Origin of the sequence: Pandoraea cepalis (assembly GCF_902459625.1) — a bacterium.
GTDB lineage: Bacteria > Pseudomonadota > Gammaproteobacteria > Burkholderiales > Burkholderiaceae > Pandoraea > Pandoraea cepalis.
In genome coordinates, this window is record NZ_CABPRY010000003.1 from 288358 (window position 1) to 403700 (window position 115343).

Below are 115343 nucleotides of genomic sequence, written 5' to 3' on the forward strand. Positions count from 1 at the left end.
TTGCGTGCTTCGCTTGGCGCACCGGGCCTCGTTCATCAAGTCAGCCAGTTCGGCGCGCATGGCGGGCAAAAGTTCACTTGCGGTCAGTCCCGCAGGGCCGGCCCCTGCGGCGACGCACCGTTCCGCGGCTCGGCCGTGCAGCCAGACCGCGGCCAGTGCGGCTTGCGGCGCTGGCATACCCTGCGCGAGCAGCGCACCGATCGCGCCCGTGAGTACGTCGCCCGTGCCCGCCGTCGCCAGCCCGGCATTGCCCGTCGTATTGATCCAGGCGTGCGTTCCGTCGTCGATGACGCTGCCTGAGCCCTTGAGCACGACCGTTGCGCCAAAGCGTTGCGCGAGCGCTCGTGCGCAAGCCAGCCGATCCGATTGAACGCGTGCGACGTCGTCACCTGCCAGGCGCGCCGCTTCGAGCGGATGCGGTGTCAGGACGGTGGGGCCGGCGCGACGGCGCACGCGCTCGGCGAGCGCGGGGTCGGCGGCCAGCAGATTGAGGGCGTCGGCATCGATGACCAGGGGCGTGTCGTCCAGGGCGAGCGCGCGCGACAGGCACGCGGCCGATGCGGCGGATGTCCCGAGCCCGGGGCCGACGGAGACGGTGTGCATCGTCGCGAGGTCGAGGTTTTCCGCATGACGCAGCATCAATTCGGGGTGCTGCGGATCCCAGGCGGGCGCATCGTGCGCGACGAAGCCGACATAGACGCGTCCCGCGCCCGTCATCAATCCGGCACGCGCGCAAAGCAGCGGCGCACCGATCATGCCTTCATGGCCGCCCAACACCGCCAGCGATCCATAGCTGCCCTTGTGCGACGCATGATGACGCTGCGGCAAATGCGCACGGAACGCGGCCGGCGCGCTCGTCGCGACGGCGTGGCCGTCGGGGCGTCCGGACCGCACCGCGGCCAGCACCTCGTCCGTTCCCAGGGTGGCGATGAGCACCTCCCCGGCAACGTCGCGCCCCATCCCGGTGAGCAGCCCGGGGCTGGCGCCAAGCATTGCCATCGTGATGTCGGCGTGAATGACCGGTCCGTCGACAACGCCGGTGGCCGCCGCCAGTCCGCTGGGAATGTCGATGGCGAGCACTGGTGTGCCCTGTGCGTGGGCCTCGACGACGCGCTCGACGAGGGCCGCGGCCGGGCCTTCGAGAGGGCGCGTCAGGCCGATGCCGAAGAGGCCGTCGACAATCCAGGCGTAATCCGAGGAGCGTTGAGGCCAGAGGGTCGGGGCGGACTGCACGGGCACACCGGCGGCGAGGGCGTGGGCGTGCGCCCAGCGGGCGTCGTCGGTCGACGGCGCCCCAAGTTGCCACACATCGACAAGCACCCCGCGCCGATGCAATTCGCGCGCCGCAACGTAAGCATCGCCGCCGTTGTTCCCGGGCCCTGCGAGCAACAACACGGGTTGACGACCCGCGCTCGCGAGGGCTGGCAAGCGACCGATGAGCCATTCGGCGACGGCAGCCCCGGCGCGGGCCATGAGCGTATGGGCAGGGAGTTGGGCGGCGGCGGCTCGCTCGACCTCGCGTAGCGTGTCGGGAAGCCATAAGTCGAGGGCGTCGCGCGCGCATGCGGCAATGGATGACGTCGCGCAATCGTGTGGCGACCCGATGGATCGTGTCAGGGGATCCGCGCCGACAGTGGCGCTGGCAGCGGCAGGGGTAGCAGCAGGGGTAGCAGCAGGGGTAGCAGGGGCGTCGGCGCGCGATGAATCGGACATGACAGACAAAGCTCCCGGTATCGAGGGGCGGCGAACGCTGCACATCGTCGCATGCCGACATCGACGGCTTGGGCGCGGTGTGTTCTGCGGGCCATTTGGAGATTATGCCCTCAACGCAACGTTCTGCCTGCCGGTGCGAATCTCGACGCGGTGTCGGTGGTTTCCGACAAGGCCCTGCCGGACCGGGTCTGGCTACCGACGATGGACGATGCCGGCCTGTGAATACGCGGGCGAACGTCAGGCCGGGCCAGCCATCTTCATGGGGTGGCCCGTCGGCATCCTCGCACGCCAGCGTCCGTATATCAGTGCGCGTAACGAGCGAGTGTCAGACCGTTCAGATCGATTTCCGGCGTTTGTCCGGAGATGACGTCGGCGAGCACGCGACCGGAACCGCAGGCCATCGCCCAGCCGGTCGAACCGTGGCCGACGTTCAGGAAGATGCCGGGTAGCGGCGTTGCGCCGAGCACGGGCGGGCCGTCGGGGAGCATCGGACGTGCGCCGACCCAGGCGCGCGCCTCCCGGTACTTGCCTGCACCCGGGAACCAGTCCGTCGCCACTTTGTAGAGCGTGGCGATGGCGCGCTCGCGCAGCACGAGTTCGGCATCGCCCAGTTCGGCCGTGCCGGCAATGCGCAGACGGTTGCCTTGCGGGGTGATGGCGGTCTTGTACGACTCGTCCATGACGGCGATGCGAGGGCTGAACAGTTCGGTCTTGACCGGCACCGTGATCGAATACCCTTTGATCGGCCAGAGCGGCAGGTCAATGCCCAGTGGACGCAGCAGCGCCGTGCTGGCCACGCCAGCCGCGATCACGACGGCATCGGCTTCGAGTGTCGTGCGCTGCGCAAGCTGCGCGGTGCTGGCCGTCTCGACCGTGACCCCCGATCGCCCCAGGTTCGGGCGCACCGACAGCACCGTCGTCTCGGTAGCGAGCGTGACGCCCATCTCGCGGGCGATCTGGGCAAGGCGCTTGGTAAAGAGCGGGCAGTTGCCGGTCTCGTCACGCGGCAGGTGCAGGCCACCCGCCAGTGGGGCATCGGTCGAAATCGCCGGTTCGAGCTTGCGGCACTCGTCGGCCGTGAGCAAGCGGTGCGGCACTTCGTTCTCGGCGAGCATGGCGCGCGCCGGTTCGTTCATCTTGACGTCGCGTTCGGTGCGGAACAGTTGCAGATAGCCTTGCGTGTGCTCGTACTCGAAGACGTGGGTCTCGCGCAGTGCATGCAGGCAGCGCTGGCTATAGAACGCGAGACGCTGCATCCGCTCGCGGTTGGCGCGGTAGCGTTCGAGTTTGCATTCACGCAGCCAACGGGCGGCCCAGCGCCAGGTGCCGGCCGACAGGCCTGGCCGGAAGATGAGCGGGCTTGCCGAGCTGAACAGATAGCCGAGCAGCTTGCGCGGCATGCCGGGCGCTGCCCATGGCGTGACATAGCCGGGCGCGATGACGCCCGCATTGCCGAAGCTGCTCTCTTGCGCCACCGTGCTATTGCGCTCGACAAGGGTGACCGTGTGCCCCGCGGCGGCCAGATAGTAGGCGGTACACGTACCAATGACCCCGCCGCCGATAACGATGACCTTCATTCCCAACCGTCTGGTGTGTGGCGAACGCCCGTACGTTCGCTTGTTAGTGTCGTTTTTTGCCGTGCCGCACCCGAATGCCGGTTTCGCGGCCCGTGTTGATGACGGGGCGCATAGGTTACCAGAGAGACGCCCTGGCAGGGCGGGAGGCTCCCCATAATGCGTGTGGCGCACTCGGGTCTAACCCGGGGTAAGCAGGGTATAATCTCGCTTTGTCGTTCCCCCGCGTTTTGAACGCCTCGCCTTCCGTCCTTCCATGACTCACATTGCCTGCTTCGCCGGCGCCTTGGCGCTCTCCGAATTCCGCCAGCAACGTCTTCTGCAGACCCTGCAAGCCATCGACAGTTCGATCGTGCGTGTCGACGCCCGCTACGTGCATCTCGTGGCCAGCGCCGAACCGCTGTCGAGCGAAGACGTGGCCCGTGTCGCCGGTCTGCTCACCTATGGTGAGCCGGTGCGTGAAGAGCCGGTGGGCGACCAGTTGCTCGTGATCCCGCGTCTGGGCACGATTTCCCCCTGGGCGAGCAAGGCGACGGATATCGCCCGCAACTGCGGGATTGATCACGTGCGTCGTATCGAGCGGGCTGTCGAATACACGATCGGTGTGAAGTCGGGCCTGCTCGGCGGGAAGAAATCGCTGGCGGCCGATGTTCTGGCGCGCGTTGCCGGCGTGCTGCATGACCGCATGACCGAGACGGTCGTGGCAACACGCCATGACGCCGAGGCGCTCTTCGTCGAGTTGCCGGCCAAGCCGCTGCAGACGATCGACGTCATCGGCGTGGGCCGCAGCGCCCTCGAAGCCGCCAACCGGGAACTGGGTCTCGCGCTGGCCGACGATGAAATCGAATATCTGGTCGATGCCTTCACGAGCCTGAAGCGCAATCCGACTGACGTGGAACTGATGATGTTCGCGCAGGCCAACAGCGAGCATTGCCGTCACAAGATCTTCAATGCGCAATGGACCATCGACGGTCAGGCGCAGGACAAGTCGCTGTTCCAGATGATCAAGAACACACACCAACTGCACCCGCAGGGGACGGTGGTGGCGTATTCGGACAATGCTTCTGTGATGGAAGGCGCCGAAGTCGAGCGCTGGTATCCGCGTGGCGCCGACGGCCAGTACGGCCGCAGCGTCGAACTTACGCATACGCTGATGAAGGTGGAGACGCACAACCACCCGACGGCCATTTCGCCGTTCCCGGGGGCGTCGACGGGGGCGGGCGGCGAGATCCGCGACGAGGGCGCGACCGGCCGCGGCTCCACGCCGAAGTCGGGTCTGACCGGCTTCACCGTGTCGAATCTGGCGCTGCCTGACGCGCGCGAATCATGGGAGAACGATCTCGACGTGGCGGTGCCGCCGTCGCTGCGCAATCCCGGCGATACCGGCGCCGACTATGGCCGCCCGGACCGTATTGCGTCGCCGTTGCAAATTATGGTCGACGGCCCGCTGGGCGGCGCCGCGTTCAACAACGAATTCGGCCGTCCGATTCTCGGCGGCTATTTCCGTACGTATGAGCAGAACGTGGCCGGCCGCGTGCGCGGCTATCACAAGCCGATCATGATCGCGGGCGGCATGGGCAACATCGCCGCACAACACACCCACAAACACAATCTGCCGGCCGGCACGCTGCTCATTCAGATCGGCGGCCCGGGCATGCGTATCGGTATGGGCGGCGGTGCGGCCAGCTCGATGGCCACTGGCACGAACACGGCCGAGCTCGACTTCGACTCGGTGCAGCGCGGCAATCCCGAAATCGAGCGTCGTGCGCAGGAGGTGATCAATGCGTGCTGGCGTCAGGGTGAGGCCAACCCGATCCTGTCGATTCACGACGTGGGCGCGGGCGGTCTGTCGAATGCGTTCCCGGAACTGGTCGACGGCGCCGACAAGGGCGCGCGCTTCGATCTGCGTCAGGTGCAGCTCGAAGAGTCGGGCATGTCCCCGGCGGAAATCTGGAGTAACGAAGCGCAGGAGCGTTATGTCCTGGCGATTCCGCCGGACAGCTTCCCGGCCTTCCAGGCGATCTGCCAACGCGAGCGTTGCCCGGTGGCGGTGGTCGGTATCGCCACCGATGAGCGTCAACTGAAGCTGGTCGATGCGATGCATCCGGAGTCGCCGGACCCGGTCGACATGCCGATGGACGTGCTGCTCGGCAAACCACCGCGCATGCATCGCGACGTCACGCGCGTGGCGACGACGCTCCCGCCGGTGGACGTGACGGGCCTGTCGCTCGATGACGTGGCACGTGCCGTACTGCGTCACCCGACGGTGGCCAGCAAGTCGTTCCTCATCACGATTGGTGACCGTACCGTGGGCGGCTTGACGGCGCGCGACCAGATGGTCGGCCCGTGGCAGGTGCCGGTGGCCGATTGCGCCATTTCGCTGATGGACTACACGGGCTATCGTGGCGAAGCCATGACGATGGGCGAGCGCACGCCGCTGGCCGTGATCGACGCGCCGGCGTCCGGTCGCATGGCGGTCGGCGAAGCCATCACCAACATCGCGGCGGCGCCGATTGCGTCGCTCGACCAGATCAAGCTGTCGGCCAACTGGATGGCCGCGTGCGGCACCGAAGGGGAAGACGCTGCGTTGTTCGATACGGTCAAGGCGGTCGGCATGGAACTGTGCCCGGCGCTGGGCCTGTCGATTCCCGTCGGCAAGGATTCGCTGTCGATGCGTACCCAGTGGGAAGAGGCCGGCCGCAGCAAGGACGTGGTCGCGCCGGTGTCGCTGATCGTCTCGGCCTTTGCACCGATCGAGGATGTGCGCGGTCATCTCACCCCGCAACTGCGCTCGGTCGCGCAAGTGGGCGAGACGGTGCTGATCGCCATCGATCTGGGTCGCAACAAGAACCGTCTGGGCGGCAGTATCCTCGCGCAGGTCACGCAGCAGATCGGTGACGTGGCGCCGGACCTGGACGATCCGGCCGATCTCCAACGCTTCTTCGACGCCATCCAGACACTGAACCGCGACGGCAAGCTCCTGGCGTATCACGATCGTTCGGACGGCGGCCTCTTTGCGACCGTGGCGGAAATGGCGTTTGCGGGCCACGTTGGCGTCTCGCTCAATGTCGACATGCTCACGCTCGACGACGGCTTCGAATCCGATTACGGCGATGCCAAGGATTGGGCCAAGCAGACCGTGGGCCGTCGCGAAGACAAGACGCTGCGCGCGCTTTTCTCGGAAGAGCTTGGCGGGGTGATCCAGGTGCGCGCCTCGGAGCGCGATGCGGTGTTGCAAATGCTGCGTGAAGCCGGATTGTCCGCCTGCTCGCACGTGATCGGCAAGCCGAACACGAATGACGTCATCGAAATCTATCGCGATGCGAAGAAGGTGTTCGGCGCGCCGCGCGCGGCGCTGCAACGCGAGTGGTCGGAAGTGAGCTGGCGCATTGCGCGTCTGCGCGATAACCCGGCCGCTGCCGATGCCGAATATGAAGCGCTCAACGACACGAGCGACCCCGGTCTCTCGCCGAAGCTCACGTTCGATGCCAGCGAAGACGTTGCTGCCCCGTTCATCGCGACGGGCGTGCGTCCGAAGATGGCCATCCTGCGTGAGCAGGGCGTGAATTCGCACCTGGAAATGGCCTACGTGCTGGACAAGGCCGGCTTCGATACCTATGACGTGCACATGAGCGATCTGCTCGCCGGCCGTCACTCGCTCGAAACGTTCAAGGGCTTCGTCGCCTGCGGTGGATTCTCGTACGGCGATACGCTCGGGGCCGGCGAGGGTTGGGCCAAGACGATTCTGTTCAATCCGGCACTGGCCGAACAGTTCGCCGGCTTTTTCAACCGTGCCGACACCTTCGCACTGGGCGTGTGCAATGGTTGCCAGATGATGAGCAACCTGTCGAACCTGATCCCGGGCGCGGCGGCTTGGCCGAAGTTCACGTACAACCAGTCGAAGTACGAGGCGCGTCTTACGCAGGTGGAAGTGCTGGATTCGCCGTCGCTGTTCTTCAAGGACATGGCCGGCTCGCAGCTGCCGATCGTAATCGCGCACGGCGAGGGCTATGCCAACTTCGGTCAGCAAGGAAACCTCGACCAGGCGATTGCCGCCCTGCGTTTCGTCGACCATCGGGGACAGCCGACCGAGCAGTATCCGTTCAACCCGAACGGTTCGCCGCGCGGCTTGACCGCAGTGACCACGGGCGACGGGCGCTTCACGGTGATGATGCCGCACCCGGAGCGCGTGTTCCGCACGGTGCAGATGAGCTGGGCGCCCGAGCAGTGGGGCGAAGACAGCCCGTGGATGCGCATGTTCCGCAACGCGCGTCGCTGGGTGGCTTAAGCGACGATATTCCGCACGTCAGCGCGTGCGGAATAGCACGCTGGAAACAAAAATCCCGCCGGAAGGCGGGATTTTCGTTTCAAAGCCGAACCGGTAGCCGGTAACGCTTACTGGATCTTGGCATTTTTCTCGAGGCCGTCGATGTAGCCTTGCAGCTTCTCTTCCTGCATTTGCTGCACGAGCTGCGGCTTGACATCGTTGAGCGCCGGGATCTGCGCGTCGCGAACGTCGTCCAGTTCGATCACGTGATAACCGAACTGCGTTTTGACCGGCGTTTGCGAGTACTGACCCTTTTGCAGTTTTTGCAGGGCGTCGGAGAACTCGGGCACGTAGGCGTTGGCCGGTGACCAGTCGAGATCGCCGCCGTTCTGTGCCGAACCGGGGTCCTTCGAGTACTGCTTGGCGAGGTCGGCGAACTTCGCGCCGCCCTTGAGCTTCGCGATGATGTCCTTGGCGGTATCTTCGCTCGGCACCAGAATGTGACGGGCGTGATATTCCTTGTCGCCGAACTGCTTCTTGAGCTGGTCATAACGCGCCTGAACCTCGGCGTCGGTGACCGGCGAGGTCTTCTGGAAGTCAGCGATCAGGGCCCGAATCAGCACGCCTTGCTCGGCCAGCTTGAGCTGCGCCTTGACGTCCGGCTTGGCGGCCAGTCCATTGCTGACGGCCGCTTGCGCGAGGATCTCACGCTTGACCAGCTCTTCGCGCACTTGCTGTTGCAGTTGCGGCGAGTTCGGCTGACCCTGTCGGACCATTTCGCGCACCATGGCGTCGGCACGGGCCACGGGCACCGGCGTGCCGTTCACGACGGCGACGTTCTGAGCGAGAGCGGGGAGGGAGACGGCGGTCAGCGACACGGCGGCGCCGAGCGCCAGTGCCGTGCGGGCGAGTTTCAATGCCATGCTGTTTTTCCTAACGAATGACGAAGGCAAGGTTAATCGACGGGGGATACGTCGCATGGTCGCATGCGAGTTACGCTTCGCCGGGAGCGAGCGCAACGATGGCGAGGGCGTGAATGCCGTTTTGCATCAAATCGGCTAGCGCATCATACACCAGGCGGTGCCGCGCCACGCGGTTACGTCCGGCAAACGCTGCAGACACGATTCTGACGTTGTAGTGCCCGCCCGACGCCGCGCCGGCATGACCGGCGTGACGGGCGCTGTCGTTCTCGAGGGCGAATTCCAGTGGGGCGAGCGCCGCGGTGAGGCGCGCTTCGATTTGCTGTTCCATGGTCATGGCAGTGGCTTCCTGACGGACGTTATTCGTCCTGCTTGATGTACTTAGAGAGCCACAGGCTCTGCATGACGATGAACACGACCATCAGGCCCATGCCACCGAAGAGCTTGAAGTTGACCCATGTATCGGTCGAGTAGTGGTAGGCGATGACCAGATTCAGCGCGCCCATTGCGAGGAAGAACAGCGCCCAGCTGAAATTCACCGCCCGCCACAGGGGGTCGGGCAATGCCATCTGCTTTTCCATCATGGCGCGAATCAGATTCTTGTCGAAGATGAGTTCGGCGACGAACAGGGTGATCGAGAAGAGCCAGTAAAGCGCCGTAGGCTTCCACTTGATGAAGGTCTCGTCGTGCAGCAGCATGGTCGCGCCGCCGAACACCACGATGATCGCCAGACTCACCCACTGCATGGGCTCGACCTTGCGGTGACGCAGCCACATCCAGATGACTTGCGCAATCGTCGTCGCGATCGCGATGCCGGTGGCGACATAGATGCCGGCGAACTTGAAGGCGACGAAAAACAAGATGACCGGTAACAGGTCGAAAAAGAATTTCATGAAGTCTCGACTCGGGGGCTTCGGGAGGAATCGCCCTCGGACAACAGGCGCCGGGGCAAACCCGCATTATATTTCAAAGGCCCGTGGCGGGACGCGGTGAATCGCCAAATGCGCGTCGCGTCGTCCGTGCCGCCGCTTCACCCCGGCTTGCCTCCGGATCGCTTGCCGAGGACGCCGGTCGCGTGCCTTACGGCAGGATGTCGATGCGCTTGACGTCGATATCGTTCGCGCGAAGGTGATGGCGGTCGACTTCGCCGGTGATGCGCACGCGCGTCTTGTCGTTGATCTGCTGGCCGGGCGGCAGGTATTTGTCGTCGAGTTCGATGACGAGCGTTCTGCCCGTGTCGTCACGGAACGTGTAGTGCTCGTGCTTGAGCCGGTTGACGATATAGCCCTCGATGACGGCCATCGCATCGTCCGGGGCGGCCAATGCCTGAGCGACGGTCGCCACATGCGGCATGGCCGATGGCACGACCACGCTGCCGGTCGTAGCAGCACCGGCCGAAGGTCCCATGTACTGTGCGATGGCCGGTGTGGCGCTCACGGTGCCGAAGCCTACCACCGCAGAGATAAGCAGGGAGGCGAAGCGAATATTCTGGCCAGTCATGAGCGGCGTTTCCTGTGTTCCGTTGAGGGAGCGCCAGCGTAGCAGATGTGCGAATCGCACCGGGGCGTCCGAGCGCGAGGGATATCCCAAATGGGGCGGCGCCCGGTGCGAATTGATCGAATTCACGGGCCGGGCACACACGTTGGACGCACTGAAGACGCGCACTAATGAGGCGCGCTACATTATCCAGGCGCTGGCGCTGGCGCTGGCGCCGTCGCCCGCTCAGTCGTCGGCCGGCTTGTCGGATGGGCCGCCCTTGTCCTCGAAGTCGAGCGACGCCGAGTTGATGCAATAGCGCAGTCCGGTCGGCTGCGGGCCGTCTTCGAACACGTGTCCGAGGTGGGCGTCGCAGTTGTGGCAACGCACTTCCACGCGCACCATGCCGTGGCTATAGTCCATGACCTCGTCGATGCCGGATTTGTCGATGGGCTTCGCGTAGCTCGGCCAGCCGCAACCCGCATCGAACTTCTCCGTCGATTCGAACAGCGGCGCGCCGCAACAGATACAGCGGTAGGTGCCGTCTTGCCAATGATCCCAGTAACGCCCGGTAAAGGCGCGTTCGGTCGCGGCATGACGCGTGACCTGGTATTCGACGTCGTCGAGTTGGGCACGCCAGTCGGCGTCGCTTTTTTCCACTTTGCTCATGAATGAGAGTCTCCTGATGGGGGCGGCCCCGGTGTTGCCGCCACGCGTCGTCTATCGTTGGACCTGGCACAGATGGGGGTGGCGCGCCGTTTTGCAACGCGTGGCGACTCGCCGCCGCCCGCCAACCACCGATGCCGTCCCTCGATCAAGACGAGCAACTAACCTCGAGCTGTCCGGCCCAGTCGGGCGGCAGCGCGGCATAACGTTCGAATTCGGGCTGTTCGTCGTAGGGGCGCGAGAGCACCTTGAGCAACGTGTCGACTTCCGAAAAGTCCTTTTCGCGCGCACGCCGGATTGCAATTTCCGCCAGATGATTGCGCAGGATGTACTTCGGATTGACAAGCCGCATCGCGACCGCACGCTTCGCGTCGGCGCTGGCCTCGTGGCGCAGCCGCGCGCGGTAATCCACGGCCCAGGCATCGAAGCCTGCGCGATCGATGAACATGTCGCGCAGCGGCGTGTCGGCGGCCGGGTTCTCCAGTTCAAGCCCCGCCAGCGTGCGGAACAGGTGCGTGAAGTCGACCCGTCCCTCGTGCATCAGCTTGAACAGACGGTTGATGAGCGCTTCGTCGTCGGCATGCGATTCGCGCAATCCGAGCTTCGCACGCATGCGCAGATCGATCTCCTCGGCGAACCGTGTCTTGAACACGGGCAGCACCGACTGCGCCTGCTCGATCGCCGCCTCGCCCTCGCCGAACAGCGGCAACAGGGCCTGGGCGAGACAGAAGAGGTTCCAGTACGCCACGTTCGGCTGGGCCTGATAGGCGTAGCGTCCCTGCGCGTCGGAGTGATTGCAGATGTGATGCGCGTCGAAGCCGTCGAGGAAGCCGAACGGGCCGTAATCGATCGTCAGACCGAGAATCGACATGTTGTCCGTGTTCATCACGCCGTGACAGAAGCCCACGGCCTGCCAGTGCGCGACCAGTTCGGCCGTCGCATCGCACACGGCACTGAGCAGAGCGAGGTACGGATTGGCCTCGCCGCGGCAATGGGGGTAGTGATGCTCGATCGTGAAATCAGCCAGCTGACGCAGCGCGCCATGCCGATCGCCTGCCCAGAAATGCTCGAAATGTCCGAATCGGATGAAGCTGGGCGACAAACGCGTGACCACGGCCGCCGTCTCGATGGTTTCGCGACGCACCGGGGCATCGGAGCCGATCACGCATAGGGCGCGCGTGGTCGGCACGCCGAGATGGAACATGGCCTCCGAGCCGAGGAACTCGCGAATCGACGAACGCAGCACGGCGCGTCCGTCACCCATGCGCGAGTAGGGCGTGAGTCCGCCGCCTTTGATCTGGATTTCCCAGCGCCCGCCGGGGCCGTCCGACTCGCCGAGCAGCAGTGCCCGGCCGTCGCCCAGTTGGCCGGCCCACACGCCGAACTGGTGGCCCGAATACACGCTGGCGAGCGGATCGCCGCCGGGCAGCGGCGTATTGCCGGCGAACGTGGTCACGAACTCGGGGTCGCGTGCGGCTTCGGGCGACCAGCCGAGCAGGCGGGCCGCGTCGGCAGAGAATCCGACCAGGTACGGCTCGGGCAACGCCTGTGGCGCGAGGCGCGTGTAGAAGTCGGGGCCGAGTGCCGCAAACCGGTTCGACAACGACAGCGGTCCGTAAGGCTTGAGTGAGGCGGAAACAGCGGCGGAGCGGTCGGTGGCCGGCATTGGGGACGTTCCTGAAGGTGAACAAACATTCTACTTGAGCTGTCCGTCGCGTGCTGCCGGCTTGCGGTGGCGCCCGCTCGCGCGCCGCTGCTGCGCCGCACAACCGATGAGCGTTGACCCGGCGCGCGCCCGCGTCAAGAATGGTTCGGCGCGTTTCGGTGAAGCGCGCCCGACGGCATGCTCCGGACGCGCCAAATGGCGAAGCACGAAACCACGACCGTAGTCTCCGACGTATTCCGTCATTCCGGTTTTCTCGACTTTTCTGGAGATTCGACGCATGGCAACACCGCTTCTCGGCCAGATGATGGCTGCGCCGCTCCTGATTTCCACGCTGCTCACCCACGCCGCCCGTCATCACGGCGAGACCGAGATCGTGTCACGTCGCATCGAAGGCGACATCCACCGGTATACGTGGCGCGACGTCGAGCACCGTTCCCGCCAACTCGCGCAGGCCCTGCGCCGGCTGGGCGTGGGCGACGGCGAGCGCGTGGGTACCCTGGCGTGGAATGGCTATCGCCACCTCGAGCTGTACTACGCCGTTTCCGGCATGGGCAGCGTGGTGCATACGGTGAACCCGCGCCTGTTTCCTGAGCAGATCGCCTACATCGTCAATCACGCCGAAGATCGGTATGTGGCCTTCGACATCAACTTCATTGGGCTGATCGAGACCATCGCGCCAAAGTGCCCCGGCGTGCAGGGCTGGATTGCGATGACCGATCGCGCGCATTTGCCGGCATCGAGTTTGCCGCTGCTGTGCTACGAGGATCTTATCGGCGTTGAAGACGGCGACTTCCCGTGGCCGTCGATGGACGAGAACACGGCCTCGGGACTTTGCTATACGTCGGGCACGACGGGCCACCCGAAAGGGGTGCTCTACAGTCATCGTTCGACGGTGTTGCATGCCTTCGGTGCAGCGCTCCCCGACGCGATGGCCATGTCGGCGCGTGACGCCGTATTGCCCGTGGTGCCAATGTTTCACGTCAATGCGTGGGGGCTACCGTATTCGAGCGCGTTGGTCGGCGCGAAGCTGGTCTTCCCCGGCAAGGATCTGGACGGCAAGTCGCTGTATGAACTCTTCGAAGCGGAGGGCGTTACGTTTTCCGCCGGCGTGCCGACGGTCTGGCTGGGATTGCTCGCGCATGTGAAATCGATCGGCGCGCGCTTCTCGACGCTCGAGCGCACAGTGATCGGGGGTTCGGCGTGCCCGCCGGCCATGCTGCATACGTTCGAGACGGACTACGGGGTGCGCGTCATCCATGCGTGGGGCATGAGCGAGATGTCGCCGCTGGGCACGCTATGCCATCTGCGCAAGCATCATCGTGACCTGCCGGCCGAAGCGCAGCAGCATATTCTCGAGAAACAGGGGACGGCGATCTACGGCGTCGATCTCAAAATCGTGGGCCCGGACGGCAAAGAACTGCCGTGGGACGGCAAGGCGTTCGGCGATCTGTACGCGCGCGGGCCATGGGTGCTGGATCGTTACTTCCGTTCGGATACCTCGCCGCTGGTCGACGGCTGGTTCCCCACGGGCGACGTGGCCACGATCGATCCCGAGGGATACGTGCAGATCACGGATCGCAGCAAGGATGTGATCAAGTCGGGGGGCGAGTGGATCAGTTCCATCGACGTGGAAAACGTCGCGATGGCGCATCCCGAGATCCACGAGGCGGCCTGCATCGCGATTCGTCACCCGAAATGGGAGGAGCGGCCGCTGCTGGTGGTCGTTCGCAAGCCCGGCTCGACGCTCACACGCGAGGACGTGCTGGCGTTCTACCAAGGCCGGGTCGTGAAATGGTGGATCCCTGACGATGTGGTCTTCGTCGACGAGATTCCCCACACGGCAACCGGCAAGATGCTCAAGCTCAAATTGCGAGAGGCGTTCCGCGATTATCAGGCGGCATCCTAGGGGTCGGGTTACCGTATCCGGGATGGGGGGGCGTTCGCCGAGAACCCGCTCGGAAACGTCTCACCTGGCGCGCGGATGGCGCCCGAAATCCAGCATTGACGCCGTTTTTCGGGCGACCCCGCGCCGCCGTGGTCGCCCGGCCCCTCTATAATGTCAGCCTGAATTTCCCCTCGATGCGGCGGTTTCTGCCGCGTCGTTCATTGGTCTTCCCGAAGGAGATGCAGTGCATCTGCTGAGTGCCACCGCCGGCCTCGTGCTTGTGAACGGCGTGAGCTACGGCCTGCTGCTGTTCATGCTGTCGAGCGGACTCACGCTGATTTTCAGCATGCTGGGCGTGCTGAACTTCGCGCATGCCAGCTTCTACATGCTCGGGGCGTACTTTGCCTACACGTTCTCGGCAGCGGTCGGGTTCTGGCCGGCGCTGTTCGCCGCGCCGCTGATCGTTGGCCTGATCGGGGCTGCGTTCGAGCGCGGCGTGTTGCGGCGATTGCGTGCGCGCGGTGCGTTGGCGGAGTTGCTGGCGACGTTCGGGCTCGCGTATATCGTGGTGGAGCTGGTCCAACTCGCATGGGGCCGCGGCCCGGTCGATTACGGCGTGCCGGCGGTCTTCGAAGGCGTGCTCGTACATGTGGCGGGCATCGCGGTGCCCGCGTACCGGCTGTTTCTGATGGGGCTCGCGTGCGCCATTGCCCTGCTCGTGTGGGGCGTGTTTCGCGCGACGCGGGCTGGGTGGATACTGCAGGCCGCACTATCGCAGCCCGCGATGACGCAGGCCCTCGGTTACGACGTACCTGCGCTTTACACAGGCGTTTTCGCCTGTGGCGCGGCGCTGGCGGCGCTTGCGGGGGCGGCGGGGGGCAACGTGCTGGTGACCGAGCCGGGCATGGCGGCAACGGTCGGCAGCGTGGTGTTTGTCGTCGTCGTGGTCGGCGGGCTGGGTTCGCTGGGCGGGGCGTTTGCGGCGTCGTTGCTGATTGGCCTGCTCCAGACATGGGCCGTGACGAGCGATGCGAGCCTCGCACGGTGGCTGGCGCAGAGCCCTGGGGGAACCGACGGCACCGCTAGTGCTGCGGGGGCCGTCATGAAAGCGCTGGCGCCCATTTCGCAGCTGAGCGTGGCGCAGCTCGCGCCAGCGGTGCCGTATCTGCTGATGGTGGCGGTGCTGTTATGGCGTCCGCGCGGGCTTTTCGGCGTGCGGGAGGGGTAATGGACAACGCGATTGCCCGTTCGCCGGCGGCGCCGCCCGTATCCTGGCGCCGCCACCTGGGCGCGTGGTCGGCCTTTGCCGCCATCCTCGGCCTGGCGCCGTGGTGCTTTCCTTCCGATGGGGCACTCACCCTGATGACCCAGATGGGGACCGCGGCCATTCTGGCGCTGTCGTTCAATCTGCTGCTTGGTTCGACCGGCTTGTTGAGCTTTTGTCATGCGACATATGCGGGCGTTGGGGCGTATGCGGGCGTGTGGTGCATGAATCGTATCGGGGCGCACGGGCTGCCGGTGTCGATGGCCCTCGTGCCGTTCGCCGGTGCGCTCGCGGCAGGTGTGGCGGGCGCCACGCTCGGTTACGTCACGACACGACGCGCGGGAATGACGTTCGCGATGATTACATTGGGCGTGGCGGAGCTTGTCTGGGTCATGGCCGCGATGCTGCCCGAGTGGTTCGGCGGCGAGCGCGGCATTCCGACTGACCGCACGCTCGGTGCGGCGTGGTTCGGGGTGACGTTCGCAACGCAGCGCGAGGTCTACGGGCTGGTAGCCCTGTGGGTGTTCGTCTGCGCAGCCTTGATGTACGGCATCACGCGCACGCCGCTGGGGTTCCTGGCGCGCGCCGTGCGCGACAACGCGGCGCGGGTCGCTTTCCTCGGGCCATCGGCATCGGCGGTGCGCTACCGCATGCAGATCCTGGCGGCGGCTTTCGCGGGCGTGGCGGGCGCGCTGGGGGCGTTGAATTTCGAACTGGTCAGCGCCGACGCCTTCAGTCTTGAGCGCTCCGGCGTCGTACTCGTCTTCACGGTGCTTGGCGGCACGATGTACTTCGCGGGGCCGATATTGGGCGCTGTCGTCGGTGTGTTCGCGACGGTGATGCTGGCAACGCTGACGCGCGCCTGGCAGCTCTATCTCGGGTTGGGATTTCTCGCCGTCGTGCTGTTCGCGCCGGGCGGCATCGCCGGATTGATCGCGGTACACGGGCGCGCCTGGCGCACCGGCATGGCGCGTGCGTTGTGGCGCCCCTACGCGGCGGTCTGTGTCGGTCTGGCGATGTGCACCGGCGGGCTGATCGGCATCGTCGAAATGACATACGGTGCGCGCCTTGCGAGCGACGCCGGGCCGGCGGCGGTGGGCGGCTTCGGCGCGTACGCCGGGCCGGGGGCTTGGGCGCTGGCAACCGTGGCAACCGTGGCGGTCGTGGCGGGGGCGGTCGTCGTCGCGCGCGCCGGGCGTTGGTTGCGCCACACGGCGGCGGGCGCCCAACGCCCGGTGGAGGACCGGCAATGACGCAGGCGCAGAGGCAAGCGGCGAGGCCAACCCCTCCGTCCGGCGCGGCACTCAGCGTGCGAGGCGTGCGCAAATCGTTCGGGCCCACGTCGGTGCTGTGCGGCGTCGATCTGACGCTCATGCCCGGCGAGCGGCTTGCCATCATCGGGCCCAACGGCGCCGGCAAGAGCACGCTGTTCGACGTCATTACGGGCAGGACACGGCCCGACGACGGGCGTGTTCTGATGAACACGCGCGATATCACCGGCCGGGCATCCCATGCCATCAGCCGGCTCGGCCTGTCGCGCAGTTTCCAGACCTCGCAGTTGTTCGGGCAAATGAGCGTCATCGACCATTTGCGTTGCGCCGGGCTCTGGCCGGAAGGTCATCGCTACACGTTCTGGCGGCGAATGCAGGGGCTGAGCGACGTCACACGGCGTAGCGAGCAGTGGTTGACGCGTCTCGGGCTGTCGGCGCGGCGCGACGTGCCGGCGGCGGCCCTGAGCTACGCGGAGCAGCGCGTCCTGGAGATCGGGCTGTGCGCTGCATCGGCGGGCAGCGTCATGTTGCTCGACGAGCCGACGGCGGGGATGAGCCAGTCCGAATCGGCACGGATGGTCGCGTTGATCGCCGACCTCAGCCGGGGACGCTCGCTGTTGATGATCGAGCACGACATGCAGGTGGTCTTCTCGCTGGCCGACCGGATCGCCGTGCTGGTGCGTGGGGTCATCATCGCGTGCGATACGCCCGAGCGGATTCGTGCGCATCCCGACGTGCGTACGGCGTATCTCGGGGAATTTGCGGATGCCATCGATGAGACCGCCCGTGCCGGGGAGGCGCGCGATGCTTGAGTTGATCGACGTGAGGGCCGGGTATGGCGGCAGCCGGGTGCTGCACGGGGTGACGATGCGCGTGGCGCCGGGCGAAATCGTGGCCGTGCTCGGGCGCAACGGGGCGGGGCGCTCCACGTTGGCGCGCGCGATCATGGGGCAGTTGCCGCGCGAGGGAGACATTCGCTGGCAGGGTCGATCGCTGACGTCGCTGGCACCGCATCAGATCGCGCGACTGGGCATTGGCTATGTGCCGGAAACGCGTGATGTGTTCGGGCCGCTGACCGTCACGCAGAATCTATGGCTCGGGCAGCGGGCCGGGAACGGGCGTACGGTGCGACCAAAGTCCGGCAACCATCGCGCACTTACGCTTGCTCAGGCGTTCGATCGCTTCGAAGAACTGGCACCGCGACGTGATGCGCCAGCCGCATCGCTGTCCGGCGGCGAGCAGCAACTGCTCTCCCTGTGCCGGGCGATGATGGCCGGCCCCGATCTACTGATTGTCGATGAGCCGACGGAAGGCCTCGCACCGCGCGTGGTTGCGCGTATTGGCCGGATTCTGACCGATTTGCGTGCCACCGGGGTCGCCATTCTGCTCATCGAGCAGAAGCTATCGCTCGCGCTCAACTGCGCGCAGCGTGTCGCCGTGATGGGCCGGGGCGCACTTGTCTTCGAGGGCACGCCCGATATGCTGGCGGAGGCTTGCGCGATACGCCGTGAATGGCTCGAGGTGTAGCGCTGCGCTAGAATCCACGGATCGTCTTGCCACTGCTTGCGCACCCGCAGCGCTCCCAGCGACGCACCGCGTCACCGCACATAGCCCCCAAGAATATAAGGAACGAGACAACGATGAGCACGGTTTATGAGGTTCGTGACGGCGTGGCCGTCATCACGCTGGACAATCCCCCGGTGAATGGCTTGGGACATGCCACGCGCGCTGGCATCGCCGACGGGCTCGCGAAAGCCCAGGCCGACGCCCAAGTGCGCGCCGTCGTACTGATCGGCGGTGGTAAGGCATTTTCCGGCGGGGCCGACATCCGCGAATTCAATACCCCGAAGGCAACGCAGAGCCCGCTGTTGGTCGATGTGATTGCCGCGCTCGACGCCTGCGCCAAACCCGTCGTTGCGGCCGTGCACGCGGTGGCGATGGGCGGCGGACTCGAATTGGCGCTCGCCTGCCACTATCGCGTGGGGTTGCCCGGCGCGCAGATCGCGCTGCCCGAGGTCAAACTGGGCCTGCTGCCTGGTGCGGGAGGGACGCAGCGCCTGCCGCGTGCCATCGGTGTGGCACGTGCGCTCGACATGGTGGTAACGGGGCGTGTGGTGAAGTCGGAGTCGCTCGTCGGTACGCTCTTCTCGACAGTGTTCGAAGGCAACCGCGACGACCTGCTTGCGGGTGCCATCGCGTTCGCCGGCAGCATCGCCTCGCAAGGCGGCGCATTGCCGCGATTGCGTGACGTGGCGCTCGATGACGCCGACGGCTCGGCGCAGGCCGCGATCGATGCCGCACGTGAAAAGGTGCAACGCGAGCAACCGCATTTCCCCGCGCCGCAAAAATGCGTGGCTGCCGTCGAGGCGGCGCTGCAACGCCCGTTCGATGACGGTGTGAAGTTCGAGCGCGAGTGTTTTGTGGCGTTGGTGAGTTCGCCGGAGTCGAAGGCGCTGCGCCATGCGTTTCTCGGCGAGCGTGCGGCCGCCAAGATTGCGGACGTACCGGACGACACGCCGGTGCGCAACATCGAGCGCGTGGCCGTCATCGGGGCTGGGACGATGGGCAGCGGCATCGCCATGACCTTTGCCAACGCGGGCATTCCGGTGACGCTGGTCGACACGACCGACGCGGCGCTTGCCCGCGGTATCGAAGCGATACGAGGCAACTATGCGCGTGCCGTCACGCGTGGAAAACTCGCGGCGGACGACGCGCAGAAGCGCCAGGCACGTATTCATGGCAGTACCGATTTCGCGTCGGTGGCCGATGCCGACCTGATTGTCGAAGCGGTGTTCGAGGAGATGGCCATCAAGCAGGTCGTGTTCCGTGAGCTCGACAAAGTGGCCAAGCCGGGGGCAATCCTGGCGTCGAACACGTCGACGCTCGATCTCGATGCTCTGGCCGCGACGACGTCGCGGGCGCAGGACGTCGTCGGCATGCACTTCTTCAGCCCGGCGAACGTCATGCGCTTGCTCGAGGTCGTGCGCGGTGCGCAGACCGGCAAGGACGTGCTGGCAACGGTCATGAAGCTCGCCAAACGCATTGGGAAGCTCGCCGTGGTGGCACGCGTCTGCGACGGCTTTATCGGCAATCGCATGCTCGAGCCGTATTTCAAGCAGTCTCAGTGGATGGTCGAGCAGGGCGCGACGCCCGCGCAGATCGACGCCGCCATTGAGCGCTTCGGCTTCGCGATGGGGCCGTTCCGTACCAGCGATCTGGCCGGAAACGACGTTAGATGGGCCATCCGCAAGCGCCGACATGCCGAACATCCCGGCATCGTCTATCCCAAGATTGCCGACGTCGTATGCGAAGCCGGACGCTTCGGCCAGAAGACGCACGCCGGTTGGTACGATTACGCCGAGGGCGATCGCTCGCCTCGTGAATCGGCCAAGGTCGGGCAGATGATCGACGACTATCGCAAGGCGAACGGTATCGCGCCGCGCCCCTTCTCGGACGACGAGATCGTCGATCGCCTCGTCTATGCGCTGGTGAACGAAGGGGCGAAAGTGTTGGCCGACGGCACGGCGGCACGCGCGTCGGACATCGACATGGTGTATCTGAACGGCTACGGCTTCCCATTGTGGCGCGGCGGGCCGATGCACTATGCCGATGCGGTGGGGCTCGACAAGGTGCTCGCACGGGTGCGCGAGTTTGCGCAAGACGCGCACGGCGAAGACTGGATGCCAGCCGCGCGGCTCGTTGAACTTGCCGACGCCGGCAAGCGCTTCAACGGATAAGCGGGACGCGCGCGATGGGGCCAGAATGTGGCGGTCGCTGCGACGAATGAGGGGCAAACCAATGAAACCGATGGACGAAGTGCTGCTCGTGATCGACGTGCAGAACGATTTCATGCCGGGTGGCGCTTTGGCGGTTCCCCAGGGCGACGCCGTGGTGCCCGCGATCAACGCCTTGGCGGGCAAGTTCGCCCGAGTGGTGTTGACGCAGGACTGGCATCCCGCGGGGCATGTGTCGTTTGCCGACAATCACGCCGGGCGCCGGCCGTTCGAGACGATGGTTCTGCCGTACGGCGAACAGGTCTTGTGGCCGACGCATTGCGTTCAGGACACGCCTGGTGCCGCATTACATGCCGGGCTACGAATTCCGCATGCGCAGGCGGTGGTGCGCAAGGGGTATCACGCGCACGTCGATAGTTATTCGGCGTTTCTGGAGGCGGATCGCAAGACGCCGACCGGCCTGGCGGGATATCTGCGCGACAAGGGCGTGAGACGGGTGCATTGCGTAGGATTGGCGACGGATTTCTGCGTGGCATGGAGCGCGCTCGACGCGAAGGCGGCGGGTTTCGATGTCTGTGTGATCGAGCACGCCTGTCGTGCCATCGATCTCAATGGCTCGCTCGCCAACGCTTGGGCTTCGCTGAGCGCGGCCGGCGTGTCGCGCGAGTGAGTCGAAGGCGACTGATTGAATACCAGACGCCGCGCATCATGCGCGGCGTCGCAAGCCGATGAAATGACGATGGACAAGCTTTACCGTAACGGCCGGTGCGGCCGGAGTGCCCGATGAGTACGCTATCGATTCGTTCTGGGTTTGCCGACCATCTCGGCATCGAACTGCTGCGCGCTGAAGGAGGCGAGTCGGAACTGCGTCTCCCGCTGGCGCCTCAGCATCTCAATAGCTGGGAGGTCGTGCATGGCGGCGCGACGATGGCGCTGCTCGACATTGCAATGAGCACCGCCTGCCGGAGCGTGGCGCCGGAAGGCACGGGCGTCGTGACGATCGAGATGAAGACGAGCTTCATGCAGCCGGGCGCCGGTGAGATGCGGGCGTTTGGTTGCCTGCTGCACCGCACGACAACGATGGCGTACTGCGAGGGCGAGGTACGCGACGCCGATGGCAAGCTCGTCGCCAAGGCGATGGGCACCTTCAAGTATTTGCGTCGACTCGCGGTGGGACGCGCCGTGCGCGAGCAGCGACGTCCGGACGAAGCGCGCGGCGACTGACGGCCATCGATGCTTTGTGTCGTTCCCAGACGACTCACCAATGGGGTCACTGAGATGATGTCACCGCGAGACAACGCGCATTCGAGGTATCTCGGCGACTCGCTAACGTGGAGGAAATGCCATGACGATCAATCGACAGATTCTGCTGGTTTCACGCCCGAAGGGCGAAGCCACGCTTGACAATTTTCACTTGGCTGCGCCCGAATTGCCGGAGATCGGCGAGGGGCAGTTGCTGGTGCGCAACTTCTATCTTTCCCTTGACCCATACATGCGTGGGCGGATGAACGACACCAAGTCGTACGCGCCGCCGCAACCCCTCGACACGGTCATGATCGGGGCGACCGTGGGTGAGGTGATCGAGTCGCGCCACCCGGACTGGCAGCCGGGCGACGCCGTTGCCGCCATGTTCGGCTGGCAGGAATATGGCATCTCGGACGGCAGCAACCTGCGCCGTATCGACGATGCACGCATTCCGATGAGCGCCTATCTTGGCGCAGCGGGCATGCCGGGCGTGACGGCCTGGTATGGCCTGAATCGGATCATCGCGCCGAAGGCGGGAGAGACGGTCGCGGTCAGCGCGGCCTCGGGCGCCGTGGGCAGCGTGGTCGGTCAACTGGCGAAGCGAGCCGGTTGTCGCGTGATCGGGATTGCGGGGGGCGCCCAGAAGTGCGCCTACGTCGTGGAGACGCTTGGCTTCGATGCGTGCGTCGATTACAAGGCGGGTCATCTCGACGAAGCACTGCGCGCTGCTGCGCCGGATGGCATCGACGGCTATTTCGAGAACGTCGGCGGCGACGTATTCGACGCGGTCATGCGCAACCTCAATGCCCACTCGCGTATCGCGCTGTGCGGCATGATCTCCGGCTACAACGGTGAGCCCATTCCGCTGAAGTACCCGGGGCTGCTGTTGACGAACCGGGTGCGGCTCGAGGGCTTCATCGTGACCGAGCATCTGGACGTCTGGCCACAGGCACTGAAGGAGCTCACCGACGCCATCGCCGCAGGTGAGCTGCGCTATCGCGAAACGATGGCGCAAGGGATCGAGAACGCGCCTGCCGCATTCCTCGGTCTGCTCAGGGGCGAGAACTTCGGCAAGCAGATCGTGAGGCTCGTGTGATGCGGGATTTTTCTCGAATTTAGAAAGCATCCCTGAATTTCAGGAGTATTGCACTTTACGTACTTCTCATGGACGCGTGCAGTGGGCACAATAGCGGGCTTCCACCTGATAAGCCGCCAGGGCGGTATTCGCTATTTTGACCACTGCTGCCAAACCGCCACCGGCGCCACCCGCGCCGCCTGTGCTTCCCCCGCGCCCCGAATCGTGTGCACGGGCGTTTGTTCCCGAGACTCGCTTCGGGAACTGGTTTCTGAAGACCTACACCTGGCGTCATCACGTGCTGCGCGTCGCCATCGAAGACCTGGTGAGGCTGGCGCACGGTGCGATACCGCAGGCCCCCGTCATTCTCGATGCCGGATGTGGCCACGGACAATCTCTGCCGCTTCTGCATCGCTATTTCGCACCGTCGCGCCTGATCGGGTTCGACTGCTTCGCCCCGGCGCTGAGCGACGCGCAGACACATGTGCGAAGCGCGGGGATTTCCGTCGATCTGCGCGCGGGCGATTGTGCCGCGATTCCGCTGCCCGACGCCAGTTGCGACATCGTGTTCTGCCATCAGACCTTCCACCACCTCGTGCACCAGGAAGCGGCTCTGTCTGAGTTCTATCGGGTGCTGAAGCCGCACGGTTTGCTGTGTTTCGCCGAGTCGACCGAGGCCTATATCCGCTCGTGGGTGATCAGACTGCTGTTCCGGCATCCGATGCACGTTCAGCGAAGCGCAACGGGGTATCTCGACATGATCCGCGCGGCGGGATTTACCTTTGGACCCGAGAACGTGTCTTATCCCTACCTGTGGTGGAGCCGAGCCAAGGACTTCGGGCTGCTGGAGCGGTTGAAGTTGCAGCGTCGCCCGGCATTCGGCGCGCGTGAGGAGACGCTGGTCAACGTCGTCGCGAGAAAGCCGCGCGCGTAAGCGTTTAACGGGTTTGGCGTGGTTAACGTGGTTAACGTGGTCAAAGTGGTCAACGTGGTTATGGCGTTTATCGCGCTTAACGTCTAACGCGCGGAAGTTAGGGCCGGGGCGTTAAACCCGAGCGAGCGTCAGCGCGCCGTAAGTGCCGCCGAAGCCAAAGGTGTTGATCAGCACGCGGTTCACCAGAGTCTCTTGCAGGGCTGTCTGGATCGGAAATGGCGCGGCGTCGGCGTCCAGGCATGCCAGATTGGCTACGCCTGGTACGAAACCTTCTTGCATCGCCCAGATCGCGCACGCGATCTGCATTGCCCCCGCTGCCGCCACGGTGTGTCCCGTAAGGCCCTTGATCGAGGTGATGGCCGGGACCTCGACCACCCCACCGAAGGCGTGCGCCAGCGCATGCAGTTCCGCGATATCGCCGTCGATGGATCCGTTAGCGTGGGCGCTGATGAAGGTGGGCGGTGCCGTCAGCCCACGACACGCTGTTTCGACCACCGCGCTCATGGTCGGGATGTCCACACCGAACGCTTGCGACGCGCAGGTGGCGGAACCGACCCCCGTGATTTCAGCGAGCGGGCGTGCGTCTCGCGCCACGGCGTGGGCGAGTGTTTCCAGGATGAGGATGGCGGCACCACCGCCGAGGACGAAGCCGTCTCGTTGGGCGTCGAACGGGCGCGAGGCGAGCTCGGGCGTCGCATTGTGGGCACGCGAGAGTACCCCCATCGCATCGAAACACATCGCCGCGCCCCAGGGGGCCTCTTCGCTGCCGCCCGCGAGCATCACATCCTGCCGCCCGAGCCGCAACAAATCGACGGCGTGCCCCACGCAGTGAATCGAAGTTGAGCACGCTGACGAAATAGCGTAGCCGACTCCGCGCAGGTCGAAGAGCGCGGAGAGTGCGGCTTGCGCGGTACTCGACATGGCGCGTGGCACCACGTAGGGCAGCACCCGCGCCGCGCCACTTTCGCGCGCGACGTCCAGCGCCGCTTCAAAATCCTTCATCGCCCCGGTGCCAGAGCCGACGACAACGCCACATCGCCCGCTGCTCAATGTCGCGGTATCGAGCCCGGCGTCGGCCACGGCGCGAAGGGCGGCATGGCAGGCATACAGCGCCGTGTCCCCCATGAAGCGGCGCAGCTTGCGCGGCACCGCCGCGTCGTCGAGCGATCCGGCGTGAGGGCGTCCGGTGACTGTCGTGCGCAAGTCGTGAGCGACATAGTCGGGCGCTTCATGAACGCCGCTCGTCCGATGTCGAAGAGCGTCCACGATGGCATCGCGCGTGTGACCGGCGGCGGATACCATCCCGATGCCGGTGACGACGACTCGGGGCAATCCGTCAGGGCGATGAAAGGACGTCATCAGTGACGGCGCAGCTCCGTATTGATGTCGCGGATGAGCGTGTCGACCCAACGGTTGTAGTTGGGATGGATCAACGGCGTATTGGGGGGCGGCGCGGAGGGGAAGTCCTCGCGGCGCGCCGAGGCGTTGGGGTGGGAGAGTTGATACTCAAGATTGGTGCTGTCGCGATAGGTCACCGAGTAAGCCGTTTCGGTGTATTTGATCGTCACCGAGGCAAAGTGCTTGTTGCGCACGTTCAGCGAGGCCACGAGTTCTCCCGGATGCACGGGGCTCACCGTCCAGTCGTGCACGGCGGCGCCGCGCGCAATGGCGCCGCGAATCTCGTCGAGCGAGAGTGTTTTGCCGCTGCCGGCGACGATCGGCACGTGATCGTGCGGCACGATGGGCACCGCCGGGCGCGCCGCGTGGGCGGTGGGCGCGAGGACGGCCGAGGCGGTGATGGCAAGCGAGGCGATCAGCCAGTGTCGACGAGTCTGCATAGGTTCTCCTTCTCCGTTGTGAATGGACGTTGCGTTGCGCAACGCCCGTCAACCCGCAAATCGATGAAAGATCAGCGACGTGTTGATGCCGCCAAACGCAAAGTTGTTGCTCATGATTCGCTGCGTTTCCAGCGCGCGGCCCTGAGCGCCTGCGATGTGATCGAGCGGCGCACAGGCCGGATCCGGTGTGTCGAGATTGAGCGTGCCGGCAAACCAGTCGCGGCGCATCATCTCAATGGCCCACCATGCTTCGATGGCGCCGCACGCGCCTAGGGTATGGCCCAGATAGCTCTTCATGGCGCTGATCGGCACGTGCGTTCCGAAGAGGCTGCCGGTGGCTTCGCTCTCGGCAACATCGCCGCGGTCCGTGGCCGTGCCGTGTGCGCTGATGTAGTCGATGGCCTGCGGGGCGAGACCCGCATCGTCGAGCGCGAGCCGCATGGCGCGTGCCATCGTGGCCGCGGTCGGTTGCGTGACGTGATTGCCGTCGGTGTTGCAGCCGAAGCCGACGATCTCCGCGAGAATCGTGGCCCCTCGCGCTTGCGCATGTTCGAGCGATTCGAGCACCAGCGTGGCCGCGCCTTCGCCGACCACGAGGCCATCGCGTGCCGCATCGAACGGCCGCGGTGTGAGCTTCGGTTCGTCGTTGCGCGTGCTCGTCGCGTACAACGTATCGAAGACGGCGCTACCGGGGCCGGACAATTCTTCGGCACCGCCAGCGAGCATGACTTTCGCTCGGCCGAAGCGAATCGCTTCGTATGCGTATCCGATGGCCTGGCTGCCCGAGGTGCAGGCGCTCGACGTCGGGATGATGCGGCCTTGGAGTCCGAAGTGCACGCCGATGTTGACAGCCGTCGTGTGCGGCATCATCTGGATGTAGCTCGTCGATGTCACGCCGGCCATCGATCCCGTGTCGACCATGACGCCAAAGGCTTGAATCGGCGCGATGCTGCCCGAAGACGACCCGTACGCGACACCGATATCGCCGGGGTCGTGCGCGGCGACATCCAGCGCTGCGTGGGCGAGGGCATGTTCCGTGGCCCGAAGCGCGAGTTGGGCAACCCGTCCCATGGAACGCAATTGCTTGCGCGGCCAGTGCGGCGGCGGAGCGAAGTCTTCCACCGGGCAGGCGAGGCGCCCGTTGAGCATTTCGAAGTAGTCCCACTCCGGCATGCGGCGCACGGCGTTCTGCCCGGCGCGCAGCGCCAGCTCAATGTCTTCCCAGCGGCTGCCAAGCGCTGTCACTCCGCCAAATCCAGTTACTACGACGCGTGTCATCAGACGATCCCTCCATTCACGCCGATGACTTGGCGCGTCACGTAGCTGGCCCCGTCCGACATCAGGAACGACACCACATGCGCTACCTCGTCAGGGTGGCCGACGCGTTGCATCGGCACCATGCGCAGCGCTTCGTCGAGCGCCACGCCCTCGAGCATGCCGGTGTCGACCAGCCCCGGCGCCACGCAGTTGACGGTAATTCGGCGCGACGCCAATTCGACCGACAAGGCCTTCGTGGCGCCGATCAGACCGGCCTTCGCGGCGCTGTAGTTCACCTGGCCGCGATTGCCCATCACCCCGGAGACGGACGCCACCGTGACGATGCGACCGCCGGTGCGCAGCCGCACCATGGGCATGGTGAGGGGATGGACGACATTGAAGAAGCCGTCGAGGCTGGTGTCGATGACACTGTCCCAATCGTCGTCGGACAGCGCGGGGAACGCGTTGTCGCGCGTGATGCCTGCGCCGCAGACAATGCCGTAGTACGCGCCGTGTTCGGCAACGTCGGCGTCGAGCACCTGTCGGCAGGTATCGCGATGACGAACATCGAACGACACGAGCGTGGCGGTGCCGCCCGCTTCGCGAATCTGCGCGACGGTGGCTTCGCCGGGAGCGATCTGCTCACGGCAATGAACGGTGACGGCAAAGCCGTCCTGCGCGAGGCGCAGGGCGATGGCCCGTCCGATGCCCCGGCTGCTGCCGGTGACGAGAACGCGTCGGGTCATGATTGGGGCTCCATCAAGAAGGCAGAGAAATCGGTTGGCTGATGTACCTTGAGCGTGGCATCGACCACGGTCTCGTCGTCGGCCTGCACGCAGCAGTCGTAGGCACCGTTGCCGTTGTCGTCGCGTAGCACGCATGTGGCACGCACGAGAACCGGCACGCCGGCGGGCAGCGAGGTCACACGCGCTTCGAGGCGGCGTGTGCCGAGCAGCACGCCCGGCGCGGGGGGCAGGCCATCGATACGACGGGTGAGCGCTTCGTGCGCGGCAATCGCCTGCGCCATGAGTTCGATGACGATGTGGACGGGCATGTTGCCGTGCGCATCCGCATACCAGGCGTGAGCATCGGGCGTTGCCTGCACGCAGATCGACTCGGCGTCGTGCTCGCATACGTTATCGATGAGCAGCATCGGCGGCCGGTGCGGCAGCAGCGTCTCGATCGGCGGCCAGACAGAAGCGGCGGGCATCACAGGGCCTCCGCGCGCGAGAGGATGACGCTGACGTTGTTGCCGCCAAATGCATAGGCGTTCGTCATGACGTGGCGAGGGGCGCGGCCGAGCGTGGTGCCGGGGGTGACGAGCCGCAGGGCGCTGAGCTCGGGGGCGGTGTCTCCATCCCAGACGTGCGGCGGGAGGCGGCCATCGCCTGATAGCGTGAGCCAGCACAATCCGATGCCTGTCGCGCCCGCGGCGCCGAGCAGATGCCCGGTCATGGGTTTGGTGCCGCTTGCCCACGCGGTGGCGCCCAAGCAGGCATGTGTGGCAAGGCTTTCCATCGCGTCGTTCTTCGGCGTGCCCGTTGCATGCAGATGAACATAGTCGATCTGCGAGGGCGCCAGGCAGGCGTCGTGCAAGGCGGCCCGCATGGCGTCGATGGCGCCACGGCCGTCCGGCGCGGGGGCCGAGATGTGATAAGCATCGCTCGATTCGCCAATGCCGGACACGACGATGTCGCCGGGCGCTCGCGACATCAGGCAGAGCATCGCGCCTTCCCCGATGTTGATGCCGTCGCGCTGGCGGCTCATCGGGCGTGCGAGCCCCTGCGAGAGCGACTCGAGCGCGCCGAAGCCGCCGAGGGTCAGCGCGCATAGCGTGTCCGCACCGCCGGTCACTACGGCATCGCAGATCCCGCTGTCGATGAGGCGACGCGCCGCACCGAATGCCTTCGCGCTCGACGTGCACGCCGTCGAGATCGTGTAGGAGGGGCCATGTACGCCGAGCAACTCGGCAACGAACTGCGCCGGTGCCCCGAGGGCTTGCTGGAGATAGTGATACGCCGCCGGTAACGCGCCCCGGGCTGCGAGCGTGCGTAGCGCGGCTTCGCCTTCGGCGATACCCGACGTGCTCGTACCGACCACCACCCCGATGCGCGTGGCGCCGTGGCGTGCGATATGACGTGCGAGGGTGGGGCGCAACGGTTGCGCTGCGGCGACCAGAAACCGGTTGTTGCGACAGTCGTACCGCTGTAGCCGGGAGGGAAGCGAAGGAAGCGCGTCAGTGGCCACGCGCACGGCGCCCACCACGGGGGCGGGGAACGTAGGCGGCAAGGGCACGTCGTCACGAGCCCGCATGCCGGACGTATCGCCGGCGAACAGTCGCGCGGCGATGCTCGGCAGGTCGTGACCCAGCGCATTGATCATGCCAAGTGCGTGGAGATAGACGGGAGACTTCATGAGCGCAGTTCCGGGTAACGCAGGCTATAGGGGGCGAGCCACAACGCAAATGCGATGCCGATCGTCAAAGTCAGGCCGAAGGCATGCAGGCTCGGCATGGCGCTGAAGGCGAGCAGGCCGAACGACAGCAGGGTCGTCGCGGCCGACATCAGCGTGCCGGCGACCGCAATCGCGGCCATGCGCGGGTCGCCGCCGGCACGTAGTTCGCCCTCGCGCAGAAAGATCGCGTAATTCACACCGACGCCCAGGACCAGCATCAAGCCCATCTGCGCGAACAATGTCAGCGGCAGGTCGAGATAGCCGAACGCCGCGAACACTGCCGCGGTGGCGAGCAACGTCGGAGTGATGGTGGCGATGGCGCCGCGCCACCCGTAGCGACGCGTGAGCAGTCCAGTCACCACGACGAGGGCGGCGGCGAACCAAATTCCGCTTGCGACGCGATACCGGGCAAAAAGCGCCGAGAGGGATGCGGCCTTGTCGACGTAGGTCGCGCCGGGCAAGTCGGCCGCCACGCGCCCGGCTGCCGCGCTGTCGCGCAGGCCGTGGGGGCGCACGAGGCTGGCGAAATGACCTGCCATCGCCGGGGCGGACGCCGCCGCCCCCGCCGACGTGCTCACCCGGCCCATCCAGAGCATGCGTAGCGGCGTCGAACCGGGCCACGCGAGCCATTGGTCGACCCGAAGCGGCGGCGTGTCGCTCTCGACGGCGTAGGCATCGGCGTATTGCCGTGCGAATGCCGGGCGGAACCCGGCCCGCGTCATGGCGTCGACCAACGCGTCGGGCGCGTCGAAGCGGGCCGCGCCCAACAGCGCCCGATTGTCGAGTTGACGTTGCATGGACGGCACGAACTGGGAGACGCCGGTCCATCCGTCGAAGGGGGCATCGCGGCGGGCCGCCGCGTCGTCAAGGCGCGCGCCGAGCTGTTCCTCGCGCCGGAGCAGCGCTTCTTCGCTGTCGGCTTGTACCAGCCAGAACTGTGTGGCGCCGTCGATACCGGTGATGCGCGAGATCGCCTGCTCTTGCGCGACCAGTGCGGGATCGCGGGCAATGAGCCGGCGAACGTCGTCGTCGACGCCCAGCCGCCACCAGCCCGGCACGCATGCCAGCAGGATCAGCCCCCCCACAGCCGTGCCGCGCCGTCCGGCAAGCGCGCCGCGCCAGATCGCCAGCCAGCGTTGGGCAAGAGCGACGACCGGCGCGCGCAACGCAGGCACCTCGCGCGGCAGAAAGGCGGGCAAGGCCCAAACGACGAACACATAGGACGAGAGCAGGCCCGCCAGCGCAAACACGGCGATCTGACGCAACGCAGGGAACGGCACGGTGCCGAGAATCGCGTAGCCCAGCACGCTGGTCGCGAGGGCGATACGCAATGCCGGACGCAGCATCGGCAGGGTCCGCTGGGCTGCCTCCCGCGTCAGACCGCCAACGCCGACGAAATACTGAATGGCATAGTCGACGGTTTCGCCGATCAGGGCCGCGCCGAAGACGAGCGTCAGCAAGTGCAGCTCACCGAAGATCAGCAGCGTGGCGAGCGCAGCGCACAGCGTGCCGAAGGCGATGGTCGCGAGCCCCATGGCGAGCAGGCGACCCGAACGGAACGCCCAGAGCGTGAGCAGCGCAATCCCGAGCGTTGCAACGATGCCGATGCGATGCAACTCCGTTTCCGCCTGCGATCGTGCCCCTGCCGCATGGAAGACCGCGCCGCTGCGCAGCACTTCCACGCCGGGCGAGAGGTCTACGATCCGCGCTTGTGCCGTGTCGAAGAATTGAGTGATTCGCTGCTGCACCGCGCTGTCGAAGGCCGGGCCTTGCGTTTGCAGCAACACGAGCACCCATGTCTTCCCCGCTTGGCGCGCGCTCAGCCAACCGTCGTCGGGCAACATCCGAAGCTGGCCGAACGGCAGCCGCGTGAGCCAGCGGTCGAGCCAGCCAAAGGGGTCATCGGCAGCGTCGGTCAGTCCGAAGGGGGAATGGGCCAGCGATAGCGGCGGCAAGCTCGCGTCGCCAGACGCATTTCGGCGAAGCTGCGCCTGCAGGTCGCCGCGATCCGCTGGCGAGAGGAGTTGGAAGCGATGCGGCCGATAGAAATTCGAGAGAACGGCCGGGTCGAACGGCGGCACCCGACCCTGCACGCTCGTGAAGGCACCGCTCGCACGGGCCAGCGCGTCGAAACGCGCCGCGGCGGCGCGGGCCGAGTGGGCGTCGGGCGCGCCGATCAAGACCACGACACGGTCGCTGACGCTGCCCGCCAAATGGTCCACGGCTTGCTCCGCGACGGGATCGCGCTCGGTCGTGGGCAACAGCGCGAGCACATTCGTCTGCAGCGGCAGATGGCGCACCGCCAGCAGCCACGTGCCCAGCAGCACGAGGCCCGCGACGAGGGCGAAGATGAGTGTGCGGCGCAATGCCCGAGTGCGTGGCGTCATTCGACCATTCGCAGCAGGCGTTGCGCTTGCACGTCGAGCGTCTCGCCGGTGCGCACCTTGTCGAACTGCCACTGGACGGTCTCACCGCGCCGGGTCTCCAGTGTCACGGTGCGCACGGTCGTGTCGCCGCTGAGCGTGAGACGCCGCATCGCTTGAGCGATCTGTGGTTGTGCGGGCGTGAGCACCACCTGCCAGCGACGCAGGGTGCCCGTGACGGAAATGCCGAATTGGGAGGCGAGTCCGCTGGTGTCGCCCTGCATGAATGCATTGGCCCATTCGTTGATCTGCCGCGAGATGGCCGAGGGTTGCGCGTCGAGCGACACGAGCTTGCCGTCGGCATCGATGCGCGCGCTGCGTTGCCGGCCGTAGACATACCCTTGCGGCTGCGGCGACCGCACTTGCCAAATCACACCGCGTTCGCGCGCGAAAACCAGCGTGCCGCGCGTGAGCGCAGGCGCCGTCAGCAAGGCCGAGGTTCGCGTCTGGATGAAATCGGCGTGCACCACGGGATGCGCACTGATCTGCGCGAGAATTCGCTGGAGCAACGCCGAATCGGCCGCCGCTGATGCCGCGACGGGGGCGGTCTCGGTCTCGGTCGCGACGGCTGTTGCCGGCGACAGCCCGACGCCGACCAGTAGCGCGACGGCAAGCACGCTCGCAGCACGCGGCATCAGATGGCGGCCCATGCAGTCTCCAACTTGCTCAGTACGACGGGGGGACTCACGAATTGCAGTTCGCCGTTGCGCGCGTCCACCGCGACCTGGACGGTATATCCCTTGGTCATGCGCGTTTCGGTAGCGATGTCGTGAATCTCGTAGGCGATGCGAAGCCGATTCTCATATTCGGTCAGTGATGCCGTGACACGCACCCGCTGCCCGTAGCGCGCGGGGCGAACATACTTGAGATGGCATTCGACGATGGGCCAGAGATAGCCGGACGCCTGCATCTGTGGATAGTCGTAGTCGAAGCGGCGCAGCAGCGCGCAGCGTGCGATCTCGAAATACTTGACGTAGTGGCCGTGCCACGCGACTTCCATGACATCGACGTCATGGAACGGAATTTCGACGTCGGCGAAAGCGCTGAGCCAGGGGGCCTTTTCCGGTCGGCGACCGGTCGTGTCAGTCGTCATGAGGCAGATCGCCTCCATCGGCAAGCCAGGCACGCACGGCGCGCAATTCATGTTCAAGCGCGCGATCTTCGTCGACGAACGGCGATCGGGCGGTGACCGTATCGAGCCACGCCCGCAGCGCGGTGGGCAGCGGCGCGGCGTCCGGCGAGCGCCGGAAGCGTAACTTGACGGCTTGCGCCACCGCAAGCGTGTGAGCGGCGCCGACCTGTTCGGTGAGCATCAGCACGCGAAGGCAATCGCGTGCGGCGATCGTTCCCATGCTGACCTTGTCCTGATTGTGGGATTCGGTCGAGCGTGAGAATACGCTGGCCGGCATGGTGTGCTTGAGCGCTTCCGCGGCCCACGCCGATGCGCCGATCTGCACCGCCTTGAAGCCATGGTTGATCGGTGCGCGAGGGCCCGTCGCGCCGCTGAGATTACGCGGCAGGCCGTTGTTGAACTTGTCGTCCACCAGCAGGGCGAGTTGACGATCCATCAAATCGGCCAGGTTGGCGACCGCCGTCTTCAGGCTGTCCATGGCGAAGGCGATGTGGCCGCCGTAGAAGTTACCGCCGTGATGGACTTCGCCGGTGTCGGGATCGATGAGAGGGTTGTCGTTGGCACTGTTGATTTCGTTTTCGACGTCGCGCCGGACCCAGCTCAGCGCGTCGACGAGCACGCCGATGACGTGCGGCGCGCATCGCAGTGAATAGCGATCCTGGAGGCGCGCTTCTGGCGGTTCCGTGCGTCCGGTCAAGTCGTCACGAATCCATCGGGCGGCGTCGCGCTGACCCTCGTGCGGCTTTGCGTCGAACAGCGTCGGATGGAAGTGCGCGGCGCGGCCGTCGAGCGCTACGGTCGTCAATGCTGTGAGCCGGGCGGCCAGACGCGCCAGCGTGCGACTGCGCGCGAAGGCGAGACTCGCCAGCGCGGTCATGACGGCCGTGCCGTTCATGAGCGCGAGGCCTTCCTTCGGGGCCAGCGTGATCGGCGCGCCCCCCGTGGCGGCCAGGGCCTCCGACGCCGCACAGAGGCGAGCGCGATACGTCACGTCGCGCTCGCCGATGAGCGTAGCCGCGACGTACGACAGCGGCGTGAGGTCGCCGCTCGCGCCGACCGAGCCTTCGGACGGAATGCGCGGCAGCACGTCGTGGGCGAGCAGATGGACGAGCGCCTCGAGAAGTTCCGGGCGCACGGCCGAGTACCCCTGGGCGAGCGATGCCAGCCGGCACGCGAGCACGGCGCGCACGGCCGGGTCGTCGAGCCATTCGCCCATGCCGCACCCATGGTAGCGCGTCAGTTGTGCGGGCAATGCTTCGATGAGCGACACGGGCACGTCGACGACACAGGCATCGCCGTAACCGGTCGTGACGCCATAGACGGGACGACCGGCCGCAAGGTGCGCGTGCAGCGCGCTCACGCCGCGGCGTATGCGGTCTTGCCACACGGGGTCGGTGGACAGACGCGCGCTGCGGGTGCGTCGGGCCAGCGCGAGAATGTCTTCGATCGTCAGACGGGCCTGGCCGAACACGACGGGCGGTGCCGTCGCGCGGCGCGCGTCGGCGTCAGGGGGCGCATCGTGAGGCCTATGGCGCGAGGCCGTGCCGGCGCGCTCATCGGCGCCGCTCAGTGAAGTCGGTAGTTGCATCATGATTGTGGCGACTTGCCTCGCCAGAAATCGAAAAAGTTGAACCACTGCATCGGGTACTGGCGGCAGTAGTGCTCGAGCCGACGCGCATAGCGCTCGGCGTAGGTACGCAGGGCGACCTCGCGTTGGGCGCGCGGCAACGCCACGGCGTCGGCGAACGGTTCGAAATAGAGTCGGTAAGACGCTTTGTCGCGCAGGCAGAAAAGCAGATACACCGGGCACTCGAGCAAGGCGGCGAGAATGAACGGTCCTTGCGCGAACGGCGCCGATGCGCCGAGGAACGGGGCCGGCACGACCCGGCCACCCTCGGTGGAAGGCACGCGGTCACCGACGATGACAAGCCAGTCGCCCCGGTCGATGCGCTCACGCAGCATGATGGCCGTGGCGGGGCCGATGTCGTCGACCTCGATCAGGTTCTCGGCAAACTCGCGGTTCGACCCGGCGAGCATCGAGCGGAATCGCTGGGCGTGACGGGTGTAGACCACGGCATGGATGCGGTCGATGCCGCGCGAACGGGCGAGTGCGCGGGTCATCTCCAGGTTGCCGAGATGCGAGCCGATGACGAGGGCGCCACGCGCATCGCTGGCCGCCGCGTCGAGCGTGGCACGGTCGTCGATCTGGACATGGCGTTCGCCGAGGAGTCCGCGCCAGGCGGCGAATTTATCCAGTGCCGCGTTGGCGAACGCCAGAAGATGCTGGAATGTATGCCATCGCGTGGGTGCCGGCAGCCCAAGTTCGGGGGCCGCATTCCGGAGCCGCTGCTGATAATCGCGTGAGGCCGCGCACGCTTGTGTGTCTTTCAGCGCGAAATAGGCCGCCACGGGAATCAGGCAGACGCGCGCCGTGCGCAGACCGAAGCACCGGCAAGCGAGTGCCAACAGGCGCATGCCCAGCAAGCTGCCACGCTCGGGGCGCCGCCACCACGCCAGACCGTCGTCGACGGTGGGCGTTTCGGCGGATGTCGCGGCGCCCGGCATGGCTGCCACCGCCCGGGCATGAGCACTCGGCTTGCGGCGGCACTTCCGCCACAGCAGTCCCGGCGCGCGCGGGATCATGGCGCATACGAGCCGCGTGTGCATCCAGGAGATGCCGACGTTGTCGCGCAACATCTGGAAGTGCGAAACCCCGTTCTCCGGATAGACGACGCGTGTGCGCCGGTTCTGTATCGGCACGCCGCGCCAGTACAGACGCACCAGAATGTCGGTGTCGAAAGCCATGCGCGATGGTGGCCGGTGGCGCGCCAGCAGCGCGGTGGTGGCCGAAAGCGGATAGACCCGGAAGCCGCACATCGAATCGGCGATGTCGAACGACAATGTCTCGATCCACACCCAGAAGTGAGTGATGTGGCGGCCATACAAACGCCCCTTGGGCACGGACGCGTCGTAGCGTGGCGTGCCGCAGATCACGGCGCTCGGGTGCTGACGGGCGTCTTCGAGAAAGGCGGAGACGTCGCACAGATCGTGCTGACCGTCGGCATCGACTTGCAGGGCGTGCGTAAATCCGAGCGCGTGGGCGCGGCGCAATCCGTGGGAGACGGCGCCGCCTTTGCCGACGTTGCGCGGTAGCCGTTCCAGCGTCACGGTCTGCGGGTGGTTGGCCTGAATGGCCGCGAGCAAGTCGCGCGTCGGAGCGTCGCTCCCGTCATCGACCAGCAGCACCGGAAGGCCTTGCGCGAGCAGCGTGTCGACGATGCGTGCGATTTGCGCCGGGTGGTTGTACACCGGGATCAGGACGCACGGCAGGAAAGGGCATGGCGACAGGCCGGGACCGAGCGTTGCCGTCATCGTTGCGCCTCTCCGGCCAGCGCGGGCGGTGCGGCGTAGACGAGATATCCGGTCGCGGCAGTTCCGCGGGCACCTTCATAGGCGTAGTGCACGCGACGACGTGAGGTATCGAACGTCAGCGTGAGGTCGAAGTGTGTTCCCGGCAATACGGGCGCGGAGAATTTGACTTGATGTAACGACGTTGGCGTGACCGCCCAGCCATGACGTGCGGCGTCTTGCGACGCATGCGCTGCGGCAAACCGCGTTGCCCAGTCGATCAGCACCACGCCGGGTAGCAGCGGCAGTCCTGGAAAGTGACCGTTGAAGTGCGCCAGCTCGGGCGGCACGCGCAGGGACATTACGACCGAACCGTCGAGCGCGGTTGCGGGGGCATGGTCGTCGGCATCGTTCCACCGAGCGCCCAGCACCGAGGGCAGCCACGGGGACGCCGGTGTGAAAAGTGCCGCAATGTCGGCCGCCGTGCGCTTGCCGCGTTCATTGACGGGCAATGCCGTCAGGAAACGCCAGCGCCTCGGGAGCATCGTCGCATCGAAGGTCTCGGCCAACGCGTGACGCAGCGTCTCACGCACGGTCTTGAGCGAGCGCTCTCGCCAGGCGCGCCGGCCGGTAGGGCTGAGGACGACGGCGACGGCGAGGCGTCCCGCGACCACGGCCGCGGCAGCATCGTCGATCCATTCGTGGCGCAGCAGTGCCACTTCAACGCTGGGCAACGAGAGCCGCTTGCCCTCGATCTTGACGGTGCGGTCGAGGCGCCCCGTCAAGGCGAACGACCCATCGGGATGCACAACGGCGCCGTCGTCGGTCGGCCACCAGCGTCCGTGGTTGACACGCGGCGAGCAGATTGCCAGCGCACCGTCGTCGGTCAATCGCACGCGCGTGTCGTCGAGCGGGGTCCACTCGGACGTGCGATCCTGCTGACGCCACGCGATGCCGCCGGTCTCCGTACTGCCGAACACTTCGACCGGCGCGTGCGCCACGTCTGCCGGCAACGAAGGCCGAGCGGTTCGCACGAGGTGGGCACATTGCAGCGCGGCCTCCTTGGGCAGTGGGCCGCCCGACGAGAAGGTGAGGCGGGGCGCATCGCGCCAAACGTCGTCGCCCAGCCATGCGGGCCAACGCGTCAACTGCGCGGGGCCAGCGATCCAGACGACGGCAGGCCACGTGCGCCACTGCCGCGTTTGCGAGGGTTCCGCGAAGGTATGCCGAGCAAACGGCACGCCAGCGGCCAGCGGCCAGAGCATGCGAAACCACAGCCCGTAGATGTGATGGCACGGCACGCTCGCGACAACGAGCGCCGCTTGCAAATGCGCACCCCAATGCCGGTGCAGCATCTGCACTTCGTCATCGAGTTGCGCGAGCGTCTTCGTGATGGCTTTAGGCTCGCCGGTACTTCCCGAGGTGTAGACAATCAATTGGCTCGACGCGGGCAGCGCTGCGGCGAGCGCCGTGTGCGCGATCCCTGGCGCGACGTTCATGTCCTCACGACGATCCGCGCAGGAAGCCAGCATGGCCGCATCGATGGCCTCGTCGAAGGCGAAGGCGAAGTCGCGGCGTGTCTGGGCCAGTGCGTTGGGTAATACGACCGGGGTTCGACCCGCGGCCCACGCGGCGAAAAGGGCGCAGCTCATGTCGTACGGATCGTCCAGACACATCGCCAGTCGCAGGGCGGGGCGTGCCGCAAAGACAGCGTGCAACGCCCCGACGCGTGCGCGCCAGGCGCGTGTGGTGAGCGAGCCAAGCGTGCCGAGCCCAGGCGCTTCGTCTGCGCCGGATCGGCCGTCAACACACACGACGAGCGACGGCGCGCGAGGCGCGCACAGCAGTTCGGCCAGCGGCGTACACGCGCAGGGCGCCAGTCCTGCGGAACGCTCGTGTGCGGCAGGCGTTGCTGACGGGGCGGACGATTCGATCGAGGCAGGAACGCTCATGCCGCGCTCTCCGGAGGCGGCGTGCCTGCCGCGCATGCGGACGCTTTTCGCGCCAACATGCGCCGACGCCACAACCATTCCGCCGCAAACAGCAGGCCGATCAGTACGTATGCGATTCCGCCGTTATAAAGCGACCAGATTTCCCGCGACGCCCAAAGCGCCGTGGCGAGCGCGACGGCGCCGTTGAAGATGAAAAATACGATCCATACGCGAGTGACGTTGCGCAGGTATGGCGTCGCGTCCACCGGCAGGTCGGGCTGATGCAACCGCGCGATGCGCTCGACCATCGACATGGGGGCGCGGAGCGACATCGCGAACGTAAGCCCCATCCCGAGATTGACGGCGACCGGATAACACCGCAGCAACAGCTCGCTGTTGCTCAGCGCCGTCGCGAACGCGAGCGCGGCCAATCCAGCGGCCACTGCCCATTCGACGGGCATAAGCAGCCGATGGGCGCGCAAGTTGCGCTGGTATCGCAGGCCGAGGCCGACAAGGAGCAGCAGTGCCAGATAGCGCGGCGGAACCAGCGAGATTCCGGCGAGGATCAGCACCGGGTAGGCGAGCGCCGCGACGACAGCGGGCCAGCGGACTCGGGCTTGTGGTGTGCGCGGCAATGACGCTGGCGCGTCGGCGTGAAGTCGGGGCATGCCGGACGATCAGTCGTTGAGCAACGTACGCACGGCCGCCACAACGTCGTCGACGGTGCGCACGCTCTTGAACTCGTCGGGCTTGATGCGTTTGCCCGTCAGGCGCTGTAGTTGGATGGCGAGGTCTACGGCATCGATGCTGTCGAGGTCAAGCTCCTCGAACAGGTGCGCCTGCAAGGTCACCCGTTCGGGTTCGATCTCGAAGGTGTCGTGCAGGATGGTGCGCAAACGGGAAAGGATGTCTTCGTCGGACAAGGGCAACGTCAAAGAACTCATCATTCGGTTTCCTTCTGGGCGCAGCCGCGGTCGCGCAGCAACTGGGCGAGGGTGGCAACACTGCGGAACTGGGCGCGCGCGGCGTCGTCGCCCGCTTCGATTTGCAGGCCGAAGCGCTTGCGCAGGGCGATGCCCAACTCGAGCGCATCGATGGAGTCCAGGCCGAGGCCATCGCCGAACAAGGGAATGTCGTCGGCGATGTCGTCCACCGCAATGTCTTCCAGTTCAAGGGACTGGACGATCAGTTGCTTGATTTCAAGTTCTAGTGAAGCCATGTTGAGAAATCTGATCGATGAAAAAATGTTCGGCGAGCGCCGTCAGGCGTCTCGCCGCCAATGGCGCAAGCACGTCCTCGTTGGCGGGCGCGAAGCGAACCGGCCTGGCGGGCGTTGTGCGCGCCCGGTTTGCCGGCGTGACAGCCACGTGCTCGCTCAAGTCGTCTTCCAGCACGCGAACGCGCAGGGTCGGTGTAGAGGGGGGCAGCGAGTGCCACCGGTGTTGTTTCGTATAGGCAGGAGGATCGCAGTCGATCAACACGGGCAGGATCGGGCAGTCATGCGCCAGCGCGATGTGCGCGAAACCCCGGGAGAACTTGCCGAGCTGGCCTCGCGACGGGCTGCGTGTGCCTTCGGGAAATACGATGAGGGGCACCTCATCGGCCAGCGCCGCTTCGCTGGCACCGACGAGCGAGGGTCCGCCGTCGTTACGCAGATAGCCGGCCGCGCGTACGATGCCGGCGAACAGCGGGTTGCGCCAGTGCCGGCTGGTGACAATGCAGCAGGCGCGCGGCATGAGTGAGAGCAACACCATGACGTCCATGTACGACGGGTGATTGGCGATCACGATGGCGCGGCCCAGGTGCCGCAGTTTCTCGGCATTCTGGATGTCGAAGCGGATGACGCCCAGGGCACGCGAAGCCGCGACAAGCGCGGCGAAGCCATGATGCACGATAGCCATGGCGCAGCGGCGTCGTCGGCGCGCGGACATCGGAAGCAATAGCAGCGCGGGGAATACGATCAGCGAAAAGAGGAGACCGCCGACGGCGAAGCACGACCATAGCCACAGCGACGCCATGCGCCGCCGCAGGAGCTCCCACCGCAGTCGTGTATGAGCATCAGACATCGGCATGACGTGCGTCCTCGTGCCACTCCCACTGCCAATCGTGGCGTTCGCCGCGCCAGAGGTCGCTGCCGCCCTCCAGCAGCGACGTGACCAGACTCTGACATTGCGCGCGGCGCTCAGCGTGCGCCTCGCGGGCGGTCGGCAGATGCATCGTGCAGGTCAGGCGCGCGGTGGCATCGGATTCGATCAGTAGCGCCAGAGCGTTCGCGCTGTCGTCGATCTGGCGCGACGTCGGGCCAAAGCAGGCCGGCGGCGCCTCGAAGGCGTAAATCACCAGCAGCGGCGAGTCGGGGGCCTCCCGATGTTGCGTCCATGCGTCGAGCAATGCGTAGCCAAGCGTATCGTCGAGCGCGGCGATGGCATTGATGGCCGAGCGGTCGTCGCGCGCAATGCTGAGCACGCCGGGGGTCGCATTGAGGACCGACAAACTGAACGCGGTGGGCGAGGGCGGCTCGCCGCGAACCAGCGCGTCCAGCATTTGCGTGGTGCGTTGGATCTCGCCGTGCTGAGATGCGTACACGACCCGGCACTTGGGCGGCAGCGGACCGCACGCCGTGGCGGCCGACAACGCCAGTCGGGCGAGCGGGCTCAGACGCCGGCGCAGCATGGGATCGATGTCGCCGACGTCCGGTTTGCGAGCCGACGCCGCGTCATGCTGGCGATAGGCCCACCGACGCACAGGCAACGCCCAGTGGGCAACGGTGCGGGACGATCCAGCCGTCGCCGAGTGCGCGGGCACCGCGGGTAGCGGCGTCGATTCCCCAGCGGGAACGGCTTCCGAACTCCAGGGTGCTGTGCGACGCATCGTTCGCGGGTCGATGTTGTCTGGCATGGCGTTTGAGTGAAAAAAAGCGATTGCCGCTTTGCTGAGCCACGCGCTGTTTCGCAATATGCGTTGTCACGGCCGTCGCTCGATACGGCCGGATATGGCGGGAGATTCGATAATGAATCGGGTCGCCCTTCCATAGCCCCCCAAAATGGTTGGCGAGCAATTATAGCCAAATGTAAGACAACGAAATATCTGTCAGGCGAAATTTGTGGCGTTTCCGCAGGAAATCAGGAAATGCCTAGTGATCGTTTTGGGTGAACGTCTCGGGCGTCATCCAGATACGGCGGGCCGCATCCCCTTGAGGCGACAGGCGTGAAGGGGTCGCACTATCGAGCGAGTGTGGCCTGGGCGGTGAAGGTGAAATCGCGACGGCCGGACAAGACCGTGGGCGACTGACCTGGCGTCACGGTGACTTCCGTCATGTCGACGGTGCCGTCACGATGGTAGCGGAGCAGCGTGGTGCAGCGGGTCCCGTACGCGGGCGACGCGATGAATGCCGCCGATAGCGAGCGTTCCCACGCGCGCGAGACCCCCGTCTCCGGCAACGCGCTGTCGGGCGCTTCGCTGGCATCGCGCATGATCCGCAGCAGGCTGGCGTCGTCGGCATTGTGTGTCAGTGCATGGGCGAAAGCCTCGCGGCGGCTGACCAGCTTGGGCCAGGGGGTGTCGAGCACGGCGTTGGACAGACCGTGGACGCCGGGCGCGATGGCCTGAGCGAGTGGCATGGCGAAGGCGGCCGGTGCCGCACCGCCGACATGGTGGGCGCGATTTCCCAACCAGAACAGCTTGCCCGCCGGCAAGTCTCCCGCGAGAAGATTGAAGCCGGTGTACTCGTGCGCATGCCGTTCGATGCGCACCAGATCGTCGTCGAACGAAGTTGCATCGAGCATGGCCGAGACGAGCAGGCCGCGCGATGGCGAGTCTTTCGGCGCCATCGGCGCGCGCCCGTCGCGAAAATTCGTCAGTGCGCTGAAGCGTCCCGCACGATTGACGCCCATCCACGTTCCACCGCCGCGCAGATCTCGGCCGGCAAGGACGTCCGGGCGATCGCGCCACCAGTGCAACGGTTCGGCGGGACGCTCGAAGAACTCATCGCGATTGGCGAGCAGGACCAGCGGCGTGGCGGCCTCGGGCTGCCAGGAGAAGACGATCAGGCACATGGCGGCTCGGCGTCGACAAAGCACTCGGCGTGACGCTCGCCGTCGATGCGCTCCGTCAAGCCGGCCTCGGTGGCCAACGGCGCCAGCGCGGCGACGAACGCGTCGCTGACGCCGTCGTAGCGCTCCATCCACGTTGTGGTGCCGGCGGCGGTGTCGTGGGCGGAGGCGTCGGCGCGCCATTGCAGGCGCCCCGTGACGCCGAAGCGCGCTGCCGTCAGCGCGAAGAGTTGCGCGACGGCCAGACGGGCCGCGCCGGCGTTGTGCGATGAAACGCGGTAGTAGACGTAGCAGTCCATTCTCGGGCGCGGCGGCGGCCGGTCAGGACGCTGCCGCAGACGAGGCGGGCGACTCCGTCGGGTCCACGATGTCGTACGGCAATTCGGCGAAGGTCAGCGCGGGGCCATCGGCGGCGCCAAGGCGCACATCGTCGGCTTCGCGCGCGGCGAGCTTCACCTCGACGAGCGCGTCGTAGCCGCCGTTCGGTGCCGGTGCCGCGTGCACGACCATGCCGCATGGCTGGTCCGGATCGCTTGTCTCGACGAGTTCCTGACCCGGTGCGGGTTGCGTGGTATCGACGTGCGCCAGATGCAGACGCCGTTTGATGGTGCCGCGATACTGGCTGCGCGCGACAACCTCTTGGCCCGGATAGCAGCCCTTGCGGAAGTTCACGCCACCCACGACCTCCCAGTTCACCATCTGCGGAACGAACTGCTCCTGCGTCGCGCTCGTGACGCGCGCCACGCCGCTATGCACATCGAGCCATGCCGCGAGGGCCGGGGCAACGGCGACCACCCCGGGGGCTTGCGCCAGCGAGGCCCAGGCCTCGGCGACACGCGCCACCGGCACGCTCCAGAGGAAGCGCGAGAGCGAGCGCGCCGTGCCGGCCGCCGGCAGTCGGATCAGGTGGGTCGCGTCGTCGCCGAGGGTTGCGTGGGCAACGGCCAGCGATTCGGCGGGCAGCGCGGCGAACGTGTTCGCGAGGACGGCCTCCGCCGCCGGGCCACCGACCTGCAGCAACACGTGCGTGGCTGCACCGTCCGTCAGCTTGACCTTGGCCCGCAGGACGAACATCGACAGTCGTTTCTGTACGGCAGCCTGCACCGTGGCGTCGCACGCCAGATAGATCGTGGCGTCGGCGGACGCGTCGCGCCACATCAGGAAGGTGGCGAGCAGGCGCCCCTTTGCCGAGCAGTAGCCGGCCAGGCGCGCCTGTGCGGGCGCCAGGCGCTCGACGTCGTTGGTCAGTTGGCCGTGCAGAAAGCTCGCGGCATCGGCGCCGCTCAGGGCGATCAGGCCGGTGTCGCTCGCCAGCGCGACGAAGCTGCCGGTTTGCAAGGCGTCGAACTGGGCGGCGCGTGCGCTCGCGTTGGACAAAATATCGGGGGAATTCACGTCTGCCGCTTGCGGCAGGAGATCACGCCATTGGGAGGTCATAAACGAAGGTGGCTGTCAATCTGTGAGGGTTCGGCAAGTCAAAGTATTATATTGGGTCTTCCGCCAGAACGTGCGAGCTCGGTTCGACGCGCAAAACGCGCCGCTCGACGCCGTCGGCGCCACGCTGTCTGACCGAGTCCCCCGAACCCGCTGCCGTCGCTGGATGGCTTACCCTGCAATTCATGTCTTTCATCAAACGCCTGTTCGTACTGTTGATTGTCGCTGCGCTCGCGGCGGGCGGCGCATTCTATTATTGGGCGCAAGCCCCCTTGCAGTTGGGCAAGCCAACGCTCGACGTCACGATCAAACCCTACAGCTCGGTGCGCAGCGTGGCGACGCAATTGCGTACCGGCGGCGTGCCGGTACAACCGCTGCTGTTCAATCTGCTGGCTCGCGTCATGGACGTGGGGACCAAGCTCAAGTCGGGCAATTACGAGTTTGCGACCGGCATCACGCCGTTCGAGGTGATGGAAAAGCTCGCGCGTGGTGACGTCAACCAGTATGTCGTGACCATCATCGAGGGCTGGACCTTCAAGAAGATGCGCGCCGAACTGGACGCGAACCCGGCGTTGCGGCACGACACGGCCGGGCTTCCCGACGCGGATCTCATGCAGCTCGTGGGCGCCGATCGTGCGGAAGCCGAGGGCATGTTCTTTCCCGACACCTACCTGTTTCCGAAAGGTACGAGCGATGTCGATATCTACAAGCGGGCCTATCGCCTGATGCAGAAGCGCCTGGACGAGGCCTGGGCCGCGCGTGCGCCCGGGTTGCCCTACACGACACCGTACGAGGCGCTTATCATGGCGTCGCTCATCGAGAAGGAAACCGGGCAGGCGGTGGAGCGCGGCCAGGTCGCGGCCGTGTTCGTCAATCGGCTGCGCAAGCGTATGTTGCTGCAGACCGATCCCACGGTGATCTACGGCATGGGGGATCTGTATACAGGGCGCCTGCGCAAGCGCGACTTGCAGACGGACACGCCCTACAACACGTACACCCGCGCCGGCCTGCCGCCGACGCCGATCGCGCTACCGGGCATGGCGTCGCTTGCGGCGGCGTTGAATCCCGCGTCGACCGACGCGCTGTACTTCGTGGCGCGCGGCGACGGCACGAGCCATTTCTCGGCGAACCTCCAGGAGCACAATCGCGCCGTGGACAAATTTCAGCGAGGTGAGCAATGACGCATTCCCCCGAGGCCACGGCTGCGGTGCCGGGCAGGTTCGTCACGTTCGAAGGCATCGACGGCGCAGGCAAGAGTACGCACGTCAACGCCTTTGTCGACACGCTGCGTCAGGGTCTCGCCAGTGTGGGGCGCAGCGTCGTCGCCACGCGCGAGCCGGGCGGCACGCCCTTGGGCGAGGCGTTACGCAAGCTCGTGCTCGATGAGCCGATGGATCTCGAAACCGAGGCGCTGCTGATGTTCGCCGGACGCCGCGAGCATCTGGCGAAGGTGATCGAGCCGGCGCTCGCGCGCGGCGACTGGGTCGTCTCCGATCGCTTCACCGATGCGACGTTTGCCTATCAGGGCGGCGGGCGGGGGCTGTCACGCGACAAGCTGGCGATCCTCGAACAATGGGTGCAGGGCACGCGTCAACCCGATCTGACGATTCTGTTCGATCTCGATCCGGCGATTGCCGCCGCGCGGCTGGCGGGCGCCCGGGCGCCGGACAAGTTCGAGCGCGAATCGGCGGCGTTTTTCACACGGGTGCGAGACGAGTACCTGCGTCGCGCCAAGGCCGCGCCGGAGCGATTCGTCGTGATTGACGCCGCGCAAAGCATCGAGGCCATTGCAGGACAACTCGCGGGCGTATTCGCCCGTCTGGGCGTGCCCGGGCACGGGCCGCGCTGACGCGCGATAATCCGCTTGTTCGACCGACTCGCAGCGTCGGTATTTCGCGAATTCGCCATGGCGTAATTTCGCTGTCTCGCCCGACGCATTTGTCGGCCAAGGAGCCCATATGCTGTATCCCTGGCAGTCACAGGACTGGACACGCCTGAACGACCTGCGCGCCCAGATGCCACACGCGCTGCTGTTGCAGGCGGTGCCCGGCATTGGCGAGCTGGCGCTCGCCCGCACGTTCGCGCAGGCCCTGCTGTGCGAATCGCCGCGCGCCGACCACCTGCCATGCGGCACGTGTGGTGCGTGCCAATGGTTCTCCAGCGGCAATCACCCGGATTTTCGTGCCGTCTGTCCTGAAATATTGGCCGATAGCCTGCCCGGTGCCGACGCCCGCGCTGAAGCCGAGGGCGACAAGAAAACCAAGACACCGAGCAAGGAAATCAAGATCGAGCAGGTACGCGAAGTGATCGACTTCGCGAGCCTGGGTTCGCACCGTCAGGGGCGACGCGTGGTGCTGCTCTATCCGGCGGAGGCGCTCAACGTGCATGCCGCGAATGCCCTGCTCAAGACGCTCGAAGAGCCGCCCGAGGGCGTGGTGTTCCTGCTGGTGACGACGCAGCCTGACCGTCTGCTGCCGACGATTCTGTCGCGTTGCCGGCGCATGGTGTTGACCCGGCCCGATCACGCGCAGGCAACGCAATGGTTGATGGGCGACGCGGGACTCGACGCCGCCACCGCCGCGGCGGTACTGGCCGAGACCGGCGGGGCACCGCTCGCCGCCCGCGCACTCGCCGAGCCGGACGAGCGCGCCTGGCGCGACTGGCTGGTCGGCCAGCTCGCGCAGGGCGCCGCGATCGACGGCTTTGCCTGTGCCGAACAACTGCACAAGGGCAATTTGCCGGGCATTTTGGAGACGCTGCAACGCTGGTGCTTCGATGTGCTCGCGCAGCGCATGGCGGGCACCGTACGCTTCTTCCCGAGCCATGCCCAGGCGTTGCGCCGCTGCGGTGACGCGACGGACGACGTGCGCCTGCTCGGCTTCCTGCGAGAGCTGGCGCAGCAGCGTCAGGTGCAGAATCACCCGCTCAATACCCGCGTGCTGCTCGAGGCCCTTTTCCTGCAATACCAACAGTTGTTCGGTGGGCCGGCGTCGCTTTGACGCAGGGCACCGGACACCGATCGCACATCATGTTCATCGATTCGCATTGTCATATCAATTTCCCGGAACTGGCCGAGCAGATGCCCGACTTGCTCGCGCGCATGCGTGAGAACAAGGTGAGCCACGCCCTGTGTGTTTCGGTCGACCTGCCGACGCTGCCGCAGGTGCTGGACATCGCAGCACAGCACGACAACGTGTACGCCTCGGTCGGTGTCCATCCCGATTACGAAGACACGCCCGAGCCGAGCGTCGACGACCTCGTGCGTCTGGCCGCGCACCCGAAAGTCGTGGCCATTGGTGAAACCGGACTCGACTACTACCGGCTCGAAGGTCGCAGCATCGAAGACATGGCGTGGCAGCGCGAGCGCTTTCGCACGCATATTCGTGCCGCGCGCCTCACCGGTAAGCCGCTGATCATTCACACGCGCGCGGCCGCCGAGGATACGCTGCGCCTCATGCGCGAAGAGCAGGCGGGCGAGCCCGCCGGGGTGATGCACTGCTTCACCGAGAGCTGGGCGGTCGCACAAGGCGCGCTCGATCAGAACTTCTATATCTCGTTCTCCGGCATCGTCACGTTCAAGAGCGCCCGCGATTTGCAGGACGTGGCGCGGCGCGTGCCGCTCGATCGCATGCTGATCGAGACCGATTCGCCGTACCTCGCGCCCGTGCCGTATCGCGGCAAGCTCAATCAGCCGGGCTACGTGCGGCATGTGGCCGAATTTATCGCCGATCTGCGCGGCGAGCCGCTGCAGAAGATCGCCGATGTCACGACGGAGAATTTCTTCCGCCTGTTCGCCACGGCAAAGCCCTGAACCGTACGACCCGTGCCCCCAATCGACCGAACTGCTTTTCCGTTATTTACCGGACTACCGACAGGAGCTCCCAATGCGCAAATTTTCGATGATCCGAGCCTGGATGTTGCTCAGCGTGCTTTGTCTGACGGCATGCGCCACGGCCGCCACGTCCAATAGCGCTCTGGTCAAGGCGGTCGTCTTCAACGACACGAAATCCATCGCCCAAGCGCTCAAGGCGGGGGTCGACCCGAATTCGACGGACGAGAAGGGCAACCCGCTGCTGGTGATCGCGATGCGCGAAAAGTCGGTGGACGTGGCGCGCCTGCTTATCGACGATAAACGCACGGATCTCGATGCGACCAACGCGGCAGGCGAGAATGCGATGATGATCGCCTCGCTGCAAGGCCTCACGCCGATGGTCAAGCTGCTCATCGACAAGGATGCCGAAGTCAACAAGAAGGGCTGGGCGCCGCTGCATTACGCCGCGACCAACGGGCACGATGACATCGTGCAGATCCTGCTGGACGCATCCGCTTACGTCGATGCCGAGTCGCCCAACGGCACCACGCCGCTCATGATGGCCGCGCGCGGCGGTCACATCACCACGTGCAAGGTGCTGCTCGATGGCGGCGCGGATGTCCGTCTCAAGAACCAGATCGGCATGACGGCCATCGACTTTGCCAAGCAAACCCACCAGAAGGAAATCGCGGACGGCTTGCAAAAACGTTTGGCGCAGATGCAGCAGTCGCGTCCGGCGGGCAAGTAAGACGGTCCGCCCGTCGCGACTTTATCGTGGCAGATCCTGGCGGCGCGTCGTGCGGCGCGCCGTCTGGTGACTTTCACCCGTCGACTCAGGCTGCTCAGGCCGCGGCCGGTTGCGTACGCAGCAAGGCTGGTTTAGCGGCGATCGTCGGCGGTCGAAGATCGGCGATGAAGCGGTTGCGCCACGTCGACAGATTGTGCTCGCGCAGCGTCGCCATCATGCTGGCGTGGCGCGTCTGGCGCTCCGAAAGTGACATGTTCAGCGCCGTGCGCAACGCTTCGGCCATGCCGTCGATGTCATAGGGATTCACGATCAGCGCGCCGTCCAGTTCCTGAGCGGCGCCCGCGAAGCACGACAGCACCAGAACGCCGGGATCCGCCGGATCCTGCGACGCCACGTACTCCTTGGCCACGAGATTCATGCCGTCGCGCAGCGGCGTGACGTAACCCACCTGCGACGCCCGGAAGAACGACATCAGGACTTCGTGAGCGTAGCGTTTGTTGATATAGCGAAGCGGCGTCCAGGCCAGATCCGAGAAGCGCCCGTTGATATGCCCCGCCTCGGTTTCCAACTGTTGGCGAATTTCCCCATAGCCCGCCACGTCCGAGCGGCTGGGCGGCGCGACCTGAACGAAACTCACGGTACCTTGCTGGTTCGGCCACAGCTCGAGCAGGCGCTCGAACGCGCGAAATCGTTCGAGCATCCCCTTCGAATAATCGAGGCGATCCACGCTCATGATGAGCTTGCGGTCCTGCAGCCCCTGTTTCAGATCGAGGATGTGCTTGACCGTCGCGCGCGCGGTCGCCTGCTGCGCAATCTCGTCGGGATACACGCCGATCGGATAGACGCCTGTGCGCAGCGTGCGACCAAAGGCCGTGACGGTGCCATCGTCGTGCAGGGTCGCACCGGCGTGGCGCACCAGATAGTCGGTAAACGCGGTGCGGTCGGTTTCGGTCTGGAAGCCGACGAGGTCGTACTCGCACATCGCGCGCACCAGCGCTTCGTGCGGCGGCACGGTCATGAGGACCTGTGGCGAGGGGAACGGAATGTGCAGAAAGAAGCCGAGTCGCTGCTGTACGCCGATCTGGCGACACGCCTGCGCGAACGGCAGCAGGTGGTAGTCGTGCACCCAGATCAGGTCGTCGGGCTCAAGCAGCGGTGCGAGCAGCGCGGCAAAGCGCGCGTTGACGTGGCGGTAGCCGTTGTAATCGTCGCGCTGGTAGCGCGTGAGGTCGTCGCGGTAATGGAAGGTTGGCCACAGGGTCGCGTTCGAGAAGCCACGGTAGTAGGTGTTGTAGTCGCGGCGCGTGAGCGGCACGGTCGCGAACGTGACGTTGTTGCGATGGGCGATCTCGGGCACCGTGGCCGGCTCGGCGTCGATTTCCCCATTCCAGCCGAACCACATGCCGCCGGTATCCTTGAGTGCTTCGTACACACCGATCGCCAGTCCGCCTGCGGTCGGTTTGCCCTCGGTGATGGGGGCGACCCGATTCGATACGATGACCAGGCGACTCATGCTCCGTTCTCCTTTGAGGGTGAGGGGGGGCTCGCGGGCGGCAATGTCAGCAGCCAGGCCGTGAGGGCCTCGGGCGACGGCAGACGGTGGCGGGCACACGTCTCGCCGTCGCCGATCTTGATCGTGATGCCGCCCAGCGCATTCACCTCGGCAAACCCGGCCTCGTCGGTCAGGTCGTCGCCCGCGAAGAGCGGCGTTCGACCGGCGAACGGCACCTCTTGCAGCAAGGTGGTAATGGCGCGGCCCTTGCTGACGTGGCGCGCACGCAGCTCGAAGACCAGCTTGCCGGGTTGCAGCACGAAGCGCTCGGCATGCAGCTCGGCCAGGGCGCGCATGGTGTCGCGCGCCACGCTCGCCAGTTCAGGGGCCCCACGGTAGTGCAGGGCCAGCGCGCTGCCCTTGTTCTCCAATAATAGGCCGGAGTGCTGGGCGACGAGCGCGTGCAGCGGCGCGATCATCGACGCAATTCGCTCCATGTCGACGGCATAGCCCTCGGCGCGAACGCGTTTGCCGTCGGCATGGCGGATTTCCGCGCCGTGCAGGCCGGCGGCGGGCAAGCGTAGCGGGGCGAGCAGGCCGTCGATATCGTCGATGGCGCGCCCCGAGACGACGGCCATGGCGCCGCACGCGCGGTGGAACAGACTGGCGAGCACATTGGCCGTGTCGAGCGGCAGTCTGACCGCGTCGGGACGCGGCGCGAGCGGGGCCAACGTGCCGTCGAGGTCGAAAAAGAAGGCGACCGTGGTGACATCGACGTGGCAAGTGTCGGCCGGTGTCGTGTGCCGTGTGGCGGACGGGGAAGACGCTAGGGGTTGCATGGCACTCCGTCGCTATCGTGCCGCAGGTCGATAGGTCATAGCCGGGGCCGAGCGGCGGGCGCAGGGGAGGGCAGACGAGACGTGACGTGCGGCGGTTCGGTGGGCGGGAGCGCGGACATCCGCGCGCAAGACATCATCCTACCCCGTCAAAAACCGACAGGAAGTCGTCCGTTCCATGAAACGCTTGTCGGATGACGCCTACAAGGTTAGGAAAGTTAAATTGGTATTGAATATGAGAATCGTTTGCAATAACATTCCACAATTGCCGTAAAGTGGACCATCGGGGACGGCGGCACGGCACACCTGCCGCGCATGCGCCGATTCCGGCGCTCGAACGTGCGCCGGACGACAACGATGATGAAAAGACTCTGGTTTCAGTTGCATTGGGGCTTCGGCATTTCTGCCGGGCTGGTGTTGGCCGTCGTCGGTCTGACCGGCGCGCTGCTTTCTTATGACGACGCCCTGACACGGGCCTTCAGTCCGGGCGTGATGACCGTAGCGGTGCGCGACACGGCGCCGCTGCCCATTCCCGAGTTGCTCGCGCGCGTGCATCAGGCGGCGCCCGACCGGCGCGTTCTGCTCATGACGATGACGCGCGCGCCGCAAGACGCGGTCGGCGTGCGGCTGTCCGTGGGCGATGGGCCGCGCGGCGAGACCTATTTCGTCGACCCTTACACCGGGCAGATGCTTGGCCGGTCGCAGGCCGACGCCGTCTTCCGGTTCATTATGGATATTCACCGTTTCCTCACGGTGGACGGAATCGGCAAGCAGATTACGGCGGCGGCCACCTTGCTGCTGTTCGTGCTGGCGCTGAGTGGCCTGTATCTGCGTTGGCCGCGACGGGTGGGTCACTGGCGAGCCTGGTTTCATATCGATTTCAAGAAGCGCGGTCGTCCATTCCTTTGGAACCTGCACGCCGTGATCGGCACGATGGTGCTGGTGCCGTATCTGCTCTCCGCCACGACAGGCTTGTATTGGTCATACGATTGGTGGCGCGGCATGCTGTTTTCAATCGCGGGCGTGTCGCCGCCGGTGCGCAATAAGCCGGCTGCCCCGCCGGCGCGGAGCGCGCACGGCGAAGGCAAGCCGGCGGCGCTGCCGGATCTGGCCGCGACGACGACAACCGAGATGGCCACGGCGTGGCGCAGCTTCACCGGTCATGTGCCGGATTACACCAAGGTGTCCCTGCGTCCGGCGCAGAAATCCGGCGGGCCGCTGCAGGTGACATGGCTCGACACGTCGGCGCCGCACGAGCGGGCGTTCAACCATCTGGAGATCGATGCGGCGTCCGGCGCGATTCGCAACGAAGACCGGTACGCTCGGAAAACCATGGGCGGCCAATGGATGGCGAGCATCTACGCGCTGCATCGCGGCAGCTTCTTTGGACCCGCGGGCGTCGTTGTCATGATGCTCTCGAGCCTGATGATGCCGGTGTTTTTCGTCACGGGCTGGATGCTGTATCTGGACCGCCGCAGGAAACAGCGCGCGCTGGCGGCATCGCGTCCGGTCGTGGCGAGGTCTGGCTCGCCGGTCGCTGCGGGGGGGGCGTTAGCGGACGATGGGGTGCTGATCGGCTACGCCAGTCAGAGTGGCGTGGCGGAAGACCTGGCGTGGCAGACGGCGGGCATGCTCGAAGGCGCGGGCGTCCGGGCCCAGATCCAGCCGTTGGCGCGCATCGGTCAGGCGCAACTCGGCTCGGCCAGGCGGGCGCTGTTCATCGTCAGCACGTTCGGCGATGGCGAGCCGCCCGACAGCGCGCGCCGCTTTGCACAGCAACTGATGAATCGGGCGATGGCCTTGCCGACGTTGCGCTTCGCGATGCTCTCGTTGGGGGACAGTCATTACGACCGATTCTGCGGATTCGGCCGCAAACTCGATGGTTGGTTGCGCGCGCAGGGCGGCGTGGCGGCGTTCGAGCCCATCGAAGTCGACCGTGGCGATCCGGGCGCGTGGGTGCACTGGCAAGATCGGCTTGGCGAGTGGTTCGGCCATCCGCTGGCGGCGTCGAAGCCACACGACGGCCCTCGCTTTCAGCCGTGGGCGTTGGTCGAGCGCGACCTGCTCAATCCCGGCAGCGCTGGTTTGCCGGCCTATCACCTGGCGTTCACCCTGCCGTCGGGCGTGCAATGGATGGCGGGCGATCGGGTTGACGTGCGACCGCGCCACTCGGTCGCACGCGTGGACACCTTCCTCTCGAGGAGTGTCTGGGCACGCGACGTGCGGGTGAGCGTCGCGGGCCGCGAGACGACGCTGGGCGACGCGTTGCGCGAATGCCAGTTGCCCGACACCGCACCGCCGGCAGGCATCGATCTGCAGGACTGGCTGGCGCGTCTGGCGCTGTTGCCCGTGCGCGAGTACTCGATTGCATCGACCTGCGACGAGGGGCGACTGATGTTGCTCGTGCGCCAGGTTCGCCATCCCGATGGCTCGCTGGGCCTGGGTTCCGGTTGGCTCACCGAGGGCGTTGCGTTGGGCGAGTCTGTGTCGATGCGCGTGCGTCCGAATCCCGGCTTTCACGGCCCGGCGACGGGGCGCGGCATGATCCTGATCGGTAACGGCACGGGATTGGCCGGACTGCGAGCGCACCTTGCCGAACGTATCGCTAACGGACAGCGGCGCAACTGGCTGATTTTCGGTGAGCGTCACGCGGCGCACGATGATTTCCACGACACGACGTTGTGTGCGTGGCACGCGCAGGGCGGTATTGCGCGCCTTGACCGCGTGTATTCGCGTGATCAGGCGCAACGCCGCTACGTCCAGGATCGGGTGCGCGAAGCCGCGCAGGACATTGCGGCCTGGGTGGCGCGCGGCGCGTCGATTTATGTGTGCGGCAGCCTCTCCGGCATGGCGCCCGCAGTGGATGCCGCGCTCGCCGATGCCATCGGGACGGACGTCCTGCTCGACCTGTCGGCGCAGGGGCGCTATCGCCGCGACGTGTACTAGACGGGCCCCGGCGGTGTGCTAACGTAATGACAAGGCTCGGTCTCGATCGGGCCCTTCGTCCGTTGGTTTCGCGTGGACTTGCCCATCGTCCATCACCGTAGGAGGGGCCATGACGGCAACGTGGCAGATCGTAGTGCATGGGCTGGTGCAGGGCGTCGGCTATCGCGCCGCGTGCGTGGACGAGGCGCGCCGGATCGGACTCAGCGGTTGGGTGCGCAACCGGCGCGACGGTACGGTCGAGGCCATCGCGCAGGGGGAGGCCGATCAGCTACTCGCGTTGTGCGAATGGATGCGCGAGGGGCCGCAGCACGCGCAGGTCTCATCGTGCGAAGTCGACAAGGCCTGGGTTGCGGATGCGCCGATCAAAGGCTTCGAGCAGCGCGCGAGCATTTGATCGGCGGTGGCGATCCTCAAGCTGCGAGCGCCAGTCGGCCCGGGGGCGTGTCGAGCGTCGCGACGGTCTCGTTGAGCGCGGGGGGGCGCACGGCTTCGTGATCCGACAGTCGGAACAGTGCGACCGACTCGCGCAGGCGCATGGCCTGCGCTTCCAGCGCGGCAGCCGCGGCGGAGGCCTCTTCCACGAGCGCGGCGTTCTGCTGCGTCATTTCGTCCATTTGCGTCACGGCCCGGTTGACTTGTTCGATGCCGCTCGACTGCTCCACACCGGCCGCCGAGATCTCGCCCATGATGTCGGTCACGCGTTTGACCGACTGCACGACATCCACCATCGTCTCGCCCGCGCGCTCGACCAGGCGGGTGCCCGTCTCGACGCGGTTGCCCGACGCCTCGATCAAGCCCTTGATTTCCTTGGCCGCCGACGCGCTGCGCTGCGCCAATGTGCGGACCTCGCCTGCCACCACGGCAAAGCCGCGGCCCTGCTCGCCAGCGCGGGCGGCTTCGACCGCTGCGTTGAGCGCCAGGATGTTCGTCTGAAAGGCAATGCCGTCGATGACCGTCAGGATATCGGTGACTTTTTGCGACGCCGCGGCGATGTCGCGCATCGTCGTCACGACCTCCTGCACCACGTCGCCACCGCGCGACGCGGTCTCCGAAGCGGTGACGGCGAGTTGGCTGGCGGCTCGGGCGTTTTCGGCATTTTGTTTGACCACGGCGGTCAGCTCTTCCATGCTCGCCGCTGTTTGCTCCAGCGACGACGCTTGCGCTTCCGTGCGCTGCGAGAGGTTGGCGTTGCCTTCGGCAATCTCGTGAGCGTTCGCGTGAATGGCTTCCGTACTCTCGCGCACCGTGCCGACCGTGCTGGCGAGACCGTCGCGCATCCGGCCGAGGGCGCCGAACAGTTGGCCCATCTCGTTACGCGTGTGTTGCTCGACGCGCTGGCTCAGATCGCCGGCGGCCATCCGCTCGAAATGCGAGATGGCGTCGCGAATCGGACGCAGCACGGCGCGCGCGAGCATGGCGCGGCCCCACAGCGCGAGGAGCAGCGCAACGGCCAGGGTTGCCCCCAAGGTGATGCGCATGACGTTGTAGCGGTGCTGGGCCACGTCGAATCGGGCCTTTTGCCGCGCGATCTGGATTTCCTGCAACTCGCGCATGGCCGCATCGAGCGCGGCATAGGCCGGCGGGGCGACGCGCGCCTGAATCTGATGGAACCCAGCCACATCGCCTTGTTTCAGGGCGTTGAGCGCAGGCGTGACGATCTGATCGAAAAAGGCGCGGCGCTTGGCGTCGGTTGACTTGGCCAACTCCGCTTCGTGCGCATCTTCTTTGGGACGTTTCAGATAATCGCTCCACAGGGCGTCCGACGCAGCGATGTATTGGCTGCCCCGCTTGAGGACTTTCTCCGACTCGTCCGGGTCGGCGCCCAGGCTGACGTATGAGGCATAGGCCGCCATCGCCAGGCGGTTGCGCAGCATCTGCTCCGCAGTTCCCTTGACCTCGGCCAGGGCAGGCGTGTCCTGCGTGGCCATCTCGCTCAGGGAGGCATTGCTGGACCCTAGCGCCTGGAGGCCCAGGACGCTAACGAGGACGAGTAGTGCGCCAAGCAAACCGAGGACCAGTGTCAGACTGGTCCGAATCGTAATGTTCTTATACATAGGGATCGATAGTTTGAATGCCTGGGCCGCAGAGTCAGCGCGCGCGGCCTCCCTGCCCGTCGGTGTCTCCAGAACGGGTCATAGGGATTATCGGCAGATGAGAGGCAGAACTTAAGCCGTTCGGCTCGGGCGATTCCGAAAGTGCGGCGTCCACAAGAGAAGATCGGAATTTGCGCAGTCGCAAACGTCTTGCAAAAGGCCAGACTTGAAGACTCTTACGGTTTCTTCAGTACGCCAAAACGCGCGAATCGTGATGCGGCGTCAACGACGCGATGAATCTCGACAAATTCAAATTCCCGCGCGGCGGCCGCGATGTCGGCGGGTTTGCCTCCGACGGGGCACACGTGGCAACGTCAAGCGGGCCGGAAGGGTGGGGCAGTGATGCCCCATGGGCTGCCAGTACCTTTCGACTGGCATTGGTGCACGAATTGCGCGCCCCGTTGCAGGTACTGCAAGGGCATCTGGATGCGCTTTGGGGCGAGGCCGGCAGCCTGGAGGACAGGCGTGCCCCGGGTGACCCGCCTGTCGATGCGGGCGCGATGGCGCCAAGGGAACGACTTGGCGCCATGCGCAATATGCTCGGCGTCGTTGCGAGCGCGGTGGACGACGTGCTGCACCTGGGGCAGGACGACGTCACGGAACTCCCGCTTCGCGAGGCCGCTTTCGAGGTGCGCGCGTGCCTCGACGCGGAGGTCGACGGGTTTGCTGGGGCGGCGCACACCAAAGGGCTCGTGCTCGAGTGCCATATTCCCACCGAGGTGCCCGTCATGATGCAGGGAGACGCTGCCCGCTTGCGCCAGATCCTGCGAACGCTGCTCGACAATGCGCTGAAATACACCGTCTGTGGCGGTGTGGCGGTCAAGGCATCGTGGCACGACGCTGCGACGCACGACGCTGCGTTGCCCGGGAAGCGGCGCGACGCCGGTACGGGGCAACTGACGATTCACGTCTGCGACACCGGGCCCGGCATTCCGGCGGGCATGGAAAATGCCGTCTTCGCGGCATTTGCCCGTGCCGACCGCTCGGTGCCCGGCTCCGGGCTGGGATTGTGGATCGCCCAGCAATGGGCGCGGCGCATGGGGGGCGCGCTCAGCGTTGAGCCGTCGACGACCGGCGCCCGCTTTCAGTTATCGGTACCCTTTGCCACCCCCGATGCCGTGCCTTCCTCCGGCGTCGCTCGCGCTGACGCATGCGAGTCGCCCGCGTCGCCCGCGCCGACCATGGCTTCGCCGCCCGCGTCGACGCCGGCGGTGCCTGTTGCGCACGTCGACGTGCGTCCCGGGTTGCGTGCGCTGGTGGTGGACGACCACGTCATGAATCGCAAGATCCTCGGCGAACAGTTGTCGTCGCTCGGTTGCGTTGTCGCGCGTGCGGGCGATCTGAGCGAGGCGTTGCTCCATTGGACGGCGCAAGAGGTCGATGTCGTGCTCACCGATGTGCAGCTCGGCGGTGCATGCGGCCTGACGCTGGCGAAGACGCTTCGCACGTTGGCCCCGGTGCTCGGTCGCGCATCGCCCGTGGTGTTCGCGGTGACGGGGTCGGTCGTCGGCGCGCGGGCAGCACGAGACGCCGGTATCGACGGCGTGTTGACGAAGCCGGTATCGCGCCAACGGCTGGCGCAGACCTTGGCGGTGCGGTGGCCGTGCGAGGTGAGCGAATGCGTTGCGCCGCCGAATGCGGGTGAGCGCCCGAAGGCATCGCGGCCGCCGCTGCATGACGATCCATACGCACGTCGCGTGATGCGCGAGGAAATGGCGAAGGATCTTGCGCGCTTTCGCCGCCTGATCGCCTCACGTCGCGCGGAGGACATCGACGCGGCGCAGGCGCTGCTGCATCGCATGCGCGGGGCGTGCCGGATGTTCGGCGATCCGGCGTTGACGGCGCGATGCGATCGGCTGGCCGAGAAGCTCACGGACTGCCGGATCGCGCTGGACGATCAGACGTAGCGGTAGACGGCGAGAAAGTGACAGGCCGTGCCGCCGATGGCAAATAGATGCCAGACCAGATGGCCGAATTTGATATGGCCGTCGAGCGAGTAGAAAAGGGCGCCGACGGTGTAGGCAACGCCGCCGGCGTACAGCCAGTCTGCGCCAGGGCCGGGGATGGCGGCGAGCACCGGACCGGCGACCAGCACGGCGATCCAGCCTAGCCCAACATAGAGCAGGGTGGAGACGAGCGGCCGGTCGAGCAGGCCGAGTCCCTTGGCGACCAGCCCGGCAATGGCCATGGCCCATACGCCGGTCAGCAGCGGCCAGCCCCAAGGGTCGTGAAGGATCTTGACGGTAAAGGGGGTGTACGTCCCGGCAATGAAGAGAAAAATGGCGCAATGATCGACACGCATGAACAGCCGTTTCGCACGGCCATCGGGCAAGCCGTGATATAGCGCGGACGCGAGATAGACGATCACCATGGTGATGGCGAACACGCCGATGCCGATCTGCTCTCCCGTACTTGGCAACGGCGGGCGGACCGCCGTGAACAGGGCGGGCGTGGCGGCGAGGGCGGCCATGCAGGCAATGCCGTGGCTCGCGCTATTGGCGAGTTCTTCGCCGCGCGTCTGTGCGCGTCCGGTCGCTTTCATGCCGCCTTCTCCTGTGTGGATGTCGCGATCACGACGGATGTGCGTCGCGCCATTTGCGAACCGCTTCCATCGTATTGGTGACGTGTTTATCCGGATTGAGGCTCACATAGCTGTAGATCACCCGGCCGTCGGGGGCAATGACATACGAGACGCGATTGGCATAGTCGGGTTTGAGCGAAAGCACGGCGTCGTAGGCCCGCATGATGCGCTGATCCGTGTCGGCCGCCACGGCAAATTTGCTGCGGCACTCGGACACGGAGAACTTGTTGAGCGTTTCGATGTTGTCGTGCGAAACGCCGATGACCGTGGCGCCCATCGCCTTGAACTTGTCGGTGGCTTCTGCGAAGTCGTGCGCTTCGATCGTGCATCCTTCGGTGAACGCGGCCGGGTAGAAGTACAGCACGACGGGGCCCTTCTTCAGGGCGTCGGCCAGCGAGAACGTGAAGACCTTGCCGCCGAGCGAGGCTTGTGCAGAGAAAACAGGGGCGGGGGTGCCGTTCTTCAGGGCGGCGTGAGCGGGGATGAAGCACCAGGCCGTCACCCCGACAATGGCGGCTGCGGCAGCGATTCCGAACCAACGTTTCATGCAGGACTCCTGGAGTGAATGCTTAAGCATAGAGGCTCGCGACGGCGGTGTCCAACGGGGACGATATCCTTCGCGGATGCCCTCCATGCCGCAGCCATCGGGGCAGGGCAGTCAGCAGTCTACTGCGGAAATCGTGACACGATTCGGTCACCGTAGTGTCATGAAGCGCGCGGGGTCGAGCCGGCATGCTCGCCAAGATCGCGGCCGCCCTGCCTGAGCGTCGCCTACGGCGTATTGCCGCTTCTTGGCGCTCCTCACCGCTCCTCACCGCTCGTTACCGTTGCCGATCGGCAGAACCGTCGTCGACTTGATCTGCGAGAGCGCGATCATCGAGTTGACCTCCTGGACCATCGGCAATTGCGAAAGACGTTCGAAGAAGAATCGCTCATAAGCCTCGACATCGCGTGTGACGATGCGCAGCAAAAAGTCGACATTGCCCATGAGCACGTGGCATTCGAGCACTTCCGGAAAATCCTGAATGGCCTTCGAGAACTCGGGCAGCGCGTTGCGATTGTGGCCGGCCAGTTTTACGTGAGCGAACAGCATCACGTTCAATCCGACCTTCTTGCGGTCGATAAGCGCAACGCGGCGCTCGATGACGCCTTCGGCATCGAGCCGATCGATGCGACGCCAGCACTGCGATTGCGACAGACCGATGCGCTCGCCGATTTGTGCGGCCGAGAGCGAAGCGTCTTCTTGAAGCAGTGCGAGAATTTTCTCGTCGAATTCGTCAATTTGCATGATTAATTCCAAATAGCCTTGATATTTGAATGAATCATGTGAAATCAATGGTGTTTTGTCAACGATATGCGAAGCATTTGCTGGCCGATCCCGGTAAGCTGGGTTCTCATTGGGCCGAATGGCCGCCACAATGCCTCCCGATTCGATGGATCCCGCAGGAATACACGTACCCATGAAACTTGATCTGACGCTCCCCGCTGCCGAAACCGCGACCGGCGCCGTCGCCCAGCCTGTTGCCCCGTTGTCTGCGAAGGGGGCAGAGCTGATTGCGCGGACCTTGGTCGAGATTGGCGTGGATACCGTCTTCTGCTATCCCGGTGGCGCCAACCTCGAAATGCTCGACGCGCTCTCGCGCGTGGCCATCGCACTGGTACGAACAGAGCACGAACAAGGCTCGGTCTTCGGTGCGCAAGGCTATGCGCGTGCCACCGGCAAGCTCGGCGTGTGTCTGGCGACGTCCGGCCCCGGCGCGACGAATCTCGTCACAGGCATTGCCGACGCCGCCAGCGATTCCGTGCCGATTCTCGCCATCACCGGCAACGTCGCCACGCATTGGCTCGGCAAGAACGCGTTCCAGGAAGTCGACATCGTCGCTATCACCAAGCCGGTGACCAAGCTCGCCCGGCAGGTCCGCGAGGCGCGGGACATTCCCGCCGCGTTGCGCGAAGCGGCCGCCTGCGCAATGGCGGGCCGGCCGGGGCCGGTCTTGCTCGATTTTCCGAAGGATATTCAGCAGGCGCGTCCCGATCAGCCGACCGACAAGCGTTTCACAGCACCGGTGCCGGCGGGCATGAGCGACGAGACCGCCCAACGGATCGCCGCCCTGCTTGCCCGAAGCGAACGCCCGGTGATCTACGCCGGGGGCGGCGTCATCGCCTCGGAGACCGGGTCGCAGCTCGTGGCACTGGCCGAAGTGCTCGATTGCCCGGTGGCGCTCACGATGATGGGTCTGGGTGCGATGCCCGACGACCATCCGTTGCTGCTGGGCCCCCTTGGCATGCATGGCGCCTACGTGGCCAACGTCGCGGTCAATGAAGCCGACCTCGTGCTGGCGCTCGGCGTGCGTTTCGACGACCGGGTGATCGGCGATCCGGCTTCGTTCGCGCGGCATGCCACGATCGTCCATATCGATGTCGACGCCGCCGAAATCGGTAAGAACAAGCCCGTCGCGCTCGGCGTGCATGCAGATCTGCGCGACGCTTTTGCCGGCCTGCTGGCCCACGCGTCGCGCCGCAATGTGCCGGACTGGCACGCCTACTTGCGCGAGCGGTGCGAGGCCCATCCGCTGCGGGCGCCCCGGCAGGCGGCCGCAGCGGATGCGGTCGATGCGGTCGATGCGGTCGATGCGGTCGATGAGGCAGACTGTGCGGGCGCGCTGACGGGCGTCGCTGTCATTACGGCGCTCGCGGCGCTCCTGCCGCCGCAAGCGGTCGTGACCACGGGCGTCGGACAGCACCAGATGTGGGCGATGCAGCACCTGCGACTTCGCCAGCCGCGCACGTTCCTGTCGAGCGCGGGGTTCGGCACGATGGGCTTCGGCTTGCCGGCAGCGATCGGTGCCAAAGTGGCGTTGCCGGACGTCCCGGTCATCGACATCGACGGCGACGGCAGTCTGAACATGTCCGTCAACGAACTGTCGACCTGCCGCCGCTATGGGCTGGGCGTCAAGGTGCTGGTCATCAACAACCAGTGGCTGGGCATGGTGCGCCAATGGCAGGACATGATCTACGCACGCAATCGCGTTGCGTCATCGCTTGTCGATCCGAACGCGCCGGACGGGGCCGGCGACGGGCGTCCGTATCCGGACTTCGTCACGATTGCGGCGGGGTATGGAGTGGCGGGCGCCCGGGTGACCCGGGCAGACGCGTTGCCCGCCGCCCTCGCCCGCATGCTCGAAGACCCGAGCGAGCCGTATCTGCTGGACGTCCTCGTCGCCCGCGAGGACGACGTTTATCCGATGATTCCCGCAGGCAAGTCGTATCGCGATATGGTCTTCGGTCCCGGCCAGACGGCAGGCCCCATCGCGGCGGGGGCGTTCTGACGCACGGGCCCGGCAGGCAAGGCGCGACCGTGCGGGCGGGCACTGGCGCGTGCTGACTCTGCATTTTCATTCTCATCTGGTGGGAATTTGAGCGCACGTCGCGAGATCGCAACGTCCTAAACCGAGGCGGCGGCTTTTTTTCATTTCGGTGACGGCGCGGAGTATCATTGCGCTCTTTCAAGAATTCTCGCCAAGGAAATCAACATGTTGACGAAGCGCCTCGTGCTGGCCGCCGCCTGTTTTCTGACGACCTTCGCCGCGTTGCCGGCAGCGCAGGCCGCCGATCCCACGTACACGGTGGGCGCAGGCGGTACGTATCGCCCGTTCGAGTTCGAAACGCCGCAGAAGGAGCTGGCCGGGTTCGACGTCGACATCATCAAGGCAATCGGCAAGGCCGGCGGGTTCAATGTGAAGCTGGTCAGCACGCCGTGGGAAGGCATCTTCGCCACGCTCGACCAGGGCGATCGCGACATCATCATTTCCGGCATCACGATTACCGACAAGCGTCGTGAAATGGTGGACTTCTCGGCCCCGTACTTCCCGGCCGATCAGGTCATCATCACCTCGCCGGGCGCCAAGGTCGCGGGTCTGGCCGATCTGAAGAAGCTTCAGGTGGGGGTGGTCAACTCGAGCACCGGCGACATTTCCGTGTCGGAAGAACTGGGCCGCACGAGCACCGCGATCCGCCGCTTCGACAATACGCCGCTGATGCTCGAAGAGTTGTATCGCGGGGGCGTTGACGCCGCCGTGGGCGACGTAGGCGTCATAAAGTTCTATATCAAGAGCCATCCGGAAAAGCCGTTCAAGCTGGTCTACGACAGCAAGTTCAAGCGCCAGTACTTCGGCATCGCCGTGAAGAAGGGCAATAAGGTCGCGCTCGACAAGATCAACACCGGTCTGAAGAAGATCGTGGCCGACGGCACCTACGCCAAGATCTACAAGCAGTGGTTCGACGCCGACGTGCCGTCGCTGCCGCAACAGTAAGCAACGCGTGTAAGATTCGCGCCACGCTCGCCAGAGACCTGGCCACTCGCGGCCCGTGAGCTGATCGTCGACTTCCGACGTCAACCCCCGGGCCGCGAGCGTTTTTCTGCCGGCCCGCCGGTTCGTTTCATTTTGTGAGAAAGGTGCTTCATGGGTGGGTTCCAGTGGAACATCATCAGCGAATACATGCCCCTGTTCGTCGAGGGCACGCTGATGACGCTCAAGTGCACGGTGATCTGCGTGATCGCCGGCACGTTACTTGGGCTCGTGCTGGGCGTCGGCCGACTGGCCGAAGCGCGTCACGGCTTCTATAAGTATTTCCTGCGCTACGCGGTGCAATACCCGGTGCGCTTCTACGTCAGTTTTTTCCGCGGCACGCCGCTGTTCGTGCAGATTCTGCTGATTCACTTCGCGCTGATGCCGGTGCTGATCAACCCCTCGGAAGGGTTGCTCGTGAGTGGCGACCTCGCGCGGGAAATCCGCTCGCAGTACGGCGCCTTCATGTCGGCGGTGCTGGCCATCTCGCTGAACGCGGGGGCCTACGTGTCCGAAATTTTCCGCGCCGGGATTCAGTCGATCGATCGCGGTCAAGCGGAAGCGGCGCGCTCGCTGGGCATGACCTATATGCAGACGCTGCGCAAGGTCGTGCTGCCGCAGGCCTTTCGCCGCATGCTGCCGCCGCTGGGCAACAACGCCATTGCGATCGTGAAGGATTCGTCGCTGGCGTCGGCCATCGGGCTGGCGGAACTGGCGTATGCCGCGCGCACGGTGTCGGGGGCATATGCTCGCTACTGGGAGCCGTATCTGACGATTTCGCTCATCTACTGGGTGATCACGCTGGTGCTGTCGGCATTTGTTCAACATCTGGAATCGAGGTACGGCAAAGGTGATCGTCGTCAATAACCTGCAGAAGCAGTACGGCGAGGCGCACGTACTGCGCGGCATTTCGTGCCGCATCGAAGAGAGCGAAGTCGTGTGTGTGATCGGGCCGTCGGGCTCGGGCAAGAGCACGTTCCTGCGCTGCCTGAACGGCCTGGAAGACGTGAGCGGCGGTGAAGTGCTCGTCAACGGTTTTCACGTGGAAGACCCGAAGACGGACATGAACGCCATGCGCGCGAGCGTGGGCATGGTGTTCCAGCGTTTCAATCTGTTTCCCCACATGACGGTGCTCGAGAACCTGATCCTCGCGCCGATGCAGGTCAACGGTATCAAGCGTGGCGAGGCCGTGACCATCGCCGAGCAACTGCTGCGCAAGGTCGGCCTGATCGACAAGATCGATGCCTTCCCGAACCAGCTCTCCGGCGGTCAGCAGCAGCGCGTGGCGATTGCCCGCGCGCTCGCGATGCAGCCGAAGGTCATGCTCTTCGACGAGCCGACCTCGGCACTCGATCCGGAGCTGGTGGGCGAAGTGCTCGAAGTCATGAAGTCGCTGGCCGACGAAGGCATGACGATGGTCGTTGTGACCCACGAAATGGGGTTTGCCCGTGAAGTCTCCGACCGCGTCCTGTTCATCGATCAGGGCGTGATCATGGAAGAAGGCAAGCCGGCGCAGATTTTCTCGGCCCCGAAGCACGAGCGCACGCGCGAATTCTTGCGCAAAGTCCTGTAATTCTCACGTTGGCGAGGCCCGAGGAGGTATATCCGAGGGCCGCATCTGATTACAATGCGAGGGTACGCGCGCCAAGTGCCATTGCCGTCCGGCATTGGCGCGCCGCCGGTCCCCTGAGCCCCCAGCCAGGTTCTTTTCACAGGGCAGTGACCTTTGTCCAGGCCTGCCCCGCAATCGACGATTGCACTCCGATTTCACGAGGTAGTCATGAGCCAGCCAATCGCTGTGACCCGCCAGACGTTCGATGACGTGATGGTGCCCAATTACGCTCCCGCCCAGATGGTGCCCGTGCGCGGCGAAGGCTCGCGCATGTGGGACCAGCAGGGTCGCGAGTATGTCGATTTCACCGGCGGCATCGCGGTCAATGCGCTTGGCCACGCCAACCCCGAACTGGTGAAGGTCATCGAAGCGCAGGCGCGCAAGGTCTGGCACATCGGCAACGGCTACACCAACGAGCCGGTGCTGCGTCTGGCGACGGCGCTGACCGACGCCACGTTCGCCGACAAGGCATTCTTCTGCAATTCAGGGCTCGAAGCCAACGAAGCGGCACTCAAGCTCGCGCGCCGCTACGCTTACGACCATGCGGCCGAGCGCGGCGGCAAGGAGAAGAGCGAGATCATTTCGTTCTACAACTCGTTCCACGGCCGCTCGCTCTTCACCGTGAGCGTTGGCGGTCAGGCGAAATACACCGAAGGGTTCGGCCCGATCCCGGCCGGCATCATGCACCTGCCGTACAACGATCTGGCGACCGTCGAGGCGACGATTTCGGACGCCACGGCGGCGGTCATCGTCGAGCCGGTGCAAGGCGAGGGCGGCGTGCTGCCCGCCGATCCGGAATTCCTGCAGGGCCTGCGCGCGCTGTGCGACAAGCACAACGCCTTACTGATTTTCGATGAAGTGCAGACGGGCGTCGGCCGCACCGGCACGCTGTACGCGTATGAGCAATATGGCGTGACGCCGGACATTCTGACCACCGCCAAGGCGCTGGGCAATGGGTATCCGATTGGCGGCATGCTCACCACGAACAAGATTGCCGCGAGCTTCTCACCGGGCACGCATGGTTGCACGTACGGCGGTAATCCGCTTGCCACGGCTATCGCCGGGCGTGTGCTGGAACTGATCAACACGGCGGAGACGCTCAACGGCGTGAAGGCGCGTCACGATCATTTCATCAAAGGCATCGACGCGATCAACGCGCGTCATGGCGTGTTCGACCACGTGCGCGGCATGGGGCTGTTGATCGGTGCGGTGCTCAAGCCGGCATTCGCTGGCCGCGCGAAGGACATCGTGGCGGAATCCGAAAAGCACGGGCTGATGGTGCTCGTGGCCGGGGGCGACGTGGTGCGCTTTGCGCCGTCGCTGAACATTCCGTTCGCCGACATCGATGCCGGTCTCGCGTCGCTGGAGAAGGCGGTCGCAGTCGTGGCGGCGACGGTGAAGGCGAACTGATCGCACCGGCCGACGTCACGACCTGACGGTATGCAGGACTTCGGGCCGGACCGACGGATGACGTCGCTCCGGCCTTTGTTTTACTCAATTCGCCGAAGGTGCTCATGACCCGTCAATCGAACATGGCGACGCCCCCAGCCGCCGACACGGACTCGCCCGACGCGGCAGCGACGACCTCGCTGCGCGTCGTGCGTCTGGCGCGTCGCGGCGATCTTCCCGCGCTGTTGAAGCTGGCGGCGCAGGCCGGCCCCGGCATGACATCGTTCAAGCCTGATGAAGCGGCGCTCGAGGCGCGTCTGGCCCGAGTTGCCGCCACCTTGGCGGGGCAAGCTCCCACGGCGGAGCAAGGGTATCTGTTCGTGATGGAAGACGTCGCCACCGGCGAGATCGCCGGCGTGTGCGGTCTAGAGGCCGCAGTCGGGCTGGAGCAACCGTTCTATACGTATCGCAAGGATACGATCGTGCATGCGAGTCGCGAGCTGAACGTCTGGTCGCGAATGCTGACGCTCTCGCTCTCGAACGACCTCACCGGTTATAGCGAACTGTGCTCGCTGCTGCTCGATCCGTCGTGGCGCGGACATGGCAATGGCGCACTGCTCTCGAAGGCGCGTTTTCTGTTCATGGCGCAGTTCCCCGAGCGTTTCGGTCCGCATGTGTGTGCCGAGCTGCGCGGTTTTTTCGATGACAACGGGCAGAGTCCGTTCTGGCAGTCGCTCGGGCAGCATTTCTTCAAGATCGATTTCGATCAGGCGGATCACCTCACCTCGATCGGCAAGAAGTCGTTTGTGGCCGAGTTGATGCCGAAGTACCCCATCTACGTCGACTTTCTCTCCCCGCAGGCGCAGGCCGCCATTGGGGTCACGCATCGCGATACGCTTCCGGCGCGCCGGTTGCTGGAACAGGAGGGCATGCGCTCCGGGGCACATGTCGACATCTTCGACAGCGGCCCGGTACTCGAAGCGCGCGTGGCCGACTTGCGCGCCGCACGCGACAGCCGTTATCTGAGTGTGACCCTCTCGGCCACTGCCGGCGACGACGAGGCGGCGCCGGCCGTCCCCAACGCGGAGCCCTACCTCGTGGCGTGCCTCGGGCTGGACGGCTTTCGCGCCACGCTCGTCACGGGGCGTCCCGAGCGACGGGCGTTCGCGCTCAGCCCGCTCGCGGCGCAGGCGCTTGGCGTGAAGCAGGGCGACCGCATTCAGGTGTTGCCGCTCAAACCGCCGCGCGCCGACGCGATCTGACTGTGCGATGGCGGCGGTTCGACACCGCCGCCTCAGAATTGAATCGTTGCTGTTACCGTGTCCGTGTAGACGCCGGGGGCCGGTGTCGATTGCGACGGCACGCGCGCGTAGATCGGAATGAACTGAACGAGGCCGGTGCCGATGCCGGTCAGTGGCGACGTGCCCGATGAGCCATCCCCCCAGATCGTGGCGTAACCACTGTCCAGGTAGAGTTGATAGCTGACGTTGGCCCCGGTCTCGCCAGCCATCAAGCGCGACGTGACCGTGCCCAGCAGCCCGCCGGACAGGCTGACGCGATACGCGTCGTTTCGCGTGCATTGCACCATAAGCTGGCCCGCACCGGTCACCGGGCGGTCGAGCGCCGTTTGCGTGGCGAACGTGATGTTCGTCGCGGCGATCGTGCAGTTGTTGATGACGCTCACGTTCACGGTGAACGGCGTGCCCGGCACGGCGGTCATGGCGCTGCCGCAGTCCGGGACGGGCGACAGCGGGCCGTAGGGCGCATAGTGCAGGCTCGTGTCGGCCGACGTAAATGTTCGCGTGTAGACCGTGTTGCCGTTGCCGGACGTCGGCACCGTGGTCTGCGCCGCTGCGATTCTCCCGTAGACATTGACGTTCTGTGTCACCGTCCCGCCCAGAAGGTTGCGGGTCATCGTGAACGCGATCGCCTGACTCGGACCGCTTCCCCATGGGTTGGCAAATGAGGGGTCGCCATAGAGACCGAAATTGATGGCATCGCCCGCGTTCGTCAGCGTAAGGGGCTGACTCGCATTCAGCGCGAGGCACACCTTGACGTTGGCGCTGCCGCCGAGCAACGGCCACGTGCACGAAATGGGCACCGTGCCTGTTGCCGAGAGGGCGGCGCCGGAGATCGGACTGAAGGCCGCGAACGCGAGCGTCGGTGCCCCGACCGAACAGGTCTGCGCCTGCGCGTACGCGCACAGGAATGCGACACCGGCGGCGGCGATAGGGCGCCGCCGCGTCGGCAGGGTCCCGGTGGGGGGGGTCATGATGGATCCTCCTGTCGCCAGCGGACGGGGACGGGGCCAAAGGGCGCTGGGCGCTCGGTGGCGAGCGTGCCGAATGCGACGCATGCCAGCGGACCGATGCGGGCGATCCGGCCTTCGGCGGGCGCGGCCCATTCGAACGAGACGCGGCAGCGCTGCCCGGCGTCTCGGGACTCCAGGGTGTTGCTCGGCGCAAGCGCATCGACAAAGACTTCCCCGTCATAGCCGACCACCGTCGCGACGCCGCTCTGCACATGGCGCACCGCCGTCCCGGGACGCAGCGGCTGCCCCGTGGCGCCTGTGAGGGTGACCAGCGCCGCACGGTAGCGTCGCACCGGGAAACGCACCAGCACGCCGCTTCCCGCCTGAGGCGCAATGCGGCGCTCGGTCGTCAGCACTTCCATATCGACCGGAAGCTGCATGGGATCGATGCCGATGCGCGCGGCTTCGAAGCCATTCAGATCCGGCACGAAATAGTAGCCGCGCGAATCGGTGCGGCCGATGGGCACCGATTCGCGCAGCACCGGCACGTCGACCTGCCGATCGGCACTCACGAGGGCGAACGCATCGTAGGTGCGCCGTGTCGCGTGCACGCGGTTGTCCATGACGACCAGCGCGCCGGTCATGCCGAGGGCGGTGCCGGTACGTCGTCCCACCTGTTGCGCGAGGGCGGAGATCTGGCCGTGTCGCCCGAGATACTGCAATTCGCCTTGCACAGTGCGTTGCGAGAAGGCGCGTCCGCCAATGACCTGCCAACCCCAGCCACCGCTGTAGTCTGGGGCGCGGCTGGCGCCCACCGATGCCTGCATCTGCCCGTCTTGCTGGTTGAACGACGCACTACCCAGCGCGCCGGCACCGAGCAACACGCTCAGCATGGCAAACACCCCATGGGCGCGATGGCGAGCGAAGTCGTGAAATCCGCCGACGGAGAACATGCCGCGCGTGCCCGCCGGCAGTGTGAGGCTGGCCGACAGCACCCGGGTGGCCGGTTGGCCCGACACGCGCTGTGAAAACCAGGCAAGCGAGGCCGTGCGGCTGCGTCCGAACGGCACGGACACACTCACACGGTCGCTGGCGCGTGGCGCGGGCGCACCGTCGAGCGACGCGATATCGCGATAACGTCCGGTGGTCCGGATCATTTGCACGTCGACGCCGATCCGTCGCGATAGGTATTGGTATCCCGCGCTCCACTGTGTGCCGGTGCCCCGGCCGCCCGAGAAAGCGGCCGACGCGCTGACGACGCCCGTCTGGCCGAGCGCCATCAGGGCGCCCGCGCCGCCCAGCGCGAGTCGGCGTCCGGCTTGTGCCTGCGCTTCCACCGTGACGGCATCGGTCGCGCCATAGCGCGCGGTCACCGACGCCACAGGGTGGCGTCGATACGAGAATGAGCGCACGCCGTAATCGTCGCGCGGCAGGCCCGCTTCCACTGAAAAGCTCGACAAGCCGCTGGCCAGCCGCCGAGGGTCGATGTAGAGCGGGACGGTGGTGACCCGCTCGCGTCCGAGCGCGTCGCGCGTCACGACACTCGCCTGCAGGTCGCCGGTCAGACCGGGGGCATCCTGAATGACGAACGGTCCGGGCGGCACGTGTGCGCTCATGCGGCGCACACCATCGAGATAGACGTCGACCGACGACGGCACCACGGCGCTGCCGTGCAGCGTCGGTATCGGGAAGGTCACGAGGTCCGGGCGCAGGCTGAAGTTGCGCCGCCATTGCAGGCCGGCAATGCGCAGCGAGCGCGTCCACGCGAGCGAGCCGGTGATGAGATCACCCGCCACCCAGGTCGTCAATCGGGCCGGGTCGTCGTGCTGCCACCATGTGTCGTAGCGCCGATAGCCGTGGCGCCAGGCGGAGTGCTCCGCCAGCCCTGTCTGACGCACGGTGCCGCCGGGCCAGAAGCCACGAACTTCGCTCCAGACGGACGCCCGCGTGAACCGGTCCCGCTGCACATACCCGTCATAGTTGATCAGCACGCCCGTGCCGGACGTCGCGGCCATGACGACCGGGGGCGGACGGCCTAGCGCATAGGGCGTGAGCCACGCGTCGCCGACCTGCAGGGCGAGCGTCTGGTGTGCGGCGTCGTACGTCGCACGCACGCCGTCGAGCGAATCGAGCGCGACGTCGGTCGCGTCGCGTGGCGGCAGTTGGGGCGAGGTCAAGCCGAGCAGGCGCAGATCGCCCGCACGCACGAACCATCGCCCCTTCCGACGCAAAAACGGCGCGATCCGGCCGGTCGACTCGCCATTGACGATGACCTCCAGCACATAAGTTCCGTCAAGGCGGGACGCGCTGCCGGCGCGCGGCGCAGACGGCGTCGCCGTGTCAGACACCGCGGCATTGTTTAACTGCGCGGTGCCTACGACGTCCGGTGCAGAGGTTGCGGACGTTCCACCCTCCGACACCGTCGCGGCAGCGGCAGCGCGTGCATCGCCGGCCTTGCCGAAGGCGGCGGCGCCCAGCGCCATCGACGTGGCGAGCGCCGTGGCCACCGCTCCAGACGTGGCACCGCTCCATCCCTGTGCCCCGGGCGTTCGCGAGTGGCAGACCCGGGGAGTCGAGAGGGTAGCGGCACGGCCCCGGCGGACACGATTAGCGCTCGCCATCCGACGCGGCACCCGCGGCAAAGCGCATCGGTACGGCGTCGACGCGCGACTCGACCGTGAACGGCGCAACTGGCGGGGCGCCAGCGGGCCAACGCACAGCAAAGCGGCGCGTCTGCCCCGCGAGGACATAACCGAGCAGGCCGCGCGTCAACTGGACGCTGCGCCCGGCGGCGTCCAGCACGCGCGTGGCGCCGAGTTGCGCATGCCGTTCGCCATCGTTGTGCACCTCCAGTTCGCCTCGCGAGAGGCGCACGTCGAAGCGCAACGACGGCGCCCGCGCATCGCTTGCCTGCACGAAAACCGGCAAGGAGTAACGCAGGCGGATCGAGATGCCCTCGACCGGCGTGGCGCCGGTGGAGGGCAGTTCGTCGACGAGTAGCCGGTAGCTCTGCTCTTGCGGCTCGGCGCCCTGCGCCATGCGCACGAGCCGCACGATCTGCCGCTCGCCGGGTTCGATGCGCAGGATCGGCGGGCTGGCGACGAGCGCGTCGCTCGGGGTGAGCACGTTGTCGCCATGGCGCTGCGTCCACGCAAACAGCCGGAGCTGACCGTGAATCGGCACGTCGCCGGAGTTGCCCAGCGTCAGCGTGGTGGCCGGCTGCGTGGGCAGGAAATTGACGATGACCGGCGAGACTTGCAGCGTGGCACCGTTACCGTCGGTCACGTACAGCGTCAACAGCGCGACGAACGCGCCGCCGCAGGCGTAGGCCGTTGGGCGGCGAACGGCCGGGCGCATGGGGCTTCTTGGGCGCATGATCGATCCCGTTTCTCAGAAGTACACCGTGGCGGTGACCGTCGACGAATAGACGTCCGGGGCCGGCATCGTGGCCGAGAGCGTCGCTTGTCCGTAGACGGTATGCACCTTCACCGCGCCGGTGCCCGAATCGCTCAAGGTATTCGCCCCCTGCGTGTTGCCCCACGGCGTGGCGTAGCCGGCGTCCTGATAGAGACCGAACGGAATGGTGGTGGTATTGCCGGAGAGGGTGCCCGCCAGCAGACGATCCGCCTCCGTCGAGTTCGGCACCGTACCGGCATTCAGCCCGATGTTGTACCCCGTCGTCGCCGTGCAGGTCACGCTCAGCGACGACGTACTTGCCACCGGTCCGGTCGCGGATCCCTGCACTGCGTTGAACGTCATCGGTGTGGCGGCAATGGTGCAGCCAGGGAGAATCGTCAATTGCACTCGCATTTGCGCCGTCGCCGACCCGTTGGTATAGACGGCGGCGCGTGCCGGTGCGCCGTGCGCCAGCAGGTAGATGATTCCGGACAGGGCCACGCACAGTAGAGATCGATGCATCGTCATTCTCCTTTGGAGTCCTACTGGAGGTTGCGGAAGTGAGACTCGGGAACTACGTAAATTGCGTCTGTTCTAACGTCCTTCGTGGCCGCTTTTTACGTAGTCTATGAAGGTATTTGCCTGATTTCAGCGTTGACGAGAGGCTTTCGGAATCATCCCATCGTTGCGGCGGGACGCCGCACATCGCGTATCGACCGAATACGCGCAAAGCGCATGTTTCGGTGTGACGCAATGCGCACGGTGCTGTCCGCGTCGGCACCGCCTGGGGAACGCCATGGCGAAAGTTTCATCACATGGATGAGCGATTGCGTCGTTGCTTGCGGGGTTGGCAGGGCGAAATTCCCGCGGAGGCGAGTGCTGGCGCGACGAGAAAATGGCGGCGCGATGATGTCAATCAAAGCGCGTGAGGATGGCACTCGACGACGCGCATATTTCACTTGATCTCGAAACGAAGCAGTCTCTAGAATGACTTGGTGCTACGCATCGGGCATCCTTCGCGCCCACGGTGTGATATGGGCCATCGGGGCGCGGGCCATTCTCTGGTGGGTGTCGTAGGTGATGGCAGGCTTCAAGTTGCGGGGCGTCATGCACGGCGCGTCGCAATCCCTCTCGGGACATCGGCTGATGTGGTCACGCCGAGGTGCCGAGTCTTGCGCGGTTCTCTTCGTCCGCATGGGGTGTTCTGCGACGCCCCAATGCCGACGCCTTTCCCGGCAGCCCCCGGGCTGCCAGTCGTCAGGAGTGTGAAATGGCTCTGAATCATACGCGTAACACCCTCGGTGAAAAGATTCGTATCGAATCGGTCAACCTGCTAAGTCGCGGACTGGTCAACGGCATTGACGTGCAGCGGCAGGCCAAGCAGGCGCACTGGAACGTGCACGGTCCGGGCTTCATCGAGCTGCACTTGCTGTTCGACGATGTCTACAACGCGGCCATCGAATGGGCCGACCTGTGTGCGGAACGCCTGGTCGCCCTTGGCGGTGTCGCCGACGGGCGCGTGAAGACCGTCGCCGAGAAAACCGAGCTGCCGGTCTACAAGAACGAGTTCAAACGCGGTCTCGATCACGCAGCCGCGCTGGCCGAAGCGCTGGCGGGCTACGGCGAGATCGTTCGCGGCCTGATCGATGCCTCGGCAGCGATCGGCGATGCCACGACGTCGGACGTCTTCACGGAAATCTCGCGTGGGGTGGACGACCACCTCTGGAAGGTCGAAGCGCATCTGCGCGGCGATTGAGGGAGATGTCGACGGGCGCCCTTGCGGGAGCCCGGTCGCATCCCCGCTAGACCGCCCGCCAGCGAAGTGACAACGAACGCGCGCCCCGGCCATGCCCGGTGCGCGCGTTCGCATGCGTTCCTCTCGATCCACCCGGAGTTTCCATGACCACTCGTAATCTGAGCCAGATGTTCGCGCCGAAGTCGGTTGCCGTGATCGGTGCGTCGCTGCGCGAGCGGCGAGTGGGCACGACGGTGCTGAAAAACGTCATCGACGGCGGCTTCGGGGGCGAGATCTATCCGGTCAACCCGAAGTATTCGACGCTCGCGAATCTCAAGTGCTATCGAGACATTGGCGAATTGCCGCAGGCCCCCGATCTGGCGGTGATCTGTACGCCGCCGGCGACGGTGCCCGACTTGATTCGTGAGCTCGGCGATCGCGGCACGCGTGCCGTCGTGGTGCTGACCTCGGGGCTTGCCCGCGAACGCGATCGCCACGGCGTGACACTACAGGAGCGCATGCTCAGGCACGCGAAGCCGCATGTGCTGCGCATCCTTGGACCGAATTGCATCGGGCTGCTCAGTCCCGGCATCGGGCTCAACGCCAGCTTCTCGCACATGGGCGCGCGCAAGGGCAAGCTCGCCTTCCTGTCGCAATCGGGCGCGCTCACCACGGCGGTGCTCGACTGGGCCGATGCGCGCGAGATCGGGTTCTCGCATTTCGTCTCGCTGGGCGACAGTGCCGATGTGGACTTCGGCGACATGCTCGACTATCTGGCGAGCGATCCCGGCACGGACGCCATTCTGATGTACATGGAATCGATTCGGCACGCGCGCAAGTTCATGTCCGCCGCACGTGCCGCGGCCCGCAACAAGCCGGTGGTCGTCATCAAGTCGGGGCGGGTGCCGGAAGGGGCGCAAGCCGCGGCGTCGCATACAGGGGCACTGGCGGGCTCGGACGATGTCTACGACGCGGCGATCCGGCGGGCGGGCATGTTGCGCGTCGACACGACCGACGACCTGTTTGCGGCGGTGGAGACGCTCGCACGGCTGCGTCCGTTCTACGGAGACAAGCTGTCGATCATGACCAACGGCGGTGGAGCGGGGGTGATGGCCACCGACGCCCTCGTGCTCGATGGCGGCAAGCTGGCGCATCTGACCGACAAGACGCGCGCCGCCCTCGACGCCGTGCTGCCGACAACGCTCGGCCGTGTGAATCCGGTGGACATTGGCGGCGATGCCGATCTGGCGCGCTATACGGCCACCTTGGAAGCGTTGTGCGAAGACCCCGACACGGCGGCCGTGCTGTTTATTCAAGCGCCCACGGCGGTCATGCCGAGCCTGGAAGTGGCGAACGGCCTTGCCGCGCTGCCGAAGCCGTCGAAGAACGTGTTCACGTGCTGGCTGGGCGGCCAGACGGCCGAGCGCGCGCGGCGCGTTTGCCGCGAAGCCGGATGGCCGACATACGACACGCCCGAGAACGCCGCCCGCGCGTTTCTGGAAGCCGTCAACTATCGTCGCAACCAGTCGCTGCTGATGGAAACGCCGCCGTCGATCCCGCCCGGTTTCGCGCCCGACGTGGCCCGCGTGCGCGCAATGGTCGAGCGCGCCATGGGCGAGGGCCGGGCATTGCTTACCGAGCCCGAAGCGAAGGGTGTGTTGGCCGCGTACGGCATTCCGGTCGTGGAGACGCTCGTCGCCACGACCCCCGAGCAAGCGGGCGAACTGGCGCAAGGGATCGGTTTCCCGGTCGCGGTCAAACTGATTTCGCCGGACATCACACACAAGTCGGACGTTGGCGGCGTGGTGCTCAATATCGAATCGGCCGAGCAGGCACGCGAGGCGGCGTGCCAGGTTCGCAAGCGCGCGCTCGCGGCCAAGCCGGAGGCGCGCGTAACGGGCTATTCCGTGCAACGCATGGCCAACGGCGCGGAGGCGTTCGAATTGATCGTCGGCGTGGCGACGGACAACGTGTTCGGGCCGGTGCTGCTCTTCGGGCAGGGTGGCACGGCGGTGGAAGTGATCGCCGATCGTACGATCGGTCTGCCGCCGCTCAACCTCAATCTCGCGCGCGACATGGTGGCGCGCGCGCGCGTGGCGAAGCTGCTCGCCGGCTATCGCAATCGACCGGCTGCCGATCACGAAGCCATCTACCTCACGCTCGTGAAGCTCTCGCAACTCGTGTGCGACGTGCCCGAGATCGCGGAGCTCGACATCAATCCGTTGTTCGCCGATGCGCACGGCGTGCTCGCGCTCGACGCACGTATCGTGGTGCGGCCGCCTGCCTTGCCGGGGCATGGGCGTCTGGCGATCCGTCCCTATCCGCAGGAACTGGAGTCTACCGTGGATGCGGGAGGCAGGCCGGTACGGGTACGTCCGATCCGGCCGGAGGACGAGCCTGCCTATAAAGCGTTCTTCCACACGCTCACGCCACAGGACGTGCAGTTCCGTTACTTCGGCCTGATCAAGGAACTGTCGCATTCGCAGATGGCGCGTGTGACGCAGATCGACTACGACCGTGCGATGACGTTCGTCGCCACGGAAAAGGACGAAGCGGGTACCGTGTGTCTGCTTGGCGTGGTGCAGGCGCTCGCCGATCCGGACAACACGGTGGCCGAGTTTTCCGTGACAGTGAGCCCTCAGGCCCAAGGGCGCGGGCTCGGGCGGGCGCTCATGGAGCATATCGTCGACTACAGCCGCAAGCGCGGCACCGGGGAACTGATCGGCTATGTGCTCACGGCAAATACGCGTATGCTGACCCTCGCCCGTCATCTCGGCTTTGTCGAGGACAAGGAAATGGAGGCGGGCGTCCTTCATATCCGGCTGCCGCTGCAACGCACGGCGCAGGCGCAGGACACCCGCGGGGCGTGACGGTCGAGGCCGGCCGGTTCACGGTGTCCCGGGCTCGCGCCGGGGGCAGGGCGGTCGCCTAGACCAGGAAGACGAATGCTAGTGAATTGCGTGGCCTATGAAGATGGCCGCAAGATTGCCGATCTGCATCCCGATGAAATCTCGGACTATCTACAGCGCCCGCACTGCTTCGTCTGGGTGGCGCTCAAGGACCCCGGGCCCGGCGAGTTGTCGCAGATGCAACATGAGTTCGGTCTGCACGACCTGGCCGTCGAAGACGCGCAGCACGGCCACCAGCGACCCAAAATCGAGCAGTACGGCGACTCGCTGTTCGCCGTGCTGCACGTGCTGAACAAGGACGCCGACGGGGATTTTTCGACGGGTGAGGTGGCGATTTTCGCCGGGCACAACTACGTGCTTTCGGTGCGCTCGAACGCCACGCAGGGGCTCGGCATCGTGCGGGCCCGCGCGGAGAAGGAGCCCAATCTGCTGCGTCAGGGCTCGATCTTCGTGCTCTACGCGCTCATGGATGCCATCGTCGATAGCTACTTCCCGGTACTCGACGAGCTCGAGGCACAGCTCGAAGCGATCGAGGAGGAGATCTTCACGCCGAATGCCCCCGCGAAGGGACGCGCGATCATCGAAGACCTGTATCAACTCAAGCGCCGGCTCATCACGCTGCAGCACGCTTGCGTGCCGCTGATGGAGGCGGTCAGCAAGCTGTTCGGGGCGATGGCGCCCAAGCTCTGCGGCGGCATGCAAGAGTATTTTCGCGACGTCTTCGACCATCTTCAGCGCATCACGAAGAACATCGATCTGCTGCGCGAAATGGTCACGACCGCGCTGTCGGTCAATCTCGGCATGATCTCGCTGTCTGAGAACGAGACAACCAAGCGCTTGGGTTCGTTCGCGGCGCTCTTCGCCGTGCCCACGATGATCGCGGGAATCTACGGCATGAACTTCGCCGATATCCCCGAGCTGAAGTTCCAGTACGGCTACCCCCTGTGCATTGCCGTGATGATCGCCATCGATGCGCTGCTGTTCGTCAAGTTCCGCAAGGCCGGCTGGCTGTGAACGATGGGGCCGCGAGCGGGCGCCGATATGAGGGTTCCCCGTACGTACCCATGCACGGCGTCTATGTCAGACGCATGTTGCGATGCCCCCTTCGGCAGCCCTGTTGCCCGGTGGCAACGCGCCTCGTTGATGCCGCATTTTCTGCCGTGACCAGCGTGGAATATTTGCTCTAGAATGCGTGAACGCCGCGTCAGACGGTTGCCAAGGGTTGAGAACTACAAGAAACGCCAGGCAAATAGGGGTCAGATATTGAACGCACCACTCTCGGGGATCCGCGTCATCGAGTTCAGTCGTGGCGCGGCCGCTGCTTACTGCGGCTTGCTGCTGGCCGACATGGGCGCAGACGTCATCTTGGTCGACGATCCCGTCGACGACAATGCCACCGACAACGCGAGTCCGCTCGGCGCATCGGCCCAGATCGGCCTGCGGCGCAACAAGCGCTCCGTCGCACTCGATTTGCTCACGCTTGACGGCCGCAACCTTGCCCATTCCCTGGTGCGCGGCGCGGACGTCGTCGTCGAATGTTTGCCACCGGGAACGCTCGCACGCGCCGGACTCAGTTACGACGCGTTGTCGGCCGCACAGCCGCACCTGGTCTACGTGTCGATCTCCGCGTTTGGTCAGGATGGCCCGCGCGCGGCGCCGCAGTCGGGCGTGCCGGCGCTCGACGCGTTGCGACGCATGCTGGGGGCGTCGCCGGGGGGCCTGGAGCCGCCCCGCGACTTGCCGGTCGCCGATCTGGCCGCGGGACTCTATGCCGCGTTCTCCGTGTCGTCGGCGCTGGTCGCTGCCCGACAGCATGGCCGCGGTGTTCACATCGACGTGCCGATGCTCGGCACAACGCTTGCCATCGCTTCACTCCACGCGGGTGAGCAGGGCGCGCAAGCCGCGCAGCGCGCCGGGTTGGTACCCGGGGAGGCGCCGGCCGCCGCCTTCGATGTCGCACAGGGTGCGGGACGGCATCGGTACGGCGGGACGGTGGCTGCCACACGAAGCAAGTGGTCGCCGCTGGCAATTGACGATGAGGATGCCGCGCGCTTCGGTGGGCCGTCGGCACCGTGGCCCACGTTTCGGGCCAGAGATGGCTATTTCGGCATGGATCTTGATGGACAAGCGCATTGGCAGGCGATTTGCGCGCTGATGCATCGCGTCGATCTGCTCGACGATTCGCGTTTCGTCAACGCGCGCGAGCGAGCGCGCCATCAAGCCGCGCTGCGCGACGTGCTGGAAGCCGTTTTTGTGCAGGAGGATCGTGGCGAGTGGCTCGCCCGGCTGGTTGCCGTGGGCGTGCCATGTACGGAGATCAGCACCTATTCACGTGTTCTGGCCGATCCGCAGGTGGCCCATATGGGGTGGGTGCGGCCGGTGGTGTTGCCCAGCGGCGAGACGACTCACACCATCGTTTCGCCCGTCCGGCTTAATGGCCAGCGCCCGGTCACGTATCAGGATCCGCCTGCGCCAGGGGCGCATACGGGCGATATCCTCGCCGAACTCGATGCCGCGGATGGGGCGTCGGGCCAGCGCGATGGATCACCACAAGGCGGGTAACCTTCCCCTCATTGTTTGCGGCTTGCCGCTTCCCGGTACGGCGACGTCTGAACGACGTTGCCTGCTTTTGCCATGCCTGATTGACGCCTCAGGCCTCGCGATTCCCCACCGGTTGGGACTTTTCCGTTGTTCGCGGACTCTATATAATCCACAGTCATAAGCATATGACTAATAGTGATTTGGGCCGCCAAGTCGCTTTCCGCTGGATTCCCTGCTATGTCCCTAGAACTTTTGAGTGCTTCCCCGATGGCTGCTTTGCTCGGGGCCGCGGTCGGCCTCGTGCTGGGTTTGACCGGTGCAGGAGGCGGCATTTTTGCTGTGCCCGCGCTGGTCTTCGGGCTGGGGTGGGGCGTGCCGCAAGCCGGCCCGGTGGCCCTGCTCGCCGTAGGCGCAAGTGCCGCCGTGGGGAGCGCCCATGGACTGCGTGTCGGCCTCGTGCGCTATCGCGCGGCAATGCTGATGGCCGGGATCGGGGTCGCCGTGGCGCCGCTTGGCACGTGGATGGCTCACCGACTGCCGGAGCGTTGGCTCGTTGGACTCTTCGCCATCGCAATGATGGTCGTGGCGGCGCGCATGTATCGCGCATCGCGCGCCGGGACAGCGGGCACCGATAAAAGCGCCGATCTGGCGGCGTCGGCCGGTGCCGCGCCGCAACCGCCATGCCGGATGAATCCGGAGACGGGGCGGTTGCATTGGACGCGGCGCGTCGCCGCCACGCTCGGCCTCATCGGCGCGGTGTCGGGCTTCGCGTCGGGACTGCTGGGCGTGGGGGGCGGATTCGTGATCGTTCCCGCGTTGCGGCGTTTCACCGACATCACGGTACACGGCGTCGTGGCGACGTCGCTTTTCGTCATCGCGTTGATTTCCGCGGGTACCGTGGCCAACGCCTGGTGGAACGGCATGCATCCGGGGCCCCAAGGGTGGATGTTCGTGGTTGGCGGCATCGTCGGCATGTTGCTCGGGCGCGCCCTGACACCGCACATCGCGGCGTCCAGACTGCAGCAACTCTTCTCGGCACTGATGGCCGCGGTCGCGCTGGGCATGTTCGCCAAAGCCTTCGGCGTCTGACATGCCGCAACGGCGGTTGTGCCATCGCGCGGCACACGCAGATCCTTCAAAAATCGCTACGCCTTGCGAGTGACTCACGACGTCACTTGCATTCTCGTACCTCGCTGCGTACCCATTGTGGTTGACATCCCGGGAATGCATGGAATGAATTTTTCCGTCGCCCGGTTGTCCACTGAGACGTGGTGCTTGCATGACGGGTACGTAATCCGAGTTGTTCCCGCATGGAGGCGCCGCATATTGCGTGTGCTGCGTGCCTCGCATTCGGTAATCCGCCTATTTTGGACTAGGATGTTTCCCATAAGGAGATCCAAAATGGTTGGATTTTGTAGATTTATCCTATATTTCTGCTGGTCGCAAATCAGCGCGTGACGTTGAAGTGTCACGCGGCATGTCGATTGGCTTTGCATCGATGACCACGACATACGTTGACGCTTCGGCGTCCTCCTCGTTCCGCTGTTCGAGTGCCAAGCGAGCCATGGGCCACCTGATTTTTGCAACGCTGACACGCCTGAGCGGCGCCTTTCTGATGACGTGGCTCGCGGGATGCAGTGAATACCAGGCATCGACACCGGGTGTGTCGGCGGCGGGGCAGGCGTCGGAACGTGTCGGCACGCCGCCGTCGGTGGCAGCGCAACTGGCTGCGGCCCCGCGTGAGGTTGAAACGCGGATGCGGCCGGTCGCCGCCGCCGTGGCGATGAGTGCCACGCCGAAGGTCGGTCAGGTGGTGAGCGGGACGTATCGATGGATGGCCGATTGGCCTGAGACTCACAGCGTGCATCAATGGGAAGCGGCGTCGGGACCGACGCGTATTCGCGTTGTCGCACGAGCACGCGAGATGGTGCCGTCGGCGGGTTTGCGCGGCGTGCGCCTTCGATATTGCGTCAAGCCTGTCATGGGCACTGGTGCAGCGCGCTTGATGGGCCACAAGACGTGCTCTGGCTGGACGACGGTCGAGGGCGCGGGCGCAGCGGGCGTTGCCGGATAGCGACGACGTGTTCGGCGCGCCGGGCCGGAGGTGGCGATGCGCCGCCGGGGCGCGGCCTGCCGGCGTCCACAGTAGTAACGCGGTCACGCCTTCGTGACCACCGAGTGTGTTGGCTCGACCCACATTCCTCTTTTGGGAAGCCATGACGCGTAGACACGGCGAAGGATCGCGCGCGCCCACGGCTGACTTCTTTTAAAAGGATTCTGCAAAATGATGGTAAAAATTCTCATCGCGGATGATCATCCGATCATCGCCTCGACACTGCGTGAAATGCTGTCCCCGGATCCGGGTTTTCACGTGCTGCCGCCCGTCACCAACTCGACGGAGCTCTTCAAGGCACTGGAGACGAATTCGGTCGACGTGCTGATTACCGACTACTGCATGCCCGGCGGCACCTTTGGCGACGGCCTGGTCATGATCAATCGTGTGCGTCGCAAATATCCGGACGTCAAGATCATCGTGTTTACCTCGATCGAGCAACCGGCCATCATCCACGCGCTCGACAGCTGCGGTGTGCTGGGCGTGATGACCAAGTCCGACGATCTGCGCGAAATCACGGTGTGTGTGGAGCGTTGCCGACGCGGCATGAGCTATCGTGGGGGGCGCGCCGAACAGATTCTCGACGAGCAGATGCGCCGCAAGCCGACTGCGCGCCGTCCGCTTTCCCCGAAGGAAATGGAAGTGCTGCGCATGTACCTGGACGGCCTGAATGTGTCGCAGATTGCCGATGCCCTCAAGCGTTCGGCCAAGACGATCAACAATCAGAAGCGCATGGCGATGAGCAAGTTGGGCTGCCGTACCGATATGGAGCTGTTCAAGCTGCACGTCTCGAGCCCGGTTCAGTTTTCGCGTGACGGCGAAGTCGAAACGCCGAGCGCCGTCTGAGTTTGGCTCGACATACGACATTGGCGTCCGCGTCCGACGCGACGATGACGCGTGACATCGCGATTGCCGGCCGCTTGCTACGTGTCGGTGGCTTGCTGGCCCTGCTTTTTGGCTTGTCGGTCTGGGTCGCTGTGGTGTCCTACGCGTTGTTCGGCATGGTCTGGCAAGGGGGGCAGAAGACGGCCACGTTCTTCGCGACCGTCGGCCACGAGATCCGCGACGTCGAAATTTTCAACGAGCAGGCCAGTACGATGGCGCAAGCCGCACTGGCGAGCAACGTTCGGCCGGGCGGTGTCACACAATCACTCACCGACCGGATCCTGAACCCGCTGCTCACCATGCCGGTCGGCACGGCGAAGCGCGTTGCCGGCGTGGGGTTCGATGGCGACTTCCAGATTGTCAAGCTGGCGGAGATCCCGACTGAGCGAGCGCAGCGATTGGCGCGCCTCACCCTTCGGTTGATGATTCTCGATGCCAACTTCTGGAGTGCGCTGGGTGGGCAGGACGAAACCTTCATCATCTCGGCGGATGGCGCGTTTGCCGCTCGCCGCACGTCGTTCGACCTGCAGTCCGTCGGCGCAACGGATCTCGCGCGCGACACCAACGCGACGCTCGCCGAGATCAACAAGGTCGAGCGTTATGCCACGCGTCGTCCCACGAGCAACGACGGTCCGTTCTGGACCTACAACTACCAAAATGCACTTTCCGGTTTGACAGCGGTCTCGAGCTTCGTGCCGATTCGCGATCTCGATGGACATCTGATGGCCTACGTCGGCACCAGCATGGCGCCCGACAGAATTGTGCCGCCGCGGCTGCGAACGCTGGAGCACACGGGCGAGGCCCTCCAATTGGTGTCCGCGGACGGGTTCGTGGTGGCAAGCGCCGGCGCGTCGCTCTCGTCGTTGGGGCATCTGCGTACGCTCGCCACGTTGCCGCTCTTTGGTGACGCTCAAATGGCGGTGCGTTACGACGGCGAGCGTCTGGTCTTCGAGCGTCATCTGGCGTCGTCGCCGTGGTTCGTCCGGTATGCCGTTCGTCCGATAGATTTACTGCAGCAAAATGCCACGCTGCTGATCGGCGCCACGTTGCTGTTGTGCCTCTATGCGGCGGCCGTTTATGCGGGCATGCGCTACATGCGCCAGCGAATGATCGAGCCGGCGCGTCGACGTACGACGGCCCTGCTCGAACGAGACGCCTTCACGCAGACCCTGATCGAGACGGCCCCCGTCGGCATGGCGATCATCGATCCGTTCGAGCCCAGTGTGGTGATGAGCAATCCGGCGTATGCGGGCACCGTCGATTTGCTTCGACACCTGGGCGATGGCGAGTTGACGCGCATGTACCGCCAACTGCACAGCGGTGTGGTGGCGCGTCCGGTGCGGCGTTTGCTGAGCGCGATCGACGATGCCGGCGAGCGTCACTACGCCGTGAGCTTCGTCGATACCGTCTTTCGTGAACAGTCGGTGCTCATTGCCACACTGTCCGACGTGACAGAGCAACGCCGCTTCGAACTGGAGCAACGCAAGGCGCGGCTTGCCGCCGAGAGCGCCAATCGCGCCAAGGATGTGTTCCTGACGACCGTTAGCCACGAAATGCGTACGCCGTTGTATGGCACGCTCGCGTCGCTCGAACTGCTGAGCGCGCAGCGTCTGGGCGACGATCATCGCTATTACGTCGATGTGATGGAAAGTTCGACGCGCAATCTGCTCGATCTCATCAACGATCTGCTGGACTATTCTCGGATTCAGGTCGGTCGCTTTGAACTGAATAGCCGCGATGGCTCGTTGCTCAAGGAGCTCGAAGCCATCGGCTTGTCGTTTACGGGACGTGCGCGGTTGCAGGGACTCACGCTGGACTGGATGATCGACCCGCAGCTCTCGCGTGCCGTGCATACGGATGCGCTGCGACTCGGACAGGTGGTGACAAATCTCGTCGGCAATGCCATCAAGTTCACCGAGAAAGGGTACGTCGCCTTCAGCGCCATGGTGACGCGCGCTGATCCGCAGGGCTGTGACGTGGCCTTCACGGTCAGCGACAGTGGCGTTGGCATTGCGCCTGCCGATCTGGCGGACTTGTTCCGGCCGTTCGGCAAGAGCACGTCGGAGCCGGGCATGCAGCATGGCACCGGACTGGGGCTGGCGATCTCGCATCAGTTCGTGGGTATGCTCGGCGGCGTGCTGCAGGTCGACAGTCAGCAGGGCGAGGGCACGACAATGCGCTTCACGCTCCGCCTGCCCTGGGCGTCGGACAGCGAGATGTTGCCCGTCGTCGGGAGAGGCGAGACGTTTGCGTATGTGAGCGGACTCGCTCGCCGCCATGCGTATCTCGACGCATTGATCCGACGGGCGGGTTACCTGCCGGTCAGGTATGACGACGCGGTATCGTGGTCGTCGGGCAGTGGCCGCGTTCAGGACGCGGGTTTGCTCATGTTTGCCGACGAATGGCCGGTGCGCGGTATGGCGGGCTCGGAGGTGTATCTGCTGCGCTCGACGCCGGTCGATCGTCCGGCCGGCAGCGCCCCCGCGTGGCCGCGCGACGTCGCATTGTTCCAGCAGGCGGAGCTCTGGGATGCGCTCGGCCTGGTGTCGGCGCCCGGGCTTGCCGCGAGCGGTGACTTGCCGGGCGCTCCCGGCGCGCAGGCGCGTATCAAGCCGCTGGCCGGATGGTACGTGCTTGTCGCGGACGATCATCCGATCAGCGGCATGTTGCTGTCCCGGCAGTTGGAAGGACTGGGCGCGATGGTCGATTGCTATCACGACCCGCGCGAGGCGCTTGACGCGTTCGATGCGGAATCGCACATGCTGGTGATCACCGACGCCAACATGCCGCACCTCTCCGGGTATGCGTTGGCTACGCAGATCAAGGCGCGCGCGGCCCATGTGCCGGTGATCGTCGCGACGGCCGACGTCACAATGCGCACCGACCGTGACGAGACGTCCCCGTTCGACGCCATCGTCTACAAGCCGGTGGATGCGCGCTCGTTGTTGCGCGTGATTGAACTGGTACGGGCGCGCTATCCCTCGCTGTGCGTGGACATCGCGCCGCTTCCAGCGTCATCGGACCTGATCGACGGCGGGTCGACGCCGTCCTCCGACTCGACATCGGCGAAGGACTGGCGGCCACCGCTGTCCGACATGCTCGACACGTTCGTGAAAATTGCCGATCAGGACATCGCCAATTGCCGGGCAGCGTTGGTCGACCCATCGCGCGACACCCTGCGTCATTCCGCGCATCGTTTGCGGGGCGGTTTCATGGCATTCGGGCTGAGTTCGCTGGCATCGCTCGCGGCGCAGGTGGAGCATCTGGCGCCCCAGGCGTCCGTCGGACAGATGGAATCGGCGTTCGACGTGCTCGATGCCGCGTGGAACGACTGGCTGCGTGCGCAGGGGCATGCCATTGCCAACGACGCCTGACGGCAGCGTCAGGCGCTCGTCGTCACGACTCGGCGAAGTGCTCCGAAATCAATTGGCGTAGCCACTGATTCCCGCCGTCCTGATGGTAGCGACGGTGCCAGAACACATTCGTTTGCAGCGCGGGCAGCCGGAGCGGCGGTTTGACGAAGCGCAGCCCGAACGGCGCGGCGGCACGCTCTGCAAACTTCTGCGGCACGGTGACCACGAGATCATTGACGCTCACGACGTACGGCACGGCGATGAAATGGGGGACCCAGACATTCGCGTCGGCCCCGAAGCCGGCCTGTGCCAAGAGTTGATTCACGCGCGCATAAGGATTGTCGCCCGTGGCGACGAACAGATGGCGTGCGGCCTGGAATTCCGCCAGCCCTGCGTGCGGCGTGTCGAGGGCATGGCCGACGCGGAACAGACTCACATATTGCTGACGAAACAACCGGCGCTGGAAAAATGGCCCGGTCAGATCGTCGAACGCGCCCACCGCGAGATCGATGCGCCCCGACGCCATCGCGTCCTTCAGGTCGGGCAACGTCGCCCGGACGGTGCGCAGGTGTACCCCAGGCGCAAGCCGGGTGCATAGATCGACGAGCGCCGGCATGAAGTACACCTCCCCCACATCCGTCATTGCCAACGTAAACTCCCGCTGACTGCTCGCCGGATCGAACGCCTCCCGGTGATTGATGGCGCGCGCGATGCCGGCCAGGGCGACCGAGACCGGCTCGGCGAGCGCCTCGGCGAACGGCGTGGGTTGCATGCCCGCGCCGGTGCGCGTGAAGAGTTCATCGTCGAACGTCTGCCGCAGGCGGGCCAACCCGTTGCTCACTGCGGGTTGAGACAGGCCCAATTCGCGTGCGGCCTGCGAAATGCTCCGATGCATGAGTACCGCCTGAAAGACAACCAACAGGTTCAAATCGACGTCGCGTAAGGAAATCATGAGGTGGGGATATTATTCGCATTATGAATAGAGTAGATTCATCTATTTATATCGCAAAATGTCATCGCTTGCCGGACAATGTTTCCATTCGACATCAGGAGACGAGGCCACTCATGCGTCAAGCAGACCAAATCCAGGGGGAGCTGGGCTATCTGTCCGGCTTTGCCAACGAGTTCGCGACCGAGGCGTTGCCTGGCGCGCTGCCGATCGGGCAGAACTCGCCGCAGCGTGCGCCGTATGGCCTCTATGCGGAACAACTCTCGGGAACGGCGTTCACGGCACCGCGCGGCCATAATCGTCGCTCGTGGGTGTATCGCATCCGGCCCGCCGCGATGCACAAGCCGTTCACCGCCCTTGCGTCGTCGCGCTGGCTGAGCCGTTTCGACGACGTGCCGACGCCGCCCGACCAGTTGCGTTGGGACCCACTGCCGATGCCCGACGCGCCGACCGATTTTGTCGACGGCATGGTGACGATGGCCGGCAATGGCGGCCCGGATGCTGGGCGCGGTTGCGGCATTCATCTGTATGCAGCCAACCAGTCGATGGACGGTCGCTTCTTCTACAACGCCGACGGCGAGTTGCTGGTCGTGCCGCAGGAAGGGCGTTTGCGTATCGCGACGGAATTCGGCGTGCTCGACGTGGCACCCTATGAAATCGCCGTGCTGCCGCGTGGCGTGCGCTTCCGCGTGACGCTGCCCGATGGCCGCGCGCGCGGCTATGTATGCGAGAACTATGGCGCGTTGTTCCGTCTGCCGGATCTTGGCCCGATCGGCTCGAACGGCCTGGCGAATCCGCGCGACTTCCTCACGCCCGTGGCGGCCTATGAGGATGTCGAAGGCGACTTCGAGCTGGTGGCGAAGTTTGGCGGTGCGCTGTGGCGTGCCGACATCGGTCATTCGCCGCTTGACGTTGTGGCCTGGCATGGCAACTACGCGCCCTACAAGTACGATCTGCGTCACTTCAACACGATCGGCTCGATCAGCTTCGACCACCCGGATCCGTCAATCTTCCTGGTGCTGCAATCGCAAAGCAATGCGCCGGGTGTGGACGACATCGACTTCGTGATCTTCCCGCCGCGCTGGCTGGCGATGGAAAACTCGTTCCGTCCGCCCTGGTTCCATCGCAACATCGCCAGCGAGTTCATGGGGCTGATCCAAGGCGTCTATGACGCCAAGGCCGAGGGATTCGTACCGGGCGGCGCCAGTCTGCACAACTGCATGACGGGCCACGGCCCCGATGCGGACACGTTTGAAAAGGCCTCTGCCGCTGACACGAGCCAGCCGCACAAGGTCGACGCGACGATGGCGTTCATGTTCGAGACGCCGGCGATCATCCGCCCCACACGCTTCGCGCTGGAGACCCAGCAGCGGCAGGACAACTACTACACCTGCTGGCAAGGGTTGAAGAAGCACTTCAACCCGAACCAGAAGTAAGCGGCCTCGCGTCGCAACGTCGCCAACCTCTGACACGGCCGGCCGCACCCTTCGATGGTGCAGAGCCGGCCGATGCGCTATCTCAAACAAGGAATTCCATATGTCCGCACTCCCACAAAGCTGGGTCGCGTCCGCCAACACCGGCGTCACCGACTTCCCCCTGCAAAACCTGCCGTACGGCGTGTTCAACACCGCGTCGCAACCGACGCCGCGCGTTGGCGTGGCCATTGGCGATCAGGTACTGGACCTGGCGGCGCTCGAAGCCGCCGGCGTGCTCAAGGTCGCCGAGGCCGGTGGCGCGACGGTCTTCTCGCAGCCCGCCATCAACGCGTTCGTGGCACTGGGCAGCGCGGCGTGGCGCGCCACGCGCGCGCGCCTGACGTCGCTGCTCGCCGTGGGCGGCGATGCCGCCTTGCGTGAAAACGCGGCGCTGCGGGCTCAGGCACTTGTGCCGCTCGCACAGGTCACGTTGCATCTGCCGGTGCAAGTGCCCGGCTACACCGACTTCTATTCGTCGCGAGAGCACGCGACCAACGTGGGCAGCATGTTCCGCGATCCGGCCAACGCGCTGCTGCCGAACTGGTTGGAAATCCCCATCGGCTATAACGGCCGGGCCAGCTCGGTGGTCGTGAGCGGCACCCCGATTCATCGCCCGAACGGACAGATCAAGCTGCCCGACGCGCCGCGTCCGATTTTCGACGCCTGCCGCAAGCTCGACTTCGAACTCGAAACCGGCTTCATCGTCGGTCGTGAAACGTCGCTGGGCGACAGCCTGAGCGTGGACGCGGCCGAAGCGGCCATCTTCGGGATGGTGTTGCTCAACGATTGGTCGGCGCGTGACCTGCAGCAATGGGAATACGTGCCGCTCGGTCCGTTCAACGCAAAGTCGTTCGGCACGTCCATCTCGCCGTGGGTGGTGACGATGGAAGCGCTCGAACCGTTCCGCGTGGCCGGCCCCGAGCAGAATCCGCCGCCGGTCTCGTACCTGCAGCAGCACGGCAAGCATGCCTTCGACATCGCGCTGGAAGTGCTGATGCAAGCCGACGGCGATGCGCAGGCGACGTCCATCTGCCGCACCAACTTCCGTCACATGTACTGGAGCATGGCGCAACAGTTCGCTCACCATACGGTCTCGGGCTGTAATGTGCGCGTTGGCGACCTGATGGGCTCCGGCACGATCAGTGGCCCGACGCCGGACTCGTTCGGCAGCCTGCTCGAACTGACATGGAACGGCCAGAACCCGATCACGTTGGCCAGCGGTGCGAAACGCACGTATATCGAAGACGGCGATACCGTGGTGATGACCGGCTGGTGCCAGGGCGACGGTTACCGCGTGGGCTTCGGCGAAGTCTCGGGCCGGATCCTGCCCGCGAAGGCGAAATAAGCGCGGCCGGCGTGAGTCGCGCACGTATGCCCGGAGGTTTGCCGGGCATATTGACGGATGCACCCGCGACGCGTCGTTCCGGTTCTCCGGGCGGCGCGTTTGTCGTTTATGGTCGTGTCGACATCTCGCAGATGTGGGTGTGATCGAGGTGTGCCTGCGACAGTCGTTGCCACCACGGATTGATGCGGCCGACGATCAGGCTCGCGCTCACGCGGCAACGCGTGGGCGTATAAGCCAGTTCGTTGCCGACGCGGCGCAACAGCGGCGGGTCGCCGAAGCGGGCGCGGCGCGGCACGCGCGGCGAGCGCTGTGCGCGCGCAACAGGTAGCGGGGAGGCGGTGACGTGTGACATTTGATACTTCCCGTATTCATGTGAGGACGGGAAGTATTTAGCCACGTCGCGGCGCGCGGCAACAGGTGAAGATATCCGAAAAATGCGTCCGATGGGCGTGACAGCTCACTGTCGCAGACCGGGGCAATCATCGATGTTTGTCGTCCGGCACTGCCGGGGGCGGCTTCGGCGCCACCGCGCCAGTCGGCGACGCCTCTGGTACCGGCGCGTCGGACGTTGGCGCTGACGGTGCGCCGCTCGGCGACATCGGCGGACGGGCCAGCCCCTCATTGATCCACGCGTTCAGCAGCGTATAGGTCACAGCCAGAATCACCGGCCCGACGAACAGGCCAACGATCCCCAACGTCAACATGCCCCCCAGTACCCCCGCGAGAATCAACGTCATCGGCAGATCGGCCCCCCGGCGGATCAACATCGGTCGCATGACGTTGTCCAGCATGCCGATGAAGACCGAGAGCACCAGCAGCAGCGTGGCGAGCGTCGGACTGTCCTGCCAGTAGAGCCACGCCACGCTCGAGAGCAACACGGGGAACGGACCGATCTGGGCGACACACAGCACCAGCATCAGCGCCGTCAGGAAGCCCGACAGCGGCACCCCCGTCAGCCATAGGCCGAGGCCGCCGAGCAGCGACTGCGTCACGGCCGTGACCACGATCCCGAGCGCCACCGCGCGAATCGACATTCCGGCAAGCCGGACCGATTCTTCTCCCCGATCACCGCCGAGGCGCCGGGCCATGCGAATCAGCGCGCGCGCCGCACGCTCTCCCTGCATGAAGAGAATGCCGGAGATGATCAGCGTGAGGCCAAGGTGAACCACGAGCAGGCCGATCGACCCCAGCTTGGAGAATCCCCACGTCGCCGCCTTGACGGCATAAGGCTGAATCCGCGCGACGAGACCGCCGGGGCCGGCCGCTGCAAGCGCTTGCCACTCTTCGCTGGCGCGTTGGCCCACCACGGGGATGCGGATCAGCCAGTCGGGCGGCATCGGCAGGCCGCGTTGCCCGATGGAGTGCACTTGCTCGCTGATGTCGGAGGCGTGCCCAATCAGCGTGCCGATCGCGGCGGACAGCGGCGCGACGACGATCACGAGCATGCCGAAGATCATGACGGTAGTGGCGAGCCACCGTTTGCCCCACAGACGGCGTTGCAGGCCAACGAGCAATGGCCAGGTGGACGCGACGATCGTCACCGCCCAGATGAATGCCGGCAGAAACGGGAGCAGGACCCATAACGTGCCAATCATCAGCAGGCTGAGCACGAGAATCACGAGCAGGTTACGGGCGAGTTCGCTCGGGGTGGTGGAAAGCATGGGGCGCTCCGACAGGCAGGGGGGCGAACGCGCATCAACACGCGTCCGGACGTACGGGTTGCACGAAGTGTGCAGGTGAGAAGCACCATGCCACGGCTGTGCAGGCACGGCAAGTGCGCCGCGCAGGCGCCTCACAGGGGTGTTGTTTCGCGGGGCTCGTCGTCAGAGTCGTCGGATGATGCGCTGGGCCACCTTGTACGGCGCAGCGGTGGGCTCAGCGCGCCGGGCGCCGTCGTCGTGCCGTGTCGGCGTGACCCCGGCGGGCGAAGGCTCGCATGCCCGTCATCGACGTGGCGGTTGCCTGCGACGGGGGGCGAATCGGTGTGCGATGCGCGCGGGGCGGGGAGGGCGCGGATGGCGAGCGTCGGCGTTGGGACCTTGTTGTTGTTGACTTCTCCGGTAACGGCACCGTGCGGGCTGTTGGGGCGCATCGACATGGCGCTTGCCGTCGATACGCCCGAGTCGGCCATCGTGACCACCGTGATGGTGCTGATTTTCGGTCGCGGTGCACGACGTTCATGCGCAGTGCGAATGTCCTCGCGCTGCGCGGCGCTATGGCCGATCGAGAAGATGAGGCCGATGAGACCGTAGAGCACGTCGAGCACCGCGAAGACATGAGCGTCTTCCACCAGACTCGGAGAATCTTCGTCAGGCGCGAGCTGCGTGGCGTTCAGGGCATTGGCGCCGTCGTCCCATCGCGTCGCGTTGTCGCGGCCATGGCCGTGGGCCGAGCCGTCGCCCATCCATGCAAGGTAGTAGAACGTGGCCGTGAGCGCGAACCAGATGAGCCGGGGCGGGGCAGAGCGAAGCATGCCACGGACATCGCGGACGAACGCCTCCAGGCTTGCGGGTGCTTCCCGGTCGTCGGCCTCACGTCGCGCGGTCTCGATCAGCAACTCGGCCAGATTGTCCTGCGCGAGGATTTGCAGGCTGGCGTTATGCCGACTCGTGCCCAACTGGTGGATGATCGGCAACAGCGTCGATCCTGGGATGGGCGCCAGTGGAATTTCCAGCGCGGCGTGGAGGGTGTCGCCGAATCGCCGGGTGAAAATCCCAGGAAACCAGCGCGACACGCCGCGTTCAATGCCGTATCGGGCCCCGTTGCGCAGCACTCCGTAACAAAATACGAAGCCGAGCACTTGTGCAAAGGCCGCCCGATAAGGGGTCGAGAGGATCGCGCTCAGTCCTTCCAGGTCAGGCGCCGGCGTCGTGCGCGCGATCCGGTTGCGGTACTGCCGCTGGGTCACGTTGAAGCCCGCCATGCCGAGCAGATTGATCAGCACGATCGCCAGTGCGGCCACCGGCGGCCAGAGCGTGGCTTGGGAACGGGTGGGATCGGTCGTCTCCGTCAACAACGAGGCGAGCGTCGAGCCGACGGCGAACGGCAGCGCGTCGCGCAGGGTGCCGATGCAGAAAGTGCGCCAGGAGAACGCCGGTCGCTGCTCGCGCAAGAGCGCTTCCAGACGATCGCTCACGTTGTCAACGTCGAACCCATGGAGGGCAAGCGTTCGGGCCTGGCGATGCAGATGCGTGTGCAAGGTGTCGTGCCACGGCTGCGTCGCCATGTCGCCGGGCGCTGGCAGGCCCTCAGGCCAAGGAGGCGCAAGCGGCGTGAGTGGGGTGCGCCATCCGTTGGTGACGGCGGGCGGACCCAACGCATTCAGGGCCGGCAAGGCAACCTCCTGCCATAGCGCATCGAAGATACGTAGCGCGCGGCTTGCGCCCGGTCCCGCGTACATGTCGATCGTGAAGGTGGGGGCGTCGACTGTCGACGGCCGAGTCGGGGCGGGGGGGGCCGAGGACGTCCGAAGTGCGGGGCGTGGTGCGAACTCCGCAGGCTCTCTGAGCGCGCCTGGTCTCGGGCACGCGTACGTCCGTGTCATGGGCGCGGTCGGCGACCCGGCCGCGAGGCTGTCCTGCGCGGCAGCTTGCTGGGCGCGCGCGAAATCCTCCTCCAGCGGGGTGACGGGCTCGCGTCGCTCGGCGTCGGTCACTTCGGTGGTTGCGAGCGGGGTATCGGACGCAAGAAGGATGGTTGGAAGGCACGAGAAGCAGTTGCGGAGCATGGCGTCGTGGGCAGGACTAGGCTGGCGGCGAGTTGCCGGGCCTCAGGCAGGAAGGGACGAAATGAAGCGGGCGATGCTACGCCCGTCTGCCCTTGACGGCCACGCCTGAACAGTCGTTTGAAGTCGTTCATTCGCGAAGTTGCGTAGCGGCTTCAGGCCAGTCCGCGATGCGTGATCGGGCATTGACCAGCCTTTGCGTCACACGTTACGCATCGGGCACGACCATGACCCCGGCACGAAGTCCGTTCGCGACATCGGGATTGGGAAACACGATGCGCTCCTCCGGATGCGAAACCGTATAGGTGGTCTCGCCGTCGCGCGCCAGCACAGTGCCGGCGACGTAGGGCGTGAAGTTCGGTGTGTCGGCCGGAACGTCGAGCACGAATGCGTCCGTGCGGCGCACGATCTCGGCGGCCACGCGAAAGCGTCGGGCGCGCGGCACCTTGCCGTCGTCGCGCTTGCCCATCTGCGCGCCGCACAGCCAACGGCGCAGGGCGGCGTCGATGCCGGCAAAATCGTCAAGACGGTTTTGCCCGAAAGGCGCGACTTTTCCCAGCTCGAGCGTGCAGCTCTCGGCGCCGAAGTTCGCACAGGTGTAATACGAGAACGTGACGGACGGCTGCTCGGTCAACATCACCGCGTCGATATCGGCCGCGGCAAGCGTCTCGATCCAGTCGTCGCTTGCTGGACGCTGCGGCGGACTCGGCACCACCGCGAAGCGGGGGAAGAGTGACGCGCGAATCGCCGTGTGCATGTCCACGTGCCGACGCAGGCGACGTACGTCGCGCGTCTCGGCGAAAAACTGCGCCACGATCACTTCGAGTTCACGCGCGCGCTGCACGGCGGGCGACTCCGCACGCTTGGCGTGAGCGCCCTGGAACAGCCGGTTCAGGTCGTATTCGAGATAACGCTTGCCGGCACGTACGGCGTCCGGGTTGCCAAGCACGACGAGCACACGCTCGCGCAACGTCAGGCGGCCGTCGGCAATGTCACGCAGAATGCCGGCAACGATCTCGATCGGGGCGGTTTCATCGCCGTGAATACCGCACGAGAGGACGGCGTCGAAGCGTTGACCGCCGGGCGCGTCGATCGTGCCGGTGACCTGGCGCGCGTCGGCGGGTGTCAGTTCGAGCACCCCTTCAGCGTGGCGTTGCCAGCGTACGCCACAGGGCTCGATACCTTCGCTGGGGACACTGTCGTGCGATTCGCGCACGTCGCTTAGCCAGTGGCGCAGGGCCGAACGATTGGCGTCGGTCATCATGAAGGATCTCCAGAAATGCAGACTCGTATTTTATGCGCGTCGTTGGCCGGTTCGGTGTATCGCGTCGCGCATGCAGCGCAACGCCCTGTTCATGCGGATTTGCCGCTTCGCTCTGTGCGCTCGCATTGTTCCGGCGGTCGAATCCATGTCATCATGACCCGCATCGCACGCCGTTCCATCGAGCGTGGCCTTGGGGATTGCCGTTCATGACCGATCTGTACGTCGAAGGTGTCTGGCGCACTGCCAACGGGGCGCAATTCCGCGCGCTCGATCCCATGTCGGGCGATGTCGTGTGGCAGGGCCATGCGGCGGATGTGGCCGATGTCGACGCCGCCGTCCAGGCCGCGCGTCGTGTGCAGCGCGATTGGGCGCGTCGAAGTGTCGACGAGCGACTGGCCGTGTTGCAGCGCTTTGCGGCGATCGTGACCGCGCAAGCCGAAACGCTTGCCGACGCCATCGGTCGAGAGACCGGCAAGCCCCTGTGGGAAGCGCGCACCGAAGTGGCGACGATGGCGGCGAAGGTCACGCATTCGGCAAAAGCCTACCAGGAGCGCACGGGCGAGCGACGCAGCGCCGTGGCGGACGGGCAGAGCGTCGTGCGCCATCGGGCGCATGGCGTGATGGCCGTTTTCGGACCGTACAATTTCCCCGGGCATCTCCCTAACGGGCATATCGTGCCGGCGCTACTCGCGGGCAACAGCGTCGTATTCAAGCCCAGCGAACTGGCGCCCGGCGTGGCCGAACGAACGATGCGGTGCTGGATAGAAGCCGGCCTGCCGCCGGGGGTATTGAACCTCGTGCAGGGCGGGCGCGAGACAGGGGCGGCGCTCGCCGCGCATGACGGTATCGACGGGCTGTGCTTCACCGGCAGTTCCGCCACGGGCCGCGCGCTGCATCGGCACTTCGCAGGGCGTCCCGGCAAGCTCCTCGCGCTCGAGATGGGCGGCAACAATCCGCTGATCGTCGATACGCCTGCCGATATCGACGCTGCCGTCCATGTGACGGTTCAATCCGCTTTCCTCTCGGCAGGGCAACGTTGCACCTGTGCCCGACGCTTGCTCGTGCCGCGGGGGCCGCACGGCGACGCGTTCATCGAACGGCTGGCGTGGGTGACGCAACGCATCGTCGTCGGACGTTACGATGCCGATCCGCAGCCATTCATGGGCGCGGTCGTGTCGCTTCAGGCGGCGCGTCGCATGACGGCGGCTCAGGCCGACCTGATGACGCTTGGCGCCCGATTGATCCTTCCGCTCGCCCAGCCGGACGGTCGCTCGGCATTGCTCACGCCGGGGCTGATCGATGTCACGTCGCTGGCCGCGCGCGATGCGCTACCCGACGAAGAATATTTCGGCCCGTTGCTCCAGGTGCTGCGCTACGACACGTTCGACGACGCCCTCGCGCTGGCGAATCGCACGCGCTATGGGCTGGCGGCCGGTCTGGTGTCCGACGATCCCGCGCGTTACGAGCAGTTTCTCGCCGACATCCGCGCGGGTATCGTCAACTGGAATCGGCCGACGACAGGCGCGGCCGGGGCGGCGCCGTTCGGGGGGATCGGCGAGTCCGGCAACCACCGTCCCAGCGCGTGGTACGCGGCCGATTATTGTGCTTACCCGATCGCGTCGATGGAGGCCCCGCGGGTGATCCTGCCCGAGCACCTCAGTCCGGGCCTGGACTTTGCCGCGTGCTGATCTTTCTATCTCGACTTTTTTTCCGCTTTCCCAGGAATGGATATGACGCATTTCGCCCTCGAAGCCAACTTCGATGGACTGGTGGGTCCCACGCATAATTATGCGGGGTTGTCTTTCGGCAACGTTGCCTCCGCAAACAACGCCAATCGCGTATCGAATCCGCGCGAGGCAGCGCTGCAAGGGCTGGCCAAGATGAAGGCGTTGGCCGATCTGGGCTACGCCCAGGGCGTCTTGCCGCCGCAAGAGCGTCCGTCGGTTGCCTTGTTGCGCACGCTTGGCTTCTCGGGCGACGACCGGGCGGTCATACGCGAGGCGGCTCGCACGGCGCCCGAGGTGCTCGGTGCGGCAAGTTCGGCCGCGAGCATGTGGACGGCCAACGCCGCCACCGTCAGCCCCTCGGCGGACACGGCTGACGGCCGGGTGCATTTCACGGCGGCCAATTTGTGCAGCAAGTTGCATCGCGCGTTCGAGCACGACACGACGTCACGCGTGCTGCGTACTGCGTTCCCGGACGAAGCCCGCTTTGCTCACCATGACGCCTTGCCGGGCTGGCCGTCCTTGGGCGACGAGGGCGCGGCGAATCATACGCGGCTGTGCGGAGCCTACGGGGAGCGCGGGGTCGAGTTCTTCGTCTACGGACGAGACGATCTGGCGAACGCGCCAGCACCGCGCCGGTTCCCTGCACGCCAGACGCTGCAGGCGAGTCAGGCGATTGCCCGTCTGCACGGGCTGGCGTCTGACGACGTGGTGTTCGCACAGCAGCATCCCGACGCCATCGACGCCGGCGTCTTCCATAACGATGTGATTGCCGTGGGCAATGGCAACGTGCTGTTCTGCCATGCCCGTGCGTTCGTCGATCAGGCGGCGGTGCTTGCGACGCTTCGCGAGCGGCTGGCGGCCCGGGGCACCTCGCTGGAGGTGGTGGAGGTCGGCACGGACGACGTCTCGATCGAGGACACCGTCGGCAGCTATCTTTTCAACAGCCAGTTACTTGCGCGTGCACCCGCCGCGGGCGGCGGGATGTCGCTGGTGGTGCCGCAGGAGTGCCGTGAACGTCCGGCCGTGTGGCGCTTTCTCGAATCGCTGGTGGCCAGTGGCGGTCCGATTCGCGAGTTGCACGTGTTCGACTTGCGCGAGAGCATGCGCAACGGCGGCGGGCCGGCGTGCCTGCGTCTGCGTGTGGTGCTGACCGACGACGAGCGCAAGGCTACCCACCCAGGGCTCTGGATCGACGATGCACGGTACGCCACGCTCACCGAATGGGTGAAGCGCCACTATCGTGACCGGCTGGCCGTGGGCGATCTTGCCGACCCAGCCTTGCTCGACGAGAGCCGCAGCGCCCTCGACGACCTCACGCAATTGCTCGACCTGGGCAGTCTGTATTCATTTCAACGCGGCGCGTAAGCGCCATCGGGAGTCGACGCGATGACGACGATCATTGGTTTGTCCGGCAGCCTGCGCAAAGGCTCATTCAACACGGCGCTGCTGGCGGCGGCGAAGGCGGTGGCGCCGGCCGGCGTCACGCTGGACATCCGCACATTGCATGGCATTCCGCTATATGACGGCGACGTGGAAGAAAGCGAGGGCATTCCCGCCGCCGTCGCCACGCTGAAGGACGCCATCGCACAAGCCGACGGCTTGTTGCTCGCAACCCCGGAGTACAACAACGGCATGCCGGGCGTGTTCAAGAATGCGCTCGACTGGCTATCGCGGCCACCTGCCGATAGTGCGCGAGTGTTCCGCGACAAGCCCGTGGCGATCATGGGGGCGTCACCCGGCGGCTTCGGCACGATTCTGAGCCAGAACGCATGGATGCCGGTGCTGCGCACGCTGCAGACTACGCCCTGGTGGCAGGGGCGCCTGATGGTGTCGCACGCAAACAAGATCATCGATGCCGACGGGAATCTCCAGGACGACGCCGTTCGTCAGCAACTGACCGCGTTCGTCACGGGATTCGTCGAATTTCTCGAGTGCAGAGCGGGTATGAATGGGTAATTACTGATATAAATCAATTGGTTGCATTAATTTTCTCGCGTGATGGATGCGATGATGGGGCGTGCGGAACCTGGTCCAATCGCCAATGACGAACCGATAAGCGATGCGACTCACGGATTGTTCGGCGATGCACTATGCTGGATGCAACGTATCAGCCGATGCGTCGAACGCGTCCTTTCGTCAGCCGGGGGTGCAACCATGCAAATCGAGTTTCCGGATCACCGTCCCGTATTCAACTATGAAGATCTGACGATTGAGTTCGCGGTTGTCGTCAATGGTCGGCCGATCGATTGCGCCGTGTCGGCCGAAGCCCTGGAAGATCATTTCGGTGCCTACTCGGCACGCGCGGACGATTTGTTGCACGCCTTCGAACACGGGCGAACGGATATTCATGCGCTCACGCGTGAATATCTGACGATGGGGCTTTCGGGCCCCGTATTGTTACGCAGCGGGCACTTTCGCTGGGTACGCGAAGCCAGGCGGCAAGCCGCCCGGCGTTGAGCGACGCACATCGTCGTGCACCTCCGACGTTCCGCCAAGGGAAGACTTTTCTTTGCCGACTTGATTCGTGTCAAACCCGTGAATGTTTCGTCATACGACGCAATAGGCGAGCCGCAAGGATCGGCGTAAGCTGACGTTGCTGCTTGAGCGGTTACGTCAGCGGCACCCTCGTCGATCACGATCAGGAGTCGCTATGGGTTCGGAATTTCGCGTCGTCATCGCCTCGATCGCGGCCTTCATGACGCTGGCCGGCGCGTTCGCCACCATCCACGGTTTGCTCTACGACCAAACGCACGTCATGAAGGGCGGCGTGGTGACGGTGCTGTTCGGTATTCTGTTTATCGTGGCGATGCTCACGCCCTGGCCGAGCGACGACGAGCGCGATTCCAAGGATACCCAGCGCAAGCCCTGAGTCGGGCTAACCGTTTGGTTCACCGCGTTCTACACTGGTAAGTGAGGGACGCCGTCGAAGTCAGCCGAAAGTCGTGCAGCCCTGGCCGGGCAAGCCCCGGATCGGGCCGATTTCCCCGCATGAAACGCTTCGCAACGCGCGTGGTCTCGTTGCGAGGTGCCATATGTGTTCCGATACCCGCGTCGTGATTGCCTCCATCGCCGCATTCGTGACGCTCGGAGGCATATTCGCCACCATTCATGGTCTGCTGTTCAACCTGCCGGAGGTGTCGCGCTACGGCGTGGCCGCGGTTTTGGTGGGGGCGACGTGCACGGCCACGATGCTTATTCCCTGGGGGGCGCGCGACGAGTCGTGACGTGACGCGTCGTCAGACGCGTCCACGCGGGCATTTCAGCCCGCCGGTTTGGCCAGGCGTGCCCGCAGGCAAAGGAAGGCGGGCGCTTGCGAGAGTTCGCGGTAAAGCCTTGGGTCGACGGTGGCCATCTCCGGCAGCGGCAGCGGTTCGACCATGCGCTCGAGTTGCCAGCCGGCGTCTGCCGCGGCATTCAGAATGGCCGCGAGCGGTCGCCGGTATGACTCCACATAGGGCTTCGGCTCCCCGAAGCCGCTCCAGTACATGCCAAATCGCGTGACGTCGAAGTAGGGGCGGTTGCGCCGGGTGCGCTCGTCAAGCCAGTCGCGCATCGGATGCCCCATCGACCAGACGAGCGTCGCGCCGGGCTTGGCAACCCGCGCGAACTCGCGAAACGTCGGTCCGAGGTCTTCCACGTAATCGAGCGCGAGGGCGCTGACGATGGCGTCGAAGCGATGGTCGGCCAGCGAGGAGAACGGCGCGCCCAGGTCCTGCACGTCGAACGTCGCCGCCAGTCCTTCGCAGCGCTTTCTCGCCAGCGCGATCATCTCCGGTGTGACGTCGATGCCGTGCACGCTCGCCCCTTGTTCGGCGAGCCACGCACTGTTGATACCCGGGCCGCAGCCGGCATCGAGAACATGCAGGCCGCCGACGTTGCCGAGCAGGTGGCGCGTGGCAGGGCGCTCGTAAAGGGCGTTATGCGGTTTGGTCACGGCAATCTCGGCGTAGCGCTCGGCGAAACCTGCGTAAGCGGTGCGTCCGATCGACGTGGGATCGGCTGAGGACATGCGCGACTCCAGGGGGAAGCATGAATGGGGGGCGATTGTAACGCCAAAGCACGGACGGTCTTGCCGGTGCTGTGGGACAATAGCGGCCTTCGCCGCCGCGCCTGCGCGTATCCCGCGCCCGCCCGGCATCGTGCGACAGCCGTGATTTCGCGACATCATTTCCAAGCATGCCCCCATCCAGCGCTTCTCTCTCGCCGTCTGACACTTCGACCCTTGCCCTCGCCGAGACGATCGACGTGGCCGTGATCGGGGCGGGCCCCGCGGGTCTGATGGTGGCCGAGGTGCTGTCGGCGGCGGGGTGGCGCGTCGATGTATACGACGCCATGCCGTCGGTCGGGCGCAAGTTCCTCATGGCCGGCAAGGGCGGTATGAATCTCACGCACAGCGAGCCTGCGGAGCCGTTCGTGGCCCGGTACGGCAAACGTGCGGTCGCAGTGGCACAGTGGTTGCGCCGGTTCAGCGCGGACGATGTGCGCTCATGGGCCCATCGGCTGGGCATCGATACCTTTGTCGGCAGTTCCGGTCGCGTTTTTCCCGTCGACATGAAAGCGGCACCGCTGTTGCGGGCATGGCTTACCCGGTTGCGCGCGGCGGGGGTGCGGCTCCATGTGCGGCATCGCTGGCTGGGCTGGGACGCCCGGGCGTCGGCCGGTCCGGACGATTTGCGGTTCGCCACCCCCGGGGGCGAGCGCCGCGTGCGGGCGAGGGCCGTGGTGCTGACGCTGGGCGGCGCGAGTTGGCCGCAACTGGGCTCTGACGCCGCCTGGGTGACGTGGCTACGCGATCACGGCGTAGCGGTCGCACCGCTGTTGCCGGCCAATGCGGGCTTCGAGACGGACTGGACGCCGCACATGCGCGAGCGGTTCGCGGGCCATCCGGTGAAGTCGGTCACGATGACCTTGCGTGACGGCACGACGCGCAAAGGCGAGTTCGTCGTCTCGGCGCAGGGTATCGAAGGCAGTCTGGTGTATGCGTTGTGCGCCCCTATTCGCGATGCGATTCGTGCCGATGGCAGCACGCAGGTCTATTTGGATCTGTTGCCGGACTGGGGTCTCGAGCGTGTCGTCGAGGAAGCGGGCCGGCCACGAGGCTCGCGCTCGATGGCGAGCCATCTGCAGAGTCGCCTGGGGCTTGCGGGCGTGAAGTCGGCGTTGCTGCGCGAGTGTCTGCCGCGTGAGGCGTTCGACGACCCGGCGGCACTGGCCGCCGGCATCAAGCGTTTGCCGTTGACGCTTTTGCGAACGCGCCCGATTGCCGAGGTCATCAGCAGTGCCGGGGGTGTCGCGCTGGAAGCGCTGGACGCGCGGTTGATGGTCAAGACATTGCCCGGCGTGTTTTGCGCTGGGGAGATGCTCGATTGGGAAGCGCCCACCGGCGGCTATCTGCTCACGGCGTGCTTTGCGAGCGCTTGCGTAGCGGGCGACGGCGCCACTGCCTATCTTCAGGCCCAGCGCTGATATCGCGCGAGCCCGGTGGCGGGGTGGCCGCCGGGCGTGGTCTACGTCAACCGAACGTCAGCCGAGATCGCTGACCCTCAAGCCGGACGAACGCCGAGACGCCACAGCGAGGTCACTTCGGCGGCGCGCGCCGCATGCAGCGGATCGTTCGCGTCGCTGGCCTTGGGATGATGCGGGCGCACGTCGTGACGCGCGAGCACCACCAGGCCAGCGCCGTGAATCCACGAGAGCAAGGTCTCGCGCGTGCGCAAGCCCAGATGTTCCGCCAAGTCGGACAGTACCAGCCAGCCTTCGCCGCCAGGAGTCAGGTGGGCGGCGAGGCCGTTCAGGAAGCCCTTGAGCATCTGGCTGTCCGGATCGTAGATCGCGTGCTCGATGGGTGCGTTTGCCTTGGCCGGCACCCACGGCGGGTTGCAGACGATCAGCGGTGCGCGGCCCTCGGGAAACAGGTCGGCATCGACGATCTTCACGGCGCGATCGAAACCAAGCTGCGAAATGTTCTCGCGTGCACACGCCAGGGCACGGGCATCGCGCTCCGTACCGACGACCTGCTGCACGCCGCGACGGGCAAGCACCGCGGCAATCACGCCGGTGCCCGTGCCAATGTCGAACGCCAGCGTCTTGGCCGGCAGCGGCGCCTGGTCGATCAGTTGGAGATACTCGCCACGTACAGGGGAATACACGCCGTACCAAGGGTGAATCGACGCGGCCAACGCGGCAATCGGCACACCCTTCTTGCGCCATTCATGGGCCCCGATCAAGCCGAGGATTTCGCGTAGCGATGCCACCGAGGGGGTGGCGTCCGGCGCGCCCCAAGCTTCGGCGCACGCCTCGCGAACGTCCGGCGCGCGACGCAACGGAATGCCATAGTCAGCTTCCAGCGGTATCAGCACCATGCCAAGGATGCGAGCACGCTGCGCTTGCGCCATCCGATACTTGTTGAAGGCGTCGGCCGGACTGGCGACCACCGCCTCACCCTTGGCCGAAGGCTTGCGACGCGCACGATGCGGCGGACGATCCACCCGCCTCGCCATCGCCTGCAGCAACTGACGCGCATTCTGGTAGTCGCCTCGGTACAGCAACGCCGTTCCGCCACAGGCAAGATGATAGGCCTCGTCTGCCGTCACGGTGTCGTCAACGACTTCCACTCGGCGCGGTGGCGTTACGCCAGCTTCGGAACGCCAGCGTGCAGTCACGGGGCGACCGTCTTCGGTCCAGGCTAGCGTCGGGGTAGTGTTCATGCGATGTCTTATGAATAGCGTGGCGGCGCACGGAAGCTTGGGCGGGGCACCCCCCCTCTGACGGGGAACCTGTCTCTGTCGGGAGATCAACTTCTGTCGGGAAGCCCGCCCCAGACGGACCGGAGCCCCTTTCCGCCTCTCAAACATAAACCCAACTCGCTGCAGAAAGGGGCTCCGGTCCGTCTTCCTCACTTCCCTCAGGATGCGCCGGAAGCCCGCATTATGCCTGCGTTGTCTCCCCTCCGACCGGAATCAGTGCCGCCCGGTTGCCGCCAACATGCCGCTCAGCCCGCCTTTTTCGCATCGCCGAACAACACGCCAATGGCCGCGCGCAAAGCCTCGTCCAACCCCGGATCTATGCCCGCTGCCAGCGCCGATGGCATCACCGGCCCCAACCCACCATGCCGAATCGCCGCCGCCATCCGCGTCAGCACCGCCGCCCCCGGAGCGACCTGCGCGTCATGCGCCCCCGCTCGGGGAGCGATGTCCGTAATGGCATCGGCCACCCGCTCCAAGGCCATGAGCGCCGGCCACCAGCGCGCCGCCCGACGACTCACCATCGGCGGTTCGGACAACGCCCGCTGTAATGCAATACGCGCGTCGTCGAGCGCTTTGTATGCCACCCGCCGTGCACCAAACGCTGCATCGACATTTTGCGTGTCGGCAAGCGCCGCATATCGACCCAGCGCATCGAGTGCATTGGCAACGCGCTCGTCGAGTTGATGCCGCTCCCACTTGGCCCAGGGTAAATACCCCACGAGCAACACGATCGCGCACGCCGCCACGGCATCGATGAACCGCGCAAATGCAATGCCCTGACTGCCCGGCTGCAATGCGCCCATCACCAACATCAGGATCGGGAGCAACAAGGCGCTGAATAACCCGTAATTGCGCCGCAACGCCCACGGCAGACACGCCGCCAGCGGGACAAGCACGGCAAGACTGACCCACCCGTTCCGGTCGATGGCAACGACGGCCGCCGAGACGGCAACGCCGACGATACTGCCCAGGCCACTCTGCAACGCGCGGGCGAACACGGAGCCATAGTTCGGCTTGAAGATGACCACGACGATGAGCGGCACCCAGTAAGACCGCGGCAGCGCCGTGAGCGCAATGAAGATCTGCGCGGCCAGCACGCACAAGCCAATTCGCAGCAAGTACCGCCATACGTCGGGCCACGGCCACTTCGGTATCCATTGCCGTCCGGGCGTGGCACGCGCCCGATGACGCGCCAAGGCAATCAGGGGTGCTTCGGCCGCATGCACAGTGCCAGTGAGTAACGGCTCCGCGCGATGCAACGCCGCCGCGAGCGCCGGCGCATGGTTGTCTTTCGCCATCGCCACCGTCGCCGCCATGTCGAGCTGCCCATCGCGCGCAATGCGCCGGGCAATACCGTACAACGCGCGTCCGAGTGGTGCGGGAAGCGGCCTGCCGCCCTGTGCAAGGCCGATGACGGCCGAGGTGATGGGCTCGGCCGCCAGAATCTGGGCGGCCCTGCGCTCAAGCACTTCCCACCCGCCCGCTGTGCTCGCACGCGCGCTCAACAGCGTGTCGTAGGCCGCAGCAATGGCGTTCTCGAGCGAGCGGCGCGCGAGCCTGACGCGCGGCGTACCGCTCGCGTCGAGCACGTTGGCCAGTTGCTGGTAGACGGCGGCGACGGCGTCGCGCTCGGCGGCGCCCGGGTGCCGCAGCCAGTGAACGGCCATGAGCAGCACGCTGAAGACCCCGCCCGCCGCAAGCAACAGCGGTGCGCGCCATTCGGGCGGCGCAAGGGCCAGGCCCCAGCCGACGATCAGGTAGACGGCGCCCTGCAAGGTCGCCGCCGACGCGACGTTGCCGAACGTGCCGATGAAGCTGAGCAGCAGGATCGCCGCTTGCAGCAGCCCATGCGCGGCCCACGGGTGCGACATGCCGAGATCGTGGATGAGCATGCCGGTGTAGAAGCCCATGACGCCGGTAGCGACGGTCAGCAATATGGAGCGCGCCCGCGTGTGATAGGGGCCGGTTCGGTCGCCGACGATGGCGGGCAGCGCGCCGAGCGCGATGAGCGAGGCCTCTGCGCCATGACCGATGGCCGCGCCGATGGCGGTGGGCACGGCAACGGAGAGCGCCGCATGCACCGCGTCCCATCGGGAGAATGCCACCGGTTCGAGTCGCACCAGCCGCGACAGCCAGGCAACGCGGCGGCCGGGCTCTGGCGTCGTGGGCATGTGCGAACGATCCGTCGTCGTCAGGACGCCTGCCGCGATGCGTCGGCATCGGGCAGTGGCATGAGCTTGCCCTGACCACGGATCCAGGCGTAATCGGCGCGCTCGGCCATCTCTTTGTCGCCACGGCTGTCGCCATAGACGAACAGCACGCGTGGCGGCGACGCCGCCCACCAGGCTTCGAGACGCCGCACTTTTTCCGGTCCCCAGCAATTCGGCTCGGCAAATTGGCCGGAGAAACGACCGAGTTCGTCATACGCCAGCTCGGTAGTGAGAACGGCGTCGAAACCGACCGAGGTGGCCCATAGGCGCAAGTACAAGCCGAGTGAGGCGCTAACCAGTACGATGCGGTGTCCCATCGCCCGGTGCTGTCGCAAACGCGCGAGCATCTCGGGACGAAGCAGGCGGGGCAAATGTTGCGTGATGAACCGCTTGGCATCGTACTCGAGCTGAGCCCGTGTGCGTGCACCCAGCGACGCACGCAGGAACGCGGCCTTAGCGGTGCCCCGGTCGACCACACGCAGCGCCGCGCCGATCAGCCATGGCGAAGCGAGCAGGGCGCCAGCCACGAAGCGCGGCGTGCCGACCGTCTCGCGCACGAAGATGCGAAGACTGTCGGTGGTGGAAAGGGTGCCGTCGAAATCGAAGGCGGCGACGATCGAGGTGTCTCGCATGCGAGGTCAGCGCGCGCTGGAGCACGGCGCGGCAGTCGCCGCCGCCGATGCTGCGCCGCGTGAGTCGGCGAAGGCGACCAGATGCGGCCAGCGTTCGCGCGCCTGCCGGTTGGCAACGATCGCTTGTTCGTCGCGATAGAACGGCAGCACATCGACGCCGACGACCTCGCGCAACCGATCGATATCCGACGGATAACGATGCTCGATCGTCGCGTCGGCGGTTTGCGGGTTGGGCGTGACAGTTGTCATGGGCAACGTGACCTTGGCGGATGAGGGTTCGGTCTGGCGCATGCAAGGCATTGTATAGGTGCCTCGAAGGCAGGGCAATTTCGCAGCCGGCCGGTCAGCCGGTGCACCGGGCCTTCAGTGACCGAAGCCCAAGGTTCGCTTGATTCCTTTTACTCAGGCAGGCTAGCATGGTGCATCTACCGCTGTCAGACACGCATGCTGTGCAGTTCCCTCAGGACACCGGCAACCTTAGGATTGCCGGACAACGACGTGGTGAGACGTCGGGTCCTTCGGGCCAGCCTCATGTGAGAGCGGCAATAATGCAGCACAAGAACAGATGAGGCATCGCATATGCAGCTTCGAGCGTCTTGGTCGCGTTACAAAAAGATCTATGCCATCTGTCTGCTAGCTGCCACAGCGATGGACCTTGCGGGCACGCGGCTGGCGATAGCGGCACCGGCGGAAAGCCGGGCTGCAAAGGCGCCGATGGCGCTGCCGACAGGCGCCGTCGCCGTGCTGGGCGCAGCGTCGGGCGCCGCGGCATCGCCCGACCCGTCAGGTACCACCGTGGCGCTCGCCGCGGCATCGGCCGGTACCCGCCAGCGCACCGTCACGTTTGCCCAGTTGGGCCAGACCGATGGCCTGCGATTGCGGGGCACCGAAGGATCGGGCGACGTCAACTTCGGAATACGACTCGATCAGACGGTCGCCTCGGCGCTGTTGCGGCTGCGCTACACCTATTCGCCCGCACTGATTCCCGATCTCTCGCAACTCAAGATATATCTGAACGACGAGCTGGTTGCCACGCTGCCGTTCAACAAGCAGGACGGCGGCAAGAACCTCGTGCGCGAGATTGCACTCGACCCCCGCTTGCTCTCGGGCTTCAACCGCGTGCGGCTGGTGCTGATCGGGCATTACACGATGGAGTGCGAGGATCCGATGCACTCCAGTCTATGGGCGGATATCAGTCCGCAGAGCGAGATCGTCACGAGCACGCAGGCGCTCACGCTGCGCAATGATCTGGCCTTGCTGCCCGCGCCGTTCTTCGACCGTCACGACAACCGCGACCAGACCCTTCCGTTCGTCTTCGGTGCGCCGCCGTCGCTCGCCGTGGTGCATGCCGCCGGGGTGGTCGCGACGTGGGCGGGCGCCATCGGCGACTATCGTCGTACGCGTTTCCCGGTCAGCGTGAAGACGTTGCCGTCGAAGCACGCCGTCGTGTTCGTCACGAACGACACGATGCTCCCGGGACTCGATTTGCCGAAGGTCGATGCCCCGACACTGCGCATGATGTCGAATCCGGACGATCCGTCGCTCAAATTGCTGGTTCTGCAGGGACGCGACGCCAAGGATCTGGAGACGGCCGCGCTCGCGCTCGTCTCGGGACGCGCCGCATTGTCGGGCGACGCCATGCGCATCGACGCGCTCACGCCGATGCCACCGCGCGCGGCGTACGATGCGCCGCGCTGGGTGCGCACCGACCGCCCCGTGAAGTTCGGCGAACTGGTCGACAATCCGAGCGACTTGCAAGCGAGCGGCTACATGCCGTGGCCGATTCGCCTCCGGCTCAATCTTCCCGCCGATCTGCTCACGTGGCAGAACACGGGCGTGCCGATGGACCTGAAGTATCGCTACACGCCGCCGGCGAAGCCCGACGATTCGTCGATGAGCGTGTCGATCAACGATCAGTTCGTGCGCGCCTATCGTCTTCGCGCCTCGGGGGCCAGTATCGACAAGAGCCACATGCTCGTGGAGTTGCTCTCGGACGGCACCTTGGCCGATCGCAAGGAAGTGCGCATCCCCGCGTTCCAGGTGGCGTCGCGCAATTCGCTGTCGTTTCAGTTCGCGATGGAACCGCACAAGGACGGGATGTGCAGTCAGTCGATCACCCACGCGGCACGTTCGGCCATCGATGCCGATTCGACCATCGATTTCAGCGGCCTGCCGCACTACGCCGAGATGCCGAACCTGAGCTTCTTCGTCGGCAGCGGATTCCCCTTCACGAAGTACGCCGATCTTGCGCAGACGGCCGTCGTGATGTCAAAGACGCCGGACACGGCAGAGCTGGAAACCGTCTTCTCGACGCTCGGCCAGTTCGGCCGGTCGACCGGTGTCTATGCCGATCGCTTTGAAGTGCTCGACACAACGCAGACCGACCGCTTCAAGGATCGCGACCTCTTGATGGTTGGCGGCAAGGAGGTGGCCGACCTTCTGGTCAAGTGGGGCAAGAATCTGCCGCTGATCATCGACCAGACGCGTCGGGTCATGACGGCTCAGCCACAGGCCTCGCAGGGCGATGGGGCGATAGGCTCGGCGCTCGCGGCAAGCCCTGTCGGGCCGGCGCGCATGGACGCCTTGTCCAAGGGGCCGCTCGCCGCACTCATCGGCTTCGAGTCGCCGGTGACCCGCTCGCGCTCGGTGGTCGCGATCAATGCGTCGAGCGACGATGCCTTGCTCGGCGTGGTCAATGCTATTGACGACAACGCCCGACGGGCGGAGATCCATGGCGATCTGGCGGTGTTCAGCGGCGAGCGGGCCGATTCGTTCCGCCTTGGCCAGCGCTACTTCGTGGGCGATGTGAGCTGGTGGACCCGCATTCGCTTTCACCTTTCAAGCCATCCAATTCTGGTGGGGCTGGTCGCACTGCTTGCGGCGTTCGCCATTGCGCTCAAGTGCTTCGGTTGGTTGCAGCGGCGTGCTGCGCGTCGTCTGGAGCAGTAAATGACCCGCGCCGACGCTTCGGGCCGACGCCGTCGTGTCGTGCTGCGTGCGTTCGCCGCATGCGGTGCGTTGCCGGTGCTCGGCGGATTGACACGCATTGCGCACAGCGCACCGGCGAATGCTGCGTCCGCGCCGGCCGCGACCGGGCGAACGTGTGCCCCGGTCGACTGGCCTGACTGGACGCGCTTCAAGGCGGGCTTTTTGAGCGACGACGGGCGCGTGATCGATCGCAGCATGGAGGATCAGCGCACGGTGTCGGAAGGCCAGGCCTACGCGCTGACCTTCGCGCTGATGGCCAACGATCGCGCCACGTTCGACAAGGTGCTCGACTGGACGGTCAACAATCTGGCGCAGGGCGATTTGACCGCTCACCTGCCCGCATGGCTCTGGGGCAAGAAGGACGACGGGCAATGGGGCGTGCTCGACCGCAACCCGGCGAGCGACGCCGATATGTGGATCGCCTACGCGCTGGGCGAGGCAGGGCGATTGTGGAACGTGCGGCGGTATACCGCGCTGGGCGCCCTCGTTGCACGCCGCATTGTGTCGGAGGAGACGGATGTCGTGCCCGGTCTCGGGCGCACGCTGTTGCCGGCGCCGGTCGGCTTTCATCCTGCGAAGGATCTGTGGCGGCTCAATCCCAGCTATGTGCCGATGCAAGTAGTGCGCTATCTGGCTGGGCGCTTTCCCGAAAGCGGCTGGGCCCAACTGATCCCGTCATCGCTCAAGCAAATCACGCTGACGGCGCCACCGCTGGGATTCGCCCCGGAATGGGCGATGTACCGTGCGGGCCGCGGTTTCGAGATCGATCCGGACACGAAGGGAGAGGGCAGCTACAACGCAATTCGTGTCTATCTATGGGCCGGCATGCTCGCGCCCGGCAGCGATGACTTTCACGCATTGATGCACACCTTCGGGGGCATGCTGAAGTTTGTCTCGACTCATGGTGCGCCGCCCGAACGGGTCAACACGCGCGACGGCACCGCCGCTCAGCCCGGCGGGTCCGGTTTTTCGGCGGCCCTTGTGCCGCTGCTTCAGGCGGTGGGCGATACCGCGCAAGCGCAGGCGCAAGTGACGCGTGCGCGCGCGCTCGAGGCGCAATCGGCGCCCGGCTACTACAGCTCGGTGCTCTCGTTGTTCGGTCTCGGCTGGCGCGATGGGCGCTTCCGTTTCGCCGCCGACGGCATGTTGCAGGTGCCATGGGAGGCGACTTGCGCAACACGGTGATTCGCTCCGCGTGTCTGACCTGTGTGCTGATGGCCGCCGGTGTTGTCCCCGCGCGCGCCGCGACCAGCCCGGGCGAGGGCGGCAAGCCGGATGTCGTGGCCGCCAATCGCGATGTGAGCCGTCTGCTCGCGAGCGCCACGCTCTGGCACGCCCGTCATCGCAACGATCTTGCTCGCGCCGCGCTGGAAAAGGCGCTGCTCGTGCAACCGGAGCAACCTGACGTGCTGTCGCTGCTCGGCCAGATCGAGATTGAAGAGAATCACCCACAGCAAGCAAACAAGGCCTTGCAGACGTTGCAGGCGCGCTATCCGAACGCGCCCGCCACCAAAGCGCTGGCCGACGTGATTCGCGTGAACACCGTCGACAGATCCCGCATGGCGCGCGCACGATTGCTCCAGCGCAGCGGACAGGCCGACGCGGCCTTCGCGCAATACCAGGCCCTCTTTCCCGACGGTCCGCCCAGTGGCGATCTTGGCGTCGAGTACTACCGGGCACAAGCCAATGCCACCCACGGCTGGCCCGCGGCGCAACGAGGGTTGGCAGCACTTGCGAAGGACTCGCCTGGCGATTCGCGCGCGTCGCAATCGCTCGCCGAGTTGATGATCGACCGTCCGGCGAGTCGTTTGGCGGGCACGCGCATGGTGGCGGCACTCGCCGCGCGTCCGGACGCCGACCTGAACGCCTTGCTGCCGCTCTGGCAGAAAGGACTGTCGCGGGCGGACGGCGATCTGGCCTGGCTGCCCCTCTATCAGCGCTATCTCGCGCTCTCGCCGAACGATACCGAGATCCGCGCGGCCTACGACAAGCTCAATGCACAACAGGCCGCCCGAACGCGTATGCTCAACGACCCCGCCTATCAGGCGAGGCAGGCTGGCATCAAGGCGCTCGATGAGGGGCGGCTGAGCGACGCGCAGACGTCGCTCGACGCGGCGCGCGCCAAGCGTCCCAACGACGGCGAATTGCTCGGCGCGCTGGGGCTGCTCAAGATGCGTCAAGGCGATCACAAGGCGGCACAGGCGCTGTTTTCACAGGCGCTGCGCAAGGATCCGGGAAACGCGAACAAGTGGCGTGGGTTGCTCCAGACGTCGCGCTTCTGGGGCACGATGAGCGAGGCGCGCGAGGCGCGCGACGCCGGTCATTTGGCCGAGGCCGATCGGCTCGCGCGCAGCGCCCTGGCCAGCGACCCGCGCAATCCCGACGGTCTGGCATTGCTGGGCGAGATTGCGCTCGACGACAAGCGCGACGACGATGCCGAGCGGCTCTTCCAGCAGGCGCTGACGATCGAACCTGATAACGACACGGCGTTGCGTGGCCTGATTACCTTGTATTCGCGTCAGCAGCGCCGTGCCGAACTGGCGACCCTGCTCGGCGATCTGCGGAGACGCTTCCCGCAGGACAAAGCGCGCTTCGACAAGGCCGAGGCCGCCGCCTTGTCAGACGATGCCGAGCGCGCGATCGCACAGGGTCACAACGGTCCGGCGCTCGCGGCCCTGGAGCGCGCCGTCGCGCTTGACGCGGGCAATGCCTGGACCCGCTACGCGCTGGCCAGTCTCTACCGGAAGCTGCGCTTGCCGCAGCTCGGGCGCGACGTGATGGCCGAAGGCCTGCGCCAACCGCTCCCGCCCGACGACCGCGCGCAGATGTTGTACGCACAGGCGCTCTACTTGAACGTCATCGACGACGAAGCCGGGGCTCGCGCCGCGCTCGCGCAGATCCCGGCCACGAACGTCACGCCGTCGATCCGGCGCCTGCAGACAACGCTTGCGATTCGCGACACAGCGCGTCTGGCACGGGAGGCGCACGCGGCCGGCGACGACGCGCAGAGCGAGCGACGCTATGCCGATGCCTTGGCAATGGCCGGGGACGACCCGGAACTGATCGGTGAAGTCGCGCGCGCCCGCGTGGCGGCAGGACAGCCCGAGCCGGGGCTGGCGCTCATGCGCAACTGGCTCGCGGCACACGCCGACAAGCCGCAGCCCGATGCACAACTGCGCTACGCGGAATTGCTCGACACGGCGCAACGCGACGCGGAACTCGGCACATTCCTGGCGACCATCGATCCAGCTACACTCGGAGCGGATCAGCGTGCCGAACGGCGCGATTTGCAGGATCATCTCGCCCTGCGCGAGGCCGACCGTGCGCGGGCGCTGGGCGACTTCACGACCGCGCGCGCGAAGCTCGATCCATTGCTCTCGCGTGACCCGCCCGACCAACGCGCGCTGTCGACGCTCGGCGATCTGTACTTCGACGAGCGCCGCTTCGACGACGCGCGCAAGATCGCGCAAACGCAGCTTCGCCGGGATCCGAACGATCAGGACGCGCGCCTGTCGCTCGTGCGCGTGCTCTACGAGATGCAGGACGACGCGGCGGCCAACCGCGAACTTGATCGCGCACTGGCCGAGGCGCCGCACGACGACGTTTGGACACAGCTCGCCGCTGTGCGACGGCTCACGGCCATGCAGCGCTTCGACGAGGCCATCGCACTCAACGACACGCTGCGCACGCAATTCCCCGATACGCCCGCCGTGACCGTGCAGCGCGGGCGCATCGCACAGTCGCAGCGTCATTACCAAGAGGCGAAGGGATGGTACGACCAGGCGCGCAAGGAGGAAATCGTACAGGGCGCACTACCGGGCTACGACGGCATGACGTCGGCCGAGTCGGCCATCGACTCGCTGGAAGCGCGCCGTAACAGCTATGTCGCGGCGGGTTACGAAATCGACGAGAAGAAGGGCGACGGCGGCATCTCGATGTTCAACGCCCGCGCCGTACCGGTGTACGGCCAGTACGCGGTTGGTTACGACGGCCACGTGTTTGCCCAGACGGATTACGTCAGTGCGGACTCCGGCGACTTGCCGCTCAATGGCACCTCGGAGTTCGGCACATTGCCGCTGCTCAATGTGCCGGCGTTCCGGGCCGCCAATCCTGGCGTGCAAGGCGACTACGGCACGAAACGTCAGAAGGCGCACGGGCAGGCGCTCATGCTCGGCTATCAGAACGACTGGATTCGGGCAGACATCGGCCATACGCCGGTGGGCTTTCCCATTTCCTATGTGACAGGTGGTGTGCGTCTGTTCGGCAACGTCGGCCGCTACGACTACTGGGTCGACGCGTCGCGCCGACCAATGACGGGCAGCATGGTGTCATACGCCGGAGCGTCCCTGCCGTTGCCCGAAATCTTCGGCGATGGCAAATGGGGCGGTGTGCGGCGAGATGCGCTCACGTTCCACGCGTCGCGCGACTTCCTGAGGTGGGGTATTTTTGGCGAAGCGAGCGTGGCGCGACTGACCGGGGAGAATGTGCTCAACAACTCGGAGGTATCAGCGCGCGCCGGTGTCGACCTGCCGCTCATCTACCGGCGCGACATGCGCATGAACACCGGCCTCACAGTGTTCTTCGACAGCTTTGCGCAGAACGAGCGGTTCTACACCTATGGCCATGGCGGGTATTACAGCCCGCAAACCTATGTCTCGCTGACGCTGCCGCTGGAATGGTACGGCCGCATGCAACGCTGGTCGTATTACCTGCGCGGATCGGTATCCGTCTCGCAAAGTCAGGAGAAAGCGATGCCGTACTTCCCGACGGACGGTGCGCTGCAATCGGCCAGCGGCAACTTGACGTACGGCTCGGGCGGTGGATTCGGCGTGGGGTTCTCGCTTCTCGGGCGTGCCGAATACTGGGTCAACCGCCATTGGGTGATCGGCGCTCAGGCGCAGTTCGAGCGTTCGGACTATTACGCGCCGAATCGCTTCCTCGTCTACCTGCGCTATCACTTCGACGCCCGCCGTGGTGATGTGCCGATGCCGCCGTCGCCGGTACGCCCGATCTGGAGTTACTGACCCATGTGCGCTCGCGTCGCTTTTGCCTTTGCCGCCGTTGTGTCCGACATCTCCGATGCCTGGGCCGGGAAGGGGGCCACATGCTGACACTCATTGCCGTTGTTTCCAGCGCCGGTGGCGCGGGGCGCAGTACGGTGACGGCCCATCTGGCCGCAGAACTCGCGCAGGCATCGCATCCGGTCGCCGTGCTCGAACTCGACGCACAAAACAGCATCGGTGCGCTGCTCGGATTGCGCGAGACGTGCGCGGCAGGCGTGCTGTCGCCGAGCGTTGCGCCGGACGGCTGGCATAGTGTGCTGCGCGAGACGCCAGCGCACGTGCCGCTGCTGCCTGCCGGTCGCAGCGAGGCGGCGAGTCAGAGCGCCATCGGCCAATGGCTGCGCCAGGACGCCGGCGGGCTGCGTCGTCATCTAGACGCGATGGGTTTGCCCGAGGGCACGCGCGTCCTCATGGACACGCAGCGCTTGCCCGATGCCATCGCCCAGGCCGCCCTGGCGGTGGCCGACCTCGTCCTTGGCGTGGTGCCCGTGACGACGACCGGCTATGTCACGCAGCCGGACCTGATCGCGGCATGCGCGGGCCGCGCGCGGATGGTGCCGAACTTCGCTGCCGCCAATTCTGCGCTCAACAACGATCTCCTCCATCTGATCCAGTCGCGCGCGGGCGACGCCAGTGTGCCGTTGCGCATTCACCGTGATGACGCGATCGGCACGGTGGCGGCCAGCGGCCAGACCCTGGCCATGGGAGGACAGGGCTCGCAGGCTGCACTCGATCTCGCCCATTTGGCCGCGTGGCTGCTACGCGCCACGTCGCCGATTGATGCCGCGACCGGCACCGGGGGCAGCGCATGATAAGCGACGCACTGGGCTCCCTCTACCAGCTCGGCCGCGAGATTCTGGTGGTGCGTCTCGCGGTGCCGCCGCGCGCGGACGGACGCCCGCCAAGTTTTCTGCAATGGACGCTTGCGGCGACCTTGCGTTCGCCAGGTCATCGACGCTGGGTCACGCAGGTCGGCGACCATGCGGTGACGCGCCTGGCGATGCGACTTGAGGTGAATCGGTTGGATCAATGGCGCGACTGGTGGTTGCGTCTCCTGTTTCCGCCGCCTCGCGCCGGACGCACCGATTATCCCGCGCGCGCACTGGCTTGGATCAACGCACGTGTCACGCATCGGCTCGACGTCCCGGTCGATGCGAGCGTCGGGCAGATGATGCAGGCACTGGTGTGGCGCCGGGCCGATCGGCGCCCGGCATTCCCACCGTACGTTGGCTGGCTGGCGCTCCGGGACAACAACGAACGCGTGCGACTGTGGCTGGTGCAGACGCTCTTCGGCATTCCGCCCGACACGCCCGCGCAACTCGCCCATCGCTTCGACGCGCAACTCGAGCGTGTGATGCAGTGGCGTGTCACATCGGCCGTTGTCGCGCTGCTCGGCATGATCGGCGTGTTCTGGATCGTCACGACACCGTTCGCGCCGTTCGAGCAGTTGCTGTTTTCTATCTGCACGCTAACGCTGGCGTTAGTATTCCGCCGGCTCGACAGTCAGTATTCGGTGCTTGTGCTGATCGGCTTGTCGTTGATCTCCACGATCCGCTACGTATGGTGGCGTCTCACGCAATCGCTGGCGTTCGACACGTTGCCCGAGGCAGTGGTCGGCTACACGCTCGTGGCCGCCGAGATGTACACGTGGATGATCCTGCTGTTTGGCTACATCCAGACGGTCTGGCCGTTACAGCGCCGCATCACGCCGCTGCCGCCGGACACGCGTGAGTGGCCCAGTGTCGACATCTATATTCCCACGTACAACGAGGGCCTCGACGTGGTGCGCCCGACGGTGTATGCCGCCTGCGGGATCGACTGGCCACCCGAGAAGCTCAATATCTACCTGCTCGACGACGGACGCCGCGACGAGATGCGTGAATTCGCTGCGCTCGCGGGCGTGCACTACATGACGCGTCCCGACAATCGGCATGCCAAGGCGGGCAACATCAACCATGCGCTGGGCAAGACACAGGGCGAGTTCGTCGCCATTTTCGACTGCGATCACATTCCCGTGCGCTCGTTCCTGCAGACGACGATGGGTGCCTTCCTCAAGGACCCGCGCTGCTCGCTCGTGCAAACCCCGCACCACTTTTTCTCCGACGATCCGTTCGAGCGCAACCTCGCCACGCGCGGGGCGGTGCCCAACGAAGGGCGACTGTTCTACGGGATCGTGCAGGACGGCAACGACTTCTGGAATGCCTCGTTCTTCTGCGGCTCCTGCGCCGTATTGCGACGTACCGCACTCGACGAAGTCGGGGGTGTCGCCGTCGAGACGGTGACGGAAGACGCCCACACGGCGCTCAAGATGCACCGTCGCGGCTGGAACACCGTGTACCTGAAAGTGGTGCAGGCGGCGGGACTTGCGACCGAGTCGCTCTCCGGTCACGTGGGCCAGCGCATTCGCTGGGCACGCGGCATGGCGCAGATCTTCCGCGTCGACAACCCGCTCTTCGGACGCGGATTGAAGTTCGGACAGCGGATCTGCTACGCGAACGGCATGCTGCATTTCTTCTACGGCATTCCGCGCATCATCTTCTTGCTCGCACCGATCGCCTATCTGTTTTTCGGATTGCATATCGTGCAGGCGGCGGCCCTGAGCATCTGCGCCTATGTGTTAC

At 65.7% G+C, this 115343-nt stretch carries 95 protein-coding genes (2 of these 95 only partly in view); 47 read left to right on the forward strand and 48 right to left on the reverse strand.

The genetic code is table 11. The features are described 5' to 3' along the window. Together PCE31107_RS09400 and PCE31107_RS09405 are read right to left on the reverse strand one after the other, a co-directional pair. Positions 1–1713, reverse strand: partial view of an NAD(P)H-hydrate dehydratase gene (locus PCE31107_RS09400; protein WP_150607964.1) — the 5' portion only. Its footprint begins 33 nt before the window's first position; 1713 of the gene's 1746 nt are visible here — the first part of the coding sequence; its start codon is at positions 1711–1713; its stop codon lies off the left edge, out of view. A gap of 302 nt (positions 1714–2015) precedes the next feature. Beyond that, complete coding sequence (locus PCE31107_RS09405; protein ID WP_130026157.1) at positions 2016–3290, reverse strand: D-amino acid dehydrogenase; 1275 nt, start codon at positions 3288–3290, stop codon at positions 2016–2018. A gap of 253 nt (positions 3291–3543) precedes the next feature. On the opposite strand from PCE31107_RS09405, the gene purL reads away from it, so the two are divergent. After that, positions 3544–7575, forward strand: coding sequence for a phosphoribosylformylglycinamidine synthase (purL, locus tag PCE31107_RS09410; protein ID WP_150607966.1), 4032 nt, complete (start codon positions 3544–3546; stop codon positions 7573–7575). Between the two features lie 107 nt (positions 7576–7682). Here purL and PCE31107_RS09415 read toward each other — a convergent pair whose 3' ends face one another. The 6 genes from PCE31107_RS09415 to PCE31107_RS09440 form a co-directional block, all read right to left on the reverse strand. Then, a complete protein-coding gene (locus PCE31107_RS09415; protein ID WP_150607968.1) occupies positions 7683–8477 on the reverse strand; it encodes a peptidylprolyl isomerase in 795 nt (264 codons plus the stop codon). Positions 8478–8547: 70 nt separating this feature from the next. After that, entirely contained in the window at positions 8548–8811 is a 264-nt protein-coding gene (locus PCE31107_RS09420) for a BolA family protein (protein WP_130026154.1), read from the reverse strand. Positions 8812–8833: 22 nt separating this feature from the next. Further along, entirely contained in the window at positions 8834–9367 is a 534-nt protein-coding gene (locus PCE31107_RS09425; RefSeq protein WP_150607970.1) for a septation protein A, read from the reverse strand. A 187-nt stretch (positions 9368–9554) separates the two neighbouring features. Continuing rightward, positions 9555–9974, reverse strand: coding sequence for a YgiW/YdeI family stress tolerance OB fold protein (locus PCE31107_RS09430; protein WP_150607972.1), 420 nt, complete (start codon positions 9972–9974; stop codon positions 9555–9557). A gap of 222 nt (positions 9975–10196) precedes the next feature. Then, on the reverse strand, positions 10197–10619 hold the full coding sequence (gene msrB, locus PCE31107_RS09435) for a peptide-methionine (R)-S-oxide reductase MsrB (protein WP_130026152.1): 423 nt from the start codon (positions 10617–10619) through the stop codon (positions 10197–10199). A 145-nt stretch (positions 10620–10764) separates the two neighbouring features. Then, positions 10765–12282 (reverse strand): protein adenylyltransferase SelO, encoded by a 1518-nt coding sequence (locus PCE31107_RS09440; protein ID WP_150607974.1) that lies wholly within the window; start codon positions 12280–12282, stop codon positions 10765–10767. A 277-nt stretch (positions 12283–12559) separates the two neighbouring features. Between PCE31107_RS09440 and PCE31107_RS09445 the strand changes: the two genes are divergently transcribed. From PCE31107_RS09445 to PCE31107_RS09490, 10 genes are all read left to right on the forward strand, one after another. After that, on the forward strand, positions 12560–14188 hold the full coding sequence (locus PCE31107_RS09445) for a 3-(methylthio)propionyl-CoA ligase (protein ID WP_150607976.1): 1629 nt from the start codon (positions 12560–12562) through the stop codon (positions 14186–14188). 223 nt (positions 14189–14411) lie between these two features. Further along, a complete protein-coding gene (locus tag PCE31107_RS09450; RefSeq protein ID WP_150607978.1) occupies positions 14412–15395 on the forward strand; it encodes a branched-chain amino acid ABC transporter permease in 984 nt (327 codons plus the stop codon). Next, on the forward strand, positions 15395–16684 hold the full coding sequence (locus tag PCE31107_RS09455; protein WP_150607980.1) for a branched-chain amino acid ABC transporter permease: 1290 nt from the start codon (positions 15395–15397) through the stop codon (positions 16682–16684). The genes PCE31107_RS09450 and PCE31107_RS09455 overlap by 1 nt, the downstream gene beginning before the upstream one ends. Continuing rightward, positions 16681–17514, forward strand: coding sequence for an ABC transporter ATP-binding protein (locus PCE31107_RS09460; RefSeq protein WP_150607982.1), 834 nt, complete (start codon positions 16681–16683; stop codon positions 17512–17514). The genes PCE31107_RS09455 and PCE31107_RS09460 overlap by 4 nt, the downstream gene beginning before the upstream one ends. Next, on the forward strand, positions 17507–18229 hold the full coding sequence (locus PCE31107_RS09465; RefSeq protein ID WP_150607984.1) for an ABC transporter ATP-binding protein: 723 nt from the start codon (positions 17507–17509) through the stop codon (positions 18227–18229). Before PCE31107_RS09460 ends, PCE31107_RS09465 begins: the two co-directional genes overlap by 8 nt. Before the next feature lie 113 nt (positions 18230–18342). Beyond that, complete coding sequence (locus PCE31107_RS09470) at positions 18343–20439, forward strand: 3-hydroxyacyl-CoA dehydrogenase NAD-binding domain-containing protein (RefSeq protein WP_150607985.1); 2097 nt, start codon at positions 18343–18345, stop codon at positions 20437–20439. Between the two features lie 61 nt (positions 20440–20500). After that, complete coding sequence (pncA, locus tag PCE31107_RS09475) at positions 20501–21106, forward strand: bifunctional nicotinamidase/pyrazinamidase (RefSeq protein WP_150607987.1); 606 nt, start codon at positions 20501–20503, stop codon at positions 21104–21106. A 113-nt stretch (positions 21107–21219) separates the two neighbouring features. Continuing rightward, positions 21220–21660, forward strand: coding sequence for a PaaI family thioesterase (locus tag PCE31107_RS09480; protein WP_130026145.1), 441 nt, complete (start codon positions 21220–21222; stop codon positions 21658–21660). A gap of 121 nt (positions 21661–21781) precedes the next feature. Then, positions 21782–22777: an NADP-dependent oxidoreductase gene (locus PCE31107_RS09485; protein WP_150607990.1), complete on the forward strand. Its 996-nt coding sequence runs from the start codon at positions 21782–21784 to the stop codon at positions 22775–22777. A gap of 181 nt (positions 22778–22958) precedes the next feature. Further along, a complete protein-coding gene (locus PCE31107_RS09490) occupies positions 22959–23690 on the forward strand; it encodes a class I SAM-dependent methyltransferase (RefSeq protein ID WP_174966599.1) in 732 nt (243 codons plus the stop codon). 111 nt (positions 23691–23801) lie between these two features. Here PCE31107_RS09490 and PCE31107_RS09495 read toward each other — a convergent pair whose 3' ends face one another. From PCE31107_RS09495 to ygfZ, 20 genes are all read right to left on the reverse strand, one after another. Beyond that, complete coding sequence (locus PCE31107_RS09495) at positions 23802–25049, reverse strand: beta-ketoacyl-[acyl-carrier-protein] synthase family protein (RefSeq protein WP_150607991.1); 1248 nt, start codon at positions 25047–25049, stop codon at positions 23802–23804. Continuing rightward, a complete protein-coding gene (locus PCE31107_RS09500) occupies positions 25049–25528 on the reverse strand; it encodes a hypothetical protein (RefSeq protein ID WP_150607993.1) in 480 nt (159 codons plus the stop codon). Before PCE31107_RS09500 ends, PCE31107_RS09495 begins: the two co-directional genes overlap by 1 nt. Before the next feature lie 48 nt (positions 25529–25576). Beyond that, positions 25577–26806 (reverse strand): beta-ketoacyl-ACP synthase, encoded by a 1230-nt coding sequence (locus PCE31107_RS09505; protein WP_150607995.1) that lies wholly within the window; start codon positions 26804–26806, stop codon positions 25577–25579. Further along, entirely contained in the window at positions 26806–27531 is a 726-nt protein-coding gene (locus tag PCE31107_RS09510; RefSeq protein WP_150607997.1) for a 3-ketoacyl-ACP reductase FabG2, read from the reverse strand. Before PCE31107_RS09510 ends, PCE31107_RS09505 begins: the two co-directional genes overlap by 1 nt. Beyond that, a complete protein-coding gene (locus tag PCE31107_RS09515) occupies positions 27528–27995 on the reverse strand; it encodes a hotdog family protein (protein ID WP_130026139.1) in 468 nt (155 codons plus the stop codon). The genes PCE31107_RS09510 and PCE31107_RS09515 overlap by 4 nt, the downstream gene beginning before the upstream one ends. Beyond that, positions 27995–29200, reverse strand: coding sequence for a beta-ketoacyl-[acyl-carrier-protein] synthase family protein (locus tag PCE31107_RS09520; protein ID WP_150607999.1), 1206 nt, complete (start codon positions 29198–29200; stop codon positions 27995–27997). Before PCE31107_RS09520 ends, PCE31107_RS09515 begins: the two co-directional genes overlap by 1 nt. Then, positions 29197–31626: an MMPL family transporter gene (locus PCE31107_RS09525; protein ID WP_150608001.1), complete on the reverse strand. Its 2430-nt coding sequence runs from the start codon at positions 31624–31626 to the stop codon at positions 29197–29199. Before PCE31107_RS09525 ends, PCE31107_RS09520 begins: the two co-directional genes overlap by 4 nt. Beyond that, the gene (locus PCE31107_RS09530; protein WP_150608003.1) at positions 31623–32312 is read right to left on the reverse strand and encodes an outer membrane lipoprotein carrier protein LolA; all 690 of its coding nucleotides are present in this window, start codon (positions 32310–32312) and stop codon (positions 31623–31625) included. The genes PCE31107_RS09525 and PCE31107_RS09530 overlap by 4 nt, the downstream gene beginning before the upstream one ends. Next, complete coding sequence (locus PCE31107_RS09535) at positions 32297–32755, reverse strand: acyl-CoA thioesterase (protein ID WP_150608005.1); 459 nt, start codon at positions 32753–32755, stop codon at positions 32297–32299. The genes PCE31107_RS09530 and PCE31107_RS09535 overlap by 16 nt, the downstream gene beginning before the upstream one ends. After that, entirely contained in the window at positions 32745–34382 is a 1638-nt protein-coding gene (locus PCE31107_RS09540; RefSeq protein ID WP_150608442.1) for an HAL/PAL/TAL family ammonia-lyase, read from the reverse strand. The genes PCE31107_RS09535 and PCE31107_RS09540 overlap by 11 nt, the downstream gene beginning before the upstream one ends. Beyond that, the gene (locus PCE31107_RS09545) at positions 34382–36166 is read right to left on the reverse strand and encodes a glycosyltransferase family 2 protein (protein ID WP_150608007.1); all 1785 of its coding nucleotides are present in this window, start codon (positions 36164–36166) and stop codon (positions 34382–34384) included. Before PCE31107_RS09545 ends, PCE31107_RS09540 begins: the two co-directional genes overlap by 1 nt. Continuing rightward, positions 36163–38094, reverse strand: coding sequence for an ApeI family dehydratase (locus tag PCE31107_RS09550; protein WP_174966600.1), 1932 nt, complete (start codon positions 38092–38094; stop codon positions 36163–36165). The genes PCE31107_RS09545 and PCE31107_RS09550 overlap by 4 nt, the downstream gene beginning before the upstream one ends. Continuing rightward, the gene (locus PCE31107_RS09555; protein WP_246181773.1) at positions 38091–38645 is read right to left on the reverse strand and encodes a COG4648 family protein; all 555 of its coding nucleotides are present in this window, start codon (positions 38643–38645) and stop codon (positions 38091–38093) included. The genes PCE31107_RS09550 and PCE31107_RS09555 overlap by 4 nt, the downstream gene beginning before the upstream one ends. A 105-nt stretch (positions 38646–38750) precedes the next feature. After that, the gene (locus tag PCE31107_RS09560) at positions 38751–38996 is read right to left on the reverse strand and encodes an acyl carrier protein (RefSeq protein WP_026132055.1); all 246 of its coding nucleotides are present in this window, start codon (positions 38994–38996) and stop codon (positions 38751–38753) included. A 20-nt stretch (positions 38997–39016) separates the two neighbouring features. Further along, positions 39017–39292, reverse strand: coding sequence for a phosphopantetheine-binding protein (locus tag PCE31107_RS09565; RefSeq protein WP_130026132.1), 276 nt, complete (start codon positions 39290–39292; stop codon positions 39017–39019). Next, the gene (locus PCE31107_RS09570) at positions 39273–39974 is read right to left on the reverse strand and encodes a lysophospholipid acyltransferase family protein (RefSeq protein ID WP_174966601.1); all 702 of its coding nucleotides are present in this window, start codon (positions 39972–39974) and stop codon (positions 39273–39275) included. Before PCE31107_RS09570 ends, PCE31107_RS09565 begins: the two co-directional genes overlap by 20 nt. 157 nt (positions 39975–40131) lie before the next feature. Further along, entirely contained in the window at positions 40132–40944 is an 813-nt protein-coding gene (locus tag PCE31107_RS09575; RefSeq protein WP_174966602.1) for a beta-ketoacyl synthase chain length factor, read from the reverse strand. A gap of 350 nt (positions 40945–41294) precedes the next feature. Further along, positions 41295–42128, reverse strand: coding sequence for an NRDE family protein (locus PCE31107_RS09580; protein WP_130026129.1), 834 nt, complete (start codon positions 42126–42128; stop codon positions 41295–41297). Continuing rightward, positions 42119–42424, reverse strand: a complete 306-nt coding sequence (locus tag PCE31107_RS09585; RefSeq protein WP_150608015.1) for a DUF4936 family protein — start codon at positions 42422–42424, stop codon at positions 42119–42121. The genes PCE31107_RS09580 and PCE31107_RS09585 overlap by 10 nt, the downstream gene beginning before the upstream one ends. Before the next feature lie 22 nt (positions 42425–42446). Then, the gene (gene ygfZ / locus PCE31107_RS09590) at positions 42447–43562 is read right to left on the reverse strand and encodes a CAF17-like 4Fe-4S cluster assembly/insertion protein YgfZ (protein WP_174966603.1); all 1116 of its coding nucleotides are present in this window, start codon (positions 43560–43562) and stop codon (positions 42447–42449) included. Positions 43563–43744: 182 nt separating this feature from the next. Here ygfZ and mltG point away from each other — a divergent pair, with 182 nt between their 5' ends. The 5 genes from mltG (at position 43745) to PCE31107_RS09615 (ending at position 48118) form a co-directional block, all read left to right on the forward strand. Further along, complete coding sequence (gene mltG, locus PCE31107_RS09595) at positions 43745–44740, forward strand: endolytic transglycosylase MltG (RefSeq protein WP_130026127.1); 996 nt, start codon at positions 43745–43747, stop codon at positions 44738–44740. After that, a complete protein-coding gene (tmk, locus tag PCE31107_RS09600) occupies positions 44737–45408 on the forward strand; it encodes a dTMP kinase (RefSeq protein WP_017234545.1) in 672 nt (223 codons plus the stop codon). Before mltG ends, tmk begins: the two co-directional genes overlap by 4 nt. A gap of 109 nt (positions 45409–45517) precedes the next feature. Next, positions 45518–46558: a DNA polymerase III subunit delta' gene (gene holB / locus PCE31107_RS09605; RefSeq protein WP_150608017.1), complete on the forward strand. Its 1041-nt coding sequence runs from the start codon at positions 45518–45520 to the stop codon at positions 46556–46558. Between the two features lie 29 nt (positions 46559–46587). Next, positions 46588–47370, forward strand: coding sequence for a TatD family hydrolase (locus PCE31107_RS09610; RefSeq protein ID WP_130026125.1), 783 nt, complete (start codon positions 46588–46590; stop codon positions 47368–47370). 73 nt (positions 47371–47443) lie between these two features. Continuing rightward, complete coding sequence (locus PCE31107_RS09615; protein WP_150608019.1) at positions 47444–48118, forward strand: ankyrin repeat domain-containing protein; 675 nt, start codon at positions 47444–47446, stop codon at positions 48116–48118. A gap of 94 nt (positions 48119–48212) precedes the next feature. Here the strand turns inward: PCE31107_RS09615 and otsA are convergent, their stop codons facing one another. Continuing rightward, on the reverse strand, positions 48213–49631 hold the full coding sequence (gene otsA / locus PCE31107_RS09620) for an alpha,alpha-trehalose-phosphate synthase (UDP-forming) (protein ID WP_150608021.1): 1419 nt from the start codon (positions 49629–49631) through the stop codon (positions 48213–48215). Beyond that, positions 49628–50449, reverse strand: coding sequence for a trehalose-phosphatase (gene otsB, locus PCE31107_RS09625; protein ID WP_150608023.1), 822 nt, complete (start codon positions 50447–50449; stop codon positions 49628–49630). The genes otsA and otsB overlap by 4 nt, the downstream gene beginning before the upstream one ends. Before the next feature lie 354 nt (positions 50450–50803). On the opposite strand from otsB, the gene PCE31107_RS09630 reads away from it, so the two are divergent. Together PCE31107_RS09630 and PCE31107_RS09635 are read left to right on the forward strand one after the other, a co-directional pair. After that, positions 50804–53392, forward strand: coding sequence for a PepSY domain-containing protein (locus PCE31107_RS09630; protein ID WP_174966604.1), 2589 nt, complete (start codon positions 50804–50806; stop codon positions 53390–53392). A gap of 109 nt (positions 53393–53501) precedes the next feature. After that, positions 53502–53786: an acylphosphatase gene (locus PCE31107_RS09635; protein WP_130026120.1), complete on the forward strand. Its 285-nt coding sequence runs from the start codon at positions 53502–53504 to the stop codon at positions 53784–53786. A gap of 16 nt (positions 53787–53802) precedes the next feature. Here the strand turns inward: PCE31107_RS09635 and PCE31107_RS09640 are convergent, their stop codons facing one another. Then, on the reverse strand, positions 53803–55446 hold the full coding sequence (locus PCE31107_RS09640) for a methyl-accepting chemotaxis protein (RefSeq protein ID WP_150608027.1): 1644 nt from the start codon (positions 55444–55446) through the stop codon (positions 53803–53805). Between the two features lie 272 nt (positions 55447–55718). Here PCE31107_RS09640 and PCE31107_RS09645 point away from each other — a divergent pair, with 272 nt between their 5' ends. Further along, positions 55719–57392, forward strand: coding sequence for a sensor histidine kinase (locus PCE31107_RS09645; protein ID WP_150608029.1), 1674 nt, complete (start codon positions 55719–55721; stop codon positions 57390–57392). On the opposite strand, the gene trhA is transcribed toward PCE31107_RS09645, so the two are convergent. From trhA to PCE31107_RS09660, 3 genes are all read right to left on the reverse strand, one after another. Beyond that, positions 57383–58027: a PAQR family membrane homeostasis protein TrhA gene (gene trhA / locus PCE31107_RS09650; protein WP_130026117.1), complete on the reverse strand. Its 645-nt coding sequence runs from the start codon at positions 58025–58027 to the stop codon at positions 57383–57385. The two genes, PCE31107_RS09645 and trhA, sit on opposite strands and share 10 nt — an antisense overlap. Before the next feature lie 28 nt (positions 58028–58055). Next, positions 58056–58613: a peroxiredoxin gene (locus PCE31107_RS09655; RefSeq protein WP_130026116.1), complete on the reverse strand. Its 558-nt coding sequence runs from the start codon at positions 58611–58613 to the stop codon at positions 58056–58058. A 264-nt stretch (positions 58614–58877) separates the two neighbouring features. Beyond that, on the reverse strand, positions 58878–59354 hold the full coding sequence (locus PCE31107_RS09660) for an Lrp/AsnC family transcriptional regulator (protein WP_150608032.1): 477 nt from the start codon (positions 59352–59354) through the stop codon (positions 58878–58880). A 172-nt stretch (positions 59355–59526) separates the two neighbouring features. On the opposite strand from PCE31107_RS09660, the gene ilvB reads away from it, so the two are divergent. The 6 genes from ilvB (at position 59527) to astA (ending at position 66678) form a co-directional block, all read left to right on the forward strand. Further along, positions 59527–61395: a biosynthetic-type acetolactate synthase large subunit gene (gene ilvB, locus PCE31107_RS09665; protein ID WP_150608034.1), complete on the forward strand. Its 1869-nt coding sequence runs from the start codon at positions 59527–59529 to the stop codon at positions 61393–61395. Positions 61396–61599: 204 nt separating this feature from the next. After that, entirely contained in the window at positions 61600–62379 is a 780-nt protein-coding gene (locus PCE31107_RS09670) for a basic amino acid ABC transporter substrate-binding protein (protein WP_017234558.1), read from the forward strand. A 150-nt stretch (positions 62380–62529) separates the two neighbouring features. After that, a complete protein-coding gene (locus PCE31107_RS09675) occupies positions 62530–63282 on the forward strand; it encodes an amino acid ABC transporter permease (protein ID WP_017234559.1) in 753 nt (250 codons plus the stop codon). After that, positions 63266–63988, forward strand: a complete 723-nt coding sequence (locus PCE31107_RS09680; RefSeq protein WP_130026114.1) for an amino acid ABC transporter ATP-binding protein — start codon at positions 63266–63268, stop codon at positions 63986–63988. The genes PCE31107_RS09675 and PCE31107_RS09680 overlap by 17 nt, the downstream gene beginning before the upstream one ends. Positions 63989–64195: 207 nt before the next feature. After that, positions 64196–65437 carry an aspartate aminotransferase family protein gene (locus tag PCE31107_RS09685; protein WP_150608036.1) on the forward strand — a complete coding sequence of 414 codons (1242 nt, stop codon included), beginning with the start codon at positions 64196–64198 and terminating at the stop codon, positions 65435–65437. Between the two features lie 179 nt (positions 65438–65616). After that, the gene (astA, locus tag PCE31107_RS09690; RefSeq protein ID WP_174966632.1) at positions 65617–66678 is read left to right on the forward strand and encodes an arginine N-succinyltransferase; all 1062 of its coding nucleotides are present in this window, start codon (positions 65617–65619) and stop codon (positions 66676–66678) included. Positions 66679–66710: 32 nt separating this feature from the next. Here the strand turns inward: astA and PCE31107_RS09695 are convergent, their stop codons facing one another. From PCE31107_RS09695 to PCE31107_RS09710, 4 genes are all read right to left on the reverse strand, one after another. Then, positions 66711–67688, reverse strand: a complete 978-nt coding sequence (locus PCE31107_RS09695; protein WP_174966605.1) for a Csu type fimbrial protein — start codon at positions 67686–67688, stop codon at positions 66711–66713. Next, complete coding sequence (locus PCE31107_RS09700; RefSeq protein WP_174966606.1) at positions 67685–70174, reverse strand: fimbria/pilus outer membrane usher protein; 2490 nt, start codon at positions 70172–70174, stop codon at positions 67685–67687. Before PCE31107_RS09700 ends, PCE31107_RS09695 begins: the two co-directional genes overlap by 4 nt. A 100-nt stretch (positions 70175–70274) precedes the next feature. Next, entirely contained in the window at positions 70275–71042 is a 768-nt protein-coding gene (locus tag PCE31107_RS09705) for a fimbrial biogenesis chaperone (RefSeq protein WP_246181774.1), read from the reverse strand. 15 nt (positions 71043–71057) lie between these two features. Then, positions 71058–71585: a Csu type fimbrial protein gene (locus PCE31107_RS09710; protein WP_130026107.1), complete on the reverse strand. Its 528-nt coding sequence runs from the start codon at positions 71583–71585 to the stop codon at positions 71058–71060. A 748-nt stretch (positions 71586–72333) separates the two neighbouring features. On the opposite strand from PCE31107_RS09710, the gene dps reads away from it, so the two are divergent. The 8 genes from dps to PCE31107_RS09750 all read left to right on the forward strand — a co-directional run bounded on the left by dps (position 72334) and on the right by PCE31107_RS09750 (position 84620). Beyond that, entirely contained in the window at positions 72334–72819 is a 486-nt protein-coding gene (gene dps / locus PCE31107_RS09715) for a DNA starvation/stationary phase protection protein Dps (RefSeq protein WP_150608044.1), read from the forward strand. A gap of 143 nt (positions 72820–72962) precedes the next feature. Further along, on the forward strand, positions 72963–75668 hold the full coding sequence (locus tag PCE31107_RS09720) for a bifunctional acetate--CoA ligase family protein/GNAT family N-acetyltransferase (RefSeq protein WP_150608046.1): 2706 nt from the start codon (positions 72963–72965) through the stop codon (positions 75666–75668). Between the two features lie 75 nt (positions 75669–75743). Beyond that, positions 75744–76721, forward strand: a complete 978-nt coding sequence (corA, locus tag PCE31107_RS09725) for a magnesium/cobalt transporter CorA (RefSeq protein ID WP_150608048.1) — start codon at positions 75744–75746, stop codon at positions 76719–76721. 249 nt (positions 76722–76970) lie between these two features. Further along, a complete protein-coding gene (locus PCE31107_RS09730; RefSeq protein ID WP_174966607.1) occupies positions 76971–78269 on the forward strand; it encodes a CaiB/BaiF CoA transferase family protein in 1299 nt (432 codons plus the stop codon). A gap of 216 nt (positions 78270–78485) precedes the next feature. Next, positions 78486–79337 carry a sulfite exporter TauE/SafE family protein gene (locus PCE31107_RS09735; protein WP_246181775.1) on the forward strand — a complete coding sequence of 284 codons (852 nt, stop codon included), beginning with the start codon at positions 78486–78488 and terminating at the stop codon, positions 79335–79337. 475 nt (positions 79338–79812) lie between these two features. After that, the gene (locus tag PCE31107_RS09740) at positions 79813–80322 is read left to right on the forward strand and encodes a hypothetical protein (protein ID WP_150608052.1); all 510 of its coding nucleotides are present in this window, start codon (positions 79813–79815) and stop codon (positions 80320–80322) included. Between the two features lie 210 nt (positions 80323–80532). Continuing rightward, positions 80533–81207, forward strand: a complete 675-nt coding sequence (locus tag PCE31107_RS09745; RefSeq protein WP_130026102.1) for a response regulator — start codon at positions 80533–80535, stop codon at positions 81205–81207. Positions 81208–81251: 44 nt separating this feature from the next. Continuing rightward, the gene (locus tag PCE31107_RS09750) at positions 81252–84620 is read left to right on the forward strand and encodes a hybrid sensor histidine kinase/response regulator (protein ID WP_150608054.1); all 3369 of its coding nucleotides are present in this window, start codon (positions 81252–81254) and stop codon (positions 84618–84620) included. A 22-nt stretch (positions 84621–84642) separates the two neighbouring features. Here the strand turns inward: PCE31107_RS09750 and PCE31107_RS09755 are convergent, their stop codons facing one another. Beyond that, positions 84643–85551 (reverse strand): LysR family transcriptional regulator, encoded by a 909-nt coding sequence (locus PCE31107_RS09755; protein WP_150608056.1) that lies wholly within the window; start codon positions 85549–85551, stop codon positions 84643–84645. 113 nt (positions 85552–85664) lie between these two features. Here PCE31107_RS09755 and hmgA point away from each other — a divergent pair, with 113 nt between their 5' ends. Together hmgA and fahA are read left to right on the forward strand one after the other, a co-directional pair. Further along, positions 85665–86984 (forward strand): homogentisate 1,2-dioxygenase, encoded by a 1320-nt coding sequence (gene hmgA, locus PCE31107_RS09760; RefSeq protein WP_130026099.1) that lies wholly within the window; start codon positions 85665–85667, stop codon positions 86982–86984. Positions 86985–87084: 100 nt separating this feature from the next. Next, positions 87085–88368, forward strand: coding sequence for a fumarylacetoacetase (gene fahA, locus PCE31107_RS09765; protein ID WP_150608058.1), 1284 nt, complete (start codon positions 87085–87087; stop codon positions 88366–88368). Between the two features lie 106 nt (positions 88369–88474). On the opposite strand, the gene PCE31107_RS09770 is transcribed toward fahA, so the two are convergent. The 4 genes from PCE31107_RS09770 to astE form a co-directional block, all read right to left on the reverse strand. After that, on the reverse strand, positions 88475–88720 hold the full coding sequence (locus tag PCE31107_RS09770; RefSeq protein ID WP_150608060.1) for a hypothetical protein: 246 nt from the start codon (positions 88718–88720) through the stop codon (positions 88475–88477). Between the two features lie 127 nt (positions 88721–88847). Then, a complete protein-coding gene (gene ydiK / locus PCE31107_RS09775) occupies positions 88848–90029 on the reverse strand; it encodes an AI-2E family transporter YdiK (RefSeq protein ID WP_150608063.1) in 1182 nt (393 codons plus the stop codon). Positions 90030–90160: 131 nt separating this feature from the next. Next, positions 90161–91702 (reverse strand): hypothetical protein, encoded by a 1542-nt coding sequence (locus tag PCE31107_RS09780; RefSeq protein WP_150608065.1) that lies wholly within the window; start codon positions 91700–91702, stop codon positions 90161–90163. 598 nt (positions 91703–92300) lie between these two features. Then, complete coding sequence (gene astE, locus PCE31107_RS09785) at positions 92301–93356, reverse strand: succinylglutamate desuccinylase (protein WP_150608067.1); 1056 nt, start codon at positions 93354–93356, stop codon at positions 92301–92303. 206 nt (positions 93357–93562) lie between these two features. Between astE and astD the strand changes: the two genes are divergently transcribed. From astD to PCE31107_RS09815, 6 genes are all read left to right on the forward strand, one after another. Then, a complete protein-coding gene (gene astD / locus PCE31107_RS09790) occupies positions 93563–95044 on the forward strand; it encodes a succinylglutamate-semialdehyde dehydrogenase (RefSeq protein WP_150608069.1) in 1482 nt (493 codons plus the stop codon). A 42-nt stretch (positions 95045–95086) separates the two neighbouring features. Further along, the gene (gene astB / locus PCE31107_RS09795; protein WP_150608071.1) at positions 95087–96448 is read left to right on the forward strand and encodes an N-succinylarginine dihydrolase; all 1362 of its coding nucleotides are present in this window, start codon (positions 95087–95089) and stop codon (positions 96446–96448) included. A gap of 21 nt (positions 96449–96469) precedes the next feature. Further along, positions 96470–97039 carry an NADPH-dependent FMN reductase gene (locus PCE31107_RS09800; RefSeq protein ID WP_150608074.1) on the forward strand — a complete coding sequence of 190 codons (570 nt, stop codon included), beginning with the start codon at positions 96470–96472 and terminating at the stop codon, positions 97037–97039. 42 nt (positions 97040–97081) lie between these two features. Continuing rightward, complete coding sequence (locus PCE31107_RS09805; protein WP_246181776.1) at positions 97082–97540, forward strand: DUF1488 family protein; 459 nt, start codon at positions 97082–97084, stop codon at positions 97538–97540. 193 nt (positions 97541–97733) lie between these two features. Then, on the forward strand, positions 97734–97952 hold the full coding sequence (locus PCE31107_RS09810) for a DUF2964 family protein (protein WP_017232226.1): 219 nt from the start codon (positions 97734–97736) through the stop codon (positions 97950–97952). Between the two features lie 184 nt (positions 97953–98136). Beyond that, positions 98137–98307 (forward strand): DUF2964 family protein, encoded by a 171-nt coding sequence (locus PCE31107_RS09815; RefSeq protein ID WP_246181777.1) that lies wholly within the window; start codon positions 98137–98139, stop codon positions 98305–98307. Between the two features lie 35 nt (positions 98308–98342). Here PCE31107_RS09815 and PCE31107_RS09820 read toward each other — a convergent pair whose 3' ends face one another. Next, entirely contained in the window at positions 98343–99092 is a 750-nt protein-coding gene (locus tag PCE31107_RS09820; protein ID WP_150608076.1) for a class I SAM-dependent methyltransferase, read from the reverse strand. 167 nt (positions 99093–99259) lie between these two features. On the opposite strand from PCE31107_RS09820, the gene PCE31107_RS09825 reads away from it, so the two are divergent. Next, positions 99260–100549 carry a TIGR03862 family flavoprotein gene (locus PCE31107_RS09825; RefSeq protein ID WP_281352567.1) on the forward strand — a complete coding sequence of 430 codons (1290 nt, stop codon included), beginning with the start codon at positions 99260–99262 and terminating at the stop codon, positions 100547–100549. 77 nt (positions 100550–100626) lie between these two features. On the opposite strand, the gene PCE31107_RS09830 is transcribed toward PCE31107_RS09825, so the two are convergent. The 4 genes from PCE31107_RS09830 to PCE31107_RS09845 all read right to left on the reverse strand — a co-directional run bounded on the left by PCE31107_RS09830 (position 100627) and on the right by PCE31107_RS09845 (position 104920). Next, complete coding sequence (locus PCE31107_RS09830) at positions 100627–101790, reverse strand: methyltransferase (protein WP_150608077.1); 1164 nt, start codon at positions 101788–101790, stop codon at positions 100627–100629. 284 nt (positions 101791–102074) lie between these two features. After that, a complete protein-coding gene (locus tag PCE31107_RS09835) occupies positions 102075–104000 on the reverse strand; it encodes an FUSC family protein (protein WP_150608079.1) in 1926 nt (641 codons plus the stop codon). Positions 104001–104020: 20 nt separating this feature from the next. Next, entirely contained in the window at positions 104021–104671 is a 651-nt protein-coding gene (locus PCE31107_RS09840; protein WP_150608081.1) for an HAD-IB family hydrolase, read from the reverse strand. 6 nt (positions 104672–104677) lie between these two features. After that, positions 104678–104920 carry a hypothetical protein gene (locus PCE31107_RS09845; protein WP_150608083.1) on the reverse strand — a complete coding sequence of 81 codons (243 nt, stop codon included), beginning with the start codon at positions 104918–104920 and terminating at the stop codon, positions 104678–104680. Between the two features lie 465 nt (positions 104921–105385). Between PCE31107_RS09845 and bcsB the strand changes: the two genes are divergently transcribed. From bcsB to bcsA, 5 genes are all read left to right on the forward strand, one after another. Next, positions 105386–107620 (forward strand): cellulose biosynthesis cyclic di-GMP-binding regulatory protein BcsB, encoded by a 2235-nt coding sequence (bcsB, locus tag PCE31107_RS09850; protein ID WP_174966608.1) that lies wholly within the window; start codon positions 105386–105388, stop codon positions 107618–107620. Beyond that, positions 107621–108844 carry a cellulose synthase complex periplasmic endoglucanase BcsZ gene (gene bcsZ / locus PCE31107_RS09855; protein ID WP_150608087.1) on the forward strand — a complete coding sequence of 408 codons (1224 nt, stop codon included), beginning with the start codon at positions 107621–107623 and terminating at the stop codon, positions 108842–108844. Then, positions 108817–112683 (forward strand): cellulose synthase subunit BcsC-related outer membrane protein, encoded by a 3867-nt coding sequence (locus tag PCE31107_RS09860; RefSeq protein WP_150608089.1) that lies wholly within the window; start codon positions 108817–108819, stop codon positions 112681–112683. The genes bcsZ and PCE31107_RS09860 overlap by 28 nt, the downstream gene beginning before the upstream one ends. Before the next feature lie 80 nt (positions 112684–112763). Next, positions 112764–113534 carry a cellulose synthase operon protein YhjQ/BcsQ gene (locus tag PCE31107_RS09865; protein WP_150608091.1) on the forward strand — a complete coding sequence of 257 codons (771 nt, stop codon included), beginning with the start codon at positions 112764–112766 and terminating at the stop codon, positions 113532–113534. Beyond that, positions 113531–115343, forward strand: partial view of a UDP-forming cellulose synthase catalytic subunit gene (gene bcsA / locus PCE31107_RS09870; protein WP_150608093.1) — the 5' portion only. 845 nt of this gene lie beyond the right edge of the window; the window shows 1813 of its 2658 coding nt (coding positions 1–1813); it begins with the start codon at positions 113531–113533; its stop codon lies beyond the right edge, outside the window. Before PCE31107_RS09865 ends, bcsA begins: the two co-directional genes overlap by 4 nt.

Excerpts from the sequence above, each read along its gene's own strand:
- PCE31107_RS09405 (WP_130026157.1), bottom strand. The coding sequence starts at position 3,290 with ATGAAGGTCATCGTTATCGGCGGCGGGGTCATTGGTACGTGTACCGCC.
- purL (WP_150607966.1), top strand. The coding sequence starts at position 3,544 with ATGACTCACATTGCCTGCTTCGCCGGCGCCTTGGCGCTCTCCGAATTC.
- PCE31107_RS09415 (WP_150607968.1), bottom strand. The coding sequence starts at position 8,477 with ATGGCATTGAAACTCGCCCGCACGGCACTGGCGCTCGGCGCCGCCGTG.
- PCE31107_RS09420 (WP_130026154.1), bottom strand. The coding sequence starts at position 8,811 with ATGACCATGGAACAGCAAATCGAAGCGCGCCTCACCGCGGCGCTCGCC.
- PCE31107_RS09425 (WP_150607970.1), bottom strand. The coding sequence starts at position 9,367 with ATGAAATTCTTTTTCGACCTGTTACCGGTCATCTTGTTTTTCGTCGCC.
- PCE31107_RS09430 (WP_150607972.1), bottom strand. The coding sequence starts at position 9,974 with ATGACTGGCCAGAATATTCGCTTCGCCTCCCTGCTTATCTCTGCGGTG.
- msrB (WP_130026152.1), bottom strand. The coding sequence starts at position 10,619 with ATGAGCAAAGTGGAAAAAAGCGACGCCGACTGGCGTGCCCAACTCGAC.
- PCE31107_RS09440 (WP_150607974.1), bottom strand. The coding sequence starts at position 12,282 with ATGCCGGCCACCGACCGCTCCGCCGCTGTTTCCGCCTCACTCAAGCCT.
- PCE31107_RS09445 (WP_150607976.1), top strand. The coding sequence starts at position 12,560 with ATGGCAACACCGCTTCTCGGCCAGATGATGGCTGCGCCGCTCCTGATT.
- PCE31107_RS09455 (WP_150607980.1), top strand. The coding sequence starts at position 15,395 with ATGGACAACGCGATTGCCCGTTCGCCGGCGGCGCCGCCCGTATCCTGG.
- PCE31107_RS09460 (WP_150607982.1), top strand. The coding sequence starts at position 16,681 with ATGACGCAGGCGCAGAGGCAAGCGGCGAGGCCAACCCCTCCGTCCGGC.
- PCE31107_RS09465 (WP_150607984.1), top strand. The coding sequence starts at position 17,507 with ATGCTTGAGTTGATCGACGTGAGGGCCGGGTATGGCGGCAGCCGGGTG.
- PCE31107_RS09470 (WP_150607985.1), top strand. The coding sequence starts at position 18,343 with ATGAGCACGGTTTATGAGGTTCGTGACGGCGTGGCCGTCATCACGCTG.
- pncA (WP_150607987.1), top strand. The coding sequence starts at position 20,501 with ATGAAACCGATGGACGAAGTGCTGCTCGTGATCGACGTGCAGAACGAT.
- PCE31107_RS09480 (WP_130026145.1), top strand. The coding sequence starts at position 21,220 with ATGAGTACGCTATCGATTCGTTCTGGGTTTGCCGACCATCTCGGCATC.
- PCE31107_RS09485 (WP_150607990.1), top strand. The coding sequence starts at position 21,782 with ATGACGATCAATCGACAGATTCTGCTGGTTTCACGCCCGAAGGGCGAA.
- PCE31107_RS09495 (WP_150607991.1), bottom strand. The coding sequence starts at position 25,049 with ATGACGTCCTTTCATCGCCCTGACGGATTGCCCCGAGTCGTCGTCACC.
- PCE31107_RS09500 (WP_150607993.1), bottom strand. The coding sequence starts at position 25,528 with ATGCAGACTCGTCGACACTGGCTGATCGCCTCGCTTGCCATCACCGCC.
- PCE31107_RS09505 (WP_150607995.1), bottom strand. The coding sequence starts at position 26,806 with ATGACACGCGTCGTAGTAACTGGATTTGGCGGAGTGACAGCGCTTGGC.
- PCE31107_RS09510 (WP_150607997.1), bottom strand. The coding sequence starts at position 27,531 with ATGACCCGACGCGTTCTCGTCACCGGCAGCAGCCGGGGCATCGGACGG.
- PCE31107_RS09515 (WP_130026139.1), bottom strand. The coding sequence starts at position 27,995 with ATGCCCGCCGCTTCTGTCTGGCCGCCGATCGAGACGCTGCTGCCGCAC.
- PCE31107_RS09520 (WP_150607999.1), bottom strand. The coding sequence starts at position 29,200 with ATGAAGTCTCCCGTCTATCTCCACGCACTTGGCATGATCAATGCGCTG.
- PCE31107_RS09525 (WP_150608001.1), bottom strand. The coding sequence starts at position 31,626 with ATGACGCCACGCACTCGGGCATTGCGCCGCACACTCATCTTCGCCCTC.
- PCE31107_RS09530 (WP_150608003.1), bottom strand. The coding sequence starts at position 32,312 with ATGGGCCGCCATCTGATGCCGCGTGCTGCGAGCGTGCTTGCCGTCGCG.
- PCE31107_RS09535 (WP_150608005.1), bottom strand. The coding sequence starts at position 32,755 with ATGACGACTGACACGACCGGTCGCCGACCGGAAAAGGCCCCCTGGCTC.
- PCE31107_RS09540 (WP_150608442.1), bottom strand. The coding sequence starts at position 34,382 with ATGCAACTACCGACTTCACTGAGCGGCGCCGATGAGCGCGCCGGCACG.
- PCE31107_RS09545 (WP_150608007.1), bottom strand. The coding sequence starts at position 36,166 with ATGACGGCAACGCTCGGTCCCGGCCTGTCGCCATGCCCTTTCCTGCCG.
- PCE31107_RS09550 (WP_174966600.1), bottom strand. The coding sequence starts at position 38,094 with ATGAGCGTTCCTGCCTCGATCGAATCGTCCGCCCCGTCAGCAACGCCT.
- PCE31107_RS09565 (WP_130026132.1), bottom strand. The coding sequence starts at position 39,292 with ATGGCTTCACTAGAACTTGAAATCAAGCAACTGATCGTCCAGTCCCTT.
- PCE31107_RS09570 (WP_174966601.1), bottom strand. The coding sequence starts at position 39,974 with ATGGCTATCGTGCATCATGGCTTCGCCGCGCTTGTCGCGGCTTCGCGT.
- PCE31107_RS09575 (WP_174966602.1), bottom strand. The coding sequence starts at position 40,944 with ATGCGTCGCACAGCACCCTGGAGTTCGGAAGCCGTTCCCGCTGGGGAA.
- PCE31107_RS09580 (WP_130026129.1), bottom strand. The coding sequence starts at position 42,128 with ATGTGCCTGATCGTCTTCTCCTGGCAGCCCGAGGCCGCCACGCCGCTG.
- PCE31107_RS09585 (WP_150608015.1), bottom strand. The coding sequence starts at position 42,424 with ATGGACTGCTACGTCTACTACCGCGTTTCATCGCACAACGCCGGCGCG.
- ygfZ (WP_174966603.1), bottom strand. The coding sequence starts at position 43,562 with ATGACCTCCCAATGGCGTGATCTCCTGCCGCAAGCGGCAGACGTGAAT.
- mltG (WP_130026127.1), top strand. The coding sequence starts at position 43,745 with ATGTCTTTCATCAAACGCCTGTTCGTACTGTTGATTGTCGCTGCGCTC.
- tmk (WP_017234545.1), top strand. The coding sequence starts at position 44,737 with ATGACGCATTCCCCCGAGGCCACGGCTGCGGTGCCGGGCAGGTTCGTC.
- holB (WP_150608017.1), top strand. The coding sequence starts at position 45,518 with ATGCTGTATCCCTGGCAGTCACAGGACTGGACACGCCTGAACGACCTG.
- PCE31107_RS09610 (WP_130026125.1), top strand. The coding sequence starts at position 46,588 with ATGTTCATCGATTCGCATTGTCATATCAATTTCCCGGAACTGGCCGAG.
- PCE31107_RS09615 (WP_150608019.1), top strand. The coding sequence starts at position 47,444 with ATGCGCAAATTTTCGATGATCCGAGCCTGGATGTTGCTCAGCGTGCTT.
- otsA (WP_150608021.1), bottom strand. The coding sequence starts at position 49,631 with ATGAGTCGCCTGGTCATCGTATCGAATCGGGTCGCCCCCATCACCGAG.
- otsB (WP_150608023.1), bottom strand. The coding sequence starts at position 50,449 with ATGCAACCCCTAGCGTCTTCCCCGTCCGCCACACGGCACACGACACCG.
- PCE31107_RS09630 (WP_174966604.1), top strand. The coding sequence starts at position 50,804 with ATGATGAAAAGACTCTGGTTTCAGTTGCATTGGGGCTTCGGCATTTCT.
- PCE31107_RS09635 (WP_130026120.1), top strand. The coding sequence starts at position 53,502 with ATGACGGCAACGTGGCAGATCGTAGTGCATGGGCTGGTGCAGGGCGTC.
- PCE31107_RS09640 (WP_150608027.1), bottom strand. The coding sequence starts at position 55,446 with ATGTATAAGAACATTACGATTCGGACCAGTCTGACACTGGTCCTCGGT.
- PCE31107_RS09645 (WP_150608029.1), top strand. The coding sequence starts at position 55,719 with ATGAATCTCGACAAATTCAAATTCCCGCGCGGCGGCCGCGATGTCGGC.
- trhA (WP_130026117.1), bottom strand. The coding sequence starts at position 58,027 with ATGAAAGCGACCGGACGCGCACAGACGCGCGGCGAAGAACTCGCCAAT.
- PCE31107_RS09655 (WP_130026116.1), bottom strand. The coding sequence starts at position 58,613 with ATGAAACGTTGGTTCGGAATCGCTGCCGCAGCCGCCATTGTCGGGGTG.
- PCE31107_RS09660 (WP_150608032.1), bottom strand. The coding sequence starts at position 59,354 with ATGCAAATTGACGAATTCGACGAGAAAATTCTCGCACTGCTTCAAGAA.
- ilvB (WP_150608034.1), top strand. The coding sequence starts at position 59,527 with ATGAAACTTGATCTGACGCTCCCCGCTGCCGAAACCGCGACCGGCGCC.
- PCE31107_RS09670 (WP_017234558.1), top strand. The coding sequence starts at position 61,600 with ATGTTGACGAAGCGCCTCGTGCTGGCCGCCGCCTGTTTTCTGACGACC.
- PCE31107_RS09675 (WP_017234559.1), top strand. The coding sequence starts at position 62,530 with ATGGGTGGGTTCCAGTGGAACATCATCAGCGAATACATGCCCCTGTTC.
- PCE31107_RS09685 (WP_150608036.1), top strand. The coding sequence starts at position 64,196 with ATGAGCCAGCCAATCGCTGTGACCCGCCAGACGTTCGATGACGTGATG.
- PCE31107_RS09695 (WP_174966605.1), bottom strand. The coding sequence starts at position 67,688 with ATGACCCCCCCCACCGGGACCCTGCCGACGCGGCGGCGCCCTATCGCC.
- PCE31107_RS09705 (WP_246181774.1), bottom strand. The coding sequence starts at position 71,042 with ATGCGCCCAAGAAGCCCCATGCGCCCGGCCGTTCGCCGCCCAACGGCC.
- PCE31107_RS09710 (WP_130026107.1), bottom strand. The coding sequence starts at position 71,585 with ATGCATCGATCTCTACTGTGCGTGGCCCTGTCCGGAATCATCTACCTG.
- dps (WP_150608044.1), top strand. The coding sequence starts at position 72,334 with ATGGCTCTGAATCATACGCGTAACACCCTCGGTGAAAAGATTCGTATC.
- PCE31107_RS09720 (WP_150608046.1), top strand. The coding sequence starts at position 72,963 with ATGACCACTCGTAATCTGAGCCAGATGTTCGCGCCGAAGTCGGTTGCC.
- corA (WP_150608048.1), top strand. The coding sequence starts at position 75,744 with ATGCTAGTGAATTGCGTGGCCTATGAAGATGGCCGCAAGATTGCCGAT.
- PCE31107_RS09735 (WP_246181775.1), top strand. The coding sequence starts at position 78,486 with ATGTCCCTAGAACTTTTGAGTGCTTCCCCGATGGCTGCTTTGCTCGGG.
- PCE31107_RS09740 (WP_150608052.1), top strand. The coding sequence starts at position 79,813 with ATGGGCCACCTGATTTTTGCAACGCTGACACGCCTGAGCGGCGCCTTT.
- PCE31107_RS09745 (WP_130026102.1), top strand. The coding sequence starts at position 80,533 with ATGATGGTAAAAATTCTCATCGCGGATGATCATCCGATCATCGCCTCG.
- PCE31107_RS09750 (WP_150608054.1), top strand. The coding sequence starts at position 81,252 with ATGACGCGTGACATCGCGATTGCCGGCCGCTTGCTACGTGTCGGTGGC.
- PCE31107_RS09755 (WP_150608056.1), bottom strand. The coding sequence starts at position 85,551 with ATGATTTCCTTACGCGACGTCGATTTGAACCTGTTGGTTGTCTTTCAG.
- hmgA (WP_130026099.1), top strand. The coding sequence starts at position 85,665 with ATGCGTCAAGCAGACCAAATCCAGGGGGAGCTGGGCTATCTGTCCGGC.
- fahA (WP_150608058.1), top strand. The coding sequence starts at position 87,085 with ATGTCCGCACTCCCACAAAGCTGGGTCGCGTCCGCCAACACCGGCGTC.
- PCE31107_RS09770 (WP_150608060.1), bottom strand. The coding sequence starts at position 88,720 with ATGTCACACGTCACCGCCTCCCCGCTACCTGTTGCGCGCGCACAGCGC.
- ydiK (WP_150608063.1), bottom strand. The coding sequence starts at position 90,029 with ATGCTTTCCACCACCCCGAGCGAACTCGCCCGTAACCTGCTCGTGATT.
- astE (WP_150608067.1), bottom strand. The coding sequence starts at position 93,356 with ATGATGACCGACGCCAATCGTTCGGCCCTGCGCCACTGGCTAAGCGAC.
- astD (WP_150608069.1), top strand. The coding sequence starts at position 93,563 with ATGACCGATCTGTACGTCGAAGGTGTCTGGCGCACTGCCAACGGGGCG.
- astB (WP_150608071.1), top strand. The coding sequence starts at position 95,087 with ATGACGCATTTCGCCCTCGAAGCCAACTTCGATGGACTGGTGGGTCCC.
- PCE31107_RS09800 (WP_150608074.1), top strand. The coding sequence starts at position 96,470 with ATGACGACGATCATTGGTTTGTCCGGCAGCCTGCGCAAAGGCTCATTC.
- PCE31107_RS09805 (WP_246181776.1), top strand. The coding sequence starts at position 97,082 with ATGGATGCGATGATGGGGCGTGCGGAACCTGGTCCAATCGCCAATGAC.
- PCE31107_RS09810 (WP_017232226.1), top strand. The coding sequence starts at position 97,734 with ATGGGTTCGGAATTTCGCGTCGTCATCGCCTCGATCGCGGCCTTCATG.
- PCE31107_RS09820 (WP_150608076.1), bottom strand. The coding sequence starts at position 99,092 with ATGTCCTCAGCCGATCCCACGTCGATCGGACGCACCGCTTACGCAGGT.
- PCE31107_RS09825 (WP_281352567.1), top strand. The coding sequence starts at position 99,260 with ATGCCCCCATCCAGCGCTTCTCTCTCGCCGTCTGACACTTCGACCCTT.
- PCE31107_RS09830 (WP_150608077.1), bottom strand. The coding sequence starts at position 101,790 with ATGAACACTACCCCGACGCTAGCCTGGACCGAAGACGGTCGCCCCGTG.
- PCE31107_RS09835 (WP_150608079.1), bottom strand. The coding sequence starts at position 104,000 with ATGCCCACGACGCCAGAGCCCGGCCGCCGCGTTGCCTGGCTGTCGCGG.
- PCE31107_RS09840 (WP_150608081.1), bottom strand. The coding sequence starts at position 104,671 with ATGCGAGACACCTCGATCGTCGCCGCCTTCGATTTCGACGGCACCCTT.
- PCE31107_RS09845 (WP_150608083.1), bottom strand. The coding sequence starts at position 104,920 with ATGACAACTGTCACGCCCAACCCGCAAACCGCCGACGCGACGATCGAG.
- bcsB (WP_174966608.1), top strand. The coding sequence starts at position 105,386 with ATGGCGCTGCCGACAGGCGCCGTCGCCGTGCTGGGCGCAGCGTCGGGC.
- bcsZ (WP_150608087.1), top strand. The coding sequence starts at position 107,621 with ATGACCCGCGCCGACGCTTCGGGCCGACGCCGTCGTGTCGTGCTGCGT.
- PCE31107_RS09860 (WP_150608089.1), top strand. The coding sequence starts at position 108,817 with ATGGGAGGCGACTTGCGCAACACGGTGATTCGCTCCGCGTGTCTGACC.
- PCE31107_RS09865 (WP_150608091.1), top strand. The coding sequence starts at position 112,764 with ATGCTGACACTCATTGCCGTTGTTTCCAGCGCCGGTGGCGCGGGGCGC.